Genomic DNA, 111,916 nt, shown 5'->3' with positions numbered 1-111,916 from the left:
GACGGCTGCGGCGGCCGTGGCGGGTTGTGGCCTGGTGGTGCATTTCGCGGCGGAGTCGCACGTGGACCGGTCGATCGCGGGGGCGGCGGACTTCGTGTCGACGAACGTGGTCGGTACGCAGGTGATGTTGCAGGCGGCGCTGAATGCCGACGTCGGGAAGTTCGTGCACGTGTCGACGGACGAGGTGTACGGGTCGATCGAGTCGGGGTCGTGGTCGGAGGAGCATGTCCTGGAGCCGAACTCGCCGTACTCGGCGTCGAAGGCGGGCAGCGACCTGCTGGCGCGGTCGTATCACCGGACGCACGGGCTGGACGTGTCGATCACGCGGTGCAGCAACAACTACGGGCCGTACCAGTTCCCGGAGAAGGTGATCCCGCTGTTCGTGACGAACCTGCTCGACGGGGGCACGGTGCCCTTGTACGGCGACGGGCTCAACGTGCGGGACTGGCTGCACGTCGACGACCACTGCCGGGGGATCGCGCTGGTCGCGGCCTCGGGTCGGGCCGGTGAGGTCTACAACATCGGCGGCGGGACGGAGCTGGCGAACCGGGAGCTGACCGCGCGGCTGCTGGAGGCGGTGGGGGCGGACTGGTCGCGGGTGGAGCCGGTGCCGGACCGCAAGGGCCACGACCGGCGGTACTCGGTGAACTGGTCGAAGATCCGGGACGAGCTGGGGTACGAGCCGCGGGTGTCGTTCGAGGCGGGCTTGGCCGAGACGGTGGCGTGGTACCGGGACAACCGGCAGTGGTGGGAGCCGCTGAAGAGCGGGGTGGTCTCGTGAAGTACCGGGAGCTGGGGATCTCGGGGGCGTGGGTGTTCGAGCCGCCGGTGTTCCCGGACCGGCGTGGTGTGTTCGTGGCGCCGTTCCAGGGGCCGGTGTTCCGCGAGGCGCTGGGGTTCGACCTGGTCGTGGGGCAGACGAACCACTCGGTGTCGCGGCTCGGGGTGGTGCGGGGGGTGCATTTCGCGGACGTGCCGCCGGGGCAGGCGAAGTACGTGTCGTGTCCGTCGGGGCGGTTGCTCGACGTGATCGTGGACGTGCGGGTGGGGTCGCCGACCTTCGGCCGGTGGGAGGCCGTGGAGCTGGACTCGGAGTCGATGCGGGCGGTGTACATCGCCGAGGGCTTGGGGCACGCCTTCGTCGCGCTGGAGGAGGCGACGGTGATGGCCTATCTGTGCTCGACGCCGTACAACCCCTCCGCCGAGCACGGGATCTCGCCGCTGGACCCGGAGCTGGGCCTGCCCTGGCCCACGGATCTCGAGTTGGTCCTGTCCGACAAGGACCGGGACGCGCCCACCCTCGCCGAGGCGAAGGAGCAGGGGCTCCTGCCGGTGTACCGGGCGTCTGAGGCGGAGTGATCTCTGTCTGTGGACGCAGAGGGTCGGGATCGACCGTGCAGGTCCTCGACTCGTGATCATGGTGGTGTGAGGGGCCGCTGAGCTGGGCGCCTCGAGGCCGGTGCCCGGGATCAGCGGCCGAGGGGGACCAGGTGGCGGTCGAGTTCGTGCTCCACGGACTCGGCGGCGGCGAGGGCGAGGACCTCGTTGGCGACGGCGTCGACGCGGACGTTGGTGAGGGCGGGGCCGGCGAGCAGCGCGTCGACGATCGCGAGCAGCCGGACGCCCGAGGGACGGGGTTGGGGGCTCACCACGGGTTGCGCCCCGTCGAGTGCTGCCTTGAGCCCGGTGACCTGGTCCGACGGCGGCGGGATGAGGGGGAGCGAGGCGCTCGGTTCGTCGCCGAGCAGCATGGGGAGCCAGGCGGGCCGGACGCGGTCGAGATCGAGCAGGATGCTGCGTAGCTCCTCGCGCCCGGGCGTGATCCACATGCGGCCGTCGGAGTCGCGGATACTGCCGGTCGCGCGGTGGTCGACCTCCTCGGCGACGTCCTGCCAGCGGTTGTCGGGGTCCGCCGGCACCCAGGGGCCCGGCGGCCGCTCGGCGAACACCGTGCGGCGCACGCAGACCGTGCTCCCGGTGTGGTCGCCGCCCGTGAGCTGCAACGACACGATCTCCAGCGTGACGGCGACGGCCGAGCCCTTCACGGGCTCGCGGGCCGCGAAGAAGCGGGGCGGGCCGCCGTCGCGGTCGGTTCGGAGCGAGCGGTTGAGGAGGCGTTGGAGCTGACCGAGCTCCAGGTCGAGGGTGGCGAGCTGGGAGCGGAGTGCCGGATCGAGCCCCTCGGCCTTCTCGGCGGGTGTACCGGTTCGGGCTGGTCGGGCGGCCTGCGCGGCGACTGCTGCGACCGCCGTACCGGCGGCAGCCTCGGAGACGGTCGGTGCTTCCGCGGCGGCGCGCTCCTCGAACAGCTCGTCGTCCGACGGAGTGGTGGGCTTCGGGATCTCCTCGACGACGGTGCGCCTCGGGCGGTCGGTCGGTTCGGCCGCCGCTGCTGTCGCGCTGGGTGTCGTCGGTGGCTCGTCGGCGTGGGCCGGCTGCTCCGAGTCGGTCGGGCCCTCCGCCGGCGTTCCTGCCGCCGGTTCGGTCGACTGCTCGGTGGTCGGCTCGGGGCCAGCGGGCGGTGTGGGCTCGGCTTCCGCGGCAGCGGCCGACGGCCCGTCGGTGTCGGACGGCTGCGTGCCCGTCGGTGACGTGCCCCGACCTGCGCTCGCCTGCGCCGCAACGGCTCCGATCCCAGCAGCCAGGGCCCCGGCCGACAACGGCGGCGCCGTCGCGGCTCGCTCGGAGGCGCCCTCGTGCGCTTCGGCCGAGGCGGGCCCGGGCGAGGCGGTCGCTCCTGTGTCTTCCGACTTCTGCGGCTCCCGCTGCTCGGATCCGGCCTGATCCTGCTGCGCCGACTCGCTCCCGGGCGAGGCGGGAGGAGCGGTCTCAGCCGCAGCCGCCGACGGCGCTTCCCGCTTCTCGGCCGGCTCTCCCTCGGTGCGATCGGTCGGCTCGGCCTCGGCTGCAGTGGTGCCAGCCGCCCCCGCGGACGGTGCTTGCGGCCTGTCGACCGGCTCTACCTCGCCTCGGTCGGACGGCCGCGCCTCGTTGAGGTGGGCTGCAGTGGTGCCGACCGCCCCCGACGCCAGCGCTTCCCCTTCGTCGACCGGCTCTCCCTCGGCACTGTCCGATGTCTGGGCCCCGCCGCGACCGGACGGCGCGCTCCCGGGCTCGCCCGGCGCCTCTGCGTTCGATCGCTCCGCCGACTCGGCCCCGCCGCGGCCTGACGGCTCGGCCCCGCCACGGCCGGGCGGTTCGTCCCCGGTGTGACCCGACGGCTCCGGTCCGCTCCGATCATGTCCTGCTGTTCCGGGCGCCGGCACACCCCTCTGCTCCGCCGACTCGGTCTCGCCGCGGCCGGTCGGGTCGACTTCGCTGCGATCGGGCGTGTCGGCGTCGTCGCGGCTGGAGGGCCGGGCTTCGCTGCGAGGAGTCGGTTCGACCTCGCGGGGGGTGGGCTCGGCCTCCTGGCGCTCGGCTGCGACTTCGCCCGCGGCCAGCACTCCGGCGCCCGCGGCGGCGCCCGATGCGGCGGGGAGGGGGCGGGAGTCGGGCGGGAGCACCTCGGTCGGCTCGGGCTCGGCTTCCTCGCGCATGCGGGTCCACCGGGCGTCGGCCTCCTGCTGCGTGCGGCGCCCTCGCTTCGCCTTCCCGCGGCCGAGGTCCCGGCCGCGCGTCAGCCAGGACCTCTCCTTCCGAGCCGTCGGTGCCTCGGCGCCCGTCGGCCGGTCGGCACGGCCGAGCTCTCCTCGGCCGGCAGAGCCCTCCGGTGCCGCGCCGCCGGTCGCTGCACCGCCGGCCGCTGCCGCAGCGGCTCCTGCGCTGTCGAAGCCCCCGCCGCCAGCTCCGCCGCCGCCAGTCCCGCCGCCAGTCCCGCCGCCAGTCCCGCCGCCACCAGTCCCGCCGCCGCTCGTTTCGCCGCCGGTCTCGGAGCCGGGATCGGCCCGACCAGTGCCCACCCCGAGGCCACGGCTCCACTCCCGATCGTCGCCCGGCGACACCCCCAGGTCGGCAGAGCGGACGCCCCGCTCCTCTTGACCCGCCGGGCGCAGCGGCTCGAGGTCCTCGTCCCGCGCCCGGCTCCTTCGCCACCCGCGCCCGCGCCACTCCCGGAAGGCGGCGGGCCGGCCGCGCCCGTCGTCGGAATCGGGACGATCGGAGGAAGCGGACCGCGGGCCGATCCCGCCCCGTCGCCACAACAACGCCACTCCGACGACGGCGAGCACGGCCAGCACCAACGCGGGGAGCGCGAGCTGCCACCCCGTCCACCACGACGCCTGCGGGTAGGGCGCGACCGCGGGCAGGGGGAGCGGGGCGCTGCGTTCGGCGGGCGGGAGGCCGAGGCGGACCAGGCCGTTGGACGCCGCCTGGTTGCCCGCGTCGAGCCGGAGCGCGGACTCGTAGGCGGAGCGGGCGAGGTCCGTGCGGCCCTCGATCTCGGCGGCCGAGCCGCGGGCGGCGTCGGTGTAGGCCATCGTGTAGCGGTCGCCGACCTCGGTGAGCCCGTCGTCCGCGCACGCGCCCTCGTTGCGCACCTGCGCGCGGGCGAACAGCTCGGCGGCCTGCGCGAGCTGACCCTCGTCGACGAGCCCGCGCGCCTGGTCGCACAGCGGGGTCGTGCCCGAGGTCGCGCAGCCCGCGAGCCCGGCGAGGCCCGCCGCCGCGACCAGGGCCAGGGCCGCCCGCCGGAAGCGCATGCGGCCCATCGTGGTCGGGTGTCGACGGCCGAACAACCCGAGCGGGTGACGAGGAGATCACCGGGTGTATCCGTGCGGCCAACCGTCGCGCCCCCGGCCGACGGACGGACGAATCGCCCGGCCTGCCATCGGGCCCGGCGCCGGGACCGTCCGTCGGGTATCACCTGTCCATGCACCCGCACGCCGTCCTCACCTCGCTCGGTCCCCGCGACCGTGACGGCTTCGCGCTGCTCTCGGCGCCCGCCGTGCCCCGCCCGGAGCGGTACGCGTTGGGGCGCAGCCTGCGTCAGGGGGTGCCGCGGTCGGCGCTCGCGGCGTGGTCGCCGAGCAACCGGCGCATCGGGGCCGTCGAGTCGGTGATCGCGACGAACGAGGGCCGGGTCTCGCGGCTGGTCCCGGTGCGGATCGGCCGGATGAGCGCCAGCCCCTACGCCTTCCTGCGCGGTGCCGCCGCTCTGCACACCGCGGACTTCGCGACTTTGCCCGCCACCGGGATCCGGCCGGTGATCTGCGGCGACGCGCACCTCGGCAACTTCGGCTTCTACGCTTCGCCGGAGCGCGAGCTCGTCTTCGACCTGAACGACTTCGACGAGGCCCACCCCGGCGCCTGGGAGTGGGACCTGCGCCGCCTGACGGCGAGCATCTGGGTGGCCGGCCGGGAGAACTCCGCCACCGAGGAGCAGTGTCGGACGGCGGTCGAGCAGTGCGTCGACGCCTACCGCCGCCACCTCGAGCGGCTGGCCGAGGAACCCCTGCTGGCCCGCTCCTTCGAGCGGATCGGCGCCCAGGAGCTGCACGCGGGGGCGCCCCGCAAGAGCAGCCGCAAGGCCGTCAAGTCGGCTGCGCGCAAGGCCCGGCGCCGCACCAGCGACCGCGCGCTGCCCCGCTTCACGCAACGTGACGGGGCGGAGCGCAGCCTGGTGACCGAACCGCCGTTGATCACCCGCCCGGAGCCCGCGCAGTACGAGCGGATCCTCGCCGCCCTCGACGAGTACCTGCGGACCCTGCCGCCGCACTGGGCGCGCGTGGTCGGCGGGTACCGGGCGGTCGACGTGGCGCACAAGGTCGTGGGCGTCGGGTCGGTCGGGCTGCGCGCCTACATCGCGCTGTGTGAGGGCTCCGGTGCCGACGACGTCCTGTTCCTGCAGCTCAAGCAGGCCCGCCGGTCCGTCGTTGCCCCCTACGTGCACGGCGACGACGCCTGGCACGCCCATCAGGGCCAGCGCGTGGTCGAGTACCAGCAGGCCCTGCAGACCGTGTCGGACCCGCTCCTCGGCTGGACGACCGTGGGCGAGCGGCAGTACTACGTCCGCCAGTTCCGCGACATGAAGGGCGCGATCGTCCTCGACGGCATCGACGCGGCCACCCTCGCGGACTACGCCGCCGTCTGTGGCCGACTGCTGGCCAAGGGCCACGCCCGCACCAGCGGCGCGTCGATGATCAGCGGCTACATCGGTGGCGGCGGCAAGATGCGGCAGGCCATGGGCCGCTTCGCCCGCGCCTACGCCGACCAGGCCGAACGGGACTTCGACGAGCTGACCGGCGCGATCCGGCGCGGGGTCCTGCCGTGCGAGCCCGGGGTGTGAGGCAGGTCCACCCCGCCTGACATGCCTGGACCCCACCCCATGAGCTAGGTTGTGCAGCCGTGAGCGTGGTGCAGACGGTGCTGGTCTTCGTGCTGCCGCCCCTGGTCATCTACGCGGTCGTCGCCCTGCTGACGTTCGCCCGGAAGACCGCGAAGCGGCCGAAGTACCGCACGGGTGAGAAGTGGGACTACGAGCCCGTGCTGTGGACGGCGAACCCTCAGGGGGCGCACCTGCCCGCGCACGTCGAGCACATCGAGCCGGCCGACGGGGCCGCGACGACCGGGGGTGCCCGTGGCCACTGGTGAGCACGGCGGGCACGGCCACGGTGCCGTCGCCACCATCGACCCGGACAGCCTGCCGGAGGGCACGGTCGTCACCGGCTCCGGCCGGGTGTCGGCCGCCGAGATCTTCACCGAGCCGAACACGTCCGGCCAGGTCCCCTTCACGACCCCGCAGCTGTCCCGGCTCGACGAGGCGCTGACCCTCGCCAGCCGCGAGTCCGGCCTGCTCTTCGCGATCTTCCTGGGCGACCTCGGCCCCAAGCCGGAGACGCGCGCGGCCGAGCTGCAGGCCTCGCTCGAGCGTGCCCCGGAGTCCGTGCTGGTCGCGGTGAGCCCGGGCCAGCGCGTCGTCGAGGTCATCACCGGCTCCGAGGCGAAGCTGCGGCTGCCGGACCGGGGCGCCAAGCTCGCCGTCATGAGCATGGTGGCCTCGTTCAAGGAGAGCGACCTGCTGGGCGGGCTGCTCAGCGGCCTGCGCATGCTGGCCGACCAGGCCGGTCCGCGCCGCTGACGGAAGAGTGAGCACGGCCCGGGAGCGGGCCGTGCCACACCGCCATCACGCAATCGTGCGTGATGGGTAGGGCTCGTCAGCCATATGGTGCAATCATGTGGGCAAGGCGTACGGATTCACCCACGCCCGGGGTGGTAGCACGTCCCTGGTGGGCGAATCGGTGCCGTCCGTGTACCGTCCGCCGAACCCACAGCGAAAGCCGCCGTCGTACTCCATGAGCGAACCGACACGGATCGACCCCGAGCGGAGGCCCCCCGGCGTCGGCACTCCCGTCGTGGTCGTCGACGACCACGAGCTCGTCGCGACCTCGCTCGTGATCGGCCTGCGCTCCGAGGGCATCGACGCGTCCCGCATCCGCCCGGCCGCCGAGCGCGGGATCCTCGCCGAGGCCGCCAAGGTCGAGCCCGGGCTCGTCCTGCTGGACCTGGACCTGGGCCGGGACGCGGAGGGCAACCGGATCGACGGCGTGGAGCTGGTCGGCCCGCTGCTGGGCGCCGGCTGGCAGGTCCTCGTCCTCTCCGGCAGTGCCGACCCGGCCCGCGTCGGCTCCGCGCTCGACGCCGGCGCGCTGGCCTGGGTGCCGAAGAACGCGCCGTTCCCGACCCTGCTCGCGGCCGTGCGCGAGGCCGTCGCCGGGCGTCCGGTGATGTCCGACGACCGGCGGCGCAAGTTCATCGACCTCTACCGCCGCAGACAGGCCGAACGCCGGGACCTCTCCGAGAAGCTCGGCAGGCTCACCCAGCGGGAGCGGGAGGTGCTGGCCGAACTGGCCCGCGGCAAACGCGCCCAGGCCGTGGCCGATCACTTCGTGGTGTCGCTGGCGACCGTCCGCACGCAGATCCGCGCCGTGCTCACCAAGCTCGAGGTGAGCTCGCAGCTCGAGGCCGTGGCCCTCTACCGCCGGGCGACCGGGGCCTGATCCGCGCTCGTCGCGGGCCCGCGTGTCGGGCGAACGCCCGACCGCCGTTCGGCCGAGGTCCATCGTCCGCCGCGTACCGGGGTCTCCGCATACCTAAGATGGATGAACGGCGCGCCGGGGGCGCGCCCGGGGAGGGGGTCCTCGGGGTCATGGCGACCGGTGTGACGAGCGCGGTGGGGCGGCTGCGGCGTGCGCGCTTCACCTCGCGCCTGGCCGTCGACATGGGCGCGCTGCTCGCGCTCTGCGCCGGGGTCGTCGTGCTGGCCTCGAGCCCGCGGGTGCTCGAGTGGCTCCACGAGGAGACCGCGTCGGACATCATCACGCTGGTCGGCGCCGGTGTCGGCGCAGCCGCCGCGATCCTGGCGCTGGTGGCTTCGCGGCTGCTCAACGAGGCCCGGCTCGCCTGGCTGGCGGCCGCACTCGTCCTCTACTGCCTCGTCGTGCTGCCGTGGGGCGTCTCCGCGCCGGCCGGCACCATCTCGTCGGCGACCCAGGTCTCGCGGCTGCTCGCGCACGCCACGGCGTTGGTGCTGCTGGTCTTCGCGCTCCGGTCGCCACGGCGGATGGGCACCTGGGGCGGCTGGGTGATCATGCTCGGCGGCGCGGTCCTCGCCGTGCTCGCCCTGTTCCTCGTGCCGGACCTCGGGCCCGTGACCCGGCTGGTCGCGGGCCCGGTCAGTTCGGTGGTCGTCGTCGCGGGCTGGGGCGGCGCCGCGGTGCTGGCGGTGATCGACGCGGCGCGCCGGCAGAGCACCACCCGGCTGCGGGTCGGGCTCGGCCTCGTGGTCCTGGCCGGCGCCCAGCTCTACCGGCTGACCACCCCGATGGGGCCGCCCGTGCCGGACCTCGTGTTCCCGGCGCTGCGGCTCGCGGCGATGGCCGTGCTGCTGCTCGGCCTGCTCCAGCTCGTCCAGCGCGGCCTGCGCTCACTGCAGGAGGAGAACTTCGAGCAGCAGGAGGAGCTCGCCGTCGCCGCGCTGCACATGGAGCGCGCCGCCGCGCACACGGCCGAGCGTAACCACGAGCTGCGCAACGGCCTGGCGGGCCTCGCCGGCATCACCCACCTGCTCTCGGCCGAGGGCGAGGGCCCCGACCACGAGCGGCTGCGCAGTGCCGTCCTCGCCGAGCTCGGCCGCCTGCACACCATCCTCGAACGCTCGACGGACCCGCTGGAGCTCGAGGAGGACCTCGTCGAGGTCGACGCCCCGGTCTCCTACGAGCTCGAGCCGATGCTCGCGGGCCTGGTCGCGCTGCAGCGGGCGCGGGGCCGGGACGTGTGCCTCGAGGTGGCCGACGGGCTCGCCGCGACCGGGGACCCCGCGGTGGCGGCCCAGATCGTCACGAACCTGTTGGCCAACTGTGAACGCCACGCCCCGGGAACCCCCGTCACGGTGACGGCGTTTTCCGAGCATGACGACGTGGTAATCGAGGTCAGGGACCACGGACCGGGCCTTCCCGAGGGGAAGGAGCGCGAGGTTCTCGGACGGGGTGTGCACGACGCCCGCGCCGGCGGTTCCGGACTGGGGCTCCACATCAGCAGGGAGCTCGTGGAGGGCCAGGGAGGGTCCCTGACCCTGCGGACGGTGGACGGTCCGCGCGGCTGTGCCGCGACGGTCACTCTTCCGGCCGTCGACGCGAATCGACCGGCCACCGACGCCGTCGCACGGTAAGGCAACTGCGGACACCGTCGGGCGTCTCACCTCACCTGGTGATTCCCCGCAGGGGTCGATCGGTTGCATACTGTGGCGCATCCGGCCCCCCGAGGCCGGTCGGAAGAAAGGTGGGATCCCGAATGGGTGAGTCGGACAACGCCCGTCCGCGCAACCGGACCACGGCGCGCCGTGGTGTGCAGGGATCCTCCTCGTCGGTGCTGACCCCGCCCACGGGGCTGCCGGCGGTGGACGATCTCGCGACGCCGGACGTCGCGGTGCCCGCCCAGCGGACCGGACCCGGGTACGGGACCGAGGCCGGCGCCCCGACCGCACCACCGGTCGCGCCGCCGCCGCAGGCCCCGGCCCCGGCGGGGGTGTGCGTCTGCGGGCACGAGGCCGAGGCGCACGAGCACTACCGGCCCGGCGACGACTGCGGTGCCTGCGGTGCCGCCGTCTGCGGTCACTACACGCCGGCGGACGGCAGCGGGAAGAAGAAGGGGCTGCTGGGTCGCCTGGTGGGCCGCTGACCCGGCACCCGACAGCACGAACCACCGAGGGCCCCGCCGGACGTCCGGCGGGGCCCTCGTCGTGTCCGCGGTCAGGCGCGGCGCGCGTGCCACCGGGCGGCGACGAACTCCAGAAGCAGCGCCGCGCCCAGCACGAACGCGACCGCGGCGCAGAAGCCGCCCACGGTGTCGGTGGGGTAGTGGGCGCCGGTCGCGACCATCGCCGTGCCGATCGTGCCGCCGACGACGAGCGCGATCGTGACGACCAGCGCGATGCCCGTGATCCGCCCCGGCCGCACCAGGCTCACCAGCAGCAGCGCCGCGACCAGCGCGATCGACGTGGCGCCGCCCGTGTGACCACTGGGGTAGGCGAAGCCACCGAACTCCATCGTGCGCCCGATCGCGGGCTTGAGGAACGTCGTGGCGACGCCGGTCAGCCCTGGCCCCACGATCGCGACGACGGCGAGGCGGCGCCGCCCCAGCGCCAGGCAGAGCCCGCAGAGGGCGAACGCGGCGAACACCACCAGCGGCGGCGACCCGAGCTCACTGAGCCGCGGCAGGATCCAGACGTGGGCCGACGTCACCGAGTCGACCAGGTTCTCGGTGTGCCCGTCGATCCGGCCGTAGCCGCTCTCCCCGGCGTACCGGGACCCGAGCAGGGCGAACACGACCGTGGCCAGCCCGACCGCGACGGCGGCGGGCCGGCGCAGGTACGCGGGCAGGGCCGGAGGGGCGGGCGGACCTGCGCTCGTCACGATCTCCAGAGTTCCCCGTGATCAACCGGAGATACATCGCCCGTTCGAGTAGAGCGGTGTGGTGTCGACCGCGCGGCCCGGCGGCGGCGAGACCTCGACCGCGACGAGGCCGGACGGGGTGAGCGAGGCCTGGCAGGCGGTGACGCCGCTGTCGAAGCCGCCCGTGTAGAAGTCGATGTGGGGGTGCCGGTTCGCCTGGTACTCGTCCTGGCAGGGCGCGCAGAGGTCCTCCATGACGAAGTACTTCCGCAGCGGCGCGTAGTAGACGAGCGTGCCCACGGCCATGTAGTCCGGGTCGGCGGCGAAGGTGATCGGGTCCGCGTAGGTGCCGGTCCCGCCAGCCTCGGAGTGCTTCACCGGGTAGGCGATCGCCGCACTGCCGGGCGGGTCGTTGTCGAAGGCGCCGTAGAAGGTCACCTCGGTGTTCGCCGTTCGGCCGGCGCGGCCCGTGGTGGCGCCGCCACCACCCCCGCCTCCGCCGGCGCGCGAGCCGGGTGCCGCGGCGGCCGACGACGGGGCGGGCGTGGGCTTCGGCAGGTTCCGGCTGGCGACGACGGCCGCCTGCAGGACCGACGGGGCACCCGGGACGGGCATCGCCGCGGGCTCGTGGGCGGGCTCGGCCGTGGCCGGACCGGTGCTGACGAGCGCCGCCTGGTCGGCGCTCGGGTTGCCGCAGCCCGCCACGACCACGAGGCACGCCAGCAGGACGGGGTAGAGCGCGGACATGAGGCGCATGCGCGGACTCCGGCGGGTCGGGGGCGCCGCAAGTCGGGGGAGCGCGGATCACCCTCGGTGAGGTGCGGAGTATGGCAGTGCCAGCAGGAGCAGTCGACATTCACCCGAACGCCGAGCAACCTTCTCGCTCGGTGTCACCAACCTGCGACGGAGCGAGAGCACGGGCCCGCGTCGGAGACGACGACGCCGGCCCGTGAACGGGGTCAACTGCGGTCGAACTCCCGCGCGGCCAGGGCGCGGACGATGCCCGCCCGGCCCTCGGACACCAGCCGGCGCAGGGCCGGCGGGTGGCTCTCGTCGGCCAGCCAGGCGTCGGCGGCGTCGACCGTCGACTTCTCCACGGCCCAGGACGGGAACAGTCCGAGCACCACGCTCTGCGCGCGCTCCGACGTCCGCCGCGCCCACACGTCCGCCACCTCGGCGAAGTACTTCTCCACGTAGGGCGCGAGCAGGGCCCGCTGACCCGGGTGGCTGAAGCCGCCGATGATGGCCTCGTTGACGGCGTTGGGCAGCTCGTCGTCGTGCACCGCGCGGTCCCAGGCCTTCGCCTTGGCCTCGGCGGTCGGGACGAGGGAGCGGGCGCGCTCGGCCTGCCGCTCACCGGCCGCGGTGGGGTCGCGGCGGTGCTCGGCCTCGATCGCTTCCTCACCGGCCCGGCCGTGCGCGACCAGGGCGTGCAGCAGCCGCCACCGCAGGTCGGTGTCGACGGTCAGCCCCTCCGGCACGTCCCGGCCCTCGAGCCACGCGGCGAACCGGTCCAGCGTGGCGGCGGGCAGCACGCTGCCGGACAGCGCGTTGACCACGGCGAGCTGGGCGTCCGAGCCGGGCTCGGCCGCGTCGAGCTGCGCGGACAGGGCGTCCGTGAGCAGTGGCCAGCCCGTGTCGGTGGCCCACGACTCGTCGGCGTACGAGGCCACCGCGGTCTGCACCTGCAGCAGCAGCCGCTGCACGACGCCGATCTCGGTCTCCCGGCCGAAGCCGCCGGCCACCAGCGTGGTGAAGTCCCGTGCCTTGAGCTCGGCCTCCCGCGTCATCTCCCAGGCCGCCGACCAGCACAGGGTGCGGGGGAGCGGCTCGGCGATGTCGCCGATCCGGTCGATCAGCGTGGTCAGCGAGCCCGGGTCGAGCCGCAGCGCGCAGTAGGTGAGGTCGTCGTCGTTGACCAGGACGAGCTTCCCGCGCGGGACGCCGACCAGCTCCCCGACGGGTGTGCGCTCGCCGGTGACGTCGACCTCGACCCGGTGGGTCCGCACGAGCCGGCCCTCGGCGTCGTCGTCGTACACGCCGACGGCGACCCGGTGGGTGCGCAGCTCACCGGCGCCCGGCCGCGCGCCGCCCTGCACGACCTCGAAGGAGGTGAACCGGCCCTCGTCGTCGAGGTCGAACTGCGGGCGCAGCAGGTTGAGCCCGGTGGTGCGCAGCCACTGCGCGCCCCAGTCGCTCAGGTCCCGGCCGGAGGACTTCTCCAGGGCGCCCAGCAGGTCGTCGAAGGTGGCGTTGCCCCACTGGTGGGCCTCGAAGTAGGCGCGCAGGCCGGCCATGAACGGCTCCAGCCCGACGTACGCGACCAGCTGCTTGAGCACCGACGCGCCCTTGGCGTAGGTGATCCCGTCGAAGTTCACCTCGACGGCCTGCAGGTCCGGGATGTCCGCGGCGATCGGGTGCGTCGAGGGCAGCTGGTCCTGGCGGTAGGCCCAGGACTTCTCGACGTTCGCGAAGGTCGTCCACGCTTGCGCGTACTCGGTGGCCTCGGCCTGGCAGAGCACGGACGCCCAGGTGGCGAACGACTCGTTGAGCCACAGGTCGTCCCACCAGCGCATGGTCACGAGGTCGCCGAACCACATGTGCGCCATCTCGTGCAGGATCGTCTCGGCGCGCCGCTCGTAGAGGAACCGCGTGACGCGGGACCGGAAGACGTAGTCCTCGAGGAAGGTGACCGCGCCGGCGTTCTCCATCGCGCCCGCGTTGAACTCCGGGACGAACAGCTGGTCGTACTTGCCGAACGGGTACCGGATCCCGAAGTTGCGGTGGTAGAAGTCGAAGCCCTGCCGCGTCTCCGTGAAGATCCGCTCGTGGTCCATGTGCGGGGCCAGGCTCGCGCGGCAGTAGATCCCCAGGGGGATCCCGTCGTGCTCCTCGTGCCAGGACGCGTAGGGGCCCGCGACCAGCGCGACCAGGTAGGTCGACATGATCTCGGACTCGGCGAAGCGGTGGACGGTCGCGGGGCCGGCCTTCTCGGTCTCCGCGAGGGCGTTGGACACGACCTTCCAGTCGTCCGGCGCCGTGACCGTGATCGTGTAGCGGGCCTTGAGGTCCGGCTGGTCGAAGCAGGCGAACAGGCGCTTGCAGTCGGCCGTCTCGAACTGCGAGTAGAGGTAGACGCCGCCGTCGACCGGGTCGACGAAGCGGTGCAGCCCCTCGCCGGTGTTCATGTAGGTGCCGGTGGCGCGGACGGTGAGCTCGTTCTCCGCGGCCAGGCCGGGCAGGGCGATGCCGTCGTCCTCGCGGTAGCCGGAGACGTCGAGCGCGGTGCCGTTGAGCGTGGCGCTCTCGACCGCGGCACCGACGAAGTCGATCCAGCTGTCCGCGCCGGGCTCGGCACAGGAGAAGCGGACCGTCGTGGTGGTGGCGAAGGTCTTCTCGCCCGGTCCGCCGCGGCCGTCGGTGAGGTCGAGGTCGACGACGTAGCCGGAGACGGCGAGCAGGGCGGCCCGGCGCTCGGCGTCGGTCCGGGTCAGGTTGGGCGGGGCCATGAGCGCAGCGCGGTCCTTCCGGAGGGTTGGGGCGTGGGGGCATCCAATCACGTGGCCGCAGTGGTCGCCCCGTCATTGCGGCCGGGACTGCGGGGTATCCGGGAACACGTCGTCCACCCCTCGCGGTTGTGACCGATGGAAGAGTCCCTCCCCGGACGAACGGAGTGCCCATGACCAGCACGGAGACGGACAAGGCGAAGGTGGACCTCTGGTTCGACCCGCTGTGTCCGTGGGCGTGGCTGACCTCGCGGTGGATCCTCGAGGTCGAGAAGGTCCGCGACATCGAGCTGAACTTCCACGTGATGAGCCTGTCGGTGCTCAACTCCGGCCGTGACCTGCCGGAGCAGTACCAGGCGATGATGGAGAAGGGCTGGGGCCCGGTCCGCGTGTGCATCGCCGCGGCCGAGCTGAAGGGCCCGGAGGTCCTGCGCCCCCTGTACACGGCGATGGGCGAGCGCATCCACAACCAGGGCAACAAGGACTTCGACGTCGTGATCAAGGAGGCGCTGGCGGAGCTGGACCTGCCCGCGTCGCTGGCCGAGGCCGCCTCCTCGACCGAGTACGACGAGAAGCTGACGACCAGTCACCACGCGGGCATGGACCCGGTGGGCATGGACGTCGGCACGCCGGTCATCCACGTGAACGACGTCGCCTTCTTCGGTCCCGTGATCAGCAAGGTGCCGCACGGCGAGGAGGCCGGGAAGGTCTTCGACGGCGCCCGCCTGCTGGCCGGCTGGCCGCACTTCTTCGAGCTGAAGCGGACCCGTACCGAGGACCCGGACTTCGACTACTGATCCTTTTCACCCGAACGGCACTTCTGCGCGGAAGATCCGCACGGAAGTGCCGTTCGTGTCGTTCGGCGGAAATCAGTGGGCGGCGATGAACATGTCCCGCAGCACGCCCGTCTCGAGCTCCATGTCGCGCAGCCGGGCCTTGACGAGGTCGCCGATCGAGACCATGCCGGCGAGTCTCCCCCCGTCGATCACCGGGAGGTGCCGGTAGCGGTCGCGGGTCATCCGGGCCATGGCGCTCGCGATCGGCTCGTCGAGCCGCGACGTCGCGACCTTCCTGGTCATGACCTCGTCGACCCGCCGCTCGAGCAGATCCGTCCCCCGGTGCGCGAGCTCCCTGATCAGGTCCCGCTCGGACAGGATCCCGACCATGCGCTGGTCCGCGTCGCACACCACGAGGGCGCCGACCCCCAGACGCTCGAGCCGGGCCACGGCGTCCGCGACCGTCGCCCAGGGCAGGATCGTGTGCACGGTCCGGCCTTTCGCGTCGAGGATGTCCGCAATCTTCATCGCCAGTCCCTCCGCCGCAGTTCTCGGACGTCGTTCATTCTGCTCCCGCAGCCTCGATTTCAGCACGAAACGATGTGAAAGATCACTGGTCCGGCGGAGCGAGGCCCCCGGCGGTGACCGACGGTCCCGTTCACGATCGTGACGGGATGATCCGTTCCGGCCCGAGCGGGCGGGGCGCGCTGCGAGCGTGCGGCCCGTGGGTGGTTACGGACGGGCGCTGGGTGCGGCGCTGGCGGTGGTCGTCGTGCTGGCGGGGGTGCTCGTCGCGGCCGTGGTGCGGGCGGCACCGGAGGGTGGGGTCCGGGTCGACGGGCGGTGGTTCTCCCGGCCCGACGGCACGCCCTTCTACTGGCTCGCCGACACGGCGTGGGCCCTCGTCACCGCGCTCGACGGCGACGAGGCCGCCGACTACCTCGGAACCCGAGCCGACCAGGGCTTCACCGTGGTGCGGACCGCCCTCGTGCGGCCGGGCGCGCAGCGGGACCGGGCCGGAGTGGTGGCCTTCGCGGGGCACCTGGGCGCGCCGACCGAGGCGTACTGGCAGCACGTCGACGGACTGGTCCGGGCGGCCGCGGCGGAGGGCGTCACCCTGGCCCTGGCGCCGGTGTGGAGCGACGGGCTCGCCGGAAGCCTGGTCACGGAGCGCAACGCCCGGGAGTACGGCAGCTTCCTCGGCGCGCGGTACGGGGACGCGTCCGTCGTCTGGCTGACGGGTGGCGACGACGGGGGCGGGCACGACGGGATCTGGGCCGAGCTGGTCGAGGGGTTGCGGGAGGGCGGGAGCGACGCGCCGGTCGCGCACCTGCCGCGAGGGGTGGAGGGGGCGTCCTCCGGCGGTGGCGATCGTGCAGGCGGTGCGGGTTCGAGCGAGGGGGCGGGAGGCGCCGACCTCGGCGTGGCCGACCCCGACGAGGATGGCGGGACCGACTCCGACTCGGGCGGCGAGGACGACCTCGACCCCGGCGGCCTGGGCGATCTCGAGGCGGATGGTGCCGCCGGCGACCAGGCCGGGTCGGGCGGTGGCCTCGATGAGGCCGGTGAGCTCGGAGACCGGACCGACGCCGGGCCGGGCGAGGGCGCCGAGGGCGAAGCGGGCGAAGAGCTCGGCGACGGCTCCGAGGACCCGGAGAGCTTGGCCGACGTGACCTCCGCAGCCAGCGGCAGCTGTGCGTCGTCGGCCTCGCGGGCCGACGCCCGGGCCGCGGCGACGGACACCGGGGAACCTCTGCTCGACGCCACGCCGCTCACCGAGGGCGAGAACTGCGCCGGCACCACCGGCACCACGACCGACCACGACGTCCGGGCGGAGGCCTGGCGCGCCGCACTCGGCGGCGCGAGCGGGGCGACCTACGCGGACTCCACGGTCTCCGACTTCGAGCCGGGGTGGGCCGAGGCCGTCGAGACCGACGGCGGCGCCCAGCTCGGCGTGCTCAGGCGTGTGTTGGAGTCGCGCCCGTACCGCCTCCTGGAGCCCGCCGACGGGGCGCTGGCCGGTACCGGCTCCGCGGGCGACACCCGGGTCTCCGCGGCCGTCGCCTCGGACGGCTCGTTCCTCGTCGCCTACACGCCCGAGGGCGAGGACGTGACCGTCGATCTCGACATGCTCGCCGCGGACCGGGTCCGGGCGTCCTGGGTCGACCCGCGCACCGGCGAGGTGCTGGAGGTCGAGGAGCCGGTCGACGCGACCGGCGTCGCCGCCTTCGAGGCCCCCGCCGGGACGGGCGACGAGCGGGACTGGGTCCTCGTGCTCGACGACGAGGCCGCGGGCTACGGCGCGCCCGGCACCGAGGTCCTCGAGGACCCCGGCTCCCCGACGATGTCCGGGGCCGGCGACGCTGAGCGCGCCGGCGAGACCGCCGGCGAGACCGGCGGTGAGACCGGCAGCGAGACCTCCAGCGAGACCGACCGCGAGGCCGACGCCGCCTCCGGTCACGAGCGACCGCGGGCCGGCGGGCACGGCGACGCCGACCAGCCCGAGCACGAGCGGCCCGACCGCCGGCCGAGCGGGGAGGCGGAGGGTCACGAGAGGGGGCAGGACCGGCCCGAGCAGCCCGCCCCACCCGAGCAGCCCGCAGAGCCCGGGGAGCCGGAGAAGCCCGAGGAGCCGGCCGAGCCGGAGGAGCCCGAGCCGGCCGAGCCCGAGAAGCCTGCCGAGCCCGAGAAGCCCGCCCCGGCGAGCTCGGGAAGCTGGGACAGCCTGGCGGCCTGCGAGTCCTCGGGGAACTGGGCCATCAACACCGGCAACGGCTACTACGGCGGCCTCCAGTTCGACTCCGCCACCTGGTCCGACTTCGGCGGCACCCGCTACGCCCCGCGCGCCGACCAGGCCACCAGGGAGCAGCAGATCGAGATCGCCGAGAAGGTGCGGGACCAGCGCGGCGGCTACGGCTCCTGGCCCGCCTGCGCCCGCAAGCTCGGCCTGCCGCGATGATCTGCCTGCCGATCACCCCGCCGCGCGACCCCGGCGCCCGGGGCGGGGGCCCGGCGCGACCCGCGGGGCGATCACCCGTCGTCGCGTGTCACCCTGGCAGGGGAGCCCCGTCCGACCCGACCTCCCGGAGCCTCGCGCGCGCGGAGTGCCTACCCTTGACGGTCATGACCCCGCCCGAGCCCGACGCCCCGCGTATCGGGAACCGCTACCGGCTCGAGGAACGCATCGGTGTCGGGGCGATGGGTGCCGTGTGGCGGGGAACCGACGAACTGCTGAACCGCACCGTCGCCGTCAAGGAGCTGATCGCCGCGGCCGCGCCGGTCAGCGGCAACGGGGCCGACGCCGCCGAGGAGTCCCGCCAGCGCCTGCTGCGCGAGGGCCGGATCGGGGCGCGGCTGCAGCACGCGCACGTCATCAGCATGTTCGACGTCGTGGTGCACGACGACCGGCCGTGGCTGGTCATGGAGTACCTCCCCTCCCGCTCGCTCGCGGTGGTGCTGGGGGAGAAGGGGCCGATGGAGCCGCGCGAGGTCGCGGCGATCGGCCGTCAGGTCGCCGACGGGCTCGCGGCCGCGCACGCCGCGGGCGTGGTGCACCGTGACATCAAGCCCGGCAACGTCCTGATCGCCGAGGACGGCCGCGCCAAGATCACCGACTTCGGCGTCTCGCGCGCGGTCGACGACGTCCAGCTCACCCGCACGGGCATGATCGCCGGCACCCCGGCCTTCCTCGCGCCGGAGGTGGCGCGCGGGCAGGAGCCGACCTCGGCGTCGGACGTCTTCGCGCTCGGCGCCACGCTCTACGCCGCGGTCGAGGGCGAGCCGCCCTTCGGCCTCGACGACAACGCCTACGCCCTGCTCCACAAGGTCGCCACCGGCGCGGTCCGGCCGCCGGAGAACGCCGGTCCGCTCACCGCGCTGCTCATGCGCCTGCTGTCCAACGAGCCCACGGAACGTCCCACCGCCGCCGAGGCGCGGGACGCGCTGACCGCGATCTCGGGCGGCGCCTCGGCCGCCGGAGCGGCCACCACAGCGCCGGTCACCACGCGCGTGCTGCCCGGGTCGCAGCAGACCCCGGCCAAGTCCGGCCCGCGCACGCTCACGGACATGCCGGCGCCGCCGGTCGTCGTGCCGCCGGTCGTCGTGCCGCCGGCGTCGGAGCGGCCGCCGGCCGCCGCAGGGAAGTCGCGCGGGCGGCGGCTGCTGCCTTTCGTCATCGCCGCCGTCGTGCTGCTCGTGGTGGGCGTCGGCGTCGCGATCGGTGCCATGCGCTCGGCCGACACCGGCTCGGGCGGCGGGGCCACCCCGCCTCCCGTGGCCGCACCCACGACCACCCCGTCGCCGACCAGGACCACCCCGCCCACGACGACCCCGCGCACGACCACCCCGTCGCCCACGCCGTCGAGCAGCCCGGCCTCGGACACCGACGCCGTGTCGTTCGTGCAGCGCTACTACAGCCTCCTGCCCGACAACCCCGACGCCGCCTTCGCGCTGCTCGGCTCGCAGGCGCAGGCGGCCTCGGGCGGCCTCGACGGCTTCCGGAACTTCTACGCCGGCATGAGCGAGGTCGAGATCCAGAACGCCCGCTCCACCGGGCAGGGCCAGGTCTCGGGCACGATCGTCTTCACCCGCAACGACGGCTCCACCAGCAGCGAGCCCTACACCTTCCGGGTCGGCACGGGCAGCGACGGCAACCAGCTCATCCAGTCCTTCTCCCGCGCCTGAGCGGTCGTCGAGATCACTGCGAGCGTCACACGAGGGCTGCGCGATCAGCGCTCCCGTAGCGCTCATATCGATCTTGCGCCCGACCCGCGACCATGATCATCGCAGGCGTCACCGCACCGCTCCTCGCACAGCGCTGCGGTGACCCTCGCAGTGATCAGCGGGCTTGCGGCGCCCGCTACACCTTCACGCGGTCTGGGAGGCGGGCTCCGTGAGGTGGCCCGTCACCCATCGCACGACCTCGGCGGTGAACTCGGCGCGGTTGGCGACGGCGTGGGTCTCGTGGCCCTCGTCGTCGAAGAGGAGGAAGTGGGGGGCCGCGCCGCGGGCCCGCAGCGCCTCGACGATCCGCTCGGCCTCGCCCAGCGGGACGTTGGTGTCGTATGCCCCGTGCACCACCATCAGCGGCGCGCTGATCCGGTCGGCGCGGTGGATGGGGGAGAGCGCGCGCAGCATCTCGCCGTCCCGCTCCGGGTCGCCGTACTTCGTGGTCGCGGCGGCGGCGATCCACGGCTCGGTGTCGGAGTAGAAGGTCTGCAGGTCGGACATGCCGCACACGTCGACACCCACCGCGAACAGCTCGGGGAACCACGCGAGTGCGACGAGGGTGAGGTAGCCGCCGTAGGAGCGCCCGGACACCCCGATGCGGTCCGGGTCGGCGAGGCCCGACGACGTGAGGAAGCCGACCGCCGCCCGCACGTCCGTGATCGCGGTGAAGCGACGGTCCAGGTCGTCCGCCTGCGAGAACACGCGCCCGAACCCGGCCGAGCCGCGGACGTTGGGCGCGAAGACCTGCACACCCGAGGCGACCAGCGCCTGGAACAGCGGCTGGAAGACCGGACGTTCCTGCGCCTCCGGCCCGCCGTGCAGCCACACCAGGGTCGGGGCGGCGCCGAACCCGCCGCGTGGCCGGAACAGCCATCCGGTGAGCGTGAGCCCGTCCTCGGCGCGGAACTCGTGGAGTGTGGGGTCGACGAGCTGCTCGAGCGCGTCGAAGGTGTCGGGGAGCAGCGGGGTGGGCTCGGCGAGGGGGACGTCGAGCGCGATCCGGGCGACGTTCGGCGCGACCGCGGGCCCCTCGCTGCCGACGAGCAGCGCCTGGCCGTCGCGGGTGAACGCCAGTCCGGTCACGACGTCGCCGGGGTGGTCGGGCACCGGGTCGGTGAGGCCGGTGCGGAGGTCGACGAGCTCGAGCTCCGAGCGGCCGTCGACGTTCCAGACGAGCGCGGCGCGGGCCCCGGCCGGGTCGAGGGCGACCTGGTCGAGGTCGTCGTGTCCTCTGCAGGCGACCTCCCACGCGAGGGAGACCTCCCCGCCGGACGCGTCGTCGCCGATGGAGCACGCCAGCAGCGCCGGGCGGTCCCGCCCGGCGTCCGTGTGCAGGTAGAGCACCGCGCCGGTGACGCCGAAGCGCCCGTCGGCCACGGTGGCGTCGTGCCCGGGGAGCAGGTCGGTGCGCCGGCCGGTCCAGAGGTCGATGAGCTCGAGGGTGCGGGCGCCGCGGCGCCCGGTGCGCAGGACGGCCCGACGGCCGTCGCGACTGACCGCGCACACCACGGCGGCCGGCCCGGAGCCGAGGACGATCGAGGAGCCGTCCCGGACGTCGACGAGGCAGGCCGTGCCGGACCCGTCGCCACCGGAGGCGCGGTCCGAGTAGATGGTGACGCCGAGCTGGCGTCCGGTGGGGGACCAGGCCCCGAGCGTGACGGCCGAAGACCCGGCGGCGATCTCGCGCCGCTCGGTGCCGTCGGGGGAGAGCAGCAGGACCCGGGTCCGCTCCCCGCCACCGGGGGCGACCTCGCAGGCCACGAAGGAGCCGTCCGGGCACCAGCTCAGCGCCTTGACGTCGCACGCCACGACCGGGTCCACCTCGGTGTCCAGCGGCGCGGCGGGCTGCTCGACCGGCCGCTCGCCCGCCGGCATGGGGCCGACGTAGGCGCGCGGCCGCCCGTCCCGGTCGGAGACCCAGGCCAGCAGGGTGCCGTCCGGGGAGGGAAGCGCGGAGCGGTAGGCGGGGGTGAAGAGGTGCTCGTCCAGCTCACCGGCCAGCTGCGCGCGGCGCCGGTCGGTGAAGGTATCCACGTTGACACCGTTCATGAGCTAGATCCCCCTCTCCTGTAACCACATCTCCAGCAGCGCCACCTGCCACAACGCGTTCGACCCCAGGTTGGTGCGCCGGGTGTTCGGATCCGCGAGCATACGGTCGAGCCAGTCGCCCCGGACAAGGCCCCGCGCCTTGGCCACCGGGTCGGTCACGGCGTCGCGCACCCGCTCGAGGAACGGTCCTTCCAGGTGACGGATGGCGGGCACCGGGAAATACCCCTTGGGCCGGTCGATCACCTCGTCCGGGACGACGCCGCGGGCCGCCTCCTTGAGGATGCCCTTGCCGCCGAGCGCGAGCTTCAGTTCTGGTGGGCACGCCGCCGCGAGCTCGACGAGCTCGTGGTCCAGGAACGGTACGCGGGCCTCGAGTCCCCAGGCCATCGTCATGTTGTCGACGCGCTTGACCGGATCGTCCACGAGCATGATCGTGCTGTCCAGCCTCAGTGCGGCGTCCAACGTCTCGTCGGCACCCGGCATTCCGAAGTGCTCGGTGATGAAGGCCCGGCTGGGGTCGTGGTCGAGGAGCCACTCGGGCTCGAGGATCTCGGCCAGCTCGCCGTGCGGGCGGTCGGTGAACACCGCCTGGTAGGCCTCGACCGCCTGGTCACGGGGGATGTCACGCAGGGGCGGGTACCAGTCGTAGCCGGCGAAGACCTCGTCGGCGCCCTGGCCGGACTGCACCACGGTCACGGACTTCGACACCTGCTCGGACAGCAGGTAGAAGGCCACGCAGTCGTGGCTGACCATCGGCTCGGCCATCGCCGTGATCGCCTCGTCGACGGCCGGGAGCATCCGCGCCGGGTCCACCAGGATCTGCTGGTGGTCGGTCCCGAACTCCTTGGCCACGATGTCCGAGAACTCGAACTCGTCGCCCTTCTCGCCGCCGGCGGCGTGGAAGCCGACGGAGAAGGTCTTCAGCCCCGTCTGCCCCTCCTGCGCGAGCAGCGCCACGATCAGCGACGAGTCCAGCCCGCCCGAGAGCAGGACGCCGACCGGCACGTCGGCGACCATCCGGCGGCGCACGGCCGTGCGCAGGCCGTCGAGCACGGCCTCCTTCCAGTCCGTGATCCCCAGCTCGGGGCGGCGCTCGTGGATCGGCGTCCAGTACACGCGGTCGGAGTGGCGGCCGTCGGGCTCGTAGACGCGGACGGTGGCCGGCGGCAGCTTGCCGACGCCCGCGAGGATCGTCCGCGGCGCCGGGACCACCGAGTGGAAGGTCATGTAGTGGTGCAGCGCCACCGGGTCGATCGAGGTGTCGACGCCACCGGCCTCGAGCAGCGCGGGCAGTGACGAGGCGAACCGCAGGACGCCCGCCCCTTCGGTCAGGTACAGCGGCTTGATCCCCAGCCGGTCACGGCCCAGGACGAGCCGGCCGCTGTCCCGCTCGGCCACCGCGAACGCGAACATCCCGTAGAAGTGCTCCACGCACTCCGGGCCCCAGTGCGCGTAGGCCTTGAGCACCGTCTCGGTGTCGGAGTCGGAGAAGAACGCGTAGCCGGCCGCCTCGAGCTCGCGACGCAGGTCCTTGTAGTTGTAGATGCAGCCGTTGAACACCACGGCGAGCCCGAGCGCGGAGTCGACCATCGGCTGGGCGCCCCGCTCGGACAGGTCGATGATCTTCAGACGCCGGTGGCCGAGCGCCACCGGGCCCGCCGCGTGCACCCCGGTCCCGTCCGGGCCGCGGCGCTCCATCGCCTTGACGATCCGGGCGACGACGGCCGGATCGGCCGAGCTGCCGTCGAACCGCATCTCACCGGCGATACCGCACATGTGGCTACCTCCTACTGCCGACGATCTCGGGCGACTACCGCAGGATCCAGGTGTCCTTGGCGCCGCCGCCCCGCGACGAGTTGACGACGAGGCTGCCGGACGGCGCGACCCGCGACAGCGCCGCGGGGACGACGTCGAGGTGCGCCCGGCCCCCGAACTGGCTCTGGAACACGAAGGCCCGCAGGTCGACCGCCCGCGGCTCCAGCCGGTTCCCGGAGAAGGTCGGGTGGGTGGACAGCGACACCATGTCCTGGGCCACCCACCTCGCCGGCTCGGCCCGGATCAGCTTCTCCACCTCGGTGAGCTCCGAGCGCTCGGCGTGCGGGCCGATCACGATCCCGCTGCCGCCGTAGCCGTCGACGGGCTTGAGCACGAGCTCGTCGAGCCGGTCGAGCACCTCCGCGCGCCGCTCGTCGTCGACGCAGGGGTAGGTCGGGACGATGTCCAGCAGCGGGGTCTCGTCGAGGTAGTAGGTGATCATGTCGGGGACGTAGGCGTAGACGAGCTTGTCGTCGGCCACGCCGTTGCCCAGCGCGTTGAGCAGCGCGACCCGGCCCCGGGACACCGCGCTCGCCAGCGCCCGCCCGATCGGCCGCATGTCGGCGCCCCGGGCGTTCATCAGGTCCTTCTCGTCCATCCGACGGTAGAGCGCGGAGAGCCGCCGCTTCCCGCCCGTCGTCACCAGGTAGACACCGTCCTCGGTGACCTGCAGGTCTCGCGGCGTCACCACCGGCACGCCCATCCGGTCGGCGAGCAGCCTGTGCTCGAAGAAGGCCGAGTCGGAGGGGCCCGACGACAGCAGCGCCACCTCGTCGGCGCCCGGGGTGCCCGAGTCGGTCGCCGAGAGCAGCGCGGCCCGCAGCCGTCCGGGCACGTCTTCCAGCCCGACGACGCCCGTGGGCGGCTCCAGGTCGCTCATCACGCTGCGGACCAGGCGCCGGCTCATGATCGAGTAGCCGATGCCGGACGGGACGCGCAGGTTGTCCTCGAGCACGAGCCAGCGGTCCGGCGCGTCGCGGACCAGGTCGATCCCGGCCACCGCGATCCGCACGACGTCGCCGGGCGCGATCTCGCCCTCGCGGTTGCGGCCCGGTGCGCCGTCGACCACCGCCGCGGGAACGACGCCGTCGTGCAGGATGCGGCGCTCGCCGTAGACGTCCCGGACGAACAGCTCCAGCGCCAGGACCCGCTGCGCGAGCCCCGCCTCGAGGACGTGCCAGTCCTCGGCGCTCACGATCCGCGGCACCAGGTCCAGCGGGAAGAGCCGGCCCTCCGCCGTGCCGTCCTCGGGCCCGAACGTCACCCCGCGCGCCCGCTGCTCGGTCTCGAGCGCCGACTCCGCGGCGACCATCCCGCGCGGTCCGAGGCGCTCCAGCGCCCGGAACATCCAGCCGTACTGCGGCAGGACGGTGCCGCCGTTGCTGACCGCCTCGTCGAACCCGCCAGGCCGGTAGTCGGCGAGCAGCTCCCGCGCGAGCGGCACCTCGACCGGGGGCTCGATCGAGAGCAGCCGGCCCTGGGTGTTGGCGACGAGGGCGTCGACGACGTCCGTCAGCCGGCCACGGCGGCCGAACATCCGGCGTTGCCGGGCGGCGGCACTGCCGCGCTCGAGGGTGGCCTGCGAGAGCGCGAGGACCTGCTCCCAGTCGCCCAGCTCCTCCAGCTGCGGGCGCAGCATGTCGACGAGCTGGCCGACCAGCAGCGGGGGCGAGACCAGCGAGGGGCCGACCAGGTCGACGAGGTCGCCCTCGAGCCCCGAGCGCGCGGCCCGCCAGTTCGCCGAGCGCAGCAGCTCCTGCCGGCTCGTCGGCAGCGGGAGGCCCTTGGCCAGGTCCTCGCCGGCCTTGCATACCAGCGCGCGGAACAGCCCGGCGATGAGGACGACGTCGTCGACCTCCGTGCAGGCGTCGCACACCCGCAGCTCGACGGTCGGCACGTGCGCGCTCGGCCGGATGTCGAAGTAGAGCATCCCGGGGTCGCTGATCGTGCCCGAGGCGATCAGCTCCTGGACCATCGCGTCGTACTCCGCGGCGGTCTCGACCGTCGCCGGCGGCCCGGAGGTCGGCCAGCGCGACCAGACCATGCTGCGGTAGCTCGCGTAGCCGGTGTCGTTGCCGCGCCAGTACGGCGAGCTGGCGGAGAGGGCGAGCAGGATGTGCAGGTAGGGGGCCACCCGCCGGACGACCTGCACCGCGGTGTCCCGGTCCGGCACGTCGACGTGCACCTGCGCGCCGCAGATGTGCTGCTCCCGCACGAGCATCTGGTACTCGTGCTGCATCTTCTCGTAGCGGGCCCCGGCGGAGATGTCGTCGCCGGTCAGGTCGACGAGCGGGACGGTGCCCGCGGCGACGATCCCCAGCCCGTGCGGCTCGGCGACGCTCTCCAGCCTCCGGCGCAGCCGCCGCAGGTGCGCACCCAGCTCGTCGAGGGTCTCGCAGACCGGCGTGTTCGTCTCGACCAGCGAGCGCTGCAGCTCCCGGGCGAACTCGGCCCCGTCGAGCTCGGGGAGGAGGGAGTCGACCTCGGGCGCGGCCTGCCGCGTCTCGAGGTCCACGACGTGGAACTCCTCCTCGACCCCGAGAAGGGGTTTCCCGGCGCCACTCATGCGGGTGACGCTAGGGGCCGATTGTTACGGGCGGATCTCCTGAGGGCGGGGCCCTGCTCACGTCCGCGCCCACCACCGCAGGGCTCAGCCGGTGTAGGCGGCCTCGAAGAAGGCGAGCTCGAGGTCCACGGCCTCGGCGAAGAAGCGGGCGAGCCGGCGGGGGTCCCGGGCCTGCGGCGCGGCGCGGTCCAGCTCGGCGCGCAGGAACGCGACCCAGGCCTCGAACTCGGGGCCGCGGTGCAGGTCGATCCAGCCGCGGGCGATCGGGTCGGTCGGCAGCGGTCCACGTGGACGGGATGCCCAGTCGAGGTAGATCCATTCCGCCACGACGAGCACTGTGACGATCTCCGGGTAGCTCGCGTCCGCCCGTGTGCCGTCCATGAGGTCGATGAAGCCCTGCGTCGGGGCCGCCCGCTCCGGGGCCGTCCGGTCGGCGTCGGGGACGCCGAGGAGGTCGAAGGAGCGGTGGAAGTAGTCGTGCTCGTCGCCGGCGACCAGCCCGACCTGGCGGGCGTGCACGACCCGGGCGGCAGGATCGTCGCAGGTGGCGACGGCGGCGCCCATCAGGGCCAGGAAGGCGTCGCAGAACTGGAAGTCCTGCACGAGGTAGCGGCGCAGCACGTCGGGCGCGACGGTCCCGGCCCACAGCTCCTCGACGAACCGGTGGCCGACGGCGGCCTCCCAGGTCTCCCGGCCGGACGCGCGCAACTCCTGCGAAAAGCTCACATGTGACGACCCTAGGGCCAGGGGACGCCGGGGTGGGGTGAGCGCACCTCCGCCTCGGCCTCGTCGAGCTCCCCGGCGGCGACGGCGCGGGCGAGCGCGGCAACCGCCGCCAGCTCGCCGTGCTGGGTCCGGGCCTGCGCGGGGGTCATCGGGTGGCCGTGGCCCGGGACGTACGTGCCGGCGTCGAGGGCGAGCAGCGCGGCGACGGCGTCGGCCCAGGCGAGCGGGTGGGCGTCCTCGTAGTCCGGCGGGGCGCCGGACTCCAGGAGGTCGCCGGCAAACAGCACGCCCGCGTCGGGCACGTGCACGGCCAGGTCGTGGTCGGTGTGTCCGGGCCCGGGTGCGACCAGCACGACCTCCCGGCCGCCGAGGTCGACCGACGGGGGTGCGGGGTCCGGGGGAACCGGCTCGGTCGCCTCCAGCGCCGCGGCCGTCGCCTGGTCGCGGTCGCGGCGGTAGTGCGCCGCCCAGTGCTCGCGCTGGGCGGCGGCGGTGCGGTCCAGCGCGGCGCGGCAGCCCGGGTGCGCGAGGACCGGGGCGGGCAGGAACGCGGCTGTGCCGAAGCAGTGGTCGAAGTGGGCGTGGGTGAGCACGACGGTCACCGGCAGCGCCGTCACCGCACGGACCGCGGCGGCGAGCTCGGCGCCCTGCTCCCGATCGCCCCGGGTGTCGATCACCAGCGCGCGCTCGGCGCCGAGGACGAGCCCGGTGGTGAGGTCGAGCTCGGCGTGCCGGCGGGCCAGCACGCCGTCCCCCACCTCGATCCAGGTCACCGCCCCTGCGCCCTCGCGGAGGCGTACTCCTCGGGCGTGTTGACGTTCACCAGGGCGCGCAGCTCGGGGTCGTGCTCGCGCAGCGCGGGGTCGGCCAGCAGCTCCGCCTCGTCCGCGCGGTGCACGTCGACGGCCGCGAACAGGTCCGGCGGGCGGCTGCGGCCCTCCGCGATCAGCTCGGCGACGACGGGCGCGAGCGAGGTCCGGTACGCCGCGGCGAGCGGCTGGTGGTGCCCGCGTGCGACCGGCAGCAGCACGGCGTGCTCCCCGAGCAGGTCCAGCACCCGCCGGACGTAGGCCTCGTGCAGGAAGGGCAGGTCGACCGAGGCCACGAATGCGATCTCCGCCCGTGTCTCGACGGCCGCGAGCCCGACCGCGATCCCCTGCAGAGGCCCGCGGCCCTCGACGGGATCCTCGGCCGTCTCGACGCCGTCCGGCAGCGGGGGCAGCTCCTGGCCGGGCGCCCGCACCACGACCACCGGCCCGTCGAGGGCCGCGCCCACGACCGCGCACACGCGGTCCAGCAGCGTGGTCCCGTCCCAGTCGAGCCACGCCTTCGACCGGCCCATCCGCGACGAACGCCCGCCGGCCAGCACGATCCCCGCCGCAGCCACGGGCCGGACCCTACCGCCGGTCCGGGTCGCCACCGCTTTACCTCCGACGTCGTCGACCGCCGGCCCGCCGGGCAGCAGGCTCGGGGCCATGACGGACATCGTGGACCGCTACCTGACCGCCTGGAACACCACCGACGCCGACGCCCGCGCGAGGGCCGTCGCCGAGGTGTTCACCGAGGACGCCCGCTACGTCGACCCGCTCGCCGACGTCACCGGGCACGAGGCCATCACCGCGCTGATCGGCGGCGTGCACACCCAGTTCCCCGGGTTCGTGTTCGGTCCGGTGGGGGAGGCCGACGCGCACCACGACGTCGTCCGGTTCCGGTGGGGGCTGGGCCCGGACGCCGTGGGCGAGCCGCCGGTGATCGGCGCCGACGCCGTCACCCTCGCCCCCGACGGCCGGATCGCCCTGGTGGTGGGCTTCCTCGACAAGGTCCCCGCCTGACCCACCCCCCGAGCCGCGCCCCGACCTCCGCGAGTCGGGAGTTCTGACACCGCGAGTCGGGAGTTCCGGCAGCGCGAGTCGGGAGTTCCGGCAGCGCGAGTCGGGAGTTCTGACACCGCGAGTCGGGAGTTCTGACACCGCGAGTCGGCACTTTCGTACGACCGAATCCCACATCCCGGGTGATCCGGGATGTGGAACTCGGTCGCTCGAGACCGCCGACTCGCGGGTCAGACCGCCACCCGCATGACCCGGCCCCGGGCGCCCGTCTCGCCGCCGAGGACGTCGGCCCTGCCGGCGGCCCAGCGGGCGGCGGACCAGGTGGCGGCGAGGGCGTCGAGACAGTCGTCGAGGCGGGCGCCCTCGGGGAGGTCGGCCAGCGCCCGGGCCGGGTCCACCCAGTGGGTCAGCGCCGCGATGCGCTGGCCCGCCCCCCGGGCGGTCTTCTTCGACGCGAACTCCGTCCCGGGCGCCAGCCCGCGGACGGCCAGCTCGGGGTGCACCTCGATCACGTTGTCAGGCAACGGGTGCACGGCGTCCCAGGACAGGATCTGCCGGCGGATGTTGTAGGTCTGGATGCTGATGCCCCGCCCGGTCAGCTCCCGCGCGCGGCGCACGGCCGCCTCGTGCGTCGGCTCGAGCAGCACCTCCCGCGGCGGCGCCGGGAACACCGAGGACCGCGCGCGGCCGAGGCGGGCGGCGCAGAGCGCGTCGCACGCCCGGGGTGTGCCGTCGACCGGCAGCGCGAGCGGGATGTCGACGCCGACGGCCGTGCATCCCGCGGTCAGCTCGACCACCTCGGCGGCGCTCGCGACCACGGCCCAGCGCACGGTCCACCGGGGTGCGCGCCCGCGGAGCACCACCGTCACCCAGCCCCCGGGCACCCCGTCCACCCCGGCGATCCCGCTCATGAGGCAGGATTCTCGCCGTGCGCGTCTACCTCGGCAGCGACCACGCCGGCTTCGAGCTGAAGGCCCGGCTCTCCGAGCACCTCCAGGGTGCGGGCCACGACGTCGTCGACGTCGGCGCCCTGACCTACGACCCGGACGACGACTACCCGGCCTTCTGCATCGACACCGCCCGCCGGGTCGCCGGCGACCCCGGCAGCCTCGGCGTCGTCATCGGCGGCTCGGGCAACGGCGAGCAGATCGCGGCGAACAAGGTGAAGGGCATCCGGGCCGCCCTGGCCTGGAGCACCGAGACCGCGAAGCTCGCCCGCGAGCACAACGACGCCCAGGTCGTCGGGATCGGGGCCCGCCAGCACAGCGAGGAGGAGGCGCTCGCGATCGTCGACGCCTTCCTCGCCACCCCGTTCTCGCAGGGCGAGCGGCACCAGCGCCGCATCGACCAGCTCGCCGCGTACGAGCAGACGGGCGCGAGCGCCGAGCAGGCCTGATGCCCGAAGGGCACACGCTGCACCGGCTGGCGCGGCGCCACCAGGCGCTGTTCGCGAAGCGGCCGGTGGCGGTCAGCAGCCCGCAGGGCCGGTTCGCCGACTCCGCCGCGCTGCTCGACGGCCAGGTGATGACCCGTGCCGAGGCGCACGGCAAGCACCTGTTCCACCGCTTCGGCCCGGACCTGGTGGTGCACGTGCACCTCGGTCTGTACGGGACGTTCGACGACGGCGAGCTGCCCGCGCCGGAGCCGCGTGGCCAGCTGCGCCTGCGGTACGTCGGCGAGACGCACTTCGCCGACCTGCGCGGCCCCACGGCGTGCGAGCTGCTCACCCGCGCCGAGGTGAGGGCGATCCGCGAGCGGCTGGGCCCCGACCCGCTGCGCCGGGACTTCGACGCGGAACGGGTGTGGGAGCGGATCTCGCGGTCCGCCTCCCCGCTCGCCACCCTGCTCATGGATCAGAAGGTGCTCGCCGGCGTCGGCAACGTCTACCGCGCCGAGCTGCTCTTCCGGCACGGGCTGGACCCGCAGATCCCCGGGCGGGCGCTCGACCGCGGCACCTGGGACGCGATGGCCCCGGACCTCGTCGCCCTGATGCGGGACGGCGTGCGGCGCGGCCGGATCGACACCGTCCGGCCCGAGCACGACCCGCGGCGCAAGGGGCAGGCCGCGCGGATGGACCGGCACGGCGGCGAGGTGTACGTCTACCGCCGCGCCGGCATGCCCTGCCTGGTCTGCGGCACCGAGGTCCGCACCTCCACCCACGCCGCCCGCAACCTCTTCTGGTGCCCCACCTGCCAGTCCACCCCGTGAGCGCCGACTGCCCCTGGAGCGGCAGTCGGCGCTCACGACCCCGATCGACCTGCGACGACGCCGGTCGACGCGCGGGACCGGGCCGGGCGGGACAGGGTCGGGGACATGCCCGAAGGCCACACCGTGCACCGCATGGCGCGGTTGCAGCAGCGACGCTTCGGCGGGGCGCCGGTCGCGGTGAGCAGCCCGCAGGGTCGCTTCGCCGCCGACGCCGAGCTCGTCGACGGGCGGGTCCTGGAGTCCGCGCACGCCCACGGCAAGCACCTGTTTCAGCACTACGGCCGCGACCTCGTCGTGCACGTCCACCTCGGGCTGTGGGGCCGCTTCCCGAACCGGCGGGTCCCGGTGCAGCCGCCCCGCGGGCAGATCCGGATGCGGATGGTCGGGCGCACCCACTACGCCGGCCTCAGCGGCCCGTCGGCCTGCGAGCTGCTCACGGACGTCGAGGTCAAGGCGCTGCGCTCCCGGCTCGGGGCCGACCCGCTGCGCACGGACGCCGATCCCGACGAGGCGTGGGCCCGCGTCTCCCGCTCCCGCGCCCCGCTGGCCACCCTGCTGATGGACCAGAGCGTGATCGCCGGGGTGGGCCACCATGTGTAGACCCTATGGCTACCAGCGAAACGGGAGGGAGCCGTGAGCCGTTCCGCATCGGACCCCGAGCGCGTCGCGCGTAGTGGGCGAGGCTGGGCCGTCGCTCGGGCCGCCCTTGGCTGCGGCCGGGCCCGACGAGTCGAATCCACGCACGCTCTACGTGCTGATCGAGGACGCCGGAGCCGTGGCGCACGAGACCGCCTACGCGCCCGGTACTTAGATCTGGGGCTCGGCGGCTTGGTCGTTCGGGCCGCCGGCCGAAGTCTTCCGGGCAGGCCTGGCTGATCGCGCTGGTTCCGGCGTCGTGCGCAGCACTCGTGCGGGCCGTACGCCAAAGCCCCGGCCGTCTGGGTCTCGGCCGGGGTGTTGGTGTCGGCGGGCGGGGACTGCGCGTCAGCTGGACTGGCGCTCGGCGCCGACCAGGACGTAGACCATCGTGCACGGTCGGTCGCTGCGGTTGTGCCACGCGTGTCGCGTCCCCCGCTGCACCACGCACGTGCCTGGGGTGACATGGACCTCGGCGCCGTCGTCGAGCTCCAGGTAGATCTCGCCGTCCACACAGATGCCGTAGTCGACACTGTCGGTGGTGTGCATGCCCGGGTTGTCGGGCTCGAACACCCCGGTCAGGCCTGGCTGGCGCCGCTCCGCCTCGGCCGCCGCCTTCTCCGGGTCGCCGGTCGACTCCGCCGACTCAGGCGGGAACCGCACGACGATGAACCGCGTCCCGCCCGGACCCGGGAAGAACGGGAACGGGACGGTCTCGGGGTTGTCCCCGGCACCGACGACCGCAGTGCCGTCGCCGGTGCCCCAGATATTGTGGATCTCCAACCCGAGCACGGTGTCCGGCTCGGTGGCCGAGTCCTGGGCGAACACAGACCGGCCCTCTGCGTTCCGGTCGGTCACGACCTTCCTGACGTTGAACGACACCATATCTCCTCTCGCGGTCGGGTTCGGGCGACGACGCGGAGCGCGCGTCGCGCCGATGGTCGTCGAGCGCCGGTCGTTGTCGCGCAGGATGCGGTCGAACGCGGCCTGCTGAGATGCCGCGGCACCCATTGGACCCTGCCGACCCCCTCCAAAGGCAACCTGTTGTCGGTTCCGGCCAAGGAGGAGTCTCCTCCAAGCAGTAGTCACGGGTCGACAAGGACACGGCTCCAGCTCCACCATGAGGCGAGGCGGGTGCTGCTCGACGGGGCGATCGTCGACGACCTCGATGCTCCGGCCCCGCGCGGGACACGGCTGACGTTCGCCGGATCCTGACCGGCCCGGACACCGGCCGAGGGCCCGGTAACGCGAGCGTGCGGACCACCGATGCGTCTCGGTGGCTCCCCGTCATCGGTCCAAAGGTCAGGTGCCCCATGCGCAGCCGGGTTGGTCTCCACTCGTCGGGCGCACGATCCCTGCATCGCACGATCACTGCTACCGTGCCTGGCTTGCGGCGGCGGTGATGATCAGCTTGATACTCGCCCTACTGCTCGTGGCTGGTCTTCCGACGAGGGACCTCTAGCTCCCCGATTCACGAACGGCGCGGCCGTCCCCGCCCCTTGACGGGACGGCTCCGCCCCGTTGCGGTACCCGTGGGACGACCGCGCCGTTGCGGGCTCCAAGGTGATGGGTGAGGGCCCGCAGCCGGAGAATCCCCGGACGTTCGATCGGCCGAACATCCTGTACAGGTTCGGACGGCTGGCGTCGAGGTTCACCAGCTACCTAAACTTGATGATCAGGACGAGCCGGCAGTAATCGATCAGCACCGACTAGCGCTCCGCTTTGCGTCGTTGCGCTAGTCATGTGCGATTCGCTCTCGCCTCAACGACAACACGGGGCCGGAGCGCATGGATTATCGGTACATGGCCGTCTGGAAGCTGACCGACAAGGCTTTCAGCGACAGGCTCGAAGCCGGCGCGAAGGAAGCAGGATTCCTTGACTATTTCGAGCAGGTCAATTTCAGTGGCAGGCTCATCACGCCGGACGTGATGAACGCCGACATGATCCAGCTCGATGCGTAACGGTCGCGGGTCCCACGGAGCTCATCACCTCGGCGAACCGCCGGCGTGAGCGGAGTGTCCGGCACCGGCAAGGTCGCCCACGGCGTCGTCGTCGTCGCGCTGAAGGTAGAAGCGGACGGGCACGAGCTCGTCGGTGTCGGGGTCGCTCATGCTGGTGTGCTCCTGGTGTTCTCCTGGTGTTCGGGCTCGGAGGGTCGGGGCGGCGTGCACGGCGTCGGGTAGCTGGTGTGGCCGCGTGGCCCTGGCCCCCAGCCGAACGCTCCGCGCTTGGATGTCGCCGGTTCGGGGTATCTCGTCGGCGACGTCCGCGCGGCGAACTACGGCCTCGAAGAGACGCCGCCGCAATCCGGACCGGCTGGGCCCGGCCGCGAAGGGGTGATCGTGTGCCTTCAGCAAACAACACCGATGACGCTCAGAACGTCGAGCCGCTCGACCGCGACGACGAGATTCCGGCTGACGAGCAGCCGCCCGACACGGACGGGGACGACTCCATCGACCAGACGGTGGGGCAGGGTCCACCGGACGTCCTGCTCGACGTCCATAATCTTTCGGTCGACGAAATCACCCTTGAGGTCGACGACCTCGAGGCCCACGTTTCGCTTCGAGCCGAAGTGCTCGAACTGCTGAAGCTCAATGTGGGCGCCGACGTTACCCTCGGACGCGTTTCACTCAAGATCACCGGCGTGAAGGCCCAGGTGCTGCTCAAGGTCCGCCTCGACCGAGTCGCACAGATCATCGACCGTGTGCTGACCACGATCGATCACAACCCCCAGATCGTCGAACAGGTGGTGGGCACCGTCGAACCGGCCGTGCACGACGTCGGCCCAACGGTCGGAGAGATCGGCGCGGGTGGGGGGCAAACCGCCGAGGAGCTCGGTCAAGACGCGGGGGACACGGTGGGAGAGGCCGGCCAGGGGGCCGCCGACGCCGTCGAACCGATGGACGACGAGGCTGATGCGGCGCTCGGGGTCGACGAGGACTCACAGTCCCCCGCCCGACGATCATGAGTCAGCGCGATCGCCGCAGCTCGCCGGACATCTCCTTCACCGCGACCGTGCAAGCCCAGCAGATGCGATGGGATGAGGTCCCGGACGTCCATGTGACCTTCACCGGCTCACCCGGCTTCGAATCCGTCTCCGAAAGCGACCGCATCAACCTTCCGGACAGCGTGCGGGCCGGGGAGACCTACCGGAACGTGCGGGTCGACTACCGGCTCGAATGCACGCTCCCTGACCAACTCGACGACGCCCGCCCCGACGCCTAACCGACCAGCTGCTGCAGACACGCTATGTGTGGGGCCCTGGGGGGCCGGGTGGACCTACCCCCCCGGCGATGGGGGCGGGTGGTCGGCCGGGGTGCACGTGGCCCCGCGTCGCACGCACCCGGGTTCCACCCCGGGTTCGGTTGCTCCACACGTGCGCCCCGGCCACCTCGGTGGGCTACGCCTCGGCGTCGCCGTCCTCGTCGTCCTCGTACTCGCCGTCCTCGTCGCCGTCGTCCTCGACGTCCGCCGGGTCGACCTCGGCGTGCTGGGTGGGCTCGGCCTCGGCGGGCTCGGTGGTCATGTCGTCGGGCTGGGGCTCGGTCATTGCTGCCTCCTGCTGGGTGGGTCGGGTGAGCGTCTGGTGGTGGGTGCGCCAGTGGTCGAGGGCCAGGCGCTCGATGCCCACGTCGTCGTGGTCGATGAGGTGGGCCCCGCAGCAGGACAGCCACACCTCGGCGGGGCTGCACCACACCAGCAGGCTGTCCCCGTTGTCGGCGATGGCCGGGAAGCGGACGCTGAGCCTCGTGGGGTAGTCGGCGGTGCTGGCGTCGCGCAGGGCTTCGGCCCGGCCGAAGCGGCGCTCGCGCTTGGACACCCGGCGCTTGATGCGGCGCACCTGCCCGGCGCGCCAGTGGTAAAAGCGGCGGGTCCGGGTTAGGGCGTCCTGCTCGTCGCCGTCGATGAGGGGCAGCCGTCGCCACATGGCTGACCCCCCGCGCTCGAGCTAGGCGAAGGGTGGCCTTCGCAGGCTGGCAACTGTCTGGATCGCCGGCCACTCCTGTCTGGAGCGCCCGGCCTCGGGGCGATCTTCAAGGCATCCCGCTGGGCCTGCTGACCTGCCAGCTGATCCTGTACTGACCGCCCCGAGAACTGATATCCGTCCTCGGGACGGCTGGACCCCCACGAAGGTCCGCAGGTGAAGTGCCCCGCAGAGCAGCCCCCACACCGGCGGAAACACCGTTTCACCCGTTTGCCGAACCGCCCCGGGTCGTGTCCGTCCCCGGGGCGGCCGAGGCCGTGATGACTCCGGCTTTGAGTCCCTGGCTTGGGATGCCGAGTAAGCGGGCACAATGAGCGTGTGGGCCTGGGAGTCGCCCCCGGGCCCACAAGCGATACAGCAGCCCCCAGCTCGCTACGGACGAGCTGGGGGCCGTTGTGCTTGCGCTGGGGAGCTAGTCATTGCAACGGCAGTCGCCGTTCGTCTCGCTCAAGAACCAGACCTCGGCCAGATCCGTTGCCGCCAGTCCCTGTTCGGTGGCGATCCGCTCGAGGGCAGACCCGAGCTGTGACGTCAGCTGCACGGCGACGTTGATCAGCTCGGCGGGCCCGGACTCGGCAAGCACCGACTCGAGGACGCGTCGGGCTGCCGCGAGCCCCTGCTCGGCGTTGTAGTCATCGGAGACGATCGCGCGCACGGCTTCGCAGCAGACGGACGCGGCAGGCAGGCCCGGAAGTTCGTGCTGGGAGTGCCCGCGCTTGTCCATGCTGCGCTCTTCGTGGGCATGGCTGGCTGAGATGACGCCGGAAGCCTCGATGCCGGATGGCCTCACCCGAGCAGGGGTTGGGGGGGCGCCTGCTCGGGCGAGGGCATCCAAACGGCAAGGACAATGGCGCGGGTTGCCGGGCACGGCGCAAACCCCCTGTCCTACCGCCTCGCCAAACCCTAAGACCTCCACTTGGGTGGAGGGTCAAGTGCGGTTGGAGCTAGCCTCGGGCAAATGCGCATTGGGGAACTCGCTGCGCGAACCGGAGTGCGGGTGCGGACGATCCGCTTCTACGAGCAGGCCGGGCTCCTGTCAGCCCCGGCGCGCACGCCCGGGGGCCAGCGTGAGTACGACGACGAAGCAGTGATGCGACTGCGATTCGCACGATCCGCGCAAGCTCTCGGCCTGTCGCTGGCTCAGATCGCCGAGGTGCTGCGCGTCCGGGACCGTGAAGGGCCGCCGTGCGAGCACGTGACTGAGCTGCTCGAAAAGCACATTGAAGGCTTAGAGATAAAGATCAGGGAGCTGACCGCTCTGCGCGACGACCTCCGCGCCCGCGTTCCGCCAGCCGTCCTACCGGATCCGGGCCGCTGTCCCTCCGATCGGATCTGCTACCTCATCGAGGATGAAGGCCGCGCGAATCCGGTAGATGACAGCGAGGGTGACGAGTGAGGTCAGCCGGGCCCACATCGTCGAGCGCATTACGCCAGAGACCTTTGCCAGTGGCGGCCGCTACGCCTGCGGCGACCTTAGGCGGAAGAGGCTGGTGGAAGATCCTTCGGATCACAGAACACGGCTCGGCGAAGGTCGCGGATGGCCGTATCAATGTGCTCGATAGCCTCGACAACTCGCCGGTCCGCATACTCGCTTGCGCCAAGGGCTGCGGACAGACGTAGCTGGGCCATCGACAGCTTCTTGACCACGGCTACGGTCAACCTGTCCGCGAGACGTGCCTCGTGTTCGGCCACGGCCGCCGACACCTCGTCCTCGCACTCCTCCTCCGAGGAATCCGCGATCGTGGCGTGCAACTGCAGCCGCGCTCCGCATCGCGGGCAGCCCGCTGCTTGCAACTTCGGCCCGTCTGGCTCGGCTAGCCAGCGAGTGATCGGGACGTGCTCTCGGCAGGCAGGGCAGGTGACCACTTCACGGTGCTACCCAGCCATGGAGTCGAGCACAACATCAGAACCACCCGAGAAGGCTGAACCTGTACGGCAGGCCTCACAAGGGGGCTCGTCGAGAGCCCCGCCGTTAGCTCAGGGCGGCGCACATCCCCTGACCGCTTCCGCATGTGGGACGGCCTCGCCCGCTCATGGGGTCGTAATCGCTCGGGCCAGGCGGGCCTCGCGCATGGTGCGGACGACCACGGCGGCGGCCTGCACCTCGTCGGGGGTCAGGGGCGGGCAGTGCTGGGCCACGGCGTCGACGTGTTCCAGGACCGGGTTGTTGTGCCGGGCGAACAGGTCGTCCTGCTCGATACACAGCTCCCTGGTGAGGGCGGCGAGGACGCCGGCGGGTGGTTCGGCGCGACCGGTCTCGTAGCACTTGAGGGCGTCCGGGCTGCGGCCGGCGCGGGGCAGTCAGCTCGGCTGGCGTCTGCCCGACACCGTGCCGGTGACCGCGCAGCCGGTCGGGGGAGAAGTCCATGCCGCAAGAATGGTTACGCCCAGCGGCGAATGCCAACCTGCGGTCGGACCCCGCGTGCGAATGAGCTGGCGGTCGCTCGCGGATTCACTCGGCCAGGTGTCGCGGTACGTTTGTCCAGCTCAGTAGTGGTGTGGGGCCGCTTGGTGCTGACTGTAGCGGGGTGCGACACTATTGTGGGTTGGCTGAGCGTTGCATTGCGGCGCAATTCCTAGCGATTCTGCGCGGGCAAAATGCTGACCCGCGATGAGTCGAACACCGGCTTTCCCTTCTGGTGCGGCCGGGGCTCGATCTCCACGTACCGGCCGCGCAGGGCTCGCGCAAGCATGGCGCGGCGGAGCGTGCCGTTCGCCGCCTCATCAGCGTCCCAGTCGGCCGCCAGCTCCTCGGCGCGCGCCACTTCGAACTCCGGGCCCTCCTGCGCTGTCTGGGCGGCCAGTTCGTCGCGCTCGGCCTCCAGATGGACCACCCGCGCGTGCGCGTGCTTGTGGCCGACCTCCCACGCCGACAGGCTGATCTCGCCCCGGCCCAGCTTCTCCGACAGGGCGTCCTCGACCTGCCGGGCGGCCTCCAGCTCCTCGGCGATCTCGTCGACGCGGCGGCTGGTCTGCGCGGCGGCGGTGGCGTCGGCAACGTCTTCCGCGTCGAGGCGCTCTTCCGGTGCCGCCTCCCCCCGCAGATGCCCGGCCGCGAGCTGGGCCGGGAGCGGTGGGAGGAGCTGTGGTCGGACCTCACCGCGATGCTGCGCGACGGCGAGCGGCGCGGCCGGATCGAGACCCTGCGGCCCGAGCACGACCCGGCCCTACTGGCGCCACCCGACCGCGGGTCGGTCTGCGCGAGCGTCGTCTACACCTACCGCCGCGCCGGGCAGCCCTGCCTGGTGTGCGGCACGCCGATCGCCCGCACCACGCACCTGGCCCGGAACCTCTTCTGGTGCCCGACCTGCCAGGCGGGCTGAGTCAGGCCGGGGTCGCCTCGAGCACGACCAGGCCCACCGGCGAGGGCGTCGGCACGATCCGGCGGAGCGCGAACCCGGCCGAGGCGAAGAGCTCGCCGAACTCCCGCGCGGTCCGTTCGCACCCGGTGGCGAGGAGCAGCATCGTCGTGTCCATGCGGATCACCGCCGGCCCGTCCGCGGCCCGCTCCGGCAGCATCGCGTCGACCACCAGCAGCGTCGCGTCCGGCCCCATCGCCTCCCGGCAGCGGGACAGCAGGCGGCGCGCGTCGGCGTCGTCCCAGTCGTGGAGGATCCGGGAGAGCAGGTAGGCGTCGCCGCCCACCGGGACCCCGGCGAAGAAGTCGCCCGCGACGACCTCGGTGCCCTCGGGCACGCGGGCGTCGGCCACCACCTCGGGCCGGTCGAACAGCACGCCCGACAGCGCGGGCGTGGCAGCGAGGACGGCGGACAGCAGCACCCCGGTGCTGCCGCCGACGTCGACCAGCCTGCGGAACCGGCCGAAGTCGTAGGCGGCGACGACGTCGGCCGCCTCGCGGGCCGACCGGTCCTTCTGCGAGGCCTGGAACGCGGCGAGCTCGGCCGGGCGTCCAACGATGTGGTCGAAGAACGGCTTCCCCCGGGCCCGCTCGAAGGCCACCTCGCCGTCACGTACCGCGTCGGGCAGCGCCGGCGCGGCGGTCGCGTACAGGCCGCCGCGGGCGCGGACCGCGCCGCGCAGCGAGCCCGGGACGTCGGACCGCAGCAGCCGCCCGCTGGGGGTCAGCGAGAACGTCCCGTCGGGGAACTCCGCGAGCACGCCCTCCGCGACCAGCAGCCGCAGCACCCGGCGCAGCGGCCCGGGCCGGGCGCCGACCTCGGCGGCCAGCTGCGCGGCGTCGCACGCGCCGCGGGCCAGGACGTCGGCCACCCCGAGCTCCGCCGCGACGTGCAGCGCGGCGGTGACGAGGTAGCCGTCCGCCAGGCGGGAGAGTCGGGCGGCCGGGTCGACCACCGGGGCCGCTGCCGTGCCGTCGGTCGTGCTCTGTGTCGTCGGGGCGACCATCGGGGACCTCCTGTCGTCGACACGCAGGAGAGGGCACGGCGGGCGCGGGAGATACGGGAGAAGGGCCCGGAAACGATCCGGAAATGCACGACCGGCCCGGGACGTAGCGCTCCGGGCCGGTCAGTGTCGCAGGGCCGGTCGAGCCGGCCGACGTCGTCGTTGACGGGGAGTTACCCCGGTGATCAGAAGTCGAAACCTCCACCGCCGAAGTCGCCGCCCATGTCCCCGCCGAAGTCGCCCCCGGGGTCGCCCCCCATGTCGCCGCCGGAGTCGCCGCCGGCGTCGCCGGAGCCGTCGCCGCCCGCGGCCATGTCCGCGGCCATCGCGTCGGAGTAGCCGTCGGCGTAGGCGCTGCCGGCCATGCCGGAGAACATCGCGCTGAACAGCAGGGCCGAGCCGACGCCCCAGGCGCCGGCGACCAGCGCCGGCTTCCACCAGGGCTGGCTGTACCAGCCGGCGGGCACCGGCCGGCCCGCGACGTTGCCGCCGGGGTAGTAGTGCGCGTTGCGCTCCGAGGGGTTCGGCGAGGCGCTGTAGTGCTGGCCCTCGACGTCGACCTCGCGCTCCTCGGTCACCGCGCCCGCGCGCGCCTGGCCGGGCAGCGGCGGCAGCTCGGGACCGGGGTCGAGGTCCATCGCGGTGCGCGCCGCGCGGACGTAGTAGAGGCCCTCGTAGGCGGTCTCGGTGACGCCACGGGCCTGGGCGGGTGTGCGGGCCTGGTCGAGCTGGGAGCCGGCCGCGTTGTAGCGCTCGGACGCGTCGGCGAGGGCCTGCTTGGCCGCCTCGTTGGTGCCCACGAGATTGAGCACCTGGCCGCCGAGGCGCTCGACCCAGCGGCGCGCGTCGGCCTTGGCGTCCTCGAGCTCGCGGGCCTGGCCGGCGTTCCGGTTGCGGACCAGCCAGACGACGCCCGCCACCACGGCGAGCAGCAGGACGATGGTCACGAGGTCCACGGATTCTCCTTGTAGGCGGGTTGTGCACACCGACAACGGACAGACCGGCACGAACGTTCCCGCGACTAGGCTCGTGCCCGTGGCGGACAGCAAACCGGTCGAGGCCTGGATGACCGACATGGACGGCGTGCTCGTCCATGAGGGGAGCATCATCCCCGGTGCGGACGCGTTCGTGAACCGCCTCCGCGAGTCGGGCACCCCGTTCCTGGTTCTCACCAACAACTCGATCTACACGCCGCGGGATCTGCAGTTCCGGCTGCGCAACACTGGGATCGAGGTGCCGGTCGAGTCCATCTGGACCTCCGCGCTGGCCACCGCGGCGTTCCTCGACAACCAGCGGCCCGGCGGGTCGGCGTACGTGGTCGGCGAGGCCGGCCTGACGACCGCCCTGCACGAGATCGGGTACGTGCTCACCGAGTCGGACCCGGACTACGTCGTGCTGGGGGAGACGCGGACCTACAGCTTCGAGGCGGTGACGACGGCGATCCGGCTCGTCGAGCGCGGCGCCCGGTTCGTGGCGACCAACCCCGACCCGACCGGCCCGTCGAACGAGGGGAGCCTGCCCGCCACGGGCTCGGTCGCCGCGCTGATCACCCGCGCCACCGGCGTCGACCCCTACTTCGTGGGCAAGCCGAACCCGCTGATGATGCGCGCGGCGCTCAACCGGCTCGAGGCGCACTCCGAGACCACGGTCATGATCGGCGACCGGATGGACACGGACGTGGTGGCCGGCATGGAGGCCGGGATGCGGACGGTGCTCGTGCTGTCCGGGATCATGCGGGCCGCGGCCGTCGACCGCTACCCGTACCGGCCGACGCGCGTGATCGGGTCCATCGCCGAGCTCGTGGACGAGATCTAGCCGAGACCGGGTGGTCCACGCCGGCGGGCACCACCGGCGTGGACCGGCGGCCGGTGAGGGAGGGGTTCTCCCGGCCGCGGGGTCGGCGTGCACGCCCGCGCCCGATCGGAAGATCGAACCGGCGGCGCGCCCCGGGAGATGACTCGGCTGGTTCATCCGCCGCGTTACGCGGCGTCACGTGACTGTCGACCCGCGTTCGGACGGGCCGCGCGCGCCCGCGCCGTGCGCCCGGACGCGGCTGACCAGCGCGGGGGACCGGCCCGCCGCGGCGGACCGGAGCGGCGGGCGGCGGTCAGCCCGTGGCGTAGGTCTCCGCGGTCTTGCTGTCGAACTCGAGCGCCACGAACTGCTCCTCGCCCACGACCCAGGCGTCGTGCCCGCGCGCCACCTGGTACGCGTCGCCGGGGCCGATGTCGAGCTCCGCGCCGGAGTCGTCGCGCAGGTGCAGGCGTCCCGCGATCACGTAGCCGAGGTGCGGGGTCTGGCAGCTCGTCGTCCCCGCGATCGGCTTGATGCACTCCGACCAGCGCCATCCCGGCTGCAGGCGGATCCGGCCGACGGTCGCGCCGGGCAGGCTGACGACGTCGAGGACGGTCTTGTCGGGGCGGCGCGACTCGTCCGGCTCGTCGAGGCTCCGCTTGTCCATGCCCGCCATGACGCTCTCCCTCCGGTCGCCGACGACGGCGTCATCGTGCGCCCGCAGCGTCGCAGCGGGGTGGACCCCGGGACGATACGTAGTTTCCGCCACGGCCGGGTGCACCTATCGGTGGTCCGCTGGACTTGGTCAGTCTCTCTGACTATTCTCGGCGGTCCTTCCGATCAGCTGTGCGACCGAGGAGGTCGGCATGAGTGTCGCCATCCGGACCCGTGTCTCCGCGCCCGTCGAGCTGTACGACGCCGTCCATGCCGAGGTGGTGCGGCGGACCGGGGGAGCGGTCGACGGTCTCCTGGTCCACGTCGGCCTGCCGACCTCCGACGGCTTCGAGGTGCTCGAGGTCTGGGACTCCAGGGCCGCGTACGAGCACTACACGGAGACCCTGGTCGCGCCGGTGGTCGCCGAGCTGTCCGCCGGGCGGACCGGTCCCGGTCCCGAGATGACGACGGAGGAACTGGAGCCGCGCGGTCTGGTGATCACCCAGAGCCCTGTGGTCGTATAGACCGACCGCGCAGGCGGCGGGCACGCGGAGGCCGGGGCTTGCGAACTACAGCGATGTGATTACCCTCGGCGGCATGAGCGACACCCTCTGGTGGAGCTGCGCCGCCTGCGGCTCCTACGCCGAACTGCCCGCCGAGGAGTCCGAGGGCTTCGACATCGGCTGCCCCGACTGCCGGAGCCCCATGACGGCCCAGTGGTTCTGGGACGACCGGGCCGGCGAGGCCGCCTGATTCAACCCGCGTTCGGGTCGCCCGCGGGGTCGAGCAGCTCCGCGGGCAGGTCGCGGTGCGGCCGCCAGGCGTCGGGCGTCGGGCCGTCCGTGCGGGCGAGCTGACGCAGCGTGACGGCGACGACCGCCCGTCCCACGGGGTCCTCCGGCAGGTCGATGGGCACCCGGCCGGCGCGCACTGCGTCCCGCACGGATTCCTTGAGCGCCCGCAGCAACGGGTCGCCGGCGACGTCGAGCACCGCGTCGAACCCGGCGAGCCGGTCCGCGTCGAAGGGATGCGGTCGCCCGAGGTGGTCGGCCGCCGGGTGCGCGGGATAGGCGTGCGCGACGGCCACGTGCCCGGCCCGGATCGGCACGGTCGGCGCGGACCCGCGGCCGATCAGGTGCGGCAGCAGGTGGGTGTGCGGGCCGAGCGGCGAGCGCCCGTCCGGCCCGGGGATCGGGGCGTACACCTCGACCCGGCCGACGGCCGTCAGGAACACCCGGTGCGGGCTGCGGGCGACCAGCTCCGCGCCCAGGGACGTGGCGAACAGGGGCTGCCCGGCGTGGGCGCCGACCAGGGCCAGCAGCTCGGCGTCGTCGGTCCGGACGCAGGCGTCGACGGTCGGGGTGCCGAGCCCGAGGTCGACGAGGACGGCGCCGCGGTCGTCGGCGCGCAGGGCGTCGGCGTCGGGCCCCAGCTGCGTGACCGTCGTCCGGCCCGCGCGCCGCGCCTCGGCGTGCGGCAGGCAGAACGCGACGGCCTGGGTCCAGTGCAGCCCCGGCCCCGCCGGCGTCTCATAGGCGATCGGGAGGACCGTCGGCGGCGGCTCGAGCCGGATCCCGCCGCGGGCCGTGACGACCGTGCTCCCGTCGCCGTCGACCACCTCGCCCGGGTCCCGGGCGAACTCCGCGATGGCGCCCGGCGGTCCCATGCTCCAGCCCGTCGCCGGGTCGCCGAGCAGCTCCCGTCCCAGCTCCCGCGCGTCGACCACCCCGTGATGCTGGCCGGGGCACCGACCGGCCCGCAAGCCGGGCCCGATCCGGGCACGAACGGCGGGGTCCGGCGGACGAACGGCGGGGCGCGGCCGGAATCGTGGTCGACCACTTGTTCGCCGCAGGTGCCGGGCGCATGCTGGGCAGTCATGCCGAGCACATGCAGAGGTCAGCTCCCGGGGCCCGGGCCGGGCCGCTGCGCCGCGCCCCCGTCCTGATCACGTCTCGAGGGAATTCCCGTGTCGCTCACCTACGACATCGTCGTCAAGAGGAAGAAGCAGAAGGGCGGGAGCGCGCCGCACCCGACGCGGGGTGAGTCCAACCGCACGTGGTGGCCGGACCGGCTGAACCTGAGGATCCTCGCCAAGAACCCCGCCGTCGCCGATCCGATGGGCGAGGGGTTCGACTACGCCGCCGAGTTCGAGACCCTGGACCTGGACGCAGTGCGCCGGGACATCGAGGCGGTCCTCACGACCTCGCAGGACTGGTGGCCCGCCGACCACGGCCACTACGGCCCGCTCATGGTCCGCATGGCCTGGCACGCGGCCGGCACGTACCGGATCCAGGACGGCCGTGGCGGCGCCGGCACCGGCATGCTGCGCTTCGCCCCGCTGAACAGCTGGCCGGACAACAAGAGCCTGGACAAGGCGCGCCGGCTGCTGTGGCCGGTGAAGCGGAAGTACGGCCGCAAGCTGTCCTGGGCCGACCTCACGATCTTCGCCGGGAACGTGGCCCTGGAGTCGATGGGCTTCACGACCCTCGGCTTCGGCGGCGGCCGGGCGGACGTCTGGGAGTCCGACGGCGACGTCTACTGGGGTCCCGAGCGCACCTGGCTCACCGACGGCCGCCACACCCACGTCCGCGAGCTGCAGAGCCCGCTGGCCGCCTCCGAGATGGGCCTGATCTACGTCGACCCGGAAGGCCCGCACCGCGTTCCGGACCCGCTCCTCGCGGCCCGCGACATGCGGGAGACCTTCCGGCGCATGGGGTTCGACGACGAGGAGACCGTCGCGCTGATCGTCGGCGGTCACACGTTCGGCAAGACGCACGGCGCGGCCCGCCAGGACCATCTCGGCCCCGAACCCGAGGCCGCCCCGCTGGAGGAGCAGGGCCTCGGCTGGCGGAGCAGCTTCGGCAGCGGCAAGGGCGCGGACGCGATCACCAGCGGCCTCGAGGGCACCTGGACACCCACCCCGACGAGGTGGGACGGCAGCTTCCTCACGAACCTGTACGACTACGAGTGGGACGCGGTCCTGAGCCCGGCCGGCGCCTGGCAGTGGGTCCCGTCGGACGGGGCCGGGGCAGGCACCGTCCCCGACGCCCACGACCCGTCGAGGACCCACACGCCGACCTTCCTCACCACGGACCTGGCGCTGCGCTTCGACCCGGGCTACGCGCCGATCTCGCGGCGGTTCCGGGACGACCCGGACCTGCTGGCCGCGGCGTTCGCCCGGGCCTGGTTCAAGCTCACGCACCTCGACATGGGCCCGGTCCGGCGCTACCGCGGGCCGCTGGTTCCCGCCGAGACGCTGATCTGGCAGGACCCGGTCCCGGACGTCGACCACGGGCTCGTCGGTCCCGAGGACGTCGCCCGCCTCAAGCGCGAGATCCTCGACTCGGGGCTGTCGATGGCCCAGCTCGTCGCCACCGCCTGGGCGTCCGCGTCGACCTTCCGCGTCAGCGACCGGCGCGGCGGGGCGAACGGGGCGCGGATCCGCCTGGAGCCGCAGCGCCGGTGGGAGGTCAACGAGCCCGACGGCCTCGACGTCGTGCTGGGCGCCCTGGGAGCGATCCGGGAGTCGTTCCACCGCTCGCGGAGCGACGGCACGCGGATCTCCCTGGCCGACCTGATCGTGCTCGGCGGGTGTGCGGCGGTGGAGCAGGCCGCCCGGCGGGCCGGGTACGCCGTCGAGGTCCCCTTCACGCCGGGCCGCACGGACGCGTCGCAGGAGCAGACCGACGTCGGGTCGTTCGCCGCGCTGGAGCCCGCCGCGGACGGCTTCCGCAACTACGTCGGCCGGGCGGATCTGGTCGCGCCGGAACACCAGCTGGTCGACCGCGCCCACCTGCTGACCCTCAGCGCGCCCGAGATGACCGTGCTGGTGGGGGGCCTGCGGGTGCTGAACGCCAACGTCGGGCGGTCCCCGCTGGGCGTGCTCACCGCCCGGCCCGGGACGCTGACCACGGACTTCTTCGTGAACCTGCTCGACATGGACACGGAGTGGACGCCGACGCGCTCGGGGCAGGTCTTCGAGGGCCGCGACCGCGCCACCGGCGAGACCCGGTGGACCGCGAGCCGCGTCGACCTCGTGTTCGGCGCGAACTCGGAGCTGCGGGCGCTCGCGGAGGTCTACGCCGCCGACGACGCGGGGGAGAAGTTCGTGTGGGACTTCGTGGCGGCGTGGGACAAGGTCATGAACCTCGACCGGGTGTGACCGGCCGGGTGCGCCCCGAACGACCACACCCGGCCCGACGTGGTCGGGGTGGCGGGATTTGAACCCACGGCCCCTCGCTCCCAAAGCGAGTGCGCTACCAAGCTGCGCCACACCCCGTCGCGAGGGAGTCTAGGCCACCCGGCCGGGACCGATGTGCCGACCGCGACACGGCAGCGCCTCTGGTCACTCCGCGGCCGCCTCCGTGCACCGGCGCGAGGCCGTCGACCTGCGGCTGCACCACGCAACGATCCGGGCCTTCGTGACCACGAGGCGGACGCGGCGGCCCGGCCGACGTGACGGACGATGGGGTGGGGAGGCTGCCGAGGGTCGGCCGCTGATCGGCTATCCTTGCCGGGTCCGCGGAGGGATCCGGGGGCACGCGGGCGTAGCTCAATGGTAGAGCCCCAGTCTTCCAAACTGGCTACGCGGGTTCGATTCCCGTCGCCCGCTCCACGCTTGACCAGCACAAACGCTCGCCGCTTGCTCGCCGCAGGCGACAGCGTGGCACCACATGTGGCACCAATGGATCTAGCGTTCGTGCCATGACGGGGCGTCCAGGTACCGGTACGAGTCGCGCTCGGGGCAACATCGAGAGACTCCAGAGCGGGGCCCTGCGTGTGCGCGTGTACGGCGGACGGGACCCGATCACCAAGCAGCGGATCACGCTTACAGAGGTCATCCCGCCGGGACCGAAGGCGCGGCGAGAGGCCGAGCTGGTTCGCAACCGCCTCCTGCTTCAGGTCGCCGAGCGACGGAACCCGAAGTCGAGCGCCACCATCGATCAGCTCCTGGAGCGCTACCTCGAGCAGTTCCAGGATGCGCCCAACACGCTCGACCTGTACCGCACCCACGTCCGGAACCACATCTCGCCCTGCCTCGGCTCTGTGAAGGTCGGCCGGCTCGACGCCGAGATCCTCGACTCCTTCTACGCGGAGCTCCGGCGCCGCCGTCGGCACTGCTCCAGAAAGCGGCTCATCGATCACCGCGTGCTCGGCGAGCACGATTGCGACGATCGCTGCCGGCCGCCCGAGTGCAAGCCGCTCACGGCCACGACCATCCGGCACATCCACTTCATCCTCTCCGGCGCCTACAAGAAAGGCCGTCCGATGGGGGTGGGTGAAGGAGAGCCCCACTACCTGGGCCGAGCCGCCGGCTGCCCCGAAGCCGAACCCGCAGCCGCCGTCGGCCGAGCAGGCAGCGCGAATCATCAACGAGGCCTGGTACGACCTAGATTGGGGCGCCATGGTCTGGACGGCGATGACGACGGGCGTGCGGCGAGGTGAGCTCTGCGCGATCCGGCTCTCGTCAGTGGACCTCACCGAGGGACGCGAGACGCTCTGGCTCCAGCGAGCCGTCCGCCGCGATCCGGGAGTCGGCTGGGGAGAAGGAGGATCGAAGACTCACCAGCAACGGCGTATCGCGCTCGACGCGGAGACGGCGAGCGTCCTGCGCGATCAGCTGGCTAGGGTCCGCCGTCGCGCGGAGCAGATCCAGGTCGAGCTGTCGCCGGAGGCCTACCTGTTCTCGCCCGCGCCGGACGGCTCGACCTTCCTCACCCCTGCCGGCGTGACCGCGCGTTACGCGCGCATGGTCGCCCGCCTCGGCATCGAGACAACGCTGCACAAGCTGCGGCACTACTCGGCCACCGAGCTCATCGCAGCCGGCGTCGACCCACGCACGGTCGCCGGCAGGCTAGGACACGGCGGAGGCGGCACGACGACCCTCAAGACCTACACGGCATGGGTTTCAGAAGCCGATCAGCGCGCGGCCAGAGGAATCGGTGCGAATGCCCTCACGTCCGGCGGAAATCGACGCGGCTCAGCGTGAGGCGAGCAGCCCCGCTTCCCCTACCAGCGGATCGCTGCTTCCCTGATAAGGGACTGGGAAGCAGTTGGCGTGATCCCTTCTGTCAACGCTGCAGAACTTGCCGCAGCCAACGAGGTCTCGCTCGCAACCGCACGTAGAGCTATCTCTCTAGCGAGTTCATGGCTCGTTGACGCCGGCAAGGCCGGCACTCTGCTCGGCGAGCCGGCAGCGGCCAGTGTCGCTAGGGTCGAGGTGTCGTCTCCCGCCCGGGAACAGGCATGGTTGGAGACGAACCAGGTATCGCCCGTAGACGATGAAGCAGACTGGTCGGTCGTCCTGCGGACTTCGGATGGTCAACGCTTTCCAGCAAAGAATCGTACGCGCACGGCTGACTGACCCAGAATCGTTCCGTAAACACTTGCGTGGGATTGCTGCCGCTGAGCTGCCGGCCGAGCCGGCCGACTCGGAGCTTGAAGATGGCTGTGAGCTTGAGGTTCGAGCTCTAGCGGATCCGACCCGAGATAATCGTAGTAATTCGTTGATCAAGTGTTATCTGAATACGTCTCGTCCCGATAAGTCGCGAACCTTCACATCAGGGAGAGTTCAGGCGGTCACAAGCACGCTAATATGGCAGATGTGAGGGCAGCCACCTATCTCCGTCAGAGCCAGGATCGGGCAGGGGACGAGCTCGGAATTTCTCGTTAGCGAGAGGACGCGGAGAAGCTGACCCACGACAGGCTGGACTCTGACGAAGGAGTTCACGGACAACGGGGTCTCGGCTTCCGGGCGCAGGCGACGGCCGGGGTTCCAATACCACGCACGACATGCACGAGGCACTCGAGTCGATCTACGAGCGGGTGCTGTCCCGCAATCCGGCGAGACGGAGTTCAGATGAAGGTGCGCTCCTCGACCCGCGCGACGTCGTCCGGGTCGGAGGCGGCGTAGAAGCTGTTTGGCCTACGGGAGAGACGGACAGCTGTCCCGGCCCGAACCAGGCGCATCACGAGCCGGCGCCATTCGTCGTCGTGCCGATGCGGTCGTCGCCCAGGGCATGGAGGCCGGCGGGCATCGCGGCAGCTTCGACCCGCAGGCAGCCGAGCAGATCGACGTTGGGCTCTTCGCCTTGCTGCCGCATCTGGTCGATCGGCTGCGGATTCCGGTGATTGCCGCGGGCGGGATCGGCGATGGTCGTGGCGTGGCTGCCGCACTGGCTCTGGGCGCAAGCGCGGTCCAGGTGGGCACCGCGTTGCTGCGTTCGCCGGACGCGGGCATCGACGAGGGCTGGTCGGCCTGCCTGGACGGGTTGGCCCCGGAGCAGACGGTCGCCACCCGCGCCTACTCCGGCCGGCTCGGACGAGCGGTACCGACCCGGTTCGTGACGGCGTGGGCGGCGCCCGGGGCGCCCTTACCCGGAGCAGCGGCGACTGGTCGGTCAGTGGCGGCGTGGCGCGGCGGTCGGGGTGGATCGGGTCAACCACTGGCCGGGCAGAGCGCGGCGTTGGCCGCGGCGGCACCTGCCGGAGAGATCATCGAGCGCATGTGGAGCGTGGCGCGCGGGTTGCTCGCTTGATCAGCACGCTCGCTGGGAACGACCTGTTCGAGGGGCACCCGCGGATCGGCAGTTGCTACGCCATCGTTCTGCGAGCCGGCCGGATGCGGCCGCTCAGCGTCTCGGTGCCGTCTCAGACGCGTTCAAGACCGCCCGTCGTGCGTGGTGGAACCGGAACGGGATTGTGCTCGTCCCGAGCGGTTGAGGGCAGCTCGTGTCGATCAGCGCGGCGCGTCCCGGTCGTGGTCTGGCCAGCCAAGTAGCTTCGCGCCGAGCGCCGCGGTCTGGATGGTGAAGCGTTGCACGGGATCTGTGGGGTCGTAGCCGGTGAGCGTTCTGATCCGGTCAAGGCGGTAGGTGACCGCGCGGACGGACAGGTGCAGGCACCGCGCGGTTTCGGTGACGACGCTCCCGGTGGCGAAGTAGGCATTGAGGGTGTCCAGGAACGGTTTGGCTCCACCGCGCGCCTGGACCAGCCCGCCCAGCACGGACAGGACCAGGTCGGTGATGGCGGGTTGATCACGTAGGAGCACGCGGTAGATGAGCAGCTGCTCGGCACAGATCACGGGGGTGTCCAGGTGCAGCCGCACCGCCATGGTCAGGCCCTCGCGAGCTTCCTCGTACGAGCGGGGGATTCCGTAGGAGCCTGGGTAGGGTCGTCCCACACTGACTCGCCACGGCTGGCCGCGGCGCGACCGGCCGAGTTCGGCGAACATGAAATCGCCAAGTTTCGTTGGTTCCGATCGGGCTCCGGGCAAAGACGGCATGTCAGCGTCGGCGGGAGCCACAACGACGATGAAGCCGTCCTTGGCGGCCACCAACACCTCGCGGTCGCCGACGCGGCGCACAACGGCATGTTCCAGGGAACTGACCGCCGACTCGGCGTCCTCGAGCCGCCCGGTGGGCGCGGCCAAGGCAACCTGATGCGTGCGGGCCATGTCCAGCCCGAAAGGTTCAGCCCGTTCCACCAGCCGACCCACATCGGCGTCCCCGCGCAGCAGGTCCTCGATGAACTCCCGACGCAGCGTCTCCTCCCAGCGCGCCATCTGCCGGCGGGCCTCGGTGTAGCCCTCGACGAGGCTGGCGACCGCGGCGTCGACCACGTGCAGTACCGCCTCGGCGGCGGCCCGCACCGCCCCGCTGTCCCGGGAGCGGATCACCATTGGCAGCTCGCCCCATACCCGTCGAGCGGCCGCGAGATAGAGCTGCACGGCGCTGCCCGCCGACACCCCGAGCTCGGCGGCCCTCCTTCCCAGCATTCCCACTGCATCGATCTCGGACGAGTGCGGTTTGCGTCCGGTGATGGCGGCCTCGGCCAACATCGTCAGGTAGTCGCCGAGGAGCTCCACCGGGACGCCACGCACCTCGCGGCCGGCGGCCTGCGCTGCCTCGGTCAGCCATGTGTCGTCCACCATCGGTGGTTCGGCTCGCGTACCTGGGCGCGGCTCACCTTGGTCCGACACGACCGCCGCTTCGCTGGATCAAGCGACCATGGGACAGACACTGTCGGTCATGGGGCTGCGAGACGCTGTCGCTGTCTACGCCGATCATCGCCGGTTCCGTGCGGTGCTGCGCGGCCCGGCGCTCTCGCCCTGGCCGGTTGCTTGATCGCCTTCAGGCACCGGATCTGCGGCGCGCCCGGCGGCGGGTTGCGTCATCCGAGCGCTGTCATGGCCGAAGATCGCGGACGGGCTGCGGCCGTAGTGCAGGTCGGACCCCGCGAGGTAGTCGTCGTGGTCGCGGGAAGCCGGAGTCGGGTCGTCCACGCGGTCGTCCGGTACGAGGTCGCTGCTGCCGACCCCCGGCAACTGCTCCAACAACCCCACGGCAGCAGGTACGTCCGGCCCGGCGGTGATCCTCCTCCGGCGGGCGGTGATCCGGCGGCGGTCGTGCGAGCGCCGGAGCTGTCTCGCCAGCTTGGCGCCGGCGCAGTCCAGCGCCCCGTAGAAGTCCTGTGCACAGGCCTCGGCGCGGACCATCGGCTGGCATCCTCTGCCCGTGATCTTTACCCGCTGACAGCTCCCGCTCTGCCGGCGGTTCGGCTCGTGGACGAGCTCGACATCCACGCCGGTGAGCTTGTGGTCGTAGCGCTCCACACGGCCGATCTTCTCCTCGACGCGGATCCGGAAATGCTCCGGCACCTCCACGTTCCGGCCGCTGACAACGATCTCCACTCGACTTCCCTCGCTCTCCGTGCTCAATCAGCATCGGGTAGCAGTTCCGGGGTTGCTAGGGCCGACGGACCTTGACCGGCTCCTTGACCGACTGCGATCAGTCCTTATCAGACTGCACCCATATCGTATCACGATAGAGTTGGCGAATGTGATCACACGTGGGCCATGGTTGTCGTAGTGCAGCTTGCCAAGGCCCGGCAAGATCGACATCGCTGTGTCGCCCATATCGGCCGTCGGCCGCCGGCAACGAGGGGGACCCGCTGGCGTAGAACAGGTTGATCCACGCCGTGGGACCGGCGCGGCTGGGTCGGTCAGCGCCGGTGAAGTTGTCCCGCTTCCAATCGCTGGTGCCCGTAGTGAGGCTGCCGGCCGTCGGCAACCTGATCAGGGGGAAGTTGGCCGGTCGCCATGATGCCGTGGAATGAGCGGTCGGAGCAGTATTGGCTTTAGCCGGACGCGACTCCGGCTGGAGCGGTCGTTCTTTCGGGTCCAGCCCACCGGCCGTTGGGACGGGATGTCGTCCATTGACGCTCCCGGTGCCCCGGACCGAGCTCCCTTACAAGGAGGCGTCGTGCTCAGTGATAACGAGCGGAAGACGTTGGAGGAACTCGAACGTCAATTCATGGCCGACGACCCAGAATTCCCGCGGCTGTTCGACGTTCGCGCGCAGCGTCTGGACAGCAACCACCACTTCGGGATCTCGTTCGCGATTGCAGTCGCGCTCGTGACCGCAGCGCTGTTCTTCACGGTCATGTTGGCGACCGTGTCCTTGGCTGGCGCACTGGCGTTCGCTGCGGTGACCGGACTGATCTGGGTGGCCTGGCGGCACTCGGATCCCACGCGCCGCCCAGCACGAATGACGGACCCGCACGACGAGTCTTGAGAATCGTCCCATCGAGGCGTCCCACCTGTAGATCCGTCGCGAGCTCGGGTCGTCCGGTTCGGGGCGAACGCCGGAGGCACGACATGACGATCACCATCTACGTACTGGTCGCAGTTCTGACGCTGGCCGTAGTGTTGTTCGGGCGGAGCGTGCGGGTCATCACCCAATTCGAGCGGGGGGTGGTGTTCCGGTTCGGTCGGATGCGCCCGCACACCCTGAACCTGGGGCGCGCTGCAGCTGCGGCTGCTGCAGACCGTCGTCGAGGTGGCGGCGGAGAAGAACTCCACCCTGGTCCTGCCCTTCCCCGTCGAACTGCTGCGCTTCCTCGAACGCGCAGCACCCTCCGAGGCCACTGGGCCGGTGCATCCCGGTGCCCCTGCGCGACCGAGCGCCGCTGTCCCGGCCGACCGAGCGGCACACCGCGCCGCTCCGGATGCGGCAGTGCCGGTGGCCCACGCGGTGGCAGAGCAATGAGCCCGGCTGGTGCGTCCAATGCCTTGGCGCCGGCGGGGCGCTCATGCGCGCCTTGCCAGGGCGCGAGCCAAGTCACCGCGCTGGCGCCCGCACCTGGCCGCCGCCGTCACCGTGTGATCAAGGTTGCAACCTTGTCCGTATTCGGGGCCGTCCGCATCAGTGGGGGCGCGTCGTGAGCGCCGGGTCGCTACGCCACGATATCGCCGATCGCGACGATATCGCCGATCTGGTGGACGAGTTCTATCGGCGGGTGTTCAGCGACGAGGTCCTCGGGCCGATCTTCGTCGAGGTCGCCCGCGTGGACCTGTCCGCGCACCTGCCGGTGATGTGTGACTTCTGGTCCACGGTGTTGCTCCGGGACGGGACGTATCACCGCAACGCGTTGCGCCCCCACCTCGATCTGTATGCACGATGTGAGCTCACTGAGGCGCACTTCGCGCGCTGGCGAGCGCTATGGACGGCGACCGTCGACCAGCAGCACGCGGGGAAGCGGGCGGAGCTGGCCAAGAGCCAAGCCACGCGGATCGCCGGCGCGATCCGCCGCCGGCTACCCGGTGCGCAGGCGAGCGAGCTCCTCACCCTCTTGCCGCAGCATCTGGAGCAGGGGATGCCATGACCGCCGTCGAACCGAAGCCGATCACCCCCCGCTCGTACCCGGCGCGCCGGTCGGGCAAGGGATCCATGCTTCCAAAGATGTTGCGCACGACGGACCCGAAGGACATTGCCCTTCTCTATCTGGTCACTTCCTTCGGGTTCTTCATGGTCGGCGGGGCGATGGCCCTGCTCATCCGCGCCGAGCTGGCCCGCCCGGAGCAACAGTTCCTCTCGAGCGAGCAGTACAACCAGCTGTTCACCATGCACGGCACGATCATGCTGCTGCTCTACGCCACCCCGATCTTCTTCGGGTTCGCGAACTACATCGTGCCGTTGCAGATCGGCGCACCGGACGTCGCGTTTCCCCGGCTCAACGCCGTTTCCTACTGGTTGTTCCTGTTCGGTGGCCTCACTGTGATGGCCGGCTTCCTGACTCCCGGAGGCGCCGCGGACTCGGGATGGTTCGCCTACACCCCGCTCTCCGGTGCACTTCACTCGCCCGGCGCAGGGCAAGACCTGTGGATCTGTGGGCTGATCGTCGCCGGGCTGGGCACGATCCTGGGCGCGGTGAACTTCGTGACGACGATCGTCTGCATGCGCTGTCCCGGGATGGTCATGTTCCGCATGCCGATCTTCACGTGGAACGTGTTCGTCACGTCCCTGCTGGTCCTGATGGCGTTCCCGGTGCTCACCGCGGCCCTGTTCGGGCTGCTGGCGGACCGGCAGCTCGGCGCGCACGTCTTCGATCCGGCGCACGGTGGGGGGATTCTCTGGCAGCACCTGTTCTGGTTCTTCGGCCATCCCGAGGTCTACATCGTCGCTCTGCCGTTCTTCGGCATCGTCACCGAGGTCTTCCCGGTCTTCAGCCGCAAACCGCTGTTCGGCTACAAAGGCATGGTCTTCGCGACGCTTGCGATCGCGATGCTGTCGATGTCGGTGTGGGCTCACCACATGTTCGCGACCGGTGCGGTGCTGCTGGCCTTCTTCTCCCTCACGAGCTTCTTGATCGCCGTCCCGACGGGGATCAAGTTCGTGAACTGGATCGGCACGATGTGGAGAGGCAAGCTGACCTTCGAGACGCCGATGCTGTTCTCGCTCGGGTTCGCCGCCACGTTCCTCTTCGGTGGAATGACCGGAGTCCTGTTGGCCTCGCCCCCGCTGAACTGGCACGTCACCGACACCTACTTCGTCGTCGCGCACTTCCACTACGTGCTGTTCGGGACGATCGTCTTCGCGACCTACGCCGGCATCTACTTCTGGTTCCCGAAGATGACCGGCCGGATGCTCGACGAAGCCCTCGGCAAGCTGCACTTCTGGCTGACCTTCCTCGGGTTTCACACCACGTTCCTGGTGCAGCACTGGCTGGGCAACGAGGGCATGCCGCGCCGCTACGCCGACTACCTGCCGACCGACGGGTTCACCACCCTCAACATGATCTCGTCGATCGGCGCGTTCGTCCTCGGGGTGTCGGTGCTGCCGTTCATCTGGAACGTGTTCCGCAGCTACCGGTACGGGCGGGTGATCACCGTCGACGACCCGTGGGGGCACGGGAACTCGCTGGAGTGGGCCACGAGCTGCCCGCCGCCGCGGCACAACTTCACCGAGCTGCCCCGGATCCGCTCCGAGCGCCCCGCATTCGAGCTGCACTACCCACACCTGGTGGAGCGCCTGCGCGCCGAGAGCCACTCCGTCAGCCGTCGGGGGCACGCCGAACCGACGCCATCGGAGCTCGCGGCGCATGCGGTGCAGCCCGACATCGAGGAGGACCCCCGTGCCCAATGACCTGGCCTCGACGAACGAACTGGCGTGGGGGAGCGAGGGTGGTCGGCTGCGTCCGGCGTCACCTGACGGAGCCGACGACGGGTCCGACGACGATCCGGCGCGTAAAACCATGGCCCTCCCCTGCCTGCACCAGTCGCACAGCAACGTACGCGGCCCACCGCCGACGGGGCTCTCGACGGACAGTTGGCCCATATAGATCCCTTTGCAAGATCCAATATCCCAGACCGGCCCTGTGAAACGGGCAGGGTCGCCAGGAGGTGCCTCGTGCTCAACAACCACGACCGGGAGATCCTCTTCGAGACCGAACGTCGGCTGCTGAGAGTGTCGTCGCGCGCCCACGACCCGAGCGTGCAGGGGTCCGCTGGATCCCCGGGAGCCATCACCATTGGTCCGGACCTGGCCCTGGCCCTGGCGAGATGGGAGAACGAGGGCGGCCGCTGGATCCCCCGGGCGGCCGCTGGTACTGACACCGACAGTGGCGAAAGCAGCAGTCCGAAGATGCCACGCCCACGCGTAAGGGTCGGCCGGGTCTACGACGCGCGTACAGCCGAGGACGGCACCCGGGTGTTGGTCGACCGCCTCTGGCCACGCGGTTTGACCAGAAGTCGGGCTGACCTCGACGAATGGTGCAAGCAGATCGCTCCGTCCGCGGCGCTGCGCAGGTGGTACGGCCACGACCCGACCCGGTTCGCCGAATTCGGACGCCGCTACCGGAGCGAGCTCGCCGATCCCGAGCGGGCCGCTGCGCTGCAGCATCTGCGCGAGTTGGCGCAGCAGCGGCCGATGGCCTTGCTCACCGCTACCCGAGAGGTCGAGAACAGCGAGGCCGCCGTGCTCGCGGACCTGCTCGTCGCTGGATCGACGACCAACTGATGGCCGCCTCGTCCAGCGCGGACCCACGATCGCAGAGGGGCAGAATCGTGGTCGGCGTTGATGGCTCACCCGGATCGCTGGCCGCCCTGCGCTGGGCGGTCCGGGAAGCCTCCGGGCGCCGCATTGCGGTACATGCGGTGACGGTATGGGACTTCCCGGTTGAGTCGACCTTCGCCGACACGGCCACCGTCGGCGAGGTTCATCCGCTGGTCGCGGCTGAAAGGATCCTCGTATCGGCCCTCGTCGATACGGGCGTCGCAGCCGACGACGAGACGGTCACGACCGCGCTCATGAAGGGGCACCACTCCGCGCGCCGCAGGGAAATGGCTCCGGAACTCAGCGAGGGTGTCGTGCCGGAGAGCATCGGGCACACCAAGCTTGCCCATCGCAACGGGGCCTGCCCCGAAGAGAGCATGAAGGCTGTCTGGGACGCCCGCGAGATGCCGGCCGGGGCGCGGCCGCTGCCGGTTCGACATCGGCCCCGGTCGGTTCATCTGCTCCAGCACCCAGGGCGTGCCGGCCTACCCGGTAGAGCTCGCCACCACCTGAACGGGAGGACACGGCCATGACCACTGCGCCGGACGGCCAAGTCGCAATCGACGAGCAGCGCGATCGCGATCCGCACGACCCCGACCCCACCGAGACCGAGGAATGGCGGCAGTCAGTTGACGGCGTGATCGAGCACGCCGGACGCAACCGAGCTCGTCACCTCGTGCTCGACGTCTTGGAGCGCGCGCAAGAACGTCAGCTGGGCGTACCAGGTCTGCGCGGCAGCGACTATGTCAACACGATCCCACCGGAGTCCGAGCCGCGGTTCCCCGGGGACGAGCGGATCGAGCGGCGGATCCGGGCCTACATACGCTGGAACGCCGCGATCATGGTGCACCGAGCGCAGCGGCCCGGACTCGGGGTTGGCGGCCACATCTCGACCTATGCCTCATCTGCGTCCCTCTACGAAGTGGGGTTCAACCACTTCTTCCGCGGCCGCTGCGCGGAAGGCGGTGGCGACCAGATCTACATCCAAGGCCACGCCTCACCAGGCATCTATGCCAGAGCGTTCCTGGAGGGCCGGCTCTCGCAGGACCGGCTCGACGGGTTCCGTCAGGAGGTTTCCCACACGACGAGGGGAGGTGGACTGCCCTCCTACCCTCACCCCCGCCTAATGCCCGACTTCTGGGAGTTCCCGACCGTCTCGATGGGCCTGGGCGCCCTCAACGCGATCTACCAGGCCCGGTTCAACCGCTACCTGCACGCCCGAGGTATCACCGACACCACCCGGCAACGGGTGTGGGCCTTCCTCGGCGACGGCGAGATGGACGAGCCGGAATCACTGGCTGCCATCGGCCTGGCCGCCCGCGAAGAGCTGGACAACCTCACCTTCGTCGTCAACTGCAACCTGCAGCGCCTCGACGGCCCGGTCCGGGGAAACGGCAAGATCATCCAGGAGCTCGAGGAATTCTTCCGCGGCGCGGGCTGGAACGTCATCAAGGTGATCTGGGGGCGGGAATGGGACCCGCTCCTCGCCGCCGACGACGACGGCGCGCTGGTCGAGTTGATGAACACCACCGTCGACGGCGACTACCAGACCTACAAGGCCAACGACGGCGCGTTCGTCCGAGAACACTTCTTCAACCGCGACCCCCGGACGGCGGCCATGGTCGAGCACTTGTCCGACACCCAGATCTGGAACCTCAAGCGTGGCGGACACGACTACCGCAAGCTCTACGCTGCGTACAAGGCAGCGACCGAGCACACCGGCCGACCGACGGTGATCCTGGCCAAGACCATCAAGGGCTGGACGCTCGGCTCACACTTCGAGGGCCGCAATTCCACCCACCAGATGAAGAAGCTGACCGACGAGGACCTGCGCGCCTTCCGGGACCGGCTCGAACTCGACATCCCGGACAAAGCCCTCGACGACACGCTGCCCCCGTACTACCCGGCGCACCGCTGGTCGGAGGAGCTGGTCTACCTGCACGAACGCCGACGGGCCCTGGGTGGGTACCTGCCCGCCCGCACCGTGGCCAGCACACCGCTGGTCCTGCCCGGGGACCCGGTCTACGCAGTGGCCCGCAACGGGTCGGGTACCCAACAGGTCGCCACCACCATGGCCTTCGTCCGATTGCTCAAAGACCTGATGAAGGACACAGAGATCGGCCCACGGTTCGTCCCCGTCATCCCCGATGAGGCCCGGACCTTCGGACTGGACGCGCTGTTCCCGTCGAGAAAGATCTACAACCCGCACGGCCAGCGTTACCTGTCGGTGGACCGCGACCAACTCCTGAGCTACCAGGAGGACGCCTCCGGTGTCCTGCTGCACGAGGGCATCACGGAGGCCGGCTCGGTCGCGTCCTGGACCGCCGCCGGCACCTCGTACGCCACACACGGCGAACCGATGATCCCGGTCTACATCTTCTACTCGATGTTCGGCTTCCAGCGTACCGGCGACGGCCTGTGGGCCGCCGCTGATCAGATGGCACGCGGTTTCCTGCTCGGCGCGACCGCCGGCCGCACGACCCTGAACGGGGAAGGCCTCCAACACCAGGACGGGCATTCCCTGCTGCTGGCCTCGACCAATCCGGCCTGCGTGGCCTACGACGCCGCGTACTCCTTCGAGCTCGGCCACATCGTGCGCGAGGGGCTGCGGCGAATGTACGGCGAGCCCCACCCGGGGGAGGACCAGAACGTCTTCTACTACCTCACCCTCTACAACGAGCCGATCGTCCAACCGCCGGAGCCCGACGACGTCGACGTGCGCGGCATCCTCGCCGGAATGCACCGCTACTCCGCCGCGCCCGACGGCGAGGGATCTCGCGTGCAGATCCTCGCCTCCGGTATCGCCGTGCCCTGGGCCCTGCAGGCGCAGCGGCTGCTGCACAACGACTGGAGGGTGCGTGCCGACGTGTGGTCCGTGACGTCCTGGACCGAGCTTCGCCGCGAGGCCCTCGCGGCAGACCGGTGGAACTCCCTGCATCCCGACCGGCCCCAGCGAATCCCCTATGTCACCTGGCGACTGCAGGACCGGCCGGGTCCGGTGGTGGCTGTGTCGGACTGGATGCGGGCGGTACCCGACCAGATCGCCCCCTTCGTGCCCGGCCGGTGGGCGTCGCTGGGGACCGACGGGTTCGGGCGCTCCGACACCCGCACGGTCCTGCGCCGCCATCACCGCGTGGACGCGCCGTGGATTGTGCTGCGCGCACTCGAGCACCTGGTCAGCCAGGGAGAGCGGGATCGCACGGTCCTGAGCCGGGCCGCCGCGGTATACGGCCTCGGCGACGGGCCGACCGGCTGCGGAGCGCCGCCGTGACGGAGAGCGACGAGCTACTCCGGTTGAACGGTCAGGGTCACGCAGCACCGGCCCGGCTCCGGGTCGAGTCCGGCCTCCACGTCGGGGTGTCCGAGTTCGTCGAGCATCGCCGTGATGAGGTGCAGGTTCATTCGGCACACCAGGGTGGTGTGCTCGCGGGCCAGTGCGTGGAAGGGCCAGTTTCCGAGCGCGAGCACGCCGTGCTCGACGCGAGGTTCGTATCCGTACAGGCCGAGCACGGCGGCGAGGTCCTCGAGCTGGGTGGCCTGGGTGCCCGCGTCGCGCCGGCGCTGCTCGGCACCAAGCCGGTGCCCGGCGTGCGCGACCGCGCGCTGCACCGCCTCGAGAACAGGCGCACCGTCGCGGGCGGCCTCCTCGACAGCCCCGGCCAGGATCTGGCCGGCCAGGCCGTACTGGCGCGGGGGCAGTGTGACCGCAACCTGGCGGTCCGAGCGCCCTTCGTCGGGCGGCCCGCGCCCGGGCCGCGCCGGCCGGTCAGGCGCCGAAGTTCGGTGTCGAGCAACCCCTCCTCCACCAGCTTGTCCAGGTGGAACTTCGCGGTGTGCCGCGGCAGCTCGGTACCCACGGCGGCCTGATCTCGGCTCACCGGCTGCGGCTGCGCGACGACGTAGAGGTACAACGCGCGCCGGACCGGCTCGGCGAGCGCGCCGACCCCGCTGACCTGCGCGACGAAGTCCTCGTCGAACGAGCCCACCACCTTCTAAAAGACACGAGCATTGACCTAAGAATATCCACAGTCTAGCGTTCACAGAAGTCTCCTTTAGAAGCGAGGAAGCCATGACCACCCACCGCGACGTCCCCGCCGACGTCCCCGCCCCCTCCGCCGCCAGCTCCGGACTGGCCGCACACCAGGCGTTTCTGCTGCTGCGCACGGTGTTCACGGTGGCACCGGTGCTGTTCGGGCTGGACAAGTTCTTCGGGCTGCTCACTGACTGGGAGCAGTATCTGGCCCCTCAGATCGACGCCCTGATCCCCGGCACCGCGCACCAGGCGATGCTCGCGGTCGGGGCCGTGGAGATCCTCGCCGGGCTGCTGGTCGCGGTGCTGCCCCGCATCGGCGGATACGTCGTCGCCGCCTGGCTGGCCGGCATCATCGTCAACCTGCTGCTCATCGGCGGTTTCTACGACATCGCCCTGCGCGACTTCGGGCTGCTCGTGAGCGCCCTCGCGCTCGCCCGACTCGCCCCCGCGGTCAGCCTCCGCGGCCGCCGGGCACGGGCATCATGACCTCCTCGGCTCCGGCCCCGGTCTCGGCCCCGTTCCCACCGGCCACCCCGCTACGGGTGGTGCCCTCGTCGCCGAGGATGGACCTCACGGCCGCGGAGCGGGCCGCCGCAGAATTCCTGGCCGCGCTCGGGGTGGCCACGCACACCGGCGCGATGGCCGACACGCCGCGGCGGATGGCGCGCGCCTACGCCGAGATGCTCACCCCGCGCCCCTTCGACCTCACCACCTTTGCCAACGACGAGCACTACGACGAACTGGTCCTCGCCCGCACCATCCCGATGCACGCGATCTGCGAGCATCACATGCTGCCCTTCCTGGGAGTCGCCCACGTCGGCTACTTGCCGGGGCAGCGGATCCTCGGGCTGTCCAAACTCGCGCGCGTGGTCGAGCTGTTCGCCCGCCGCCCCCAGGTCCAGGAACGACTGACCAAACAGATCGCGGACTGGCTGCAGACCCACCTCCAACCGCGCGGGGTCGGAGTGGTCATCGAGGCCGAGCACCTGTGCATGCGGGTGCGCGGCGTCTGCGCCGCCGGCACCAGCACGATCACCTCGACGCTGCTCGGGACGCTGCGCGAGGACCCGCGCTCGCGCGCGGAGTTCCTGGCCCTCACCACCGCCGCCCCGGCGACCCCCGCCGGTAGCCGTCATGGCTGACCCACTGGGTGAGCTGACCCGGGCCGGGGTGGCGATCTGGCTCGACGACCTGAGCCGGGCCCGGCTGGTCGAGGGCAGCCTCGCCCGACTGATCCGCGACTGCCACGTGGTCGGTGTCACCACCAACCCCACCATCTTCGCGAAGGCGATCAACGGCAGCGACCACTACGACCGGCAGATCCGCGAACTCGCCGGCCGGGGCGTCGACGTCGAGGAGGCGCTGCGCCTGATCACGGGACAGGATGTGGCCGAGGCGTGCGACCTGCTGCGCCCGGCGTACGACACCAGTGGGGGCGTGGACGGACGGGCGTCGATCGAGGTCGACCCACGCCTGGCCCACGACACTGAGGGGACGGTGGCCGAGGCCCGTCGGTTGTGGTCGCTGGTGGACCGGCAGAACCTGTTCATCAAGATCCCCGCAACACCGGCCGGGCTGCCGGCCATCACCACCTGCCTGGCCGAGGGCATCAGCATCAACGTGACCCTGATCTTCTCCCGGCCGCGCTACACCGAGGTGATGGACGCCTTCCTCGACGGTATCGAGCGGGCCCACGCCGCCGGTCGCGACCTGGCCCGGCTCGCCTCGGTCGCCTCGTTCTTCGTCAGCCGCGTCGACACCGAGATCGACCGGCGCCTGGATGCCATCGGCTCTGCGGAGGCCAAGGCGGTGCGGGGCGCTGCCGCGATCGCCAACGCCCGGCTCGCGTACCGGACCTACGACGAGGTCTTCACCTCCGACCGCTGGCACGCACTCGGCCGGGCCGGGGCCCGGCCACAGCGGCGCTGTGGGCTTCCACCGGAGTGAAGGACCCGGCCTACGCCGACACCCGCTACGTCCTCGACCTGGTCACCAGCGGGGTGGTGAACACGATGCCCGAAGCGACGCTGCGCGCCGTGGCCGCCCACGGCGTCCTGCGCGGCGACACGGTCCGCCCCGGTTACGACGACGCCGCCGCGGTGATGACCGCACTAGCGGACCTCGGCATCGACTACGACGACGCGATGCACAAGCTCGAGCACGACGGCCTGACCACCTTCGAGGGGTCCTGGGCCGCACTGGCCGACACCCTCGAGCACAAGCTCGCCGCCGCCAACCGCGGCGGCGGAGAGGATGACCCCCCATGAGCGAGTCCGGCACGTTCGCCATCGTCGGCGCCGGCCTGGCCGGCGCCAAGACCGCAGAAGCGCTGCGCGCCCACGGCTTCGACGGAGGCATCGTCCTGCTCGGCGCCGAACCGCACCGGCCCTACGAGCGGCCACCGCTGTCCAAGGGCTACCTGCAGGGCAACGCCGAGCGCGACACGATCTTCGTGCACTCCCCGACCTGGTACACCGAGCACAAGGTCGACCTCCGACTCGACACCGTGGTGACCGCGATCGACCGCCACGACCACGAGCTCACGACCCGCGGCGGTGAGCGGCTGCGTTACGACAAGCTGCTCCTGGCGACCGGCGCGACACCACGGCGGCTACCGGTGCCGGGCTCCGATCTCGAGGGCGTGCGTTATCTCCGGACCCTCGACGACTCGGACCGGCTCAAGGCCGAACTCCGCCCCGGCGCCAGAGTGGTGATCATCGGTGGCGGCTGGATCGGCTTGGAGACCGCCGCAGCAGCCCGCACGGCCGACGCCGAGGTCATGGTGCTCGAGCATGCCGAGCTGCCCCTGCTGCGGGTTCTCGGTCCCGAGATGGGGAAGATCTTCGCCCAGCTGCACATCGAGCACGGCGTCACGCTGCGCTGCGGGGTCAGCGTTTCGGCTCTGCAGCCCGGCGCCGACCCGGCGCACGTCGGCGCGGTGCAACTCACCGACGGCACCGTCCTCGACGCCGACCTTGTCATCGTCGCTGTGGGGGTCACCCCGAATGTCGATCTGGCCCGATCGTGCGGCCTGAACGTCGACAACGGCGTTCTCGTGAACCGGCACCTGGTCACCTCGGACAACGATATCCTCGCCGCCGGTGACGTCGCCAACGCCTACCATCCGCTGCTGTGCCGGCAGCTGCGCGTCGAGCACTGGGCCAACGCACTGCACCAACCGGTCGTCGCCGCTGCGACCATGCTCGGGGAGACCGCCTCCTACGACCGGCTGCCGTACTTCTTCACCGACCAGTACGACCTGGGCATGGAATACACCGGCTACACCGAGCCCGGCGGCTACGACCAGGTAGCCTTCCGAGGCGACCTGGACGCCCGGGAGTTCATCGCGTTCTGGCTGCACGACGAGCGCCTGGTGGCTGCGATGAACGTCAACGTCTGGGACGTCACCGAGCCGATCCGGGAACTGATCCGCTCCGGTGAGCGGGTCGACGCCACCGAACTGGCTGACCTCAACGTCCCCCTCGCCCAGCTCGTCAGAAATTGACCCGCTCAGTGAGCGCAAGCTCGCGGCCTGCCCCTGACCTGGCGCGGCCGCGCTTGGTAGCTCGGTAGCGAGAACTCGCTGCCATTGGATGCGGGCCCAGGTTCAATCTGGCCCCGGGCTTTTCCTGCGCACGCTTCAGGCGAAGGTGTCGCCGCAGCATTCCGGTGCTGGCTCGCTGTGCCCCAAGCGGATCTGCGTCGATGAGGCCAGAATGTGGCGGTTACCAGGTCGTCGTGGCTTGCCCTACGGGGTGCCTGCTTCCGGCTGCGGCTCGTCCGGCTTGTCGGAGGCGGGAACGGGAGCGGTCTCTCCCAGGGTGTGCAGGGCGAGCGTGGAGTGGGCGAAGGCCCCGCCGGCGCGCATCTCGGCTGCGACCCAGATGGCCTCCATGATCTCTTCGGAACTGGCGCCCTTGCGCTGGGCGAGGCGGGTGTGCCCGGTGATGCAGTACGGGCACTGGGTCACGTGAGCGACGGCGACGGCGATGAGCTGTTTGGTCTTCTGCGGGAGCGCACCGTCGGCGAAGACCGTGCGGCTGAAGCTGTGGAAGGCCTGGTCGATCTCGGGGGCGAGTTGGCGGCGGCGGGCCCCGATCTCGGGGGTCGCCGCCGGGTAAATGTCCTCACTTGGTCCCGAGCCGCTCATTGCTGGGCCTCCTCGATGCCGGTGAGCTCCCCTGACGCGGGGATGCCCTGGTGGCGGGAGCCGCTCTGGCCTTGCATGTCCTGCACGACCGCCGGGTCGACCAGTGTGGAGGTGTCTCCCAGCGGTTCGCCCTCGGCGAGGTTCTTGAGCAGCCTTCGCATGATCTTCCCGGAGCGGGTCTTGGGCAGATCGGAGCTGAAGATGATCTGCGCGGGCCTGGCGAGCTTGCCGATCTGGGTGGCCACGTGGTCGCGCAGGGCGGCGGCCAGTTCATCGGAGCCGGTGGCGTTGTCTTTCACTGCGACGAAGGCGACGATCGCCTGCCCGGTGTCGGGGTCGCGCCGGCCGGTGACTGCTGCCTCCGCGACCGCGGGGTGGTCGACCAGCGCGCTCTCCACCTCGATCGTGGAGATCCGGTGCCCCGACACGTTGGTCACGTCGTCGATGCGCCCCAGCAGCCAGAAGTCCCCGTCGTCGTCGATGCGCGCGCCGTCGCCGGCGAAGTAGGCGTCGGGGTACTTCGACCAGTAGCTCTGCCGATAGCGCTCGTCGTCGCCGAACAGGCCGCGCATCATCCCCGGCCACGGCTGGCGCAGCACGAGGTTGCCGCCTTCGCCCGGCCCGACGAGCGCGCCGTTGTCGTCGTAGACCGCGGCGTCGACGCCGGGGAACGGCTTGCCTGCCGAACCCGGCTTCAGGGTGCTCACCCCGGGCAGCGGGGAGATGAGGATGTGGCCGGTCTCGGTCTGCCACCAGGTGTCCACCACCGGGCAGGTGCCGCCTCCGATGTGCGTGCGGTACCACTCCCAGGCCTCGGGGTTGATCGGCTCGCCGACGCTGCCCAGGACGCGCAGGGAGGACAGGTCGTGGGCCTGTGCGTGTGCGGGCCCCCACTTCATGTGGGTGCGGATGGCGGTGGGGGAGGTGTAGAGGACGTCGACGCCGTAGCGTTCGATGATCGACCACCAGACGTCACGGTCCGGATGTGCCGGGGTGCCCTCGTAGAGCACGCTGGTCGCGCCGTTGGCCAGGGGCCCGTAGACGATGTAGGTGTGCCCGGTGATCCAGCCGATGTCGGCTGCGCACCAGTACACGGAGTCGTCTTTCAGGTCGAAGACGTAGTGATGGGTTGTGGCGGCGCCGAGCAGGTAGCCGGCCGTGGTGTGCACGACGCCCTTGGGCTTGCCGGTGGTGCCGCTGGTGTAGAGCAGGAACAGCAGGTCCTCCGAGTCCATCGGCTCGCACGGGCAGCTGGCCGGGTCGTCGGACCGTCCTGCGATCAGATCGTCCCAGTACAGGTCGCGCGGAGAGTGCATCGCGACGTCCCCGCCGGTGCGCCGGACCACGACGACGCGCTCGACCTGCGTACCCGTCTCGGCGAGCCCGGCGTCGGCGTTGGCCTTCTGCGGCCACACCCGCCCGGCCCGGACCGCCTCGTCCTGCGTGATCAGCACGGTGCAGCCCATGTCGGCGACCCGCTCGGCAACGGCCTTTCCGCTGTATCCGCCGAAGATCACGGTATGCGGTGCGCCGAGGCGGGCGCAGGCGAGCATGGCGATGGGCAGCTCGGCGATCATCTGCAGGTAGATCCCGACGGGGGTGCCTTTGCCGACGCCCAGAGATCTCAGCCCGTTGGCGAATTGCACGACTCTGCGCTGAAGTTGGGCGTAGGTCAGGTCCGTGCAGGCCGCCGAGCCGGGGCCGTCGTCGGGCACCAGGTGAAAGGCGACGCGGTCGCCCTGGCCGTGTTCCACCCAGCGATCCACGCAGTTGTAAGTGGCGTTGAGGCGCCCACCCAGGAACCACTGCGCGTAGGGCCGCTCCCAGCGCAGCACCGTGGTGTACGGGCTGAACCAGTCGAGTCGCCGACCGGCCTCGCGGTCCCAGAACTCCTCGAGGCCCGATTCGTAGAGCTCAGCGGAGGCATTCGAGGCCTGGGCGAGCTCCGGGCCGGGCTGGTAGCGGCGCGAGCTCGTACTCAGCGCGTCAATCTTCGTCATGCTGTCCCTCTGCTCCCTCGGGTGGCCGACGCGGGCCTGGCTCGGCCTGCAACACATCCGGCGATCCGTCTGGCCCGGGTCTCGCCGGCCCGTACACCCCTGCGCAGCTCGACACCGGCCCGCGCATCGGCGACGTTGCGGCTCCGACCCGGCGGTATCGCCCTCTGACAGGAGGGCTCGAAGTGCCCAACCGGAGCCTGCTCGATCGGCCGCAGCGTCAGTAGCGGCCAGGGCGTTGCCAGGCGGGGCGAGCCGGTGCGGCGACGCCGGCCGAGCTCGGTGTCCAAGAGCGGACACGGCCCCCGCAGCAGCAAGCCCGTGACCAGCACCTCCAACACAGTCATCAAGCCCCGATGAGCAGCCCTGCCACGGTCATCTGCGAGACAGCTGCTACGCGAGCTTCTGACCAGGGGGCCCAGAGCCATGACACGCCTCCGAAAGTGGGTGCCGACCTGTCGAGACGAATCCCTTCAACAGAAGTATCGTAACACGATATAAACGGGAGAGCCAGGGCGCCTGCCCACTTCTCAGGGAGAAGGATCAGCCGGACGAGGGTGGACCGAACCCGATCTGCAGCCCGGATCGGCGTTGGTGCCCGGTGAGGTAGGCCAGGCCGCGAGCGCCGGCGGTGAGCTTGCGGGTCGATCCGCGGGGTAGCCACAGCAGTTCCCCGGCGGTCAGTGTCAGGGTGGTGCCGTTGGTCTCGACGCAGCCTGTGCCGGAGAGGATCACGACCAGGACGTCGAGGTCTGGCTCCGCGTGTGTCTCGATGGTGTGGCCCGCGGCGAGGTTGACGACGTTGGCGTCCAGCTGCCGGCCCGGCTCGGCGAGCCGCCAGCTCGGGCCGGGTGGCAGAGCGGTGTGGTCGGCGAGCACATGGTGCATGTCATGGACGACGCCGGGAGTCCTTACCATCCCCTCAGGTCTCCTGGAGCGCTTTGGTGATCTGGACGCGCCACTGCGCGGGACCGGTTTCCAGGTAGGTCCAGCCGAATTGGTCCGGGTAGGTGGCCTGGAACTGGCGGTGCAGCGGCTTGGGGTCGTGGTTGTTGACCAGGACGAACGACTCTCCGGGTGCGAGGCGAGCGTAGATGCCGAAGATGCGGGGGTGGCGGCGACCGTGGGGGATCTCCCGCACGTCGAGCACGTCGGGAACCTCTAGGTGCCCGCGGGCCAGGAGAGTGAACACGTCCTCGGCGAGGTCCGAGAGTTCCACTCCGGGCAGCTCGGCCAGTGCTGGCAGCAGGAGAAGCTGTTCGATCTCGGCGCAGGCCCGCAGCAGCGTCAGGATGGCATGCGCGGCTTCGTTCACCTCGTCGGCTGTGTTCGCCTGCGCAAGGCGGGCGACGCGCCGCTGGATCATCTCGTGCTGCAGGCGCAGGGACCGCACGAGCAGGCGGGTCTCCTCGGCGCCCGCGGCGACCGCGTAGAGGACACGATCCGTTGCCTCCAGGTGTCGGCGCACTAGGGACGAGCAGAACTCGACCAGTGAGTCCTGGGCCTCCTCGCGGCGCACCAAGGACAGGCCGAACCCGGTGGCGAGCTCGACCTTCGCCGCCAGGTCGGCAAGCATCTCCGCGTCGCGGTCGAGCAGCAGTGCATACGCTCGCCTCGCCGGGTCGTCTTCGGTGCCCAGAATGTGGATCTCGGTTGCTGAGGACACGTCGTGCTCCTGCCTGCCGGTCTGGCTGTCGGTTTGCCGATGCAGCACCTGGTGTTGCGCCTGGAGGTGGCCCGCCTCGTCGGCGACTGTCTCGACGGTGAGCATCTCGACGGTGAGTGTGGGTCGAGCCGGGTCACTGCGACGGCCCTCCGAAGAACCGGTGATGGTCCTTGGCACGCCGATGAGTCGGCGGTGTCTCTCGCGTGGCGTTGTCGGCACGCTCCACATCGGCTCGCCCCACATCGGCACGGCCTGCCTGGTCGGGGCGCTGCGAAGTGTGGCGGCGGCCTGCTCTGCGGGGTACCACGAGTACCGGGGCTGCGATGTGTTCCAGGACCGCGTGGGAGATCGGCTGGCAGTTCAGTATCGGCATGCCGCGATGGAGGTTCGAGCCGACCACGACCAGGGCGGCGCCGGCGGCTCGCCTGCTTAACGCCTCGACCGGGCCGACGGTATCGATCGCGATGATGACCGGGACGTCGGGGTAGGCGGCACGCCCGGCCTGCAACGCACGTTCGATGCTCCCGCGAGCGGTGCTCGACCAGGCCTCGGTGTAGGCCGGAGGATCCGGGGGCTTGTGGGCGTGGACGACCAGGAGCGGAACTTGACGCTGGACCGCAGCATGGAAGGCGGCATGGATCGCGGGGGTGGCCCGACCCGAGCCGTCCACCCCCAGGACGACACGCGGGCTGCTGCGGGCACGCTGGGGAACCTGCCGGTCACGGATGACCGCGACCGGACAGGAAGCCCATTTGATCAGACGCGGGCGGGGGACGCATCGGCGCTGCCCGGGGCCGGCCACTCCGACGACGAGCAGCGCCGCGTCCCGGCTCCAGTCGAGCAGCACCTGGGCGGCGAGGCCTGAGGCCAGGTGCGCGGACACCGAGACATCCGAAGCGATGTCGCGGACGCGACGGACCGCCGCCCGCAGCACCCGCTCGCCGGCTTCGCGAGCAGCGCAGATCTCATCGACGGGAACGACGATGCCGTAGGGGTCGGGCGGGACCGGGCAGTATCGTGCATGGACGATCCGCAGCTCGGTCCCCCGGGCTGCCGCCTCGGCGGTAGCCCAGTCCAGAGCCGCCAGTGAGGACGGGTGCTCGTTCACGCCGACGACGACATCCCCCACAATGCGCCGCTTCATGGCACAGCCCGGTCATCCGCAGTCAGGACGTCGGCACAGAACGTCGAGTGGCCCTGACGCGGATAGACGGACTTCAACGTCGCGTCGAGCCCGGCCGCCAGGTCCGAGCTCTGTCCGCCGGGCATGTCGGAGGCCGTCGCGCCGGGCGGGGTCGACCGCTCGAGAAACCGCAGCAGTTCGACGGGGAAGGGCAGGACCAGGGTGGAGTTCTTCTCCGCCGCGACCTCGACGACGGTCTGCAGCAGCCGCAGCTGCAGCGCCGCCGGGTGGGCGGTCATCACCTCGGCCGCCTCCGCGAGCTGCTTGGAGGCCTGCAGCTCGCCCTCGGCCGTGATCACCCGGGAGCGGCGCTCGCGCTCGGCCTCGGCCTGCCGCGACATCGAGCGCTTCATCGACTCCGGCAGCACCACGTCCTTGATCTCCACGCGGTCGATGTGCACGCCCCAGCCGACCGCCGGGTTGTCGATCATCAGCTCGAGGCCCTGGTTGAGCCGCTCGCGGTTGGACAGCAGGTCGTCGAGCTCGCTCTTGCCGATGATCGAGCGCAGCGAGGCCTGGGCGACCTGCAGGATCGCCGAGCCGTAGTCCTGGACGTCGACGGCCACCCGGACCGGGTCGACCACGCGGTAGTAGACGACGGCGTCGACCCGGACGGTGACGTTGTCGCTGGTGATCCCGTCCTGCGCCGGGATCGGCAGGGTGATCACCTGCAGACTGACCTTGTGCAGGTGGTCGGCCACCGGGACCAGCAGCGCGAGTCCCGGTCCCAGGGTCCGCGGGCGCACCCGGCCGAACCGGAACACCACCCCCCGCTCGAACTCCTGCACCACCCGCACGCTCGTCGCGGCGCCCAAGAAGCACAGTGCCCCCACCGCGATCAAGATCCATAGAACGACCATCAGATGCCTCCGATCGGGAAGATTCGATGCTGCCCAAGGACGTGCGGCCCGGCGGATCGCGCCGGCACAGCTGGTGAGGAGGTCGTCATGAGGGGGACGACCCGACGAAGAGGTTCGGGTACCGCCAAGCCAGCCACACCAGCCCGGTGGTCAGCATCGCCGCCACGGCTCCGGCCGGCGTGCCGAGGAGCAGCAGAAGGACCCCCACGGACACGGCGATGACCAGGGCGATGCGGGTCCCGCGTCGATGCCGGAACTGCGCAGACATCCGCTGCTGCCCGCGGTCGAACCTCACGACGAACTCCGGGTCCTCCATCGAGAGGTTCCACTCGAGCTCGTCCAGCGTGCGGTGATCATGTTCGTCGAACACCACGCACCTCCTACTTCACAAGCACACAGACGAGTTATATCGTAGTACGATAGAAACGGCAAGGAGGGTCCAACCGTGGACTGGAAGGTGGTCTCGTCACACTGTGACCGTGCAGCAGGAGAACCGGGCAGAGCCGACGCCCTTGACCAAGCAGGACTTCGAGGCCCTTGCCCGGTTCCGCTTCGGCATCCGCCGCTACCTGCGGTTCAGCGAGGAGACCGTGCGCCGCCACGGCATCACCCCGCAGCAGTATCAGCTACTGCTCGCACTCAAGGGCTTCCCCGGACGCGAGTGGGCCACCGTGGGCGAGCTGGCCGAACGCCTGCAACTTCGCCACCACAGCACCGTCGAGCTGGTGAACCGAGCCCAGGGGCAGAAACTGGTGCAGCGGGCCCACGATCCCGACGACGCCCGGGTGGTGCGGGTCGGCCTGACCTCGGCCGGGGAGCAGATCCTGGCCGAACTGAGCGCGCTGCACCGAAGCGAGCTGGAGCGAATGAGCACCGTCCTCGCCCTGCCCAGCTGGGAGGCGCCCGAGCCGGCCAGCTTCCCGTCGGATGCAGACAGCCCGGACTGACCGCGCCCGCGTGGACACCCCAACATGCGTGATCGGCTCGCCGGGCAATTATGTCGTAACACGATAGAACTTCTGTGGCCGGAGGAGCCATGTCCAGCAGCGAACAGCGGCGTGAGCTCGGCGATGTCGAGGTGAACCGCCCCCGGCTGCGTGCAGCAGGGCTACGGGTGACCAGGCCTCGTCTTGCCGTTCTGCGGGTGCTTGATCGGGCCAGAGCCGGGCAGGGACACCTCACAGTGGCGACTGTTGCGGCGCAGGCGCGCATCGAGCTCGGCAGCCTATCCGCACAGGCTGTCTACGACTGCTTGGCCGCGCTGCACGGCGTCGGGCTGGTCCGGCGGGTCGAGTTCGCTGGGCACCCGACGCGATACGAGACCAGAGTCGGCGACCACCACCACCATCTGGTGTGCCGCGGATGCGGTCACATCCGCGACCTCGCACGCGCCACGGGGCACCCAGCCTGCCTAACCCCGCCCACTGCGGTCGGCTTCGTCGTCGACGAGGTGGAGGTGACGTTCTGGGGCCGATGCTCTCGATGTGCCCCAGCCGCGTCGAAGCTGGCCCGCAATCCCGCAAGACCCGTCCTTCCCCCTTACTGACGCGAGAAAGGTACGCCATGGCTACAGAGACCACCCGGCAACCCGAATCCGGTACCGCTCGAGCAGTGCTGACCACTCGTCAGGGCCACCCCGTCCACGACAACCAGAACCAGCGCACCATCGGCGCCCGCGGCCCGGCGACGCTGGAGAACTACCAGTTCCTCGAGAAGATCAGCCACTTCGACCGGGAGCGGATCCCGGAACGGGTGGTGCACGCCCGGGGCACTACCGCCTTCGGCTACTTCGAGGCCTACGGCAAGGTCGATGACCAGCCCGCCTCCACCTACACCCGGGCGAAGCTGTTCCAGGAGCCGGGCAAACGCACCGAGCTCGCCGTCCGCTTCTCCACCGTGGCCGGCGGGCGCGATTCCTCGGAAGTCGCCCGCGACCCTCGCGGCTTCGCGGTGAAGTTCTACACCGAGGACGGGAACTGGGACCTCGTGGGCAACAACCTGGGTGTCTTCTTCATTCGGGACGCGATCAAATTCCCTGATCTCATCCACTCCCAGAAGCCGGACCCGGTGACGTTCGAACGTCAGGACCCCAATCGCGTCTTCGACTTCATCAGCCAGACTCCCGAAGCGCTGCACATGGTCACTCTCGTGTTCAGCCCACGAGGCATCCCCGCGAGCTACCGCACCCAGCAGGGCTTCGGAGTGAACACCTACAAGTGGGTCAACGCTGCAGGCGAGACCAAACTGATCAAATACCACTGGCTGCCGAAACAGGGTGTTGAGTCCTACACCGCGCAGGACGCCGCCAACGTCCAGGCCAACGACCTGGGCTCACACACCCGCGATCTGTACGATGCCATCGATCGTGGTGACTTCCCGGAGTGGGAGCTGCTCGTCCAGATGATGGACGACCACGACCACCCCGAGCTCGACTTCGACCCGCTCGACGACACCAAGGTATGGCCGGAGGAGCAGTTCCCGCTGCAGCCAGTCGGCCGCATGGTGCTCGACCGAGCCCCGGACGACATCTTCACCGAGAACGAGCAGATCGCGTTCGGCACCGGTGTGCTCGTCGACGGTCTCGATTTCTCCGACGACAAAATGCTCGTGGGCCGGACCTTCAGCTACAGCGACACCCAGCGCTACCGGGTGGGCCCCAACTACTTGCAGCTGCCGGTCAACTCGGCCAAGGGCACTGAGGTCGCCACCAACCAGCGCGACGGCCAGATGGCCTACAGCGTCGAGCTGGGAGAGGGTCAGAATCCGCACGTGAACTACGAGCCCTCGATCCTCGGCGGCTTGAGCGAGGCCAGGTCCCCGGCCCACGATGAGCAAGGTCCGCAGATCGTCGGTCGGCTGACTCGTCGGCGCATCCCACGGACCAACGACTATGCCCAAGCCGGGGAGCGCTACCTGCTCTCCGAGCAGTGGGAGCGCGACGACCTCGTCATCAACCTGATTGGTGTGCTGAGCCAGTGCGACCGTGCCATCCAGGAGCGGATGGTCTGGCACCTTCTCTTGGCCGAGGACGAGCTGGGCTTGCGCGTCGGTGAAGGCCTGGGGATCAACGTCGTCGACGTCGGGCACCTCGAGCCGCTGCCCACCCAGACGTTGTCCGATGGAGAGCGGGCGCGACTGGCCAACCTCGGTAAGAACGGCCCCCGCGACGTCGAGGGTCACGTCATGACCCACTGTGTCCCGAACAAGCGTGTCGTTGTTGGGCGCTGACCACCGACCCGGCCATTTCGCTATTGACGCCCACGGCGGGGCCGGGCCCGGGTGACACACAGACCATCATCCGGCGCGCCTCGTTCGTCCTTGCCGCCCAATGGTCTGCACCGGGCCGCGTCGGCCTCCTTCCGCAGGTTGCGCAGCAGACCGACGTGCGGGTGCCTCGGCTGCTCGGGCGACCCCCGGGGCTGCGCACCCCACCGTACCGACATGGGCATATCGGTACGGTGGGGTGCTCAGCGAGGCTCGGCAAGGTGAGGTAGGGGTGGCGAGGTAGTCATGTACCGCGTCTGCACAGTAGGGCACTCGACTCGCGAGTTCGATGAAGTAGTGGAGATGCTGCGGAACAATAACGTCACCTGCCTGGTCGATGTACGAAGGTTCCCTTCATCGAGGAAGTTCCCTCAATGGGACCAGTCGGCGATCGTGGAGGCGCTGTCCGACCATATCGAATATCAGTGGATTCCGCAGTTGGGTGGTCGCCGACACACGCCAAAGGGGCAGTCGAGCATGAATGGTGGATGGCGAGTTCGGGCGTTCCGCGATTACGCCGACTACATGGCGTCAGAGTCTTTCAAGGAAGGCCTGAAGGAGTTGCTGGAGCTGGCGGAGCAGGAACGGCCAGCGATCATGTGCAGCGAGGCGATGCCATGGCGTTGCCATCGCAGCTTGATCACGGATGCTCTGATCGTGGCGAACGTCGACGTCGTGCACATCATGTCGATCACCTCGACAAGGCGTGCGGCCCTGCACCAGCACGCGCAGGTCCAGGACGGCCAGCTGACGTATCCGCCCCGATCGTGACATCGGATGAGCACACCGGAGATGGGCACACCGGGAGGACCATCGTCGCGACTGTGCGGGAGGTGGTCACCTCGATCCCAGCCGGCTTCGTGGCGTCCTACGGAGATGTCGCCAGACGGATCGGTGCGGGCCCACGACAGGTGGGACGCGCCATGGGCCTACTCGACGACGACACCCCGTGGTGGCGCGTCGTCTACGCCGACGGAACACCCGCGTCATGCCACGGCGGAAGGGCAGCCGAGCTCCTCAAGGAAGAGGGGACGCCCATGATGGCAGGACGGGCCCAGATGCACCGCGCGCGGCATCACTGGGACGCCCCGGACTGATGTTGTACGTGCCGGAGCGAACTATGTCGTAGTCCGATAGAATTCGGGTGGGCCGGAGGTGTGTCATGGCCAGCGACCAGGAGTGGCAGGACATACGCGCGATCGCGCGTGTACTCGCCCAGGATCTGCGCATGACCCGGGCTTTCGACCGACACGAGCGCAGGCTGCGCGATCGGCGCTACCGCCGGGGCGTTCGAATCACCGTGATGGCCGCGCTTCTGGTCGCAATGCTGCTGTTGGCCCTCGGACTGCCGATGGCGGCGCTGGCTGCGCTCATCACCTCCGGTCTGGCCTGGCTGACGTGGCATTGCCCGGACAGCACAAGCTGGCAGTAGGACCCTTCAGAGTCCGGGGTCTCCGGTAGTTCGATCGCGGGCTTCGGTAGACGCGGCGCCCGGGGAATGTCCATGGCCAGGTACACCGTGGGCTCGAACGTCCGACTGGGCGCCTCACCAGGGTCGATAGACGTGGGCGCGCTCAGCGACCCGCACCACCAGTACGAGGGGGCGGCCTCATCGAGCCCGGCCGAGGACTCGATAATCGCTGGCGGGCGCTGCGATAGTCACTGAGCTCGCCGAGCGGCTTGCTTGGACGTTCTCAGAATGACCTTGCCGGCTGGCGGTGGCAGATCAGGGCGCACGCGAGTTGGGGCAGGCCGAGGTGGATGTCGGCGCGGCGTTCGTAGCCGGTGCGGAGGCGTGTGAACGCGCGTAGCCAGGCGAAGCCGTGCTCGACGACTCAGCGGATCTTGCCCAGCCCCGAGCCGTGCGAGGCACCGCGCCGGGCGATCCGCCGGGTGATCCCACGCTGGCGCAGCAGCCGGCGGTACTTGTCGAAGTCGTAGCCGCGGTCGGCGTAGAGCGCGCGGAGCTTGCGCCGGGTGCGCCTCGGGTGCCGCGGATCGGCGGGATCGCGTCGAGCAGCGGCAACAGCTGGGTGACGTCGTGGCGGCTGCCGCCGGTCAGGGTGATTGCGAGCGGGAGGCCGTGCCCGTCGACGATCAGGTGGTGCTTGGAGCCTGGGTGGCCGCGGTGACCGGGGCGGCGCGACATGGTCCCTTTGAGCGCGTGCATGTGCGAGGCGTCGAGCGCCATCCGGTCCAGGTCGGGCAGCCCGGTGGCGCGCAGCTGGGCGAGCAGCAGCTCGTGTAGGGCCGGCCATACCCCGCCTCGGTCCCGCACCCGCCGCCAGCAGGTCCCCGGAGCAGCCGAGCATCGCGGCGGGTAGCTACTTCGTCCTGAAGAATGCCTCGTTGCGCTGCTAGTTCCAGGTGATCCCGGTGCGCAGCACGTGGACGATCCCGGTCAGCGTGAGCCGGTCGTCCACCGGCAGCCGCCCGGGGACCGGCGCCGCCGCGGTGGTCGTGCGGGCAGTAGCGGTGCGACCCGCTCCCACAACGGGTCCGGAACAAGATCCTCCACCACGGGGCCGACAGCCTGGCCGAGATCAGCTTTCCTCCACAGCAGACACGCCGAGATCATCCTGGAACGAGCTCTTAGCCGCGAGGGTTTGTCGGCCAATGCGCCGATGATGAACTCGATGATCTCGGCCGCCACCTTGCTCGGCAGCCGGTGCGGACTGCGGCGAACCTCGCTGCTGATCTCGACTCGTTACGGTCGTTCGGCGTTTCCCGGGGGCGAATCGCCCGTACCGGGGCTCATCTTGGCGGCGTCCGAACTCTGCGCGCAGATCCTCACCGGTGCCGGTGTCGCCAGCCGCCTGCTCGCTCTCGGCCGTGGCGATTGGGTCGCGGATGCCGGGCTGGGAGAGCTGATATGGGGCCCCTGTTGTCAAGTGGGCAGGGGTGGTTGGCCACGATGCAGCAGCGTCGTGGCTGCTCATACAGGTTTCCGGAGCCGGTTGAGCAGGTATTCGGGCCGGTGAGAGCCGGTCGTGGAGAGGCTGTCGCGTCGACGCGCGGTCAGGCTGATATGCGCGGGTTGGTTACCGCATGACCGGGTGTTCGTCGGGAACGGCCGCGTCTCTAGGGGCGAGCGTCGCCACCGCGATCATGCTGCGGCGGTGCTCATAGCTGTGCCGCGGATCGTTCCTCGCACTTGCCCCTCACGACCGGCCCTCACCGGTGTTCCGGGGGGACCGGCCGAGTTCAGCCCAGCCGGGTGGCCGCGTGGTCCGGGTCGTCGAGCACAGCCAGGCTCCAGCACCAGCCGGCGAGTTCGCGGGCCACGGCGACCGCGCTGACCGTGGGGCGCTTGTGGCGGGCATCCAGGCGGGCCCAGCGCCGGTGCAGCCGCCGGTTGCCCTGATCGGCCCGGGCCCAGACCGCCGGCGGCTGGTGAGCTCGGCGGCGGAGCAGTTCGCGGCTGGGCCGGTAGCGTTTGCGGTGATGCCAGGCCGCCTCGATCAACAACCGGCGGGCGTGGCTGTTCCCGGTCTTGGTGATCCCGCCCTGGACCCGCCGGGTCCCGGTCGACGACTCGGACGGGACCAGCCCCGAGGTAGGACCCGATCGTCGCGCCGGTGAACCGGCGCCAGTGCCGATCTCCACGGCCAGCCCGAACCCGGTCGACGTGGCCACCCCGCGCAGGCAGCACAGCCGGCCCACGGCCGGCGCGAACGCCGGCTCGGCGGCCATCGCCTCGATCGCGCGGTCGAGCCGGTCGCGGCGGGCCTGGGTGCTCAGCACGGCCTCGTAGGCCTCGTCGAAAGCGAGCTGCACTCCGGTCCGGTCGAAGTGCAGCGACCGCAGCCACGCGTCGTGGGCGCCGGTCCAGGCACTGTGGTCCCAGACCAGGCCGTGGCGCAGCAGCAGCTCGGACAGCCGGTGCCGGGCCCGCATCAGATCCCCGCGGGCGTCCTCGCGGGCCCGCACCAGATCCCGGGCGGCCTCCTCGGTCTCGGTCGGCACCCGGATCCCGGATAGCTCCCCGATCCGCAGAGCCGGGCCAACCGCTCGGCGTCGCGCCGGTCGGTCTTGACCTTGTCCCCGGGCGGGCGCTCGAGCTTGGACGGGGCCACCACCTCGCACCGGATCCCCGCCGCGTTCAACGCTCTGGCCCGGTCGGGCCGGCCTCATAGCTGACCGCGACCGGCCCCGGCAACCCCCTGATCCAGTCGACGATCTGCAGGGTCTTCGGCGACAACCGCAACGTTCGGATCTCCCCGGCCTGGTCGTCGATCGCGCACGCGACCACCGAGCGGGCGTGGACATCCAGGCCAACACACGTACGCTCCGACAGCACCGGCGCCTCCCGTAAATGCGGCACCGCCACCGGCCGTGACGGTGACCCGCGCCAACTCACGAGCGAGGCGCCGGCCCCTCATACGGTCCAGCGAGGCGGCTTCAGGGATGACAGCGGTGTGGGCGCCTCGTGATTCAGCTGTCGATCAGCTTCGACGGGCCAGGTAGCTCATCAGCGCGACCGTCATCGCGGAGGCGCCGGTGCGGAAGGTGGGTTCCGGGACGGGGGCGAAGGTGCTGGCGTGGTTGCCGGGGATGACCTTGCTCAACGTCCCGTCGGCCTCTGCGCGGCGGTAGGTGTCGGGGTCGAAGCCGCCCCAGATCCAGTACAGATAGGGAGCCCCGAGAGCTCGGGGGATGTCGCTGAAGTCCTCGCTCACGGTTGAGGGCTTCATGAGGATGGCCTCGTTGCCGAAGTGCTCGGTGAATGCCGCCGAGACCTTCTCGTAGGCGTCCAGGCTGTTCTCGGTGAGCGGGAAGGCGTTGGTGTAGTCGAACTCCGGTGGTGCAGGGGACCCGGAGGCCTCGCACTCGGCTTTGACGATCCGCTCGATGGCGTCCCGGAGCTGCTGGCGGGTGCGGTCGTCGTACGCCCTGAGGTTCAGCAGCAGTGTCGCGGTCTCGGGGATCACGTTGCTCTTGCTGCCGGACTGGAAGCTGCCGACGGTCACGATGCCGAAGTGGCCGGGTGGCAGCTCGCGGGAGACAATCGCGTTCAGCCGCATCACGACCGCGCTGCCGAGCAGAATCGGGTCGATCCCGTAGTGCGGCATGGATCCGTGGGTCCCGCGGCCGTGCAGGGTGATCCGGATGCTGTCGGCGGCGGAGAGAGCGGCGCCGGGGCGGGAGGCGACGGTGTCGTGGGGGAGACCTATGACGTGCTGTCCGAGCGCGACGTCCGGTTTCGGGATCACGTCGGCAAGGCCGTCCTCGACCATCGTGCGGGCGCCGGTGCCGAGCTCCTCGGCGGGCTGGAAGAGGGCGATGAACGTCCCGGACCACGCGTCCCGGTGGTCGGCCATGAGCTGCGCTGCCGCCAGCAGGCAGGTCACGTGCATGTCGTGACCGCACGCATGCATCACCGGTGTCTGGTGCCCGGTGGAGTCCGTACCGGTGGCGGTGGACGCGTATGGCAGCCCGGTGGCCTCGCGGACCGGGAGCGCGTCCATGTCGGCCCGCGCCAGAACCGTCGGGCCGTCGCCGTTGTGCAGGACCCCGACCAGCCCGGTGCCGCCGATGCCGGTGTGTACGTCGTACCCGAGGTGGCTGAGCCGGTCGCTGACGAGCCCCGCGGTTCTGACCTCCTGGAAGCTCAGCTCCGGATGGCGATGGAGGTCCTGGTAGAAGTCGAGGTGCCAGGGCTGGATCGTGTCCAGCTCGGCGAGAAGGTCAGCGGCGGTCATGATCGGTCCTCTCCCCGGCGATGCGCGCCGGACAAGCGACGTCAAGCGTGCTGGCAAGGCCCGTACCCATAATGCCGGGCTTGATCCGACCCAGCGACTCTCCGCAGCAGGGGATGGCTCCCTTCTCGGTCCGTTTCCCGGAGCCGGGACCAGGTGCCTCGCGCGTGTGAAGTCAGCAACCGTCGACGCCGCCGGGATCCCGGGCGCCCGACAGGTCGCCGCGACGGCTGAGGGTTGGCGCGGCGACCGACGACATCATGGTGGGGGACCGGGGAGTGCTGAGTTCGCCCGCTGCGGAGCAGGTTGGGCCCGATCATGGCGCAGACATCTTGCCTGCCAACGGTGACCAGGAGCCGGCGGAGGTTGCTCGCGTGGGTGCTCGGGCCAGAGCCTCGTCCCGCGCCTGCGCGGCGGTGTGGGCCAGGAGGGCGATGCCGATCCCGGTCTCGGTGAGGGCAGGCGCCGCGCGACGCGGTACTTGACCGCGGCGGCGTCCCGAGCCGACAGGCGCTCGACGAGCATCGCCCCTGGGGCCATCGCCCATGGCGAGGACGATGTGCTGGGGGTGATCTGGTGTAGATCCTCGATGAACGTAGGCCGTTGCTGCGCATCCTCTAGACGCCGTGCAGGCGTAGGCCCCAGCAGGGTGCGGACGGATTCGCAGTGACGGGGCGTCAACCTGGATCTGCTCAGGGCTGTGTGCCGGCTGACGGGAACCGGGGCTCGCGCTTTTCGCGCAGCGCCTTCGCGCCCTCGACGACGTCGGGGCCCATGAAGCAGAGCATCTCGTAGGCCGCGGACTGGTCGAAGGTCGGTCCGGCGGCCCGCAGCCAGCTGTTCAGGGAGCGCTTGGTGAGCCGGATGGCGTGTTGGGCTCCGGTGGCCAGGACCTGGGCGACCCGCAGCGACTCGCCGAGCACCTGGTCGCGCGGCAGCGCCTTGGCAACCATCCCGAGCCGCTCGGCCTCGGCCCCGGTGACCATCTCGCCGGTGAGCAGGTAGTAGCGGGCTTTGGCCATCCCGGCCAGCAGCGGCCAGATGATCGCGGCGTGGTCCCCGGCGGACACCCCGAGCTTGACGTGGCCGTCGCCAAGCCGGGCGTCCTCGGCGCAGATGGCGATGTCAGCCAGCAGCGCGACCACCACGCCGGCGCCGACCGCGACCCCATTGATCGCCGAGACGATGGGCTTCTCGCAGTTGATGATGTTGTAGACGAGGTCGCTCATCTCGCTGAGCATGTGTGAGACCCGCTCGTGGTCGCCGGCCATGCGCTCGACCATCGCCAGGTCCCCACCGGCGGAGAACGCCTTGCCGGCGCCGGTGATCACCGCGACACGTGTGTGGGGATCGGTGGAGACATCGCGCCACACGCGGGCGAGCTCACCGTGGAGCTGCTCGTCGGTGGCGTTGTACTTCTCGGGCCGGTTGATGGTGATCAGCAGGACGCCGTTGTCGTGGCGCTCGAAGGCCAGCTGATGGTAGTCGGAGAAGTTCATCTGCGGCGTGGTCCTCTCGTAGCTGGTGTCGAAACGGTCAGACTGTCCCGAACGGCCCCACGGTGCGCTACGACCACCTGCCGTCCGGCACCGGGGAGTACAACACCCTGATCCCCTACAGATGACCGGTCGTTGGTGGCCGGAGTTCTCCGAGCAGCATGGCCTGAGGGCGGTCAGGACCCTGGAACGCGGGGCCCGCTTCTCAAGGAAGGCTCGAGCCTCTCGACGACGAGACCGCTTCGGCTGGTTGCCGTCCATCCCGGTGCGGATCGCCAGCTTGGCCAGTCGGACCGCCCGCCGTCCTTCGAAAGGACGTTGGCAGCGAGCGCCGCGCGGCTGCCGCGGCGCGCTGCCGCCGAGTGTGGATCTCGTCGAGCCCGATCCTGGACCGCCAGCACGGCGAATTCGGGGTGACCGAGCTCGAGCCGATGCTGCGGGCGCTCGGCGCTCGGCGCTCGGCTCCGATCCGGCCGCGGTCAACGAGCAGGTCGCGCTGTTCGTGATGATCGAGACCGCGACGGGTATGGAGAACGCCGCGGAGATCGCGTCGGTGCCCGGCGTCGACGGGATCTTCGTCGGACCCGCGGACCTGGCGCTCATGATGGGGCTGCAGCCTGAGGTCAAGGCTCCGACGCCCGGGGTCGAGGACGCGCTCAACAAGGTCGCGGGGATCTCTGTCGAGCCCAGCATCGTCGCAGGGCTCGCTGGAGGCACGGAACGGAATACGCACGGCTAGGGTTCCGTCCTGACCGTCGGCAACGACCGGGCACTGCTCTCAGCGGGACGGGAGAAGGTCGAGGCAGCACGCCGGGTGGCGGCCTGATCGCGTTCCCGTCCCACGAACATCGGCGCCTTGCGGGCGAGGTTGGCGGCGATGCCGATGGGGCAGCCCTCTGTCTTCCACAGACGTGCCGGCTCGGCCAGATCGTGTTCGCTGGCGCGGGTCACCTCGTTCGGAGCGGTCCGGCGCGCGCAGGACTGGGCGGAGGCTCAAGGGCCGTCGAAGCCGCCCCCGTGGGGCTGCCTGGCGGCTCTTCGGCTGTCGTCGGGCCTGGCCGTGCTCGTGGAACCACATGTGGCACGAACATGGGTCGCGAGGGGCGCTGCGTGCAGAGTGGCGATGCTCTGGCGGTCGAGGTGACGGGCGCCTGGACCGGTAACCGTGACGTGCTCTGACCGTCAGCCGCGCTGAAGCACGGCCCGATGGCCTTGTCCGGAGCACGTGGAGCGACGCGGGCCGCGAACGAAGGACAACGTCGACTCCTCGATGTGGGTTCACGCACCGTGGACCGAGCGCCTGCGCCTTGGCGAGCGATTCCTTGATCGAAGATCGGCATCACCCACCGGTCCGTAAACATCGTGGTGAAGGCCACCGGGCCGGTGTAGCCGAGGTCGGCGGCGACCTGGGCGACGGGGCGGCCTGCGGCGGGCTCGGGAAGGACGTGCAGGGCGCTGGCGCGGCGGCGCCACATCGCCAGGCCCGTCCCGGTCTGGGCGGTGAAGCGGCGGTGCAGGTCGTGTCGCCGCCTCCCGGCCCCAGCTCGTGCGCAAGGGACGAGGTGTGGACCACGCCCACACGACAGATGCAGCTCAGGCAGTCGGAATAGGCGAGCCCTTATGGCCTCCTCGGCAAGTTCGTCTTGGACTGATGGCGCTCGGACTTCCTACTGTCGTCGCCATGCCGGACGAGGAGGTTCGTCAATGAATCCGCTGCTGGGCGACAATGCCCTCAAGCTGGGGTTGTTCTGCACGAACGGGCGTGGTGCCTCCCAGACCCTGGTCCCCGAGGCCCACACTGCCAGCTGGGACTTCTCGCTCCGCACCGCTCGGGCGGCGGACGCGGCGGGTTTCGAGGCGGTGGTCCCCTTCGCGCGGTGGAAGGGCTATCCGGAGAATCGGCCGCAGCACTCGTCCGGGGCCGTGATGGATCCGTTCACCTGGGCCGCGGGGATCGCCGCAGCGACGGAGCGGATCGGGGTCTTCGCGACCTCCCACGCCCCGACGGTGCATCCGATCGTCGCTGCCAAGCAGGCGGCCACAGTGGATCTCATCTCCGGCGGGCGCTTCGCGCTCAACGTCGTCGGTGGGTGGAACAAGCCGGAGCTGGAGATGTTCGGCGCGCCGCTGCGTGAGCACGACGAGCGCTACGACCACCTGCAGGAGTGGCTCGAGGTGATCCGGCGGCTGTGGGCTGAGACCGAGGAGTTCGACTTCCACGGCCGGTTCTTCGACGTCGTGGGTGGGGTCTCGCTGCCCAAGCCGGCACAGCCCCGGATTCCGATCATGAACGCCGGCGGGTCGCCGCGTGGTATGCGGTTCGCTGCCGAGCACGCCGACCTGTGCTTCGTGATCGTGCAGTCCGAGGACGAGGCGGGGGTGCGCAAGCAGGTCACGGACTACAAGCGCATGGCCCGCGAGGACTTCGGGCGTGAGGTGCAGGTCTGGACCCACACGGTGGTCGTCCAGCGGGACGACCAGGCCGCGGCCGAGGCCTACCTGCGGCGGTTCTCGGTCGAGTACGAGGACACCGAGAGCGTCGACGCCTGGATGCGCCTGCAGGGCGCGAACACCCAGCTCATGCCACCGGAGATCCTGGCGATGATGCGGCAGCGGTTCGCCGCGGGCGCGGGCGGCTTCCCACTCGTCGGCACCGCGGAGACGATCGCGGAGCGGCTGGAGATGCTCAGCGCCGCGGGCATCGACGGCGCGCTGTTGACCTGGGTGGACTACGACGCCGGCATCGCCGACTTCGTCCGCGACGTCGTGCCCCGGCTGGAGAAGGCCGGCCTGCGGGCCCCGGTGACCGCGCCGTGAGGCTCGCTCGCTTCCGCCTGCCCACCGGCGCCCCCGCGTTCGGCGTGGTCGAGGGCGAGGTCGTGGCGCGGCTCGATCCCCGGATCTCGTCGTTCGAGGCTCTCCTCGGTGATCCCGTCGGCGCACAGCCCGCGGACGAGCGGATCCCAGTCGACCAGGTCACCTGGGAGCCTCCGATGCGTGAGGACGCCAAGATCCTCTGCGTCGGCATGAACTACGAAGCGCACGCCCGAGAGTCCGGTCGTGACGTGCCGGCGCAGCCCACGTTGTTCACGCGGTTCCCGGACTCCGTCGTGGGCGCGGGCACCCCGGTCGTCCGACCCGCGGGTGAGGAGAGCCTGGACTGGGAGGGCGAGGCCGCGATCGTGATCGGCCGGTCGGGGCGACGGATCGCCGAGGACCAGGCCTGGTCGCACGTCGCCGGCGTGACCTGCATGGCCGAGAACAGCGTCCGGGACTGGCAGGCGCACTCGGTGCAGGCCACGGCGGGCAAGAACTGGGCGGGCAGCGGGGCCCTCGGCCCCTGGCTGACGACGTTGGACGAGATCGGCCGAGGGCCGTGGCGGGTGACCACCCGGCTCAACGGCGAGCAGGCCCAGGACGACACCACCGCGAACCTGGTCTTCGACGTCCCGCGGCTGGTGGCCTACGTCAGCACCTTCACACTGCTCCGCGCGGGCGACGTCATCGCGACCGGGACGCCGAAGGGCATCGGCCTGCGCCGACGGCCACCCCGGTTCCTGCGGCCGGGTGACCGGCTGGAGGTCGAGGTCCACGGGGTGGGCGTGCTGCGCCACGGGGTCGTCGACGAGCCGGTGGCGGCCGAGATGGGAGGAGCACGATGAGGGTCTGGTCGGAACAGGAGGTCCGGGCGGAGATCGGGGTGCGGGCGGTCATCGACTCGCTGACCGACGTGCTCGGCCACGAGTCCCGCGGCGGAGCCTGGAACATCGACAAGACGATGGCGACCTGGCCCGCCGAACCGACGGCGGGCAGCGCCCACGCCCTCGGCGCCGTGGATCTGGAGTCCGATCTGGCGCTGTTCAAGACCTGGGTGAACACCCCGGCCGGGGCGAGCGCGCTGATGACACTCTTCTCGGCCACGGACGGACGCACCCTCGGTGTGGCCGAGGCGGGCGCGGCGGGTGCGTTGCGCACCGCGGCGATCTCGGGGATCGCCACCCGGTTCCTCGCCGATCCCGCGGCCGACGAGTTCGCCGTGCTCGGCGCGGGACGCCAGGCGTTCCGGCAGGTGGAGAGCGTATCCATGGTTCGGGAGCTGCGTCGGGTCCGGGTGTGGAACCGCACGCGGGAGAATGCGGAGGCGCTGGCCGACCAGGTGCGAGCGCAGCTGGGGCTCGATGCCGTCGTGGCGCCGGACGTGGCTGCGGCAACCACCGACTGCCCGATCGTCACACTGATCACCCGCGCGACCGAACCCTTCCTCCGCGCCGGCCACCTGGCCTCCGGAGCGCACCTCAACGCGGTCGGCGCGATCCTGCCCGGCAATGCGGAGTTCGAGTCGGACGTGCTCGCGGCGTCGGCGCTGACCGTCGTCGACAGCGAGCCCAACGCGCAACGCGGCTCGCGTGAGCTGCGGGAGTTCTACGGCGAGGACTGGGCGGCCGTGCACACGCTCGGCGACGTCGTCGTCGGCAAGGTCACGCGGCCGGAGCGGCCGCGCTGCACGGTGTTCAAGGGGATGGGGATGGGGCTGTCCGATCTGGCGGTGGCGCGAGTGCTCGTGGGCGGTGTCCGGTGAAGTTCCGCAGCGACCCGGCACGGATCCGGGGGTCGATCGCACCGGTGATCACGCCGTTCACCGATGACGGGGACCTCGACCTCGACTCCTTGCGGCGGCTCGTCCGCTGGCAGCTGGAGTCCGGCTCGCACGGCGTCTCGATCGGGGGCTCGACCGGGGAGCCGGGAGCCCAGACCGCCGCGGAGCGGATCGCCGCGATCCGCGCGGTGGCCGAGGAGGTGGACGACGCCGTCCCCTTCCTGCCCGGTACCGGTTCGGCGAAGCTGGACGAGACGATGGAGATCACCGGGGCGGCGCGGGACGCGGGTGCGGACGCCGCGCTCGTGATCACCCCGTACTACGCCCGTCCGACCCAGGACGCGCTGGTCACGTGGTACGCGACGATCGCCCGCGAGTTTCCGGACCTGCCGATCGTGATCTACAACGTGCCCTCCCGGACGGCGGTGGACGTCGCGCCGGAGACGGTCGCGCGGCTGTTCGCCGAGCACGACAACCTGGTCGGGATCAAGGAGACGACGAAGGACTTCGAGCACTTCTCCCGCGTGCTGCATCTGTGCGGCAGGGAGCTGCTCGTCTGGTCCGGGATCGAGCTGCTCGGGCTGCCGCTGCTCGCCCTGGGCGGGGCGGGGTTCATCAGCGCCGTCGCCAACCTCGCCCCGGTCGCGGTTGCGCAGATGTACCAGGCCTGGGAAGCAGGCGACCAGGAGAGGGCCCGCGAGCTGCACTACGGCCTGCATCCGCTCGTCGACCTGCTGTTCGTGGAGACCAACCCGGCCCCGGCCAAGTGGGTCCTCCAGCGGCACGGGCGGATCGCCTCCTCCCACGTCCGACCGCCGCTGCTTCCGCTCTCGCCCGCGGGCGAGCCCCGGGTCCGCGTCCTGCTCGACCAGGGCGCACACCTGCTCGACACCTGCTGACCGGTCCTCAGGGAGCTGACGATGACGACCGCCCCCACCACCGCCCCCGACCCGCTCACCGCGTTCGCCGATCCCGACTGGCTGGCCGGCGACCGGACCGAGGTCTACCGCACACTCCGGGACGACTTCCCGGTCCTGCAGGCCGGTCCCACCCGCATCGTCTCGCGCCACGCCGACGCCGAGACCGTGCTGCGCGATCCCGCCGGGCGAATGCAGGCGCCCGGCACGGACCTTCCCGCCTGGTTCCCGGCCGGGCCCGCGGCCCGCCGGCTGCGCGCCAACATGGTGCAGACGGACGGCGAGGTACACCGACGGCTCCGCGGGATCGTCGCGCCGCTGTTCACCGCACGCCGCTCGGAGGAGCTGCGAACGGCCGCGGCCGCCGAGGTGGCCGCCGAGCTGGACCGGATCCTGGTCGACGGGCAGCCGTTCGACGCCGTCGCGGAGTTCGCCGCACGCATCCCCCGCGGGGTGCTGCGGCTGCTCATCGGCATGCCGGACGAGGACTGGGCGCTCATGTCGGACACCCAGGTCGAGTTCCTGATGATCTTCTCGCCGTTCCCGTTGGAGCCCGCCCAGCAGGCCCGGCTCGACCAGGTCTCCCAGTTCTACTTCGACTACTTCGACGGGTTCCTCGGCCGCACCACCCGGCCCACTCCGCTGGTCGAGCGGCTGCTCGTCGCCGAGTCCGAGGGCCGGCTGAGCCATGACGAGGTGCTCTCGCTGATGCACACCGTGCTCGACGCGGGCTTCGAGACGACCCGCACGTCACTCGGCAACCTGGTGGAGTACCTCGCCGCGCGACCGGAACTCCTCCAGGCCGCTCGGCGCGACCCCGCGACCCGCGTCGGCATCCGCGAGGAGCTGCTCCGGCTCCGCGCACCGGTGCAGGTGGCGAACCGCATACCCGTGGAGGACGTCGTGACCTCCGACGGCAGCGTGCTCCCCGCCGGCGAGCAGGTCCTGGTCGTGGTCGGCGCGGCCAACACCGACGAACGGGCGTTCCCGGATCCGTACCGGATGGACCCGGACCGGCCGAACGCCTCCCGCCATCTCGCCTTCGGGATGGGCCTGCACCACTGCCTCGGCGCGCCGCTCGCCCGGATCCAACTCGCAGAGACGCTCGCCGGTCTGGCCGACCGGGTGAGTGCGATCGACCTCGATGGGGAGGCCGAGCGTCACCCGTCCCTCATCTTCCCGTCCTTGACGTCGCTGCCCGTGCGGTTCGGTGCGCGATGACTGCAGCCACACGGACCTCCCCGAGCGCTCGCCGGGTCGCGTTCGCCGGCCTCGTCGGCACCACCATCGAGTGGTACGACTTCTTCATCTACGGCACCGCGGCCGCGTTGGTGTTCGCGCCGCAGTTCTTCCCGGGTGCCTCGCCGGTCGCCGGGACCATCGCCGCGCTGTCCACCTACGCCGTCGGGTTCGTCGCCCGGCCGGTCGGGGGAGCGGTGATGGGGCACTTCGGGGACCGGATCGGGCGACGCAGCATGCTCGTCCTGTCGCTGCTGATCATGGGCGTGGGCACGGCGTTGATCGGTGTCCTGCCGACCTACGCCTCGATCGGGATTGCCGCGCCGATCCTGCTCGTGGTCCTCCGGTTCGCCCAGGGTCTCGGCGTCGGCGGGGAGTGGGGCGGCGCCACGCTGCTCGCCCTCGAACACGCACCGCCGAACCGTCGCGTCGTCTACAGCTCCTTCCCCCAGCTCGGCCTACCGCTCGGGGTCGTGCTCGCGAGCCTGGTGTTCCTCCTGACCCGCCTCACGCTGTCCGAGGCCGGCTTCGCCGCCTGGGGATGGCGGGTCCCGTTCCTGGCCTCCGCCGTTCTGGTCGCGTTCGGTCTGGTCCTTCGGCTGAAGCTGGACGAGAGCCCGGAGTTCCGCCAGGTCCGCACCCGGCAGGAGGTCCGCCGGGCGCCGCTGGCCGAGGTCCTGCGGGCCCCCCGGGTGCTCCTGTCCGCCTCAGGGCTCAACCTGATCGGCTCCGGGCTGGGCAACGTCGTGCTCGTCTTCACGCTGAGCTACGTCGCCGCGGAGCAGCTGGTGCCCGCCTCGGCCATGCTGGCGATCTCCATCGGCACGGCACTGGCCTGGGCCGCCGCCATCACCGTGTCGGCCTTGCTGGCCGAGCGGTACGGCAGACGGACCCTCCTGATCGTCGGCTCCGGCCTGCTGACGGTCTGGGCGTTCCCGTACTTCTGGCTGCTCGACACCGGCTCGGTCGGCGCGTCCACGCTGGCATGCGTGGTCTCCGGCATCGGGATCGGGCTGGCCACCGGGCCCTACGGCGCCTTCCTGACCGAGGCCTATCCCGTCGCGGTCCGCTACAGCGGATCCTCGGTGGCCTACGCGATCGGCGGTGTCCTCGGCGGCGCCCTGTCCCCGATCGTCGCCACCGTCCTGTACGGGGCCACCGGCGCCGCCACGGCCGTGTCGGCCTACCTCGTGTTCCTCGGGCTGCTGACCCTGCTGTGCGTCGTCACGCTGCGCAGTCCCCATCCGGCCGTCGCCCCGGCGACGACCAGCCGTCAACTCGAAGGGAACTCCTCATGAGCCTCACCGACGACCGTCCCGACACCGCCGCGCGCCTGGTCGACGTGAGCGACCGGCCCGCCGCCACGCCGCAGCCCTGGGACCCGATCAAGATCCCGCGCGCGCTGATCGAGTCGGAGATCGACCGGCTCGCCGCCGCGCCCCGCCCCGTCAACGGCCGGCGGGCGAGCCGGATCGTGCACCCCGCGGCCACCGCTCCCGGGCTGGGCCTCGCACCCGGGGTGTCCGTGACGATCGAGGTCCTCAAGCCAGGCGAGGAGACCGCGCCCCTGCGGGAGAACGCACACCGGGTCGAGATCGGCATCCGCGGCAGCGGCCGGATCACCGTGCAGGACGACGAGATCGCGCTCGCGCACCTCGACGTCGCCAACATCCCGTCCATGCAGGGCTTTCGGTTCCGCAACGACGGCGACGACGTGTGGGCCCGGCTGAGCTACTCCAATGCCCCTCTGCTGGAGAAGCTCGGCGTGCACTACGCCGAGGACCTGCCCGAGTCGTGGGAGCCCAAGCCGAGGACCTCCGACGCACCGGCCACCTACACCCGGGGCACCGCGCCGGACTTCGCCATCGGCGACGAGGGCGCGCGGCTGCGCGGCTACGAGTTCCTCGTGGACATCGAGGTCGTCGAGTCCCGGGCGCTGCACTGGCCGTGGGCCGAGGTCGGACAGCACCTCTCCCGGGAGCCGGGGGACGGCAAGCGCACGATCATGGCGCTCTACAACCCGGCGACCCAGCGGCGACAGGGTGCGACCCACAGCTTCTTCGTCACCGCATCCTTCATGCCCCCGGGTGCGCCGCCGCGCCGTCGCGGGCGCGGCCACCGGCACTCCTCCGTTGCGATCAACTACCACTTCGCGGGGCGTGGGGAGAGCGTCGTCGACGGCCGGACGATCGAGTGGGAGGCGGGCGACCTGCTGCTCTCGGCGCCGGGCTGGCTCGAGCACGCCCATTACCAGGGCCCCGAAGGGCTCGGCGTCTACACGGTCCAGGACCACCCGTTGCACATCGGCATGGAGTCGCTGGTGTGGCAGGAGCAGCTGGACGGGCCGGTGCTCGCTCTGGGCTCGGAGGAGGGGCAGACCGGGTTCGTCGGGCCGCGCGAGGCCGGAACGTGAGCACCATCGCCGACTCGACCGGGTTCGGCTTCGATCCCTACGATCCGGAGCTGACCGAGCCGGCCGTCTGGGACCGCTATCGCGCCGCACGGAACCTCGGCGGCACGGTGCGCGCACCGGACCGCGACGGGTTCTGGCTGGTCACGAGGTACGACGAGGTCCGGACGGCACTGCGCGATCCGGCCACGTTCTCCTCGGCGTCCGGGCACCGCATCCCCACCGACGGGACCAGGCGGGCGATACCGATCGACTTCGACCCGCCCCTGCACACCGCCTACCGGGCGCTGATGGCCGAGGCCCTGTCCCCTGCACGGGTCCGGGCGCTACGTCCCTTCCTCGCCGAGGTCGTGACCCGTCTCGTCGACGACTTCGCCGCGGCGGGAGGAGGGGACTTCGTCTCCGCAGTCGCCCTGCCACTGCCGCTGCAGGTGCTGACCGAGCTGGTCGGGTTCTCCGGGGAGACGGTGGCGCAGTTCCGCGCACTGACCGAGGAGCTGTGGAGCCGGTACGTCGACGCCGATCCCGCGGAGTCCCACCGGCGGCTGTGGGAGCTGATGCGTGCCGAGCTCGCCGACCATCGTGCCCGACCTCGGGACGACTTCGTCGGTTCGCTGCTGCACGCGGAGATCGAGGGTCGTCCGATCCGGGAGGACGAGCAGGTCGGGATCCTGGCGACCTTCGCCGTCGCGGGTCACGAGACGACGATGAACGCGGCAGCCACCCTGGCGTGGCTGCTGGTGGAACATCCCGAGGCCCAGGCCGCACTGCGGGCCGACCCCACGCGCGCCCGGGCGTTCGTGGAGGAGATGCTGCGCCACCGCAGCCCGGCGCAGAACTTCGCCCGGCGGGCCACGTGCCCCGCGCAGATCGGCGGGACCGCGGTGGCGGAGGGGGACGCGGTGCTGCTGTCCTTCGCCGCAGCCAACCGCGATCCGGAGCGCTTCCCGAACTCGGACCGGTTCGACCCCGACCGCGACGCCCGCGGACACCTCGCCTTCGGCTGGGGCATCCACCAGTGCATCGGTGCACCGCTGGCGCGCACCGAGCTCGTCCTGCTGCTCGAGGAGCTGGCGGCGAAACCGCCATTGCGCTCGGCCGGCCCGCCGGCCTGGAGCAACCTCCAGGGCGGCAACCATCTCGGCCTCACCCGCCTGCCACTGCGTTTCGAGGAGGAGACATGACCGACGTCGAGATCGACGAGACCGCCTGCTGCGGCTATGGCAACTGCCTGGTGGCGGCACCCGAGGTTTTCGACCTCCACGCCGACACCGGCATCGCCTTCCTGCGGCCCGGCCGTCCGATCGAGCCCGACCGCGACGCTGTGCGGGAGGCCGCAGCGGACTGCCCGGCGAGGGCCATCACGGTCCGCGGGTAACGGCGCGTCGTGAGCGCCCGAGCTCGCGCAGCGCCTCGATCGCCGCCGACTGCAGGGGGGAGAAGTACTTCGCCTCCCGGTGGTAGAGCCCGATGCCCTCGACCAGGTGCGCGTCCCGGATCCGGACGGCTCGCAGCCGTCCCGAAGCCAGGTCCGCGCGCATCGTGTACCCGACCGACAGGCTGACCCAGCCGTTCGCCGCCACAGCCTCCTTGATGGCCTCGGCGTGACCCAGCCGGATCACGGCCGGAAGTTCGGGGACGCCGTGCGCGCGGAGTTGCTCCACCAGCATCCGGTGGTAGGAGACGCCGGTCGGGACCCCGACGAGCGGGAGTCCCGCCAGCTCGGCGAGGGTCACCGAGTCCGAGTGGGGCGGGCCGTTCGGGCTGGCGCACACCACGATCGGCTCCTCCCAGAGCTTCTCGCCGACCAGCGCATCAGGCATCTCGCCCTCGATCCAGCTGGTCACGGCGAGGTCGACGGTGCCCCGCTGGGTCGCGCGGAGAGCGATCTCCGGTTCGCTGATCTGCACCGTGATGTCGGCCCCGGTCCGCTCGGCCCGCAACGCGGTCATGACCGGGGGTAGCAGGTACGTGCCGATGGCCATGCTCGCGGCCGCGACGAGCGAGCCGGCGGTCCCGGCGACCAGGTCGTCGACGTCTCGCTGGACCTGGACGCTGCTCGCCAGCACTTCCTTCGCCCATTGGTACACCCGCTCGCCCGCCTCGGTCAGCACCAGGCCGCCGCCGGACCGGACGAACAGAGTGGCTCCCAACGAGCGCTCCAACGACCGCAGTTGGCCGGACACGCTCGGCTGCGCCACCAGCAACTGCTCAGCTGCCCGCGTCACCCCACCCGCGTCCACGACCAGGCAGAACACGGACAAGCGACGCAACGTGATCGACTCGTCCATAGGGCGCACTCTATGCACACATCGCAGCACTCGCTAGGACCTTATGGCGCGCGCGTTCGTACCCGCCCACCCCACCACGAGCCGCCCAGGACGAAGGAGTCCCACCATGCGCTCAGCCCCCACCACTCGATCCGCCTGGCAGGTCGTCGGCGCCAGCACGGTGGGCACCTCCGTCGAGTACTACGACTTCTTCATCTACGGAACTGCCGCCGCACTCGTCTTCCCGCACGTGTTCTTCCCGGAGATGACGCCGGTGCTCGGGGCCCTGTCCGCCTTCCTCACCTTCGGCGCCGGCTATCTCGCGCGGCCCCTGGGGGGAATCGTGATCGGGCATTTCGGCGACACCGTCGGGCGCAAGCGGATGCTGGTCCTGACCGTCCTGCTCATGGGCGGTGCGACCCTGGCGATCGGGTTGCTGCCCGGCTACGCGCAGATCGGCGTCGCCGCGCCGATCCTGCTGCTCGTCCTCCGGCTGGTCCAGGGCTTCGCCTTCGGCGGGGAGTACGGCGGGGCGATCATCATGGCCTTCGAGTTCGCCCCCGAGGGCCGCCGCGGCTTGTTCGCCAGCCTGCCGCACACCGGCCAGTCCGTGGGTGTCCTGCTCGGCAGCGCCGCCTTCGCCCTGGTCGGCGGACTGCCGGAGGAGCAGCTGCTCACCTGGGGCTGGCGCGTGCCCTTCCTGGCGTCGATCGTGCTGGTCGCTGTCGGCCTGGTCATCAGGCTGAAGGTCACCGAGACACCGTCGTTCCGAGCAGCCCGGCGGGACAACGCGATCGTCCGGTCGCCGTTCGTCTCACTGCTGCGCCACCACCGCCGCGAGGTCCTGCTCGTCGCCGGCACCTTCACCGGCTTCAGCGCGGCCAGCATCCTTGCCATCACCTACATGGTCGGCTACGCCCGCACCGCGGGTGGGGTCCCCGCCGGCACCGTGCTGACCGCTGTCACCATCGCCACCGCGGTCCAGCTCGTCACGACGCCGCTGTCCGGCTGGCTGTCCGACCGGTTCGGACGCGTCCTCCTGCTCTGCATCGGCGCCGCGGGGACCGCCACAGCCGTCTCGCTCATGTTCGCCGCCGTTGCGAGTGGACGGACCGGGCTGGTCGTGCTCGCGTACGTCCTCGGTTGGGGGGTCTTCTTCGCCGCAGGAGTCGGAGTGCTGCCCGCGCTGTTCTCCGACGCCTTCGACACCTCGGTTCGGTTCTCCGGCATGGGCCTCGGCTACCAGCTCGCCACCGTCCTGGGCAGCGCGATCAGCCCGACGGTGGCCACCCTGCTCCTCGGCGCGACCGGGACGTCCATCTCCGTGTCGGTCTACGTCATGGCGATCCTGGCGATCGCCCTGGCCTGCGGCCTCGTGCTGGCCCGGCGGGTCGGGTCCGCCGCCGCCAGCACCACCGGAGAGGTCCGCACCCCCGACCGGGTGGAGACATGACCATCCTCATCGCGACCGTCGATCCCACGGGTGGCTCGCTCGTCGCCTGCCTCCCGCGCACGACGACGCCGCGGTGGAGTCCGCGCCCGCCGCGATGAGCGCGGCCGCCCGAGCCTGGGAATCAGCCGGCCGCCACGGCGCGCCGATCTCCTGCGGGCGCTCGCGCGGGAGATCGGGCGGACTGCACCGAGCTGCCGCGCTTGTCACCCGCCAGGTGGGTAAGTCGCTCGCGGCGGCAGCCGCCGAGATCGAGAAGTCGGCGCGCAGCGGGCTGGTACGCCGACCACGCCGAGCGGCGGCCGACCTGGCCGGCAAAGGTGCCCCTCCGTAGTCCGACGGGCCGCGGTCCCGCCTGCAGGGCGACCCCTGCAGAGCGGCGGGGTCGCCACGGTGTTCAGCTCCTCGGGCCGCCTTGCGGCGTGGACTCGCCGCAGCCGGACCGGCCGACGACGGCGGCACCACGCTGAGCCAGCGCTACGGCGATCGGGCGGGTGGCCTCGACGGTGTCGGCGGTGCTGGCCGAGGAGCAGCCGTCCGGGCTGCAGCTGGTTGAGGTCGACGCCCACCCGCGAGCCGGTCGTGAACCGCGTTGGCCGTCGCCCCTCGGGCGTCGAAGGAGCGCACGAACCGCACGGGATGACGCCAACGGCGCTGTACAGGTGGTGGGCGACGATGATCGTCTCCGCCGCCGCGAGCTCGCCGCCGAACGCCACACCCCTGACTGACAGGTCGGTGATGATGATCTTGGGCAACACCGGGGTCGGGTAGTGGTGGAGGAGGAGCGAGCAAGGAGCCGGACGGGGGCGAGCGCCTCTGGTGGGCGGTCTGTGGGCGTCAAAGGTGAAGGACAATGTCGTCATTCTCGGAGGTCACCGAGTAGCTGCGCACCCGGAGCCCCTCCGGGTCCACCCACGAGCGGCCGGTGCGCAGGTCGAACTCCCACTGGTGCCACGGACAGCGGAGAATCTCGCCTCGCCGCTCGTAGTGGTAGACGCCAGGTCTCGGTGAGGTCAGCGCTCCGGACAACGCGCCCTCGCACAAGGGCGCGCCTTCGTGCGGGCAGGTGTTGCGGAGCGCGACGTAGCCGTCGCCGAGGTTGAACACGCCGACGGAACGTCCGTCGATGTGGACGATCTTGCGGCCGCCCGGCGGGATCTCGTCGGCGGCCGCCACGACGACGTGCCTGTTCGAGCCGGTCATGCGGCCAGCCGATAGGTCGCGCAGGCGTTGTCGTGCATGATCTGCCGGTGCAGGTCCGCCGGCACGCGGGTGCGGAAGGCCCGGTGCGGGTTGTCGAAGTCCCAGTGTGGATAGTCGGTCGAGAACATCAGCATGTCGGCGCCGACCTCGCGGAGCAGCGGCACCAGGTCACCGGGCCGCTCGGGTTCCTCCATGGGCTGTGTGGTGATCCGGATGTGCGAGCGCAGGTAGTGCGACGGCGGGTACCGCAGATCGGGCACCTCCTCGCCGAGCCGGGCGTGGAGCGCGTCGAGTCGGTGGGCCAAGGCAGGGACCCAGGCGAAGCCTCCTTCCAGCAGCACGACGCGGAGCTCGGGGAACCGGTCGAACACGCCGTTGAAGATCAGGCTGATGACCTGGGCCTGGAAGGCGACGGCGAGCCCGGTGTGGTCCTCGATGTAGTACGACGGCCAGCCGGTGGCGGTGATGGGTCCCGGGGTGGTCGAGGCGGCGTGGATGCCGATCGGTAGCCCTGCCCGGCAGGCCGCCTCGTAGATCGGCCAGTACTGGCGCCTGCCGAGCGGGGCGGTGGTCCGCGGGTAGAGCAGTACCTGCACGAAACCGGGGCAGATGGAGGCGCGGTCGATCTCCGCGGAGGCCAGGTCGGGGAACTCGAACGGCACCGTGATGGAGGCGCGCAGCCGGTTGTCGCGCTCGAGCCACTGGTCGACCTGCCAGTTGTTCACCGCCGTGGCGAGCGCGGCCCCGTAGGCGTCGTGGCGCTGTTCCGGGGCGCGGTAGAGGCAGTTGAGCACTGCGCGCTCCACAGGATAGGCGTCGAGGAGCTGCTCCTTCATGAACTCCAGGTCCGAGCCGGGCAGGCCGCCGGTCGGGGGCCATGCGTCGCGCCTGCTGGCGAATCGGGCCGCCTTGGGGTAGGCGTAGCCCTTGGTGAAGGGCGAGAAGGTCCGGGAGCCGACGAGCTCCATGTGCCGTCGCCAACGCGTCGACAGGTAGGGCTGCAGCTCGGCGTCGGCGGAGACCGCGTTGTGCACGTCGCAGTCGATCAGTGCTCCGGTGCGCATCCGGTCTCCTCGGGCAGTCGGTAGAGCCGTGCCGCGTTGCCGTACAGCACGAGCTCTCGCTCGGCGGGCGAAAGCTGCTCGAGCAGCGCCGTGGGCGCGTCCCCGTGGTGCCAGTGCGGATAGTCGCCGGCGTGCAGGAGCATCCGGACCGAGCCGAGCTGGGTGAGGAACCGGTCCACCCACGCGCGGTCGAGTGCGGGCGGCGCGTCGAACGGGGTGGCGCTGAGCAGCAGGTGCTCGCGGATCACGTGGGAGGGCGGCCGGTCGACCCAGGGCACCTCGCGGCGCAGGGCTTTCCAGTTCTTGTCGAAGCGCCACATCAACGAGGGCAGCCAGGTGACCCCGCTCTCCAGGAGCACCACCTGCAGTCCCGGGTGTGCGGCGAACACGCCTTCAGCCACCATGCTGGTGAGCTGGGACTGCAGCGCGAGCGCCGCGCAGGCGTAGTCCTCGATGTAGTGCGACGGCCACCCGACGGGAGACAGTGGGTTCGCGCCGCTCACCCCCGGATGTACCGCCACCGGTACGCCTGCCGCCTCGGCCGCCGCGTAGATCGGCCAGTAGGACCGCTGGCCGAGCGGGGCCGGGGCTGACGCCGGTAGCAGGACCTGCACGAAGCCGTGCCCAGCCCGCCGCTCGATCTCCTCGGCGGCCGCGTGCGGGTCGCGCGTCGAGACCACGATCGAGGCACGGAAGCGGGTGTCGGCGGCCAGCCAGGTCGCCGCCTGCCAGTCGTTGAGGGCGCGGGCCATGCTCGCCGCCCAGTCCGGATTATGCAGCGCCTGCACCGCGTAGAGGCAGTTCAGGACGGCGTACCGGGCACCAGCACAGTCGAGGACGTGGGCGCGCACGACGTCCGGGTCCGAACCGGGCGGCCCGTCGCCGGTGCGGCTCTCCGGCCGCGCCGACAGCGGGGCTCCCGGTGGGTAGAACGCCGGGTCGAAGCCCTCGACGCCCGTCTCCCGGCAGTAGTCGACCCAACTGTCCGGCAGGAACGGGAACAGGGCGGAGAGCCGGGGAACGGCGTTGTGCACGTCGCAGTCGACGGCACCGGTCGTCGCGGGCATCGTTCCCACCGTCCGGGACCTCCTCACCCTGGCCGGGCGGCACCACCTCCGATCCGTGGTGCCGCCCCTGCCGAACCAACCGACGACGGCTACGCGTACGTGTGGCCCTCGTCGAACCGGATCGCCTTCAATTCCTTGCGCCCGTCGAAGTGCTGGATGCCGGTCTCGTCGTGACCGGGGAAGAGCCAGGCGTCGTTCTCCCGGGCGACCTGCCCGAGCGACTCCAGGGAGGTCCGCCACTTGTCGATGTCCCAGTAGATCTGCGGCTCACCGGTGGGCTCGACGTAGTTCTCGTGGTGGTAGAGGGCGTCCGAGGTGAGCAGGACCGTGCCGGTGGTCTCGAGCTGCAGCTGCAGGGCCATCTGCCCAGGGGTGTGGCCGGGCAGGTGCAGCAGGCGCACCCCGTCGGCGATCTCCATGGAGCGGCTCGACACGAGCGTGGGCTTCTTGTCGCCGAGGAAGGCCCAGTCGACGCGGGCGAAGAAGTCCTTGTCCTCGTCGAGGCTCATGATGTGTCCGTACTCGTCCTCGTGCACGACGATCTCGGCGCCCGCGTCCTCGAAGAGCCGCAGCCCGCCGGCATGGTCGGTGTGCATGTGTCCCTGGATGACGTAGCGGAAGTCGTCCGGTCCGAGGCCCAGCTGCTTGAGCCGGATCTCGAGGCAGGCCTCCGGGGTCACGGCGCCGAGGTCGACGACCTGCTTCCATTCCGGGAGCCACTCGTCCGGGCACCGCGCGGACAGGCCCGTCTCCCAGAGGATCCGGCCCTGCGGGGTCTCGATGATGTAGGCGATCGCCGGGCAGTTGTAGGGCGCGCCGACGTGTTCGGACTTGTTGACCAGGAGCGACATGTCGAGGCCCATGTAGCCCAGGTTGACGCCGCGGAGCGTGACGCCCATCGCTTCCTCCCGAGGTGGTCGTGTGGTGTGCCGAAGACGGCACGTCCGACGATTCGACCGCTTCGAGGGGGGTGACCGGTGTCCGAACTTGGGGCACGAGGAGCTTGCCTCCCGGCCGTGTCCCAGATTGCGACAGCTCCGGCCCCCGTCTCCGACCTATCGTTCGTGAGGCGGGCGGCCCTGCTGCCCTGGTCCTGCAGAACAACGAAGTTCTGGTGGAAGGGATCGAGTGATGGACGACGTCCTGGCACGTGACCGAGAGTTCTTCCTCTCGTCGGGGACCGCTCCGGTGAGCGTGCGTGCCGAGATCTCCTCGTCGTGGCAACGGTGCTCGAGGTGGTCGGTGGCGACCGACCGCCTCGCCCCGCCGTACCGTCCGGGCGTCGATCCGGAGTCGCGGCTGCTGCGTGCGGCCGGCCCTGTCCTCGACGCGATGAACGCGAGGCTCGGCGAGCTCGGGGTCAGCTTCCTTCTGACCGACGCGAACGCGCGCATCCTTGAGCGCCGTGTAGAGAACCGGCGGCTACTGCACACGCTCGACTCCCTTCACATCACCCCCGGTTTCGTTTTCGCCGAGGACGCGGTGGGGACCAACGGCGTGGGCACGGCCGTCGAGCTCGGCCGGACCACCCGCATCGACGGCCACGAGCACTATGTCGACGAGCTCGTCCGGTTCACCTGCGTCGGCGTGCCGATCATGGACCCGCTGACGCGGCGCCCGATGGGCATCGTGGACATCACCTGTGGTGCGGACCGGGACAACGGGCTGGTGACCGTGCTCGCCGAGCAGACGGCGAAGGCGATCGAGCAGCGGCTCTTCGAGCAGCAGACCATCCAGGAGCGCGCGCTGCTGGCGCATTTCCTGTCGAGCAGCAGGCGCTCCCATGCCGGGATCCTCGTCCTCAACGACCGGGTGCAGATGACCAATCCGCAGGCCGCGCGGCTGCTCGACGGGGTGGACCAGCCGCTCCTGTGGGACCACGTGGCCCGGGTGCTGGCCGGGTCGTGCGCCGACGGAACGGTCGACAGTGAGCTCCCGCTGCCCGGTGGACGCAGTGCCCGGACCCGGACCATGCCCCTGCGGGACGGTGGTGCGGTGATCGGCGCGTTGGTCGAGATCCGGCCCGCCGCCGAGCCCACGGCGTCGGCGCGCCCCGCCCGCGTGGTCGCGCCCGACGGGCTGGCCGGTACGGATCGGGCCTTCCTCTGGGCGTGCCGGGCGGCTCGGGCGGCGCTCGCGGCCCGGACCCTGGTGCTGTGCGGTGAACCAGGGGTCGGCAAGGCCGCGGTCGGGTCCGCACTCCTCCGGGAGCGCGGGGACGACCCACTGGTCTGCGACGCCGCGCGCGCCGAGGTCAGCGGCCTCGAGGCATGGTTCGACGAGCTGCGCGTCGCGCTCGCCGGACCGCCCGGCGCGCTCCTGCTGCGTCACCTGGACCTGCTCGACGGGCTCGCCCGACGGCGCCTGTCGGCGATCCTCGGCGACGCGGGCGCCCGCGGGTGGCGCTGCGCGGCGACCTTCACGTGCGCCTCGTCCTGGGACGACATGGTGCTGCCCGGGCTCGACGCCGATCAGCTCCGCCTCCCACCGCTCCGCAACCGCCTGCGCGACATCCCCACGCTCGTCGCAGCGTTCGCGGCGCCCCGTCGGTTCGCACCCGAGGCCGTGCAGCTGCTCATGCGGTTGTCCTGGCCGGGCAACATCGGGGAGTTGCGGAGGCTGGTGGGGCGAGTGCTTGAGGCGACGCCGGGCGGAGCGGTCCCCGGGCTCGCCGACCTGCCTCCGGAGGTGCGGCGTGCTGCCCCGCGTCTCACGCTCACCCGCTTCGAACGGGCCGAGATCCACGCGATCCTCGACGCGATGGCCGAGACCGGTGGGAACAAGAAGGACGCCGCCGCGCTGCTCGGGATCTCGCGGTCCACGCTCTACCGCAAGCTGCAGGCCGCCGGCATCGACCTGGACAACACCACCTTCTGAGCTTCTGAGGCCGGGCACGCGGCCGACGACCGCGTGTTCGAGGTTCGGACACCGCCAGGTCCCGCCTCCCTCCTACCGTCGGACCATGCATCGCACCCATGGCACCGGCTCGGACGGAGCAGCAGGCGCGCACCGATCGGCCCACGTGGTCGACGCTGCCCTGGCCGAGCTGCGGCGCGGCCGGATGGTTCTCGTCCTCGACGACGAGGACCGTGAGAACGAGGGCGACCTGATCATGGCCGCCGAACTGGCAACGCCCGAGGCGATCGGGTTCATGATCCGCCACACCAGCGGCCTGATCTGCGTCGGCGTTACCGGCGAGCGCGCCGACGCGCTCCGGTTGAGCCCGATGGTCGAGGACGCCGACGATCCCCGCGGCACCGCCTTCACGGTCTCGGTCGACCTCAGGTCCGGCACGAGCACGGGGGTCTCCGGCGCCGACCGGGCGTCGACGATCCGTGCGCTGGCCGACCCGGCCACCCGCCCCGGGGACCTCTCGCGGCCAGGCCACGTCTTCCCCCTGCGTGCCCGCCCCGGCGGTGTACTCGACCGTCCCGGGCACACCGAGAGCGCCGTCGACCTGTGCCGGCTCGCCGGCCTCGTCCCGGCGGGTGTGTTGGCCGAGGTGACCAACGACGACGGCACGATGGCCCGCCGCCCCGAGCTCGAGCGCTTCGCCGCCGAGCACGGTCTGGTGATACTGACGGTGGCAGACCTCGTTCGCCGTCGCCGCGAGACGACGGCTTCCGTCCGGCGCGAGGCCGCGGGACGCGTGCCGACCGCGCACGGGGAGTTCACCGCGCTGACCTACCGCACCGCCGACGGCGTCGAGCACGTCGCACTCGTGCACGGTGGGCTCGACACCACCGGCCGGCTCTCCCGACCCACGAACGGGACGGACGGGCCTGATGCCGCGGTCCTGGTACGCGTGCACTCGGAGTGCCTGACCGGGGACGTCTTCGGGTCGCGGCGCTGCGACTGCGGCGAGCAGCTCGACGGGGCCCTGGAGCGGATCGCGGGCGAGGGCCGGGGCGTCGTGATCTATCTGCGCGGGCACGAGGGCCGGGGCATCGGGCTCTCGCACAAGCTGCGCGCGTACACGCTGCAGGACGGCGGGCTGGACACGGTCGACGCGAACCTCGTGCAGGGCCTGCCGATAGACAGCCGGGAGTACGGCGTCGGCGCCCAGATCCTGCGCGACCTCGGCATCGACCAAGTCCGCCTGATGACCAACAACCCGGCCAAGGAGAGCGGGCTCGCCGAGCACGGGGTGCGGATCGTCCGTCGGGAGCCGCTGGTCACCCCGCCGAACCCGGACAACATCAGCTACCTCACCACCAAGCGGGTACGGATGGACCACGACCTCGGCGGGCTGTCGGCGGGCGCTCACGACGATCCGAGCGGGGGTGCTCAGGTCTCATGAGCGCGTCGACCACACCGGCCCTTCCGGACCGTGCCCGAGCGTTCCGCGACGCCATGGCGACCTTCCCCAGCGGCGTCACCATCGTCACCACGTCCGACCCGGAGGGCCGGTGGTGGGGGTTCACGGCGACCTCGTTCTGCTCCGTGTCGATGCAGCCGCCTCTGGTGCTGGTCTGCCTCGCCGAGACCGCCGAGTGCCACCCGGTGTTCCAGCAGGCCGAGCAGTGGATCGTGCACGTCATCCATCCCGAGCACGCCGACCTCGCGCTGCGCTTCGCCACGCGGGGGGCCGACAAGTTCGCCGACGCCGGATTCGTCGCCGACGACGAAGGCCTTCCCAGGCTGCCCAACGCCTGCGTCACCTTGTACTGCACCCGCCATGCGGCCCACCCGGGCGGTGACCACACGATCCTGCTGGGCGAGGTACGCGAGACCGTTCTGGGCGAGCACCTCCCGGCCGTCTACTTCCGCCGGCGGTTCCACCCCCTGAGCCACGTCTGAGGAGGCCGCCGCGTCCGCCGATGGGACACGGGGACCGATCCCCGTTGCCCTAGCGTCAATGCCATGATCGAGCCCCCGCCTGCTCCGGGTGCCGGAGGCACCCCTGGTCCCGACGCCTACCGGGGCATGCCACCCACTGTCTGGGCGCCGCCGGCGCCGCAGCTGATCCGCAGTGCCCGGATGCTCATCGTCGGTTACCAGGCCGACCCGGAGGCGCTCGCCGAGGTGCTGCCACCGGGGCTGACCCCACATTCGAACAACCTCGTGCAGATGAACATGTACGAGGTTGCCGCCGAGCAGACCAGCGGCTTCGGGGCGTTCTCCCTGACCTACCTCACGGTCGAGATCGAGGGGCACGACAGCCTTGCGGCGGAGGGCGCGATGCCGATCCCGGGCCGCTTCTTCGCCTATTACTGGAACAGCTCCGCGCGGGTCATCGCCTACGCCCGCGAGAGCGCGGGCATCCCGGCGCAGTACGGGACACGCCGCGGCACCGTCGACGACGGCGTCCTGACCTCGGTGCTGACGGTCGACGGCGCCGATGTCATCACCGCCCGGGCGACGGTGACCGACAATCCGCTCGGCACGCTCGGCGGGCACCTGAACTACTACGCGCACCGGCAGATCCCCCGCCCCGAGGGACGCCGGGCGGCGCTGAGCGAGCTCATCGAGCTACCGCTGCCGTTCGTCGTCGACCTGTACGAGGCGACGGTCGACGAGATCTCCTTCGACTTCCCGGAGGGTCATCCGGCCGCCAGGCTCGCCCCGCTCGCCCCGCTGTCGACGCCCTCGGTGATGTGGGCCGACGTCACCTTCACCTACTCGATGGGCCGCGTGATCCGCGACTACCTCGCGGAGGGGTGAAGGTCACCGGACGAAGCCGGGACCCTCGATCACCGGGTGCGCGGCGAGGAAGTCCTCGTCGACCTCGACGCCGAGTCCGGGTGCCTCGTGCGGGAGCACCGTGCCGTCGGGCAGGGCCCGCAGCGGCGGTGACACCAGCTCGTCCCGGAACAGGTTGTCGTGGCTGACGTCCGCCTCGTAGTAGCCCGCGTTCTCGGTCGCCGCGAGCAGGTGCACGGTCGCTGCCATGTTCAGCCCCGTGGAGGCGGTGTGCGGGTGCACGCGCAGCTTCCAGGCCGATGCCGTCGCCGCGATCCGCTGGACCTCGGTGATGCCGCCGGACTTCGAGAGGTCCGGCTGGAGCACGGTGACGGCACCGTCCTCGATCAGCCGGTGGAACTCGAAGCGCGTGTAGTGGTTCTCCCCGGCCGCCAGGGGCAGCCCGAGGAACCGCGCGGCCTCGGCGTAGCTGCGGTGGTCGTGCGGCGGGAACGGTTCCTCCAGCCAGCCGACCCGGTACTCGCGCAGCCCGGGGGCGACCCGCCGCACGTCCTCGAGGTCGTAGGCGGTGTTCGCGTCCACGAGGACGTCCAGGTCGGGGAACTCGGCGCGGATCGCGGCGACGCGGGCGAGGTCCGGCTCCGGGCCCTCCCCGATCCGCAACTTGACGGCCCCGTACCCCCTCTCCACCAGCGGCCGCACCTGGTCGAGCAGCACCTCCGGCTCGCTCCAGCCCAGCGCCACCCCGCCCGCGTAGGCCCGGACCGGACGGGCTGCGCCGCCGAGCAGCCGGTGCAGCGGCCAGCCGGCCGCCTTGCCCCGCACGTCCCAGAGCGCCATGTCGATCCCACTCAGCGCGATCGCGGCTGCGGCGCCGAGCCCGTGGCTGGCGAGTTGGGCGGTGTAGACGGTGCGCCAGACGCCGACGACGTCGGCCGCGTCCAGCCCGAGGACCAACTCCCGGATAGTACTGTTGATCAGGTGCCCGATCGTGCCGGGCGAGCGGGCGTGGTGCGCCTCGCCCCAGCCCACGAGACCGTCGGCGGTGCGCACGCGCACGACCACCGCGTCGCGCTTGACCGCGCGGCCGATCCCGAGCCGCTCGCCGCCGCGCGGGCTGACGGGGAACGAGGTGGGGAACGCGGTGACGTCGACGATCTTCACCGCGGACTCTCCGGCGGGCGGGCGCTGGTGCCGGTCACCCCACGGGCCCGGACTCGACGCCCGCGAAGTCCGCGGTCGTGAGCAGGCGCCGACGAACCCGTGCGACGAGCGGACCGGCCTCCTCGCTAGCCGCGGCCACGGTCTTCCACTCGGGGTCGGCGAAGAAGGCCGCCCACTTGCTCTGCAGGTCGTCGTAGGAGTCGAAGCGCAGCACGTAGACGATCTCATTCTTCGAGTCGTCCCCGACCTCGGTGCGGCTGAGGAACACCAGCTCCATGCCGTGCTTGCGGAAGATCCGGCAGGTGGCGGAGTTGAACCGCTCGACCAGCGCCGGCAGGCGTCCGGGCACGGCGGTGTACTCGCGCAGCTCGTAGATCATCGTGACGCTCCCGGTGCCGACGGGGACATCGGCGGGTCGACGGTGACGGTCTCGGTCGTGATGAGGAACGGCAGGTGTCCGGGCGCGAGGAAGCGTGGCTCGTCCTCGCGGGTCGCACGGTACTCGGGCAGGGGCGCGGATCGGCGCATCGCCGCAACGTCCTGGAACCAGGTCGTCGCCAGCCCGTCCCAGCGAGGCGCATCGTCCGCGGTCGTGTAGCACGAGGGCAGGCAGTGGCTCTGCACGTACCTCTGGATCGGCGCGATCGTGGCGGCCAGGGGGCCGTGCACCTCCCGCCAGTAGCGGCGGAACTCCGGGCACGGCAGATCCGCCCGGCGGGTCACGAACTCGATGCTCTTGACTCCGCCGGCGGGCTTGCCGAGGTCCTTGACGACGTGCTCCTCGACGTGCAGGACGGCCAGCGAGGCCGGGTCGAGCGTGCGGTCGCCGGTCAGCGCGGTGAACGCCGGGGAGGCGCTGGCGCGCCGGGCCACCGCTTCATCGGGGAACCACAGCTCGTGGACGACGTCGTAGATCGGGTCGCCGCGGCGATAGCCGCCGAGCAGGGTGAGCGACTGGGCCTGACGAGTCGCACCCTCCAGCTCGGCGAGCCCTCGGGCGAGCTCCTCGGCCGCCCAGGTCCGGAACCGTTCGAGCGGCAGTCCCGAGGCACGGCGGCCGAGTATGACGACCTTCACCGGTCCGCTGTGCACGTGGGGACCTCCTGTCCTGTGTCCGGCCGGTCGGCGCCGTCCATTGCGCGGAGCGCGGCGGTGAATCGCGCCCGGACCGTGCCGGGATCGACGAACGGCGACGGGCCGGGCCGGCTGCCGGTCCGGACGACGGCCTCGACCAGCGCCGGGCGGGGCAGCCCCAGCAGCGCGTCGCGCAGGTTCCCGCCGTCCGCCACGCGGGTGGCGGCGAGGCCGGGAAGGGCGCCCGCCACGTCGGAGAAGCGGGGGTCGACGGGCAACGGCTGCCCGCCGGTGATCGAGTAGTGCCCGTCGGTCAGCACCACGGCGACGAGGTTCGCCGGCCGGTACGCGGCGACGGACCAGAGCCCGTTGGCGCTCATCAGCAGTTCGCCGTCCCCGAGCAGGGCGACGACGGCGCGCTCGGGCACCGCCTCCGCAACCCCGAGGGCGGTGGCGAGCGCCGACCCCATCGCGCCGCCGAGATACAGGTGGGGGCCGTCGTCGGACGCGAGCCGCAGCGCCGACGTCGCCGTGCCGAGCGCGGCGACCACCAGAGCATGCGGATCTGTGCCCAGCACGACCGCCGCCACGTCAGTGGGCTCCACGGCCACCGCCCAGTTCCGGCTCGAGTGCCACCGCGGCGGTACGCCCGGCTCGCTGGGCCAGCGTGAGGACCCCGCCCACGGTCGAGGCCGCGTCCCCGCCGTGCGGGTCCCGGAGCGGGTAGACGGGGATGCCGAGCGCGGCGAGCAGCGCGGGAGTGGCCAGCCCGATCGGCACCTGCGCCGGGTTGGCCTCGCCGAGGGTCCCCCGCATCGACAGGACCAGGGGCAGCCCGATGCCGTAGGGCACGACGAGCGAGCCCAGGGCGTTGAGGCTGTTGCCCAGACCGGAGCACTGCATGAGCACCACCGGTCGGCCACCTGCGAGCGCGCGGCCCGCCGCGTAGCCGACGCACTCCTCCTCCCGTGTGAGGCAGCGCATCGCCACCCCGCGTTCGGACAGCTGCGTGAGCACGCCCTGCAGCCGCGAGTCCGGCAGGTGCGCCGCGACGTCCACGCCGCCGTCGGCGAGCGCGTCGCCCACCGCAGCCGCCCAGGCGAGGCTCCCGCTCACGTCGTCGTCCGCCTCCGCACGGCGCGGCCTACTGCGCCTCGTCCAGCCGGAACCCGACCTTGAGCCCGACCTGGACGTGATCGACGGCCCCCTCGGCGAGGTGCCCTCGGATCTGCGTGACCTCGAACCAGTCGAGACCGTGCACGGTCTGCGCGGCGCGGGCGATCCCGTTGTGGATGGCCTCGTCCACCGACCGGGGTGAGGACCCGACTATCTCGATGACGCGGTAGATGTGCTCGGACACATGCGCTCCTTCGATCTCGGCGGACGTCCACGGCTGTGCGGCCGGCGCTGCCCCGGGAAGGCGGTGGGCGCGGCGTCCCCGCCTGCCGCCACGCCCCTCGCCCCGGGCCGGTCGTCTAACGGAACTCGGGGATGATGTGCTCGGCGAAGAGCTCGAGCTGCCGCTTGGCCTCGTCGATCGGCATCAGGCCCTGGTCGAAGAACCAGGAGAACCACTCGAGCTCGCCGCCGTTGCCGTGGATCGTCGCCAGGTCCTCGATGTCGCGCTTGATGTCGTCGACAGTGCCCGCCAGGCCGTACTTGGTCTTGGTGAACCGCTCCATCGTCCATTCCTCCGGCGGCAGCAGCGCCGAACCCTTCGGGTACGTCTGCTCGTCGCCGGGCAGGCGCAGCGCCTCCCAGAACCCGAACCCGGAGAAGTAGATCTGGAACCCGTAGTAGTTCGTCCGCTCCATCAGGCTCCAGGCCTGTTGCCGGTCCTCACCGAAGGCCACCGCACGGAACGCCCCGATGTTCTCACCGAGCTTGAGATCGCGACCCGCGTCGGCAGCCGAGGACTGGTACAGCTTGGCCAGGTGCGTGAATTGCCCGGGCTCCGCCACGAGGATGATCGGCATCACGCCGTGCTGCGCGGTGTGCACCATCGTCGACTCGGACACCGAGAACGGCTGGAACGCCGGGGGATAGGGCTGCTGGTACGGCTTCGGGATCACCGAGATTCCACGGATGTGGCCGTTCTCGTCGATCTCGTCCGGGTGCCCGTACTGGCGGGTCCACTCGGCGGCCGGCCACCGGGTGATGCCCTCCTTGGGCGGCACCTTGTAGAACTCGCCGTCGAAGGTCAGCAGGTCGTCCGTCCACGCCTTGTAGATCAGCTCGAGGTACTCCTCGTGCACCGCGCGGTTGTGCTTGTCGTCGGGGCTGCCGTCCATCGGGGTGCCCTTGACCGGGATGTGCTGACCGAAGACGTTCACCCAGCGGTCCTGGTAGCCGCGTGCGTAGCCGCCGTACACCCGGCCCGCGGTCAGGTGGTCGAGGTAGGCGACCTGCTCGGCCACCCGAAGCGGGTCGTTGGCGGGCAGCACCAGGGACAGCGGCGCGAAGGCGATGTTCTCGGTCCGGGCAGCCAGGTCGGCGTAGAGCATCATCGGCTGGACCGACGCCTCGAACCCCTCGGAGTGGAAGTGGTGCTCCGTGGTCGAGAACACGTCGAAACCCGCCTGGTCGGCGAAGACCGCGAGTTCGCGGACCTCGGCGATCATCGCTTGGAAGGCGTCGACGTCCCGACCGATCGGGCGCTTGGCGGCACGCTCCTCCAACGTCGCCGGGATCGTCGGCAGCATGAACAGCTGGAACTTCACCGTCGGGCTCCCTGGGTGTGCTGGACCGGCGGCACGCCGGTCCGAGGGCGGTTGGGTTGCTGACGTGTAGATCGAACCTCGGGAACGGCTGTCGTTCGTGTCCCAATTTGCCCCACGCGACCGCCCCTCCCGCACGGACTATCGGAGCAGCGGCTCGCTGCTCAGGCCGGGCCACCCGCGCAGTGCCGACCACAGCCGGACCGGCCGGCGTTCTCCCCACGAGCGCCCACGTTCCGGGCTCCTCGCTCGTCCCCGCAGCAGCCTCGGTGATCTGCCCCGTGAACGGAGTGCCCCCAGTTACGGGGGCGACGAATTTGACCTCGAGCACGCCGCCGCGGAGCCAGCTCGGGACGTGCGCGCAAAGCTGCGCCACGATCACGGCGAGCAGATAGACACCTGAGCATGCTCTGCGGAGAGTGTTGTTGCCGGTGGGAGCGGTGGCGGACGTGGATCCGTTGCCTTCCATACTGGCTGAGCGGGTTCGATTCCCGTCGCCCGCTCCACGTTTGACCAGCACGAACGCTGGTCGCCTCACCTGCGGCCCCGTGCCGCGTGGAACGAGATGTGGAACGAACCAATCTGAGTTCCGTTCCATGGCAGGGCGACCGGGCGTCAGGACGCGTCGTGGGACGGGCATGATCGAGAAGCTGTCGAGTGGCGCTCTGCGGGTTCGCGTCCACGCCGGCATCGACCCTGTGACGAAGAAGCGGTACGAGCTGTTCGAGACCGTGTCGGCGGGTCCCGACGCTCGTCGTGAGGCCGCGCCGTGCGGGTCCGTATCATCCATCAGATCAACGGGCGCCGGGCCCCAAGCGGACGAGCCGCTGTCTGGTCGACGTGCGCCGTCCGGACGCGGTACTGCCGTCAGGACCTCGGCGGCCAGGGCCTCGACATCGTGCACCGCGGTGACGGGCGTGTCGGTACTGATCATTCGGGACCGGCAGATGAGATGGCCGCTGCGGCTGCGTTCCCGCCACGCCTTCTCGACCAGGAAGAGGCCGTGGTCGCGGTAACCCGACGGCGGCGCGTCAGCGGACACGGGTCGCCGGCCAACCAACCGGCGCCCTCGACGACGAAGACGGTGACGCCGGATCCGGACTGCAGGTCCTGGGCGCCGCGGAGCCGCTCGACGAGATCGTCCCGGCGGTAGGGGTCGGCGCCCTCGATCGCCAGGTGCACGGTCTCGCGGGTGTAGCGCACCGCGGCGCTCGGTCCCTGCTGCTGGATCACGCTTCCCCCGCCAGGCCGCCGACCCCCGGCCGACCGGGAGGCGCGGTCGTGAACCGCGCCTCCCGGGTCACCGATCAGACGTGCTCGGTCCCGTGGTCGTGCGACCCCTCCATGACGCGGTGCTCCTCGTGACCGTGGTCCTCGGTCCGGATCTGGTCGTAGCGGTCGACGTGCTCGAAGCGGACGTCCTGGTGCTCGTACCGGTGCTGGTCGTCGCGGTGCTGGTCGTCGCGGCGATCGTCGCGGTGCTCGGTCCGGTCCCGCTGCTCGCCCCGGTCCCGGTCGCGGTGCTCGTCGCGGCCCCGGTCGCGGTAGTTGTCACGGTTGCGGTGTTCGTCGCCGTCACGCCGGGTGCCCTCGAAGTGCCGGCCCCGCTCCCCGCGGTCGTGGTGCTCGTCCCGGTATCCCTCGCGGTGGTCCTCACGGTTCCGGTACTCCTCGCGCCCGCGGCCCTCCTCGCGCCCGCGGTGCTCGTCCCGGTACCCCTCGCGGTGCTCCTCGCGCCCGCGACCCTCCTCGCGCCCGCCGTGCTCGTCCCGTCCGCGGTACTCCTCGCGCCCGCGGCCCTCCTCGCGCCCGCGGTGCTCGTCCCGGTACCCCTCGCGGTGCTCGTCGCGCGCACGGCCCTCCTCGCGCCGGCGGTACCCGTCCTCGCGGTCCCGGTGCTCGTCCCGTCCGCGGTGCTCCTCGCGCCCGCGGCCCTCCTCGCGCCCGCGGCCCTCCTCGCGCCGGCGGTACCCGCCCTCGCGGTCCCGGTGCTCCTCCCGCTCGCGGTGCTCCTCCCGCTCGCGGTGCTCGCGCTCCTCCCGGTGCTCCTTGCGCTCGCGCTCCTCCCGGCGCTCTTCACGCTCGCGCTCGCGGTGGTCGCGCTGGCGGTGCTCCTCGCGCTCCCGCTCCCGGTGCTGGCGCTCGCGCTGTTCCGCCCGCTCGCGATTCCGTGCGTCGCGGTGCTCCCGCTGCTCGTGCCCGAAGACGTCCCCGCTGCGGGTGGGCTCACCCGTGCTCTGGTCGGCCATGAGAGTGAGGGAGCCCGCAGCGGTAGTGGCGGCGTCGAGCTCGGCATCGACGGTGGTCATGGTGCTGTCGTCGGTGCGGGTTGTGGCTGCGTCCATCGGATCTTTCCTCCTCGGTTCCCGGGGCATCTCCCCGGTCACTCAAGGGTGGGCGTCACGGGGCGCCCGCACCGTCGGTCGACCGGACCCCTGGCCGGAGGGTCCTGCTGTCCCCCGATCGACCGACGCGTCGCTCGGGCCCGTCCGGCCTGAACCACGATCAACCTCGCCGCTCCATGTGAGAGCGCGGGCACGCCGTGCGCCGGGGCGGGCCAGCACCAGCTGCAGGTGGTCGAGGATGGTCAGCTTCAGGTCCTTGCGCTGCTCGAGCCGCCGCGCCTCGGCCCGGATCTTCATCAGCGTGAGGTTCGGCGAGTCGTCCATGAACAGCGCCTCGGAGATCTCCGACAGGCATCTCGACGACACCCGAGTGCCGTCAATACCCATCGCGGGCGCGGTGCTCCTCGGCCGACGGTCAGAGCACCTCCCGACGTGTGAGGGCGGGGACGCCGGCGCGGAGTCGCTCCAGGAACAGGACGAGGACTGCTGCGGCACTGCGGTGGGTGGCATCGTTGAGCGCGTCGTGCCGTCCGCCCGACACGGTGACCAGCTCGACGTCGTCCAGGCCGGAGTACCAGTCGCGGACGTCGTCGAGCGGGGCGATCGTGTCCGCCTCCCCGTGCAGTCCCAGCACCGGGACGCGGACGCGCGCCGGGTCCGCCCGGGCGATCCACTCGGCGGGCGGTGGGGTGTCCAGGGCGCCGTGCCGCACACCGTCGTCGCCGCGGAGCCGGGCCTGGTGGACCGGGCAGGCGGTGCGCCCCGTGATCTCGTCCTCGGGTGCGGGGCCTCGGCCCAGCGGGAGACCGGCCAGGACGAGCCCGGCCACGCCGGGCAGGTCGGCCGCGAGCCCGGCGGCGAAGAGCGCGCCGGCGTCCGAGCCGACCAGGACGCGCGGGTGCGGGCCGGTGTCGGAGTCCGGTCCGGACTCCAGCAGCGCCCGGACCTGGTGCTCGGTGCGGCCGGAATCGGTCGTCGGGTCGGCGACAGCCCAGACCCGGTAGCCGTCGGCTGCGATCCGGCGCCCGAAGCGCTCGTAGACGCCGGCGTGCTCACCGCGACCGGGGACGACGAGCACGGTGCCGCGCGTGGCCACGGCCTCGGGCTCGCGCCAGGAGGCGACGACGGGCACCGCGGCGGGGGAGACGGTCATGGTTGTTCCTCTCAGACGAGCTGGGCACGCAGGGCGGCCCGGGTGGCGCGGTCGAGTCCGGCGCCGTCGAGCGTCGGGGCGGAGCCGACGAGCAGCCGGGTGTAGGGATGAGTGGGATCGCCGATGACCTGCGCGGTGGCCCCCGCCTCGACGATGCGGCCGTGGAAGAGCACGGCGATCCGGTCGGTCACGCCGGCGACGGATCCGAGGTCGTGGGAGATGAAGAGCTGTCCCACGCGGTGCCCACCCACCCCACCGGCTTCGCCGGCTGCCGTCCCCCGGCCGGTGTCCCGCAGCCGCAGGAGCAGCTCCAGGACTGCGGTGCGGCTGCTCGCGTCCAGCGCGCTGACCGGCTCGTCGCAGATCAGCAGGCGCGGCGCGGTGATCATCGCGCGGGCGATCGCGGCGCGTTGGCGCTGGCCGCCGGACACCTCGGCGGGGCGCCGGGCCGCGAGTGCG

Annotated in this window: 109 protein-coding genes, 2 tRNA genes and 6 pseudogenes (2 of these 117 running past the window's edge); 62 read left to right on the top strand and 55 right to left on the bottom strand. The window is 71.5% G+C overall.

What is annotated here, in order from left to right; all coding sequences use genetic code 11:
- Both rfbB and ACQP04_RS29240 read left to right on the top strand, forming a co-directional pair.
- Nucleotides 1–781: the 3' portion of a dTDP-glucose 4,6-dehydratase gene (gene rfbB, locus ACQP04_RS29245; protein ID WP_433503747.1), read on the top strand. 188 nt of this gene lie to the left of the window's left edge; 781 of the gene's 969 nt are visible here — the last part of the coding sequence; its start codon lies off the left edge, out of view; it ends in the stop codon at nt 779–781.
- The gene (locus tag ACQP04_RS29240) at nt 778–1,359 is read left to right on the top strand and encodes a dTDP-4-dehydrorhamnose 3,5-epimerase family protein (RefSeq protein WP_433503746.1); all 582 of its coding nucleotides are present in this window, start codon (nt 778–780) and stop codon (nt 1,357–1,359) included. Before rfbB ends, ACQP04_RS29240 begins: the two co-directional genes overlap by 4 nt.
- Nucleotides 1,360–1,469: 110 nt before the next feature.
- Here ACQP04_RS29240 and ACQP04_RS29235 read toward each other — a convergent pair whose 3' ends face one another.
- A complete protein-coding gene (locus ACQP04_RS29235) occupies nt 1,470–4,640 on the bottom strand; it encodes a hypothetical protein (protein WP_433503745.1) in 3,171 nt (1,056 codons plus the stop codon).
- Nucleotides 4,641–4,810: 170 nt separating this feature from the next.
- On the opposite strand from ACQP04_RS29235, the gene ACQP04_RS29230 reads away from it, so the two are divergent.
- The 6 genes from ACQP04_RS29230 to ACQP04_RS29205 all read left to right on the top strand — a co-directional run bounded on the left by ACQP04_RS29230 (nt 4,811) and on the right by ACQP04_RS29205 (nt 10,116).
- Complete coding sequence (locus tag ACQP04_RS29230; RefSeq protein WP_433503744.1) at nt 4,811–6,226, top strand: DUF2252 domain-containing protein; 1,416 nt, start codon at nt 4,811–4,813, stop codon at nt 6,224–6,226.
- A 59-nt stretch (nt 6,227–6,285) separates the two neighbouring features.
- On the top strand, nt 6,286–6,531 hold the full coding sequence (ctaJ, locus tag ACQP04_RS29225; RefSeq protein WP_433503743.1) for an aa3-type cytochrome oxidase subunit CtaJ: 246 nt from the start codon (nt 6,286–6,288) through the stop codon (nt 6,529–6,531).
- Complete coding sequence (locus tag ACQP04_RS29220; RefSeq protein ID WP_433503742.1) at nt 6,518–7,018, top strand: DUF5130 family protein; 501 nt, start codon at nt 6,518–6,520, stop codon at nt 7,016–7,018. The genes ctaJ and ACQP04_RS29220 overlap by 14 nt, the downstream gene beginning before the upstream one ends.
- A 214-nt stretch (nt 7,019–7,232) precedes the next feature.
- The gene (locus ACQP04_RS29215) at nt 7,233–7,937 is read left to right on the top strand and encodes a LuxR C-terminal-related transcriptional regulator (RefSeq protein WP_433503741.1); all 705 of its coding nucleotides are present in this window, start codon (nt 7,233–7,235) and stop codon (nt 7,935–7,937) included.
- Between the two features lie 98 nt (nt 7,938–8,035).
- Nucleotides 8,036–9,607, top strand: a complete 1,572-nt coding sequence (locus ACQP04_RS29210; protein WP_433503740.1) for an ATP-binding protein — start codon at nt 8,036–8,038, stop codon at nt 9,605–9,607.
- Between the two features lie 122 nt (nt 9,608–9,729).
- Entirely contained in the window at nt 9,730–10,116 is a 387-nt protein-coding gene (locus ACQP04_RS29205; RefSeq protein ID WP_433503739.1) for a hypothetical protein, read from the top strand.
- 71 nt (nt 10,117–10,187) lie between these two features.
- On the opposite strand, the gene ACQP04_RS29200 is transcribed toward ACQP04_RS29205, so the two are convergent.
- From ACQP04_RS29200 to pepN, 3 genes are all read right to left on the bottom strand, one after another.
- Entirely contained in the window at nt 10,188–10,850 is a 663-nt protein-coding gene (locus ACQP04_RS29200) for a phosphatase PAP2 family protein (protein ID WP_433503738.1), read from the bottom strand.
- 21 nt (nt 10,851–10,871) lie between these two features.
- Nucleotides 10,872–11,585 (bottom strand): hypothetical protein, encoded by a 714-nt coding sequence (locus ACQP04_RS29195; RefSeq protein ID WP_433503737.1) that lies wholly within the window; start codon nt 11,583–11,585, stop codon nt 10,872–10,874.
- Nucleotides 11,586–11,788: 203 nt separating this feature from the next.
- Nucleotides 11,789–14,338, bottom strand: coding sequence for an aminopeptidase N (gene pepN, locus ACQP04_RS29190; protein ID WP_433503736.1), 2,550 nt, complete (start codon nt 14,336–14,338; stop codon nt 11,789–11,791).
- Nucleotides 14,339–14,508: 170 nt separating this feature from the next.
- Here pepN and ACQP04_RS29185 point away from each other — a divergent pair, with 170 nt between their 5' ends.
- On the top strand, nt 14,509–15,132 hold the full coding sequence (locus tag ACQP04_RS29185) for a mycothiol-dependent nitroreductase Rv2466c family protein (protein WP_433503735.1): 624 nt from the start codon (nt 14,509–14,511) through the stop codon (nt 15,130–15,132).
- Nucleotides 15,133–15,204: 72 nt separating this feature from the next.
- Here the strand turns inward: ACQP04_RS29185 and ACQP04_RS29180 are convergent, their stop codons facing one another.
- Nucleotides 15,205–15,639: a CBS domain-containing protein gene (locus ACQP04_RS29180; RefSeq protein WP_433503734.1), complete on the bottom strand. Its 435-nt coding sequence runs from the start codon at nt 15,637–15,639 to the stop codon at nt 15,205–15,207.
- 196 nt (nt 15,640–15,835) lie between these two features.
- Between ACQP04_RS29180 and ACQP04_RS29175 the strand changes: the two genes are divergently transcribed.
- Both ACQP04_RS29175 and ACQP04_RS29170 read left to right on the top strand, forming a co-directional pair.
- On the top strand, nt 15,836–18,070 hold the full coding sequence (locus tag ACQP04_RS29175) for a DUF4038 domain-containing protein (protein WP_433503733.1): 2,235 nt from the start codon (nt 15,836–15,838) through the stop codon (nt 18,068–18,070).
- Nucleotides 18,071–18,234: 164 nt separating this feature from the next.
- A complete protein-coding gene (locus ACQP04_RS29170) occupies nt 18,235–19,794 on the top strand; it encodes a serine/threonine-protein kinase (protein WP_433503732.1) in 1,560 nt (519 codons plus the stop codon).
- A 183-nt stretch (nt 19,795–19,977) separates the two neighbouring features.
- Here the strand turns inward: ACQP04_RS29170 and ACQP04_RS29165 are convergent, their stop codons facing one another.
- From ACQP04_RS29165 to mobA, 6 genes are all read right to left on the bottom strand, one after another.
- Nucleotides 19,978–21,888: a prolyl oligopeptidase family serine peptidase gene (locus ACQP04_RS29165; protein WP_433503731.1), complete on the bottom strand. Its 1,911-nt coding sequence runs from the start codon at nt 21,886–21,888 to the stop codon at nt 19,978–19,980.
- A 3-nt stretch (nt 21,889–21,891) separates the two neighbouring features.
- A complete protein-coding gene (locus tag ACQP04_RS29160) occupies nt 21,892–23,664 on the bottom strand; it encodes an N-acetylglutaminylglutamine amidotransferase (RefSeq protein WP_433503730.1) in 1,773 nt (590 codons plus the stop codon).
- A gap of 34 nt (nt 23,665–23,698) precedes the next feature.
- Complete coding sequence (locus ACQP04_RS29155) at nt 23,699–26,269, bottom strand: glutamate--cysteine ligase (RefSeq protein WP_433503729.1); 2,571 nt, start codon at nt 26,267–26,269, stop codon at nt 23,699–23,701.
- An 84-nt stretch (nt 26,270–26,353) separates the two neighbouring features.
- Complete coding sequence (locus tag ACQP04_RS29150; RefSeq protein WP_433503728.1) at nt 26,354–26,995, bottom strand: TenA family protein; 642 nt, start codon at nt 26,993–26,995, stop codon at nt 26,354–26,356.
- A gap of 11 nt (nt 26,996–27,006) precedes the next feature.
- Entirely contained in the window at nt 27,007–27,768 is a 762-nt protein-coding gene (locus ACQP04_RS29145) for an MBL fold metallo-hydrolase (RefSeq protein ID WP_433503727.1), read from the bottom strand.
- Entirely contained in the window at nt 27,765–28,472 is a 708-nt protein-coding gene (gene mobA, locus ACQP04_RS29140; RefSeq protein ID WP_433503726.1) for a molybdenum cofactor guanylyltransferase, read from the bottom strand. Before mobA ends, ACQP04_RS29145 begins: the two co-directional genes overlap by 4 nt.
- Here mobA and ACQP04_RS29135 point away from each other — a divergent pair.
- Entirely contained in the window at nt 28,471–28,827 is a 357-nt protein-coding gene (locus ACQP04_RS29135; protein ID WP_433503725.1) for a nuclear transport factor 2 family protein, read from the top strand. The genes mobA and ACQP04_RS29135 overlap by 2 nt on opposite strands.
- A 227-nt stretch (nt 28,828–29,054) precedes the next feature.
- Here the strand turns inward: ACQP04_RS29135 and ACQP04_RS29130 are convergent, their stop codons facing one another.
- Nucleotides 29,055–29,735 carry a DUF429 domain-containing protein gene (locus tag ACQP04_RS29130; protein WP_433503724.1) on the bottom strand — a complete coding sequence of 227 codons (681 nt, stop codon included), beginning with the start codon at nt 29,733–29,735 and terminating at the stop codon, nt 29,055–29,057.
- Between the two features lie 17 nt (nt 29,736–29,752).
- On the opposite strand from ACQP04_RS29130, the gene ACQP04_RS29125 reads away from it, so the two are divergent.
- The 3 genes and pseudogenes from ACQP04_RS29125 to ACQP04_RS29115 form a co-directional block, all read left to right on the top strand.
- A complete protein-coding gene (locus ACQP04_RS29125) occupies nt 29,753–30,220 on the top strand; it encodes a ribose-5-phosphate isomerase (RefSeq protein ID WP_037045823.1) in 468 nt (155 codons plus the stop codon).
- Entirely contained in the window at nt 30,220–31,032 is an 813-nt protein-coding gene (locus ACQP04_RS29120) for an Fpg/Nei family DNA glycosylase (protein WP_433503723.1), read from the top strand. The genes ACQP04_RS29125 and ACQP04_RS29120 overlap by 1 nt, the downstream gene beginning before the upstream one ends.
- Nucleotides 31,033–31,137: 105 nt before the next feature.
- Nucleotides 31,138–31,623: pseudogene (locus ACQP04_RS29115) on the top strand (DNA-formamidopyrimidine glycosylase family protein); the annotation flags it as partial.
- A gap of 393 nt (nt 31,624–32,016) precedes the next feature.
- Here the strand turns inward: ACQP04_RS29115 and ACQP04_RS29110 are convergent.
- The gene (locus tag ACQP04_RS29110; RefSeq protein ID WP_433503722.1) at nt 32,017–32,526 is read right to left on the bottom strand and encodes a cupin domain-containing protein; all 510 of its coding nucleotides are present in this window, start codon (nt 32,524–32,526) and stop codon (nt 32,017–32,019) included.
- Between the two features lie 890 nt (nt 32,527–33,416).
- Between ACQP04_RS29110 and ACQP04_RS29105 the strand changes: the two genes are divergently transcribed.
- The 4 genes from ACQP04_RS29105 to ACQP04_RS29090 all read left to right on the top strand — a co-directional run bounded on the left by ACQP04_RS29105 (nt 33,417) and on the right by ACQP04_RS29090 (nt 34,893).
- Nucleotides 33,417–33,629 (top strand): DUF6616 family protein, encoded by a 213-nt coding sequence (locus ACQP04_RS29105; RefSeq protein WP_433508459.1) that lies wholly within the window; start codon nt 33,417–33,419, stop codon nt 33,627–33,629.
- 45 nt (nt 33,630–33,674) lie between these two features.
- Nucleotides 33,675–33,851: a hypothetical protein gene (locus ACQP04_RS29100; RefSeq protein WP_433503721.1), complete on the top strand. Its 177-nt coding sequence runs from the start codon at nt 33,675–33,677 to the stop codon at nt 33,849–33,851.
- 161 nt (nt 33,852–34,012) lie between these two features.
- Nucleotides 34,013–34,636, top strand: coding sequence for a hypothetical protein (locus ACQP04_RS29095; protein WP_433503720.1), 624 nt, complete (start codon nt 34,013–34,015; stop codon nt 34,634–34,636).
- Nucleotides 34,633–34,893, top strand: coding sequence for a hypothetical protein (locus tag ACQP04_RS29090; RefSeq protein WP_433503719.1), 261 nt, complete (start codon nt 34,633–34,635; stop codon nt 34,891–34,893). Before ACQP04_RS29095 ends, ACQP04_RS29090 begins: the two co-directional genes overlap by 4 nt.
- A gap of 175 nt (nt 34,894–35,068) precedes the next feature.
- Here ACQP04_RS29090 and ACQP04_RS29085 read toward each other — a convergent pair whose 3' ends face one another.
- Both ACQP04_RS29085 and ACQP04_RS29080 read right to left on the bottom strand, forming a co-directional pair.
- Nucleotides 35,069–35,596 (bottom strand): hypothetical protein, encoded by a 528-nt coding sequence (locus ACQP04_RS29085; RefSeq protein ID WP_433503718.1) that lies wholly within the window; start codon nt 35,594–35,596, stop codon nt 35,069–35,071.
- A gap of 469 nt (nt 35,597–36,065) precedes the next feature.
- Nucleotides 36,066–36,377 carry a hypothetical protein gene (locus tag ACQP04_RS29080; RefSeq protein ID WP_433503717.1) on the bottom strand — a complete coding sequence of 104 codons (312 nt, stop codon included), beginning with the start codon at nt 36,375–36,377 and terminating at the stop codon, nt 36,066–36,068.
- A 234-nt stretch (nt 36,378–36,611) separates the two neighbouring features.
- On the opposite strand from ACQP04_RS29080, the gene ACQP04_RS29075 reads away from it, so the two are divergent.
- A complete protein-coding gene (locus ACQP04_RS29075) occupies nt 36,612–37,049 on the top strand; it encodes a heavy metal-responsive transcriptional regulator (RefSeq protein ID WP_433503716.1) in 438 nt (145 codons plus the stop codon).
- 77 nt (nt 37,050–37,126) lie between these two features.
- Here the strand turns inward: ACQP04_RS29075 and ACQP04_RS29070 are convergent, their stop codons facing one another.
- Both ACQP04_RS29070 and ACQP04_RS29065 read right to left on the bottom strand, forming a co-directional pair.
- Nucleotides 37,127–37,405, bottom strand: coding sequence for a hypothetical protein (locus ACQP04_RS29070; protein WP_433503715.1), 279 nt, complete (start codon nt 37,403–37,405; stop codon nt 37,127–37,129).
- An 824-nt stretch (nt 37,406–38,229) separates the two neighbouring features.
- Nucleotides 38,230–38,811, bottom strand: a complete 582-nt coding sequence (locus tag ACQP04_RS29065; protein WP_433508522.1) for a hypothetical protein — start codon at nt 38,809–38,811, stop codon at nt 38,230–38,232.
- Here ACQP04_RS29065 and ACQP04_RS29060 point away from each other — a divergent pair.
- Nucleotides 38,698–38,976: a zinc finger domain-containing protein gene (locus tag ACQP04_RS29060; RefSeq protein WP_433508458.1), complete on the top strand. Its 279-nt coding sequence runs from the start codon at nt 38,698–38,700 to the stop codon at nt 38,974–38,976. The genes ACQP04_RS29065 and ACQP04_RS29060 overlap by 114 nt on opposite strands.
- Nucleotide 38,977: 1 nt before the next feature.
- Here the strand turns inward: ACQP04_RS29060 and ACQP04_RS29055 are convergent, their stop codons facing one another.
- Entirely contained in the window at nt 38,978–40,018 is a 1,041-nt protein-coding gene (locus tag ACQP04_RS29055) for a methyltransferase (protein WP_433503714.1), read from the bottom strand.
- A 182-nt stretch (nt 40,019–40,200) separates the two neighbouring features.
- A complete protein-coding gene (locus ACQP04_RS29050; RefSeq protein WP_433503713.1) occupies nt 40,201–40,971 on the bottom strand; it encodes a hypothetical protein in 771 nt (256 codons plus the stop codon).
- Between the two features lie 109 nt (nt 40,972–41,080).
- Between ACQP04_RS29050 and ACQP04_RS29045 the strand changes: the two genes are divergently transcribed.
- Nucleotides 41,081–41,830 (top strand): HAD-IIA family hydrolase, encoded by a 750-nt coding sequence (locus ACQP04_RS29045; protein WP_433508457.1) that lies wholly within the window; start codon nt 41,081–41,083, stop codon nt 41,828–41,830.
- A 292-nt stretch (nt 41,831–42,122) separates the two neighbouring features.
- On the opposite strand, the gene ACQP04_RS29040 is transcribed toward ACQP04_RS29045, so the two are convergent.
- Entirely contained in the window at nt 42,123–42,485 is a 363-nt protein-coding gene (locus ACQP04_RS29040; RefSeq protein WP_433503712.1) for a cupin domain-containing protein, read from the bottom strand.
- A 190-nt stretch (nt 42,486–42,675) separates the two neighbouring features.
- On the opposite strand from ACQP04_RS29040, the gene ACQP04_RS29035 reads away from it, so the two are divergent.
- Together ACQP04_RS29035 and ACQP04_RS29030 are read left to right on the top strand one after the other, a co-directional pair.
- Nucleotides 42,676–42,987, top strand: coding sequence for a hypothetical protein (locus ACQP04_RS29035; protein ID WP_433503711.1), 312 nt, complete (start codon nt 42,676–42,678; stop codon nt 42,985–42,987).
- Between the two features lie 73 nt (nt 42,988–43,060).
- A complete protein-coding gene (locus ACQP04_RS29030) occupies nt 43,061–43,216 on the top strand; it encodes a hypothetical protein (RefSeq protein WP_156067609.1) in 156 nt (51 codons plus the stop codon).
- A 1-nt stretch (nt 43,217) separates the two neighbouring features.
- On the opposite strand, the gene ACQP04_RS29025 is transcribed toward ACQP04_RS29030, so the two are convergent.
- Nucleotides 43,218–44,189 (bottom strand): DUF6925 family protein, encoded by a 972-nt coding sequence (locus tag ACQP04_RS29025; RefSeq protein ID WP_433503710.1) that lies wholly within the window; start codon nt 44,187–44,189, stop codon nt 43,218–43,220.
- A 240-nt stretch (nt 44,190–44,429) separates the two neighbouring features.
- On the opposite strand from ACQP04_RS29025, the gene katG reads away from it, so the two are divergent.
- Nucleotides 44,430–46,625: a catalase/peroxidase HPI gene (gene katG, locus ACQP04_RS29020; RefSeq protein WP_433503709.1), complete on the top strand. Its 2,196-nt coding sequence runs from the start codon at nt 44,430–44,432 to the stop codon at nt 46,623–46,625.
- Between the two features lie 40 nt (nt 46,626–46,665).
- Here the strand turns inward: katG and ACQP04_RS29015 are convergent.
- Nucleotides 46,666–46,742 (bottom strand) — tRNA-Pro (locus ACQP04_RS29015).
- A 262-nt stretch (nt 46,743–47,004) separates the two neighbouring features.
- On the opposite strand from ACQP04_RS29015, the gene ACQP04_RS29010 reads away from it, so the two are divergent.
- From ACQP04_RS29010 to ACQP04_RS29000, 3 genes are all read left to right on the top strand, one after another.
- Nucleotides 47,005–47,078 (top strand) — tRNA-Gly (locus ACQP04_RS29010).
- A gap of 170 nt (nt 47,079–47,248) precedes the next feature.
- A complete protein-coding gene (locus tag ACQP04_RS29005) occupies nt 47,249–47,908 on the top strand; it encodes a hypothetical protein (RefSeq protein ID WP_433503708.1) in 660 nt (219 codons plus the stop codon).
- Nucleotides 47,868–48,452 (top strand): tyrosine-type recombinase/integrase, encoded by a 585-nt coding sequence (locus tag ACQP04_RS29000; RefSeq protein WP_433503707.1) that lies wholly within the window; start codon nt 47,868–47,870, stop codon nt 48,450–48,452. The genes ACQP04_RS29005 and ACQP04_RS29000 overlap by 41 nt, the downstream gene beginning before the upstream one ends.
- Nucleotides 48,453–49,321: 869 nt before the next feature.
- Here the strand turns inward: ACQP04_RS29000 and ACQP04_RS28995 are convergent.
- Nucleotides 49,322–49,453: pseudogene (locus ACQP04_RS28995) on the bottom strand (hypothetical protein); the annotation flags it as partial.
- A 29-nt stretch (nt 49,454–49,482) separates the two neighbouring features.
- On the opposite strand from ACQP04_RS28995, the gene ACQP04_RS28990 reads away from it, so the two are divergent.
- Nucleotides 49,483–50,001 (top strand): nitronate monooxygenase, encoded by a 519-nt coding sequence (locus ACQP04_RS28990; RefSeq protein ID WP_433503706.1) that lies wholly within the window; start codon nt 49,483–49,485, stop codon nt 49,999–50,001.
- Between the two features lie 200 nt (nt 50,002–50,201).
- On the opposite strand, the gene ACQP04_RS28985 is transcribed toward ACQP04_RS28990, so the two are convergent.
- Entirely contained in the window at nt 50,202–51,395 is a 1,194-nt protein-coding gene (locus ACQP04_RS28985) for a PucR family transcriptional regulator (RefSeq protein WP_433503705.1), read from the bottom strand.
- Nucleotides 51,396–51,527: 132 nt separating this feature from the next.
- Nucleotides 51,528–52,154, bottom strand: a complete 627-nt coding sequence (gene hpf, locus ACQP04_RS28980; protein ID WP_433503704.1) for a ribosome hibernation-promoting factor, HPF/YfiA family — start codon at nt 52,152–52,154, stop codon at nt 51,528–51,530.
- A 571-nt stretch (nt 52,155–52,725) separates the two neighbouring features.
- On the opposite strand from hpf, the gene ACQP04_RS28975 reads away from it, so the two are divergent.
- From ACQP04_RS28975 to aceE, 7 genes and pseudogenes are all read left to right on the top strand, one after another.
- Nucleotides 52,726–53,037: a DUF3040 domain-containing protein gene (locus ACQP04_RS28975; protein ID WP_433503703.1), complete on the top strand. Its 312-nt coding sequence runs from the start codon at nt 52,726–52,728 to the stop codon at nt 53,035–53,037.
- A 219-nt stretch (nt 53,038–53,256) separates the two neighbouring features.
- Nucleotides 53,257–53,511, top strand: a pseudogene (locus tag ACQP04_RS28970) (slipin family protein); the annotation flags it as partial.
- 172 nt (nt 53,512–53,683) lie between these two features.
- Nucleotides 53,684–54,127 (top strand): group III truncated hemoglobin, encoded by a 444-nt coding sequence (locus ACQP04_RS28965; protein ID WP_433503702.1) that lies wholly within the window; start codon nt 53,684–53,686, stop codon nt 54,125–54,127.
- Nucleotides 54,124–55,887: an aa3-type cytochrome oxidase subunit I gene (gene ctaD, locus ACQP04_RS28960; protein ID WP_433503701.1), complete on the top strand. Its 1,764-nt coding sequence runs from the start codon at nt 54,124–54,126 to the stop codon at nt 55,885–55,887. The genes ACQP04_RS28965 and ctaD overlap by 4 nt, the downstream gene beginning before the upstream one ends.
- 264 nt (nt 55,888–56,151) lie before the next feature.
- Nucleotides 56,152–56,760, top strand: a complete 609-nt coding sequence (locus ACQP04_RS28955; RefSeq protein ID WP_433503700.1) for a DUF488 domain-containing protein — start codon at nt 56,152–56,154, stop codon at nt 56,758–56,760.
- A gap of 47 nt (nt 56,761–56,807) precedes the next feature.
- Complete coding sequence (locus ACQP04_RS28950; protein WP_433503699.1) at nt 56,808–57,329, top strand: universal stress protein; 522 nt, start codon at nt 56,808–56,810, stop codon at nt 57,327–57,329.
- Complete coding sequence (gene aceE / locus ACQP04_RS28945) at nt 57,326–60,067, top strand: pyruvate dehydrogenase (acetyl-transferring), homodimeric type (protein WP_433503698.1); 2,742 nt, start codon at nt 57,326–57,328, stop codon at nt 60,065–60,067. The genes ACQP04_RS28950 and aceE overlap by 4 nt, the downstream gene beginning before the upstream one ends.
- Before the next feature lie 127 nt (nt 60,068–60,194).
- On the opposite strand, the gene ACQP04_RS28940 is transcribed toward aceE, so the two are convergent.
- Nucleotides 60,195–60,674: a hypothetical protein gene (locus ACQP04_RS28940; RefSeq protein ID WP_433508456.1), complete on the bottom strand. Its 480-nt coding sequence runs from the start codon at nt 60,672–60,674 to the stop codon at nt 60,195–60,197.
- Between ACQP04_RS28940 and ACQP04_RS28935 the strand changes: the two genes are divergently transcribed.
- The 5 genes and pseudogenes from ACQP04_RS28935 (at nt 60,615) to ACQP04_RS28915 (ending at nt 64,334) form a co-directional block, all read left to right on the top strand.
- Nucleotides 60,615–60,830: a hypothetical protein gene (locus ACQP04_RS28935; protein ID WP_433508521.1), complete on the top strand. Its 216-nt coding sequence runs from the start codon at nt 60,615–60,617 to the stop codon at nt 60,828–60,830. The two genes, ACQP04_RS28940 and ACQP04_RS28935, sit on opposite strands and share 60 nt — an antisense overlap.
- Before the next feature lie 35 nt (nt 60,831–60,865).
- Nucleotides 60,866–61,315, top strand: a complete 450-nt coding sequence (locus ACQP04_RS28930) for a hypothetical protein (protein WP_433503697.1) — start codon at nt 60,866–60,868, stop codon at nt 61,313–61,315.
- Nucleotides 61,316–61,392: 77 nt separating this feature from the next.
- Nucleotides 61,393–61,971, top strand: a complete 579-nt coding sequence (gene folE, locus ACQP04_RS28925) for a GTP cyclohydrolase I FolE (protein ID WP_433503696.1) — start codon at nt 61,393–61,395, stop codon at nt 61,969–61,971.
- Nucleotides 61,964–63,096: pseudogene (gene tal, locus ACQP04_RS28920) on the top strand (transaldolase). The gene folE and the pseudogene tal overlap by 8 nt, the downstream one beginning before the upstream one ends.
- On the top strand, nt 63,093–64,334 hold the full coding sequence (locus ACQP04_RS28915) for an NAD(P)/FAD-dependent oxidoreductase (protein ID WP_433503695.1): 1,242 nt from the start codon (nt 63,093–63,095) through the stop codon (nt 64,332–64,334). Before tal ends, ACQP04_RS28915 begins: the two are co-directional and overlap by 4 nt.
- A gap of 243 nt (nt 64,335–64,577) precedes the next feature.
- Here ACQP04_RS28915 and ACQP04_RS28910 read toward each other — a convergent pair whose 3' ends face one another.
- The 7 genes from ACQP04_RS28910 to ACQP04_RS28880 all read right to left on the bottom strand — a co-directional run bounded on the left by ACQP04_RS28910 (nt 64,578) and on the right by ACQP04_RS28880 (nt 71,055).
- Complete coding sequence (locus ACQP04_RS28910) at nt 64,578–64,979, bottom strand: carboxymuconolactone decarboxylase family protein (RefSeq protein ID WP_433503694.1); 402 nt, start codon at nt 64,977–64,979, stop codon at nt 64,578–64,580.
- Nucleotides 64,976–66,979, bottom strand: a complete 2,004-nt coding sequence (gene acs, locus ACQP04_RS28905) for an acetate--CoA ligase (RefSeq protein WP_433503693.1) — start codon at nt 66,977–66,979, stop codon at nt 64,976–64,978. Before acs ends, ACQP04_RS28910 begins: the two co-directional genes overlap by 4 nt.
- Nucleotides 66,980–67,519: 540 nt before the next feature.
- On the bottom strand, nt 67,520–67,864 hold the full coding sequence (locus tag ACQP04_RS28900) for a cupin domain-containing protein (RefSeq protein ID WP_433503692.1): 345 nt from the start codon (nt 67,862–67,864) through the stop codon (nt 67,520–67,522).
- Between the two features lie 34 nt (nt 67,865–67,898).
- Nucleotides 67,899–68,747, bottom strand: a complete 849-nt coding sequence (locus tag ACQP04_RS28895) for a DUF2249 domain-containing protein (protein WP_433503691.1) — start codon at nt 68,745–68,747, stop codon at nt 67,899–67,901.
- Nucleotides 68,748–68,775: 28 nt separating this feature from the next.
- Nucleotides 68,776–69,786, bottom strand: a complete 1,011-nt coding sequence (locus ACQP04_RS28890) for a universal stress protein (protein WP_433503690.1) — start codon at nt 69,784–69,786, stop codon at nt 68,776–68,778.
- Nucleotides 69,783–70,685 carry a slipin family protein gene (locus ACQP04_RS28885; RefSeq protein ID WP_433503689.1) on the bottom strand — a complete coding sequence of 301 codons (903 nt, stop codon included), beginning with the start codon at nt 70,683–70,685 and terminating at the stop codon, nt 69,783–69,785. Before ACQP04_RS28885 ends, ACQP04_RS28890 begins: the two co-directional genes overlap by 4 nt.
- A gap of 85 nt (nt 70,686–70,770) precedes the next feature.
- On the bottom strand, nt 70,771–71,055 hold the full coding sequence (locus tag ACQP04_RS28880; RefSeq protein WP_433503688.1) for a DUF3040 domain-containing protein: 285 nt from the start codon (nt 71,053–71,055) through the stop codon (nt 70,771–70,773).
- Between the two features lie 109 nt (nt 71,056–71,164).
- Between ACQP04_RS28880 and ACQP04_RS28875 the strand changes: the two genes are divergently transcribed.
- The 6 genes from ACQP04_RS28875 to ACQP04_RS28850 all read left to right on the top strand — a co-directional run bounded on the left by ACQP04_RS28875 (nt 71,165) and on the right by ACQP04_RS28850 (nt 75,381).
- Nucleotides 71,165–71,632, top strand: a complete 468-nt coding sequence (locus tag ACQP04_RS28875; protein WP_433503687.1) for a MarR family winged helix-turn-helix transcriptional regulator — start codon at nt 71,165–71,167, stop codon at nt 71,630–71,632.
- A gap of 89 nt (nt 71,633–71,721) precedes the next feature.
- The gene (locus ACQP04_RS28870; protein ID WP_433503686.1) at nt 71,722–72,231 is read left to right on the top strand and encodes a Fur family transcriptional regulator; all 510 of its coding nucleotides are present in this window, start codon (nt 71,722–71,724) and stop codon (nt 72,229–72,231) included.
- 65 nt (nt 72,232–72,296) lie between these two features.
- The gene (locus ACQP04_RS28865) at nt 72,297–73,913 is read left to right on the top strand and encodes a catalase (protein ID WP_433503685.1); all 1,617 of its coding nucleotides are present in this window, start codon (nt 72,297–72,299) and stop codon (nt 73,911–73,913) included.
- 333 nt (nt 73,914–74,246) lie between these two features.
- A complete protein-coding gene (locus ACQP04_RS28860) occupies nt 74,247–74,720 on the top strand; it encodes a DUF488 domain-containing protein (RefSeq protein ID WP_433503684.1) in 474 nt (157 codons plus the stop codon).
- Nucleotides 74,717–75,046, top strand: a complete 330-nt coding sequence (locus ACQP04_RS28855; protein WP_433503683.1) for an MGMT family protein — start codon at nt 74,717–74,719, stop codon at nt 75,044–75,046. The genes ACQP04_RS28860 and ACQP04_RS28855 overlap by 4 nt, the downstream gene beginning before the upstream one ends.
- A 65-nt stretch (nt 75,047–75,111) precedes the next feature.
- Nucleotides 75,112–75,381: a hypothetical protein gene (locus ACQP04_RS28850; RefSeq protein ID WP_433503682.1), complete on the top strand. Its 270-nt coding sequence runs from the start codon at nt 75,112–75,114 to the stop codon at nt 75,379–75,381.
- A gap of 262 nt (nt 75,382–75,643) precedes the next feature.
- Here the strand turns inward: ACQP04_RS28850 and ACQP04_RS28845 are convergent.
- The 5 genes and pseudogenes from ACQP04_RS28845 to ACQP04_RS28825 all read right to left on the bottom strand — a co-directional run bounded on the left by ACQP04_RS28845 (nt 75,644) and on the right by ACQP04_RS28825 (nt 81,147).
- Nucleotides 75,644–76,470: pseudogene (locus tag ACQP04_RS28845) on the bottom strand (IS5 family transposase).
- Nucleotides 76,471–77,153: 683 nt separating this feature from the next.
- Nucleotides 77,154–77,915 carry a transposase gene (locus ACQP04_RS28840; protein WP_433503681.1) on the bottom strand — a complete coding sequence of 254 codons (762 nt, stop codon included), beginning with the start codon at nt 77,913–77,915 and terminating at the stop codon, nt 77,154–77,156.
- A gap of 136 nt (nt 77,916–78,051) precedes the next feature.
- Nucleotides 78,052–78,279, bottom strand: a complete 228-nt coding sequence (locus tag ACQP04_RS28835; RefSeq protein ID WP_433503680.1) for a hypothetical protein — start codon at nt 78,277–78,279, stop codon at nt 78,052–78,054.
- 115 nt (nt 78,280–78,394) lie between these two features.
- A complete protein-coding gene (locus ACQP04_RS28830; protein ID WP_433503679.1) occupies nt 78,395–79,651 on the bottom strand; it encodes an amidohydrolase in 1,257 nt (418 codons plus the stop codon).
- Between the two features lie 689 nt (nt 79,652–80,340).
- Nucleotides 80,341–81,147, bottom strand: coding sequence for an enoyl-CoA hydratase/isomerase family protein (locus ACQP04_RS28825; RefSeq protein ID WP_433503678.1), 807 nt, complete (start codon nt 81,145–81,147; stop codon nt 80,341–80,343).
- Nucleotides 81,148–81,268: 121 nt separating this feature from the next.
- Between ACQP04_RS28825 and ACQP04_RS28820 the strand changes: the two genes are divergently transcribed.
- The 10 genes from ACQP04_RS28820 (at nt 81,269) to ACQP04_RS28775 (ending at nt 91,685) form a co-directional block, all read left to right on the top strand.
- Nucleotides 81,269–81,883 (top strand): aldolase/citrate lyase family protein, encoded by a 615-nt coding sequence (locus ACQP04_RS28820; protein ID WP_433503677.1) that lies wholly within the window; start codon nt 81,269–81,271, stop codon nt 81,881–81,883.
- 965 nt (nt 81,884–82,848) lie between these two features.
- Nucleotides 82,849–83,961 (top strand): LLM class flavin-dependent oxidoreductase, encoded by a 1,113-nt coding sequence (locus tag ACQP04_RS28815; RefSeq protein ID WP_433503676.1) that lies wholly within the window; start codon nt 82,849–82,851, stop codon nt 83,959–83,961.
- The gene (locus ACQP04_RS28810; RefSeq protein WP_433503675.1) at nt 83,958–84,806 is read left to right on the top strand and encodes a fumarylacetoacetate hydrolase family protein; all 849 of its coding nucleotides are present in this window, start codon (nt 83,958–83,960) and stop codon (nt 84,804–84,806) included. The genes ACQP04_RS28815 and ACQP04_RS28810 overlap by 4 nt, the downstream gene beginning before the upstream one ends.
- Entirely contained in the window at nt 84,803–85,723 is a 921-nt protein-coding gene (locus tag ACQP04_RS28805; protein ID WP_433503674.1) for an ornithine cyclodeaminase family protein, read from the top strand. Before ACQP04_RS28810 ends, ACQP04_RS28805 begins: the two co-directional genes overlap by 4 nt.
- Nucleotides 85,720–86,640 carry a 4-hydroxy-tetrahydrodipicolinate synthase gene (dapA, locus tag ACQP04_RS28800; RefSeq protein WP_433503673.1) on the top strand — a complete coding sequence of 307 codons (921 nt, stop codon included), beginning with the start codon at nt 85,720–85,722 and terminating at the stop codon, nt 86,638–86,640. Before ACQP04_RS28805 ends, dapA begins: the two co-directional genes overlap by 4 nt.
- Before the next feature lie 21 nt (nt 86,641–86,661).
- Nucleotides 86,662–87,879, top strand: coding sequence for a cytochrome P450 (locus ACQP04_RS28795; RefSeq protein WP_433503672.1), 1,218 nt, complete (start codon nt 86,662–86,664; stop codon nt 87,877–87,879).
- The gene (locus tag ACQP04_RS28790; protein WP_433503671.1) at nt 87,876–89,195 is read left to right on the top strand and encodes an MFS transporter; all 1,320 of its coding nucleotides are present in this window, start codon (nt 87,876–87,878) and stop codon (nt 89,193–89,195) included. The genes ACQP04_RS28795 and ACQP04_RS28790 overlap by 4 nt, the downstream gene beginning before the upstream one ends.
- Complete coding sequence (locus ACQP04_RS28785; RefSeq protein WP_433503670.1) at nt 89,192–90,310, top strand: hypothetical protein; 1,119 nt, start codon at nt 89,192–89,194, stop codon at nt 90,308–90,310. The genes ACQP04_RS28790 and ACQP04_RS28785 overlap by 4 nt, the downstream gene beginning before the upstream one ends.
- Nucleotides 90,307–91,491, top strand: coding sequence for a cytochrome P450 (locus ACQP04_RS28780; protein ID WP_433503669.1), 1,185 nt, complete (start codon nt 90,307–90,309; stop codon nt 91,489–91,491). The genes ACQP04_RS28785 and ACQP04_RS28780 overlap by 4 nt, the downstream gene beginning before the upstream one ends.
- A complete protein-coding gene (locus ACQP04_RS28775) occupies nt 91,488–91,685 on the top strand; it encodes a ferredoxin (protein ID WP_433503668.1) in 198 nt (65 codons plus the stop codon). The genes ACQP04_RS28780 and ACQP04_RS28775 overlap by 4 nt, the downstream gene beginning before the upstream one ends.
- Here ACQP04_RS28775 and ACQP04_RS28770 read toward each other — a convergent pair.
- Entirely contained in the window at nt 91,669–92,598 is a 930-nt protein-coding gene (locus tag ACQP04_RS28770) for a LysR family transcriptional regulator (RefSeq protein ID WP_433503667.1), read from the bottom strand. The two genes, ACQP04_RS28775 and ACQP04_RS28770, sit on opposite strands and share 17 nt — an antisense overlap.
- A gap of 106 nt (nt 92,599–92,704) precedes the next feature.
- Here ACQP04_RS28770 and ACQP04_RS28765 point away from each other — a divergent pair, with 106 nt between their 5' ends.
- Nucleotides 92,705–94,030 (top strand): MFS transporter, encoded by a 1,326-nt coding sequence (locus ACQP04_RS28765; protein ID WP_433503666.1) that lies wholly within the window; start codon nt 92,705–92,707, stop codon nt 94,028–94,030.
- A gap of 834 nt (nt 94,031–94,864) precedes the next feature.
- Here the strand turns inward: ACQP04_RS28765 and ACQP04_RS28760 are convergent.
- From ACQP04_RS28760 to ACQP04_RS28745, 4 genes are all read right to left on the bottom strand, one after another.
- Complete coding sequence (locus ACQP04_RS28760; protein WP_433503665.1) at nt 94,865–95,203, bottom strand: Rieske (2Fe-2S) protein; 339 nt, start codon at nt 95,201–95,203, stop codon at nt 94,865–94,867.
- 23 nt (nt 95,204–95,226) lie between these two features.
- On the bottom strand, nt 95,227–96,294 hold the full coding sequence (locus ACQP04_RS28755) for an amidohydrolase family protein (protein WP_433503664.1): 1,068 nt from the start codon (nt 96,292–96,294) through the stop codon (nt 95,227–95,229).
- Nucleotides 96,276–97,361 (bottom strand): amidohydrolase family protein, encoded by a 1,086-nt coding sequence (locus tag ACQP04_RS28750; protein ID WP_433503663.1) that lies wholly within the window; start codon nt 97,359–97,361, stop codon nt 96,276–96,278. The genes ACQP04_RS28755 and ACQP04_RS28750 overlap by 19 nt, the downstream gene beginning before the upstream one ends.
- Nucleotides 97,362–97,450: 89 nt before the next feature.
- A complete protein-coding gene (locus ACQP04_RS28745) occupies nt 97,451–98,260 on the bottom strand; it encodes an N-acyl homoserine lactonase family protein (RefSeq protein ID WP_433503662.1) in 810 nt (269 codons plus the stop codon).
- A gap of 343 nt (nt 98,261–98,603) precedes the next feature.
- Between ACQP04_RS28745 and ACQP04_RS28740 the strand changes: the two genes are divergently transcribed.
- From ACQP04_RS28740 to ACQP04_RS28725, 4 genes are all read left to right on the top strand, one after another.
- A complete protein-coding gene (locus ACQP04_RS28740; RefSeq protein ID WP_433503661.1) occupies nt 98,604–100,238 on the top strand; it encodes a sigma-54-dependent Fis family transcriptional regulator in 1,635 nt (544 codons plus the stop codon).
- 85 nt (nt 100,239–100,323) lie between these two features.
- Nucleotides 100,324–101,661 (top strand): bifunctional 3,4-dihydroxy-2-butanone-4-phosphate synthase/GTP cyclohydrolase II, encoded by a 1,338-nt coding sequence (locus tag ACQP04_RS28735; protein ID WP_433503660.1) that lies wholly within the window; start codon nt 100,324–100,326, stop codon nt 101,659–101,661.
- Nucleotides 101,658–102,161, top strand: a complete 504-nt coding sequence (locus ACQP04_RS28730) for a flavin reductase family protein (protein ID WP_433503659.1) — start codon at nt 101,658–101,660, stop codon at nt 102,159–102,161. Before ACQP04_RS28735 ends, ACQP04_RS28730 begins: the two co-directional genes overlap by 4 nt.
- A gap of 63 nt (nt 102,162–102,224) precedes the next feature.
- Entirely contained in the window at nt 102,225–103,025 is an 801-nt protein-coding gene (locus ACQP04_RS28725) for an acetoacetate decarboxylase family protein (protein ID WP_433503658.1), read from the top strand.
- A gap of 3 nt (nt 103,026–103,028) precedes the next feature.
- Here ACQP04_RS28725 and ACQP04_RS28720 read toward each other — a convergent pair whose 3' ends face one another.
- From ACQP04_RS28720 to ACQP04_RS28665, 12 genes and pseudogenes are all read right to left on the bottom strand, one after another.
- On the bottom strand, nt 103,029–104,168 hold the full coding sequence (locus ACQP04_RS28720) for a mandelate racemase/muconate lactonizing enzyme family protein (protein ID WP_433503657.1): 1,140 nt from the start codon (nt 104,166–104,168) through the stop codon (nt 103,029–103,031).
- A gap of 34 nt (nt 104,169–104,202) precedes the next feature.
- A complete protein-coding gene (locus ACQP04_RS28715) occupies nt 104,203–104,547 on the bottom strand; it encodes an NIPSNAP family protein (protein ID WP_433503656.1) in 345 nt (114 codons plus the stop codon).
- Complete coding sequence (locus tag ACQP04_RS28710) at nt 104,544–105,260, bottom strand: EthD domain-containing protein (protein ID WP_433503655.1); 717 nt, start codon at nt 105,258–105,260, stop codon at nt 104,544–104,546. Before ACQP04_RS28710 ends, ACQP04_RS28715 begins: the two co-directional genes overlap by 4 nt.
- Nucleotides 105,242–105,847 (bottom strand): thiamine pyrophosphate-dependent enzyme, encoded by a 606-nt coding sequence (locus tag ACQP04_RS28705; protein ID WP_433503654.1) that lies wholly within the window; start codon nt 105,845–105,847, stop codon nt 105,242–105,244. The genes ACQP04_RS28710 and ACQP04_RS28705 overlap by 19 nt, the downstream gene beginning before the upstream one ends.
- The gene (locus tag ACQP04_RS28700) at nt 105,834–106,358 is read right to left on the bottom strand and encodes a thiamine pyrophosphate-binding protein (RefSeq protein ID WP_433503653.1); all 525 of its coding nucleotides are present in this window, start codon (nt 106,356–106,358) and stop codon (nt 105,834–105,836) included. The genes ACQP04_RS28705 and ACQP04_RS28700 overlap by 14 nt, the downstream gene beginning before the upstream one ends.
- Before the next feature lie 28 nt (nt 106,359–106,386).
- Nucleotides 106,387–106,602 carry a dodecin gene (locus ACQP04_RS28695; protein ID WP_232868789.1) on the bottom strand — a complete coding sequence of 72 codons (216 nt, stop codon included), beginning with the start codon at nt 106,600–106,602 and terminating at the stop codon, nt 106,387–106,389.
- Between the two features lie 115 nt (nt 106,603–106,717).
- Nucleotides 106,718–107,962 carry an LLM class flavin-dependent oxidoreductase gene (locus tag ACQP04_RS28690; protein WP_433503652.1) on the bottom strand — a complete coding sequence of 415 codons (1,245 nt, stop codon included), beginning with the start codon at nt 107,960–107,962 and terminating at the stop codon, nt 106,718–106,720.
- A gap of 927 nt (nt 107,963–108,889) precedes the next feature.
- Complete coding sequence (locus ACQP04_RS28685; protein ID WP_433503651.1) at nt 108,890–109,192, bottom strand: hypothetical protein; 303 nt, start codon at nt 109,190–109,192, stop codon at nt 108,890–108,892.
- 74 nt (nt 109,193–109,266) lie between these two features.
- Nucleotides 109,267–110,304 (bottom strand): hypothetical protein, encoded by a 1,038-nt coding sequence (locus ACQP04_RS28680; RefSeq protein WP_433503650.1) that lies wholly within the window; start codon nt 110,302–110,304, stop codon nt 109,267–109,269.
- 215 nt (nt 110,305–110,519) lie between these two features.
- Nucleotides 110,520–110,655 (bottom strand): annotated as a pseudogene (locus tag ACQP04_RS28675) (DnaB-like helicase C-terminal domain-containing protein); the annotation flags it as partial.
- Nucleotides 110,656–110,719: 64 nt separating this feature from the next.
- Nucleotides 110,720–111,457, bottom strand: coding sequence for an alpha/beta hydrolase (locus ACQP04_RS28670; RefSeq protein WP_433503649.1), 738 nt, complete (start codon nt 111,455–111,457; stop codon nt 110,720–110,722).
- An 11-nt stretch (nt 111,458–111,468) separates the two neighbouring features.
- Nucleotides 111,469–111,916, bottom strand: the 3' portion of a protein-coding gene (locus tag ACQP04_RS28665) for an ABC transporter ATP-binding protein (RefSeq protein ID WP_433503648.1). It continues 410 nt past the right edge of the window; 448 of the gene's 858 nt are visible here — the last part of the coding sequence; its start codon lies off the right edge, out of view; its stop codon occupies nt 111,469–111,471.

The sequence above is a fragment of the Pseudonocardia halophobica genome, from assembly GCF_050948485.1.
In the GTDB taxonomy this organism is placed as follows: Bacteria; Actinomycetota; Actinomycetes; order Mycobacteriales; family Pseudonocardiaceae; genus Pseudonocardia; species Pseudonocardia halophobica.
This window is presented reverse-complemented; position numbering and strand designations above follow the sequence as displayed.

What these genes read in the sequence shown, in the direction of transcription:
- ACQP04_RS29235 (WP_433503745.1), bottom strand. Translation starts at nt 4,640, where the DNA reads ATGCGCTTCCGGCGGGCGGCCCTGGCCCTGGTCGCGGCGGCGGGCCTC.
- ACQP04_RS29230 (WP_433503744.1), top strand. Translation starts at nt 4,811, where the DNA reads ATGCACCCGCACGCCGTCCTCACCTCGCTCGGTCCCCGCGACCGTGAC.
- ACQP04_RS29215 (WP_433503741.1), top strand. Translation starts at nt 7,233, where the DNA reads ATGAGCGAACCGACACGGATCGACCCCGAGCGGAGGCCCCCCGGCGTC.
- ACQP04_RS29210 (WP_433503740.1), top strand. Translation starts at nt 8,036, where the DNA reads ATGGATGAACGGCGCGCCGGGGGCGCGCCCGGGGAGGGGGTCCTCGGG.
- ACQP04_RS29205 (WP_433503739.1), top strand. Translation starts at nt 9,730, where the DNA reads ATGGGTGAGTCGGACAACGCCCGTCCGCGCAACCGGACCACGGCGCGC.
- ACQP04_RS29195 (WP_433503737.1), bottom strand. Translation starts at nt 11,585, where the DNA reads ATGCGCCTCATGTCCGCGCTCTACCCCGTCCTGCTGGCGTGCCTCGTG.
- pepN (WP_433503736.1), bottom strand. Translation starts at nt 14,338, where the DNA reads ATGGCCCCGCCCAACCTGACCCGGACCGACGCCGAGCGCCGGGCCGCC.
- ACQP04_RS29185 (WP_433503735.1), top strand. Translation starts at nt 14,509, where the DNA reads ATGACCAGCACGGAGACGGACAAGGCGAAGGTGGACCTCTGGTTCGAC.
- ACQP04_RS29180 (WP_433503734.1), bottom strand. Translation starts at nt 15,639, where the DNA reads ATGAAGATTGCGGACATCCTCGACGCGAAAGGCCGGACCGTGCACACG.
- ACQP04_RS29170 (WP_433503732.1), top strand. Translation starts at nt 18,235, where the DNA reads ATGACCCCGCCCGAGCCCGACGCCCCGCGTATCGGGAACCGCTACCGG.
- ACQP04_RS29165 (WP_433503731.1), bottom strand. Translation starts at nt 21,888, where the DNA reads ATGAACGGTGTCAACGTGGATACCTTCACCGACCGGCGCCGCGCGCAG.
- ACQP04_RS29160 (WP_433503730.1), bottom strand. Translation starts at nt 23,664, where the DNA reads ATGTGCGGTATCGCCGGTGAGATGCGGTTCGACGGCAGCTCGGCCGAT.
- ACQP04_RS29155 (WP_433503729.1), bottom strand. Translation starts at nt 26,269, where the DNA reads ATGAGTGGCGCCGGGAAACCCCTTCTCGGGGTCGAGGAGGAGTTCCAC.
- ACQP04_RS29135 (WP_433503725.1), top strand. Translation starts at nt 28,471, where the DNA reads ATGACGGACATCGTGGACCGCTACCTGACCGCCTGGAACACCACCGAC.
- mobA (WP_433503726.1), bottom strand. Translation starts at nt 28,472, where the DNA reads ATGGCCCCGAGCCTGCTGCCCGGCGGGCCGGCGGTCGACGACGTCGGA.
- ACQP04_RS29130 (WP_433503724.1), bottom strand. Translation starts at nt 29,735, where the DNA reads ATGAGCGGGATCGCCGGGGTGGACGGGGTGCCCGGGGGCTGGGTGACG.
- ACQP04_RS29120 (WP_433503723.1), top strand. Translation starts at nt 30,220, where the DNA reads ATGCCCGAAGGGCACACGCTGCACCGGCTGGCGCGGCGCCACCAGGCG.
- ACQP04_RS29090 (WP_433503719.1), top strand. Translation starts at nt 34,633, where the DNA reads ATGAGTCAGCGCGATCGCCGCAGCTCGCCGGACATCTCCTTCACCGCG.
- ACQP04_RS29085 (WP_433503718.1), bottom strand. Translation starts at nt 35,596, where the DNA reads ATGTGGCGACGGCTGCCCCTCATCGACGGCGACGAGCAGGACGCCCTA.
- ACQP04_RS29080 (WP_433503717.1), bottom strand. Translation starts at nt 36,377, where the DNA reads ATGGACAAGCGCGGGCACTCCCAGCACGAACTTCCGGGCCTGCCTGCC.
- ACQP04_RS29075 (WP_433503716.1), top strand. Translation starts at nt 36,612, where the DNA reads ATGCGCATTGGGGAACTCGCTGCGCGAACCGGAGTGCGGGTGCGGACG.
- ACQP04_RS29060 (WP_433508458.1), top strand. Translation starts at nt 38,698, where the DNA reads ATGCCCGGCCGCGAGCTGGGCCGGGAGCGGTGGGAGGAGCTGTGGTCG.
- ACQP04_RS29055 (WP_433503714.1), bottom strand. Translation starts at nt 40,018, where the DNA reads ATGGTCGCCCCGACGACACAGAGCACGACCGACGGCACGGCAGCGGCC.
- ACQP04_RS29045 (WP_433508457.1), top strand. Translation starts at nt 41,081, where the DNA reads ATGACCGACATGGACGGCGTGCTCGTCCATGAGGGGAGCATCATCCCC.
- ACQP04_RS29040 (WP_433503712.1), bottom strand. Translation starts at nt 42,485, where the DNA reads ATGGCGGGCATGGACAAGCGGAGCCTCGACGAGCCGGACGAGTCGCGC.
- ACQP04_RS29035 (WP_433503711.1), top strand. Translation starts at nt 42,676, where the DNA reads ATGAGTGTCGCCATCCGGACCCGTGTCTCCGCGCCCGTCGAGCTGTAC.
- ACQP04_RS29030 (WP_156067609.1), top strand. Translation starts at nt 43,061, where the DNA reads ATGAGCGACACCCTCTGGTGGAGCTGCGCCGCCTGCGGCTCCTACGCC.
- ACQP04_RS29000 (WP_433503707.1), top strand. Translation starts at nt 47,868, where the DNA reads ATGGTCTGGACGGCGATGACGACGGGCGTGCGGCGAGGTGAGCTCTGC.
- ACQP04_RS28990 (WP_433503706.1), top strand. Translation starts at nt 49,483, where the DNA reads ATGGAGGCCGGCGGGCATCGCGGCAGCTTCGACCCGCAGGCAGCCGAG.
- ACQP04_RS28985 (WP_433503705.1), bottom strand. Translation starts at nt 51,395, where the DNA reads ATGGTGGACGACACATGGCTGACCGAGGCAGCGCAGGCCGCCGGCCGC.
- ctaD (WP_433503701.1), top strand. Translation starts at nt 54,124, where the DNA reads ATGACCGCCGTCGAACCGAAGCCGATCACCCCCCGCTCGTACCCGGCG.
- aceE (WP_433503698.1), top strand. Translation starts at nt 57,326, where the DNA reads ATGACCACTGCGCCGGACGGCCAAGTCGCAATCGACGAGCAGCGCGAT.
- ACQP04_RS28930 (WP_433503697.1), top strand. Translation starts at nt 60,866, where the DNA reads ATGACCACCCACCGCGACGTCCCCGCCGACGTCCCCGCCCCCTCCGCC.
- folE (WP_433503696.1), top strand. Translation starts at nt 61,393, where the DNA reads ATGGACCTCACGGCCGCGGAGCGGGCCGCCGCAGAATTCCTGGCCGCG.
- ACQP04_RS28915 (WP_433503695.1), top strand. Translation starts at nt 63,093, where the DNA reads ATGAGCGAGTCCGGCACGTTCGCCATCGTCGGCGCCGGCCTGGCCGGC.
- ACQP04_RS28910 (WP_433503694.1), bottom strand. Translation starts at nt 64,979, where the DNA reads ATGAGCGGCTCGGGACCAAGTGAGGACATTTACCCGGCGGCGACCCCC.
- acs (WP_433503693.1), bottom strand. Translation starts at nt 66,979, where the DNA reads ATGACGAAGATTGACGCGCTGAGTACGAGCTCGCGCCGCTACCAGCCC.
- ACQP04_RS28900 (WP_433503692.1), bottom strand. Translation starts at nt 67,864, where the DNA reads ATGCACCATGTGCTCGCCGACCACACCGCTCTGCCACCCGGCCCGAGC.
- ACQP04_RS28895 (WP_433503691.1), bottom strand. Translation starts at nt 68,747, where the DNA reads ATGCTCACCGTCGAGACAGTCGCCGACGAGGCGGGCCACCTCCAGGCG.
- ACQP04_RS28890 (WP_433503690.1), bottom strand. Translation starts at nt 69,786, where the DNA reads ATGAAGCGGCGCATTGTGGGGGATGTCGTCGTCGGCGTGAACGAGCAC.
- ACQP04_RS28885 (WP_433503689.1), bottom strand. Translation starts at nt 70,685, where the DNA reads ATGGTCGTTCTATGGATCTTGATCGCGGTGGGGGCACTGTGCTTCTTG.
- ACQP04_RS28870 (WP_433503686.1), top strand. Translation starts at nt 71,722, where the DNA reads ATGTCCAGCAGCGAACAGCGGCGTGAGCTCGGCGATGTCGAGGTGAAC.
- ACQP04_RS28850 (WP_433503682.1), top strand. Translation starts at nt 75,112, where the DNA reads ATGGCCAGCGACCAGGAGTGGCAGGACATACGCGCGATCGCGCGTGTA.
- ACQP04_RS28830 (WP_433503679.1), bottom strand. Translation starts at nt 79,651, where the DNA reads ATGACCGCCGCTGACCTTCTCGCCGAGCTGGACACGATCCAGCCCTGG.
- ACQP04_RS28825 (WP_433503678.1), bottom strand. Translation starts at nt 81,147, where the DNA reads ATGAACTTCTCCGACTACCATCAGCTGGCCTTCGAGCGCCACGACAAC.
- ACQP04_RS28820 (WP_433503677.1), top strand. Translation starts at nt 81,269, where the DNA reads ATGACCGGTCGTTGGTGGCCGGAGTTCTCCGAGCAGCATGGCCTGAGG.
- ACQP04_RS28815 (WP_433503676.1), top strand. Translation starts at nt 82,849, where the DNA reads ATGAATCCGCTGCTGGGCGACAATGCCCTCAAGCTGGGGTTGTTCTGC.
- ACQP04_RS28805 (WP_433503674.1), top strand. Translation starts at nt 84,803, where the DNA reads ATGAGGGTCTGGTCGGAACAGGAGGTCCGGGCGGAGATCGGGGTGCGG.
- ACQP04_RS28795 (WP_433503672.1), top strand. Translation starts at nt 86,662, where the DNA reads ATGACGACCGCCCCCACCACCGCCCCCGACCCGCTCACCGCGTTCGCC.
- ACQP04_RS28790 (WP_433503671.1), top strand. Translation starts at nt 87,876, where the DNA reads ATGACTGCAGCCACACGGACCTCCCCGAGCGCTCGCCGGGTCGCGTTC.
- ACQP04_RS28785 (WP_433503670.1), top strand. Translation starts at nt 89,192, where the DNA reads ATGAGCCTCACCGACGACCGTCCCGACACCGCCGCGCGCCTGGTCGAC.
- ACQP04_RS28775 (WP_433503668.1), top strand. Translation starts at nt 91,488, where the DNA reads ATGACCGACGTCGAGATCGACGAGACCGCCTGCTGCGGCTATGGCAAC.
- ACQP04_RS28770 (WP_433503667.1), bottom strand. Translation starts at nt 92,598, where the DNA reads ATGGACGAGTCGATCACGTTGCGTCGCTTGTCCGTGTTCTGCCTGGTC.
- ACQP04_RS28765 (WP_433503666.1), top strand. Translation starts at nt 92,705, where the DNA reads ATGCGCTCAGCCCCCACCACTCGATCCGCCTGGCAGGTCGTCGGCGCC.
- ACQP04_RS28755 (WP_433503664.1), bottom strand. Translation starts at nt 96,294, where the DNA reads ATGCGCACCGGAGCACTGATCGACTGCGACGTGCACAACGCGGTCTCC.
- ACQP04_RS28750 (WP_433503663.1), bottom strand. Translation starts at nt 97,361, where the DNA reads ATGCCCGCGACGACCGGTGCCGTCGACTGCGACGTGCACAACGCCGTT.
- ACQP04_RS28745 (WP_433503662.1), bottom strand. Translation starts at nt 98,260, where the DNA reads ATGGGCGTCACGCTCCGCGGCGTCAACCTGGGCTACATGGGCCTCGAC.
- ACQP04_RS28735 (WP_433503660.1), top strand. Translation starts at nt 100,324, where the DNA reads ATGCATCGCACCCATGGCACCGGCTCGGACGGAGCAGCAGGCGCGCAC.
- ACQP04_RS28730 (WP_433503659.1), top strand. Translation starts at nt 101,658, where the DNA reads ATGAGCGCGTCGACCACACCGGCCCTTCCGGACCGTGCCCGAGCGTTC.
- ACQP04_RS28725 (WP_433503658.1), top strand. Translation starts at nt 102,225, where the DNA reads ATGATCGAGCCCCCGCCTGCTCCGGGTGCCGGAGGCACCCCTGGTCCC.
- ACQP04_RS28715 (WP_433503656.1), bottom strand. Translation starts at nt 104,547, where the DNA reads ATGATCTACGAGCTGCGCGAGTACACCGCCGTGCCCGGACGCCTGCCG.
- ACQP04_RS28680 (WP_433503650.1), bottom strand. Translation starts at nt 110,304, where the DNA reads ATGGACGCAGCCACAACCCGCACCGACGACAGCACCATGACCACCGTC.
- ACQP04_RS28670 (WP_433503649.1), bottom strand. Translation starts at nt 111,457, where the DNA reads ATGACCGTCTCCCCCGCCGCGGTGCCCGTCGTCGCCTCCTGGCGCGAG.